Here is a 113431-nt window from a genome sequence, read left to right as displayed (position 1 = left end):
GCGCTGCGAGGTGCACGCGGGGTTCGCGGGGACGACCCCCGATGCGTTCCGCGATCCGGTGAAAGGCAAGGCGCTCGCGAACAGCGAAATCGCCGCGGGCGCGGACATCGTCTACCACGCGGCCGGAACGACGGGGCACGGCGTCTTCGAGGCGGCGCGCGACATGGGCGTGAAGGCGATCGGCGTGGATACCGATCAGCACGACGAGATGCCCGGCACCGTGCTGACGAGCATGATCAAGCGCGGCGACGTCGCCGTCTTCGACACGATCCGCGACGTGGCCGAGGGCCGCTTCCAGGCGGGGCTACGCACGTTCGGCCTCGCCGAGGACGCCGTCGGCTACGTCGACGAAGGGCCACACGCCGCGGGCATCCCCGAGGACACGAAGCAGAAGGTCGAGGCGCTCGCGCAGCGCGTGATCCGCGGGGAGATCAAGATCCCCGAGCGCTGACTTTCACCACTTCACGAGAACCTTCGGCGGATCGACCACGACCTTCACGTGCGGCACCTCGAGCAGCACGTCGAGGTACGCGCTGCCCGGCTTGCTCACGTCGGCGCCGGAGCTCTTCGGCTCCACGCGTGGCACGAGCGACTCGGGCGAGACCGCGTTCACATCTTCGTTCGATCCGACGAGGCGCACCTTCACCGTCGGCGGTGTCGTCTGGGCGCGCGGCAGGCCCACGACCTCCACGCGCAGGTTCGCGAACTCCTTCTTTGCGAGCTCACGCGCGATCTCGACCGTCGCGATCACACTCTCGACGTCGTAGTTCACGAGCTTCGGCGGCTTGTCGAGCGGCAGCGGCCGACGGTAGACGCCCTCGGTCAAACCCGTCACGTCGAACGGCGCCGCGCGTGCGTACTGCATGACGTCGACGATCGAGCGAGGGCCGCGCGCCTGCACGGCCTTGGGCTCGGAGCCGATCACGCCCTTCACCGCGAACGTCTGCGCGGGTTCGCCCGTGCGCGCGATCTGCACGGGGATCTCGCGCTGGACGACGTCGTCCCAGCGGAGCTCGATCGAGGGCGGCTGCACCTCCTCGATCTGCACGCCCGTGGGCACGCGGAACATGCTCGGCTTGAGGTCGATGTTCGTCTCGCGCCCGCTGCGCAGGTTGAGCTGGAGCGTGCCGAGATCGTCGCTGCGCAGGTCGTCGAGCTGCGTGCGCGAGCCGCGCAGCGTGACCTTCACCTCGTTCGGGATCTGCGTCATGAGCTGCCGGTTCGCGCTCTCCGGCGGCATGATCGACACGACGCTGACCGAGAACGTGCGCTGCGCGTTCTCGGCGCCGTGGATGAACGCGTAGATCCCGAGCGCGCAGAGGAGCGACAGGATCTTCAGCCCGATGTTGTCGAGCAGCGCCGCGCGGACGCTCTCGCGAAGCCCGTCCTTGGCCGTCATGAGTCGTCACCGTGGCTGGGGCTGCCGGCGCCTTCACCCGAGCGCGCGGTGGGCTGCGTGCCCGGCGGCGCGCTCGAAGGCGGACCGGGGGGCGCACTGGGAGGCGTGCTCGGCGGCGTCGTGGCTTGCGGCCCCGCAGGGACCACACCGGGCGGCGGCATCGTGGCCGCGGCCGTGGGCGCGGGATCCGAGGACGGCGGCGGCGGCGGCACGGTCGCCGTGGGCACGAACGTGTTCGGCCGCAAGGTCGGCGCCGCGACCGAGGCCGGCGGCATCTCCGTGGTCGTGGCCGGTCGCATCGGCATCGCCGCGCTCTGCGGCATGCGCGGGGCGGGCGGGACCGGCGCGCCGGGCATCGGCGTCGCGCCGACCGACGGGGGCGTCGGGATCGACGGGCGCACGGCCGGAGCCGGCGCCGGGATCGGGGGCGTGCGCACGGGCTGCGGCGGAGCCGGCGTCGACGCGGACGGTGGCTTGCGCGCGGCGGCGGCCTTCTGCTTCTTGCGCGACGAGCGCCCGAAGAGGCCGAGCAGCGCGTGCCGGAGCGACTGGCCGTCGAGGTTCGACACGATGTTGCCGCTGAAGCAGAAGCTGATCGTCCCGCGCTCCTCGCTCACCACGACGACGACCGCGTCGGTCTCCTCCGTGATGCCGAGCGCGGCGCGATGGCGAGAGCCGAGGCTCGCGTCGAGCACCTTCGTCTCGGGCATCGGGAAGAACACGCCGGCGCGCGCGATCTTGAGGTCGCGGATGAGCACCGCGCCGTCGTGCAGCTTGTTCACCGACTCCGGCACGAAGAGGCTGACGAGCAGCTCGCGCGTCACGACCGAGTCGAGGGCGATGCCCTCGCTCTTGCAGAACTCGAGCACGTTCGCGTCCTGCTCGAACGCGATGATCGCGCCCATGCGATGGCGCGCGAGCTCCGTCGCCGCCGCCACGACCTCGTCGATGACGCGCGACTGCTGTTCGCGCCCGCCGGCGAGCCACGCCTTCGATCCCATGCGGATCAGCGCGCGGCGGATGTCGTTCTGGAAGACGACGACGACGATCAGGATGATCGACGAGAGCAGCCACGAGAGCAGGTGCAGGAGCGTGGCGAGCTCGAACGTCTTCGCCGCGAGGTAGAGCAGAAAGACGATGCAGAGCCCGATGCCCATCTGCATCGCGCGCGTCCCGCGCATCACGAGCAGCGCGCGGTAGATGACGTACGCGACGATGAAGATGTCGATGAAGTCCCGCAGGATCTGCAGGAACGGGCGCGCGGCGAAGAGGCGAAGCAGACCGTCGAGCATGGCTCAGGCGTCCCCTCCCCGGCGCGCGTCGATCGCCGCCGCGACCGCGAGCGCTTGCACCACCTCTTTCACGTCGTGCACCCGCACGATCGAAGCTCCGCGCGCCACGCACGCGAGCACCGCGGCGATCGTCCCGCCGAGCCGCTCTGCCGGCGGCGCGATCACGCTCGCGTCCGGCGACGCCGCGCGCGCGACGAACGACTTTCGGCTCGGCCCCACGAGCACCGGGAAGCCGAGCTTTGCGAGCTCGTCGAGCCGCGCGCAGAGCTCGATCGAGTGCCGCGCGTTCTTCGCGAACCCGAGCCCCGGATCGAGCACGAGGTCTTCGCGCGCGAGGCCCTTCGCGAGCGCCCGCTCGGCCGCTTCGGTCCACTCGCGCGCGACGTCCGCGACGACGTCCCCGTAAGCGGCGTCGTCGTACATCGAGAAGCCGCGCATGTCGGTCATCGATCCGCGGCAATGCATAAGGACGAGCGAAGCGCCGAAGTGTGCGCAAAGTGCGCCGAGCTCGGCCGCCGGTTCGAGCGAGACCGTGTTCACGATGCGCGCGCCCTCGCCGAGGGCCCACGCGGCGACGTCGGGCAGCGTGGTGTCGATCGAGACCACCGCGCCGAGCTCCACGCTCGCGCGGATCAGCCCGCCGATGCGCCGGATCTGCTCGGCCGCGTCGATCGGGGAAGAACCCGGCCGCGTCGACTCGGCGCCGATGTCGAGGATGTGCGCTCCTTCGATCACGAGCCCCCGCACATGCGCAACGGCTGCCGCATCATCCAGGAATCGTCCCCCATCCGAGAAAGAGTCCGGGGTCCGATTACAAACCCCCATGACGAGCGCGCCCCGTCGGCTCGAAAAAAGCGCGCGGAGCGGGGACGACATTGTGTGTGCGTAGCAAGTTCCGAGCCGGCCGGCAATCTTCGACGGTGTGCGGCAAAAACGCCGCGCTCCATCCGCGAAATCCTTGGACTTTTTCGAGGCCGAGTCGGACGCCGTGCGGGCTCGGCCCCGAGGTTCGTGATCTTCGGGTGGCGCGACACGTGCGATCTCCCTGACGCGCGGCGAAATGCCTGCTACGGTCGGCCGATCCGCGTGTCCGAGGCGTCTCGGGCCGCATTCGGCCGAGGCCACGCCGCGGCCCGAGCGAATGATGCTAGCCACGCGTGTTCGAGCAGGGGCGACGGCCGGCCTCGTGCTGAGCCTGATTTTCGCGGCACTGTTCACGGCCATCGGGACCTTCGAGCTGTACCTGCCCTCCATGGCGCCACGCCTCGGAGAGACGGCGCCGGTCACGCTCCGCATTCCCTACGGCCCGCGTATCGTCCGCGACGCTCGCTCCGGCCGTCTCGCGTACGAGCACGCCCGTGTGATCGTGCCGCGCGGCACCCTCCTCCACGAGGACAACGACGAGCACCGCGCCGCCTTCGCCTACGAATCGACGCGCAGGCCGCCGGCCACGGCGCGGCTCGTCTCGGTGTTCGTCATCCATTTCATCGTCTGCCTCATGCTCACCGCGTACCTGCGGCGCTTCGGGCAGAACCGCGTGCGGCTCCTGCGCGCGCAGATCGGACTCCTGAGCCTCATGGCGGGCAGCGTCGCGCTCGCCAAGGGCATGCTCCTGTTCACGGCGCTGCCCGAGTTCTGGGTGCCGATGGCGGCGCTGCCGCTCTGGGTCGCGCACGCCTTCGACAGGCGCACGGCCTTCCTCGTCGACCTCGCCGTCGCGTTCGTCGCGGCCTCGCTCCTGCGCTTCGACAACATCCTCCTGTCGGTGCTGCTCGTGCGCGGCGTCGCGGCCACGCTCTTCTTCTTCGATCGCAAGCACGCGCGGCAGATGCTCGTCGCGGGCACGCTCGCGGGCATCTCGGGCTCGGTCGTGTTCATCGCGCTCACCGTCGTCTACGAGGGCCGCTTCAACCTCCTCGCCGACATCTTCCGCGGCACGAGCTCGAACGTGCTCGGCTGCATCGGCGGCGGCATGCTCGCGGGCATCCTGGCGCGCGCGCTGCGCGATCCGGCTGAGCGCGCGATGGGCCATGTTTCGCGCGAAAAACTGATGGATCTCACGGACCTCGAACAGCCGCTCTTGCGAAAGATGTCGGCCGAGGCGCCGGGGAGCTGGGAGCACGCGCGCGCGATGGCGAACCTCGCCGAGGCCGCGGCGAGCGCGATCGGCGCCGACGCGCTGCTCACGCGGGTCGGCGCGTACTACCACGACCTCGGCAAGACCGTGCAGCCCAAGTACTTCGTGGAGAACCTCGCGCACGGCGAGAAGTCGCCGCACGAGGAGCTCGACCCGGAGGTCTCGGCCGACGCGATCATGGCGCACGTCGTGATGGGCACGAAGATCCTGCGCGACGGCCGCATCCCCGAGCCCGTCGTCGAGTTTGCCTACACGCACCACGGCACGCAGGTCGTCGAGTTTTTCTGGCACAAGTGCAAGGAGCAGGGGAACCCGCGTGGCCTGACGCAGGAGTACTTCCGCTACCCGGGCATGAAGCCGCAGACGAAGGAGACGGCGATCCTGATGCTCGTCGACTCCATCGAGGCCGCGAGCCGCACGATCTGGCCGCCCGAGCAGAAGAAGTTCGAGGAGATGATCCAGCGCGTCATCTTCACGAAGCTCTCGAGCGGCCAGCTCGACGAGTCGGGCCTCACGCTCGAGGATCTGCGCATCATCACGACGCGCATGGCGACGACGCTCGTGAACCTCTACCACGGCCGCATCAAGTACCCGTGGCAGCGCGACAGCGCGAAGCAGGAGGCCGAGAAGACGCCCATCGTGACCGGCGCGCAGGCGACGCCCACGGTCGTGCACTCGCCCGCCGAGCTGCCCGAGCCCAAGAGCTCGAAGGACGGCCCGAAATCGACCGAACCGAAGGGCGAGGGCAAGCCCGCGACGACCGAGGAGTCCGCGAGCTGACGGCGATCCTCGCGGGAAAACTTGCTACAAGAAGCAAGTGCCCCCGCTGATCGAGCAAAGCTTCACGAAGGCGCTTTTCCACGGCGTGATCGCCGAGGACATGATCTTCCCGTACCCGGAGATGACCTCCGAGGAGCGGCAGAACACGTCGATCATCCTCGACAGCGTGCGCCGGTTCTTCGCGGCGAACGTGGACAGCGCGAAGATCGATCGCGAGCAGGAGATCCCGAAGGAGGTGATGGACGGCCTCCGCTCGCTCGGCCTGTTCGGCCTGCAGATCCCGACCGAGTACGGCGGCATTGGTCTCTCCACCGCGGCCTACGCGCGCGTGATGCAGGAGATCGGCGGCATGGATGCCTCGATCGCGGTCACGCTCGGGGCGCATCAGTCGATCGGCTACAAGTCGCTCCTGCTCTTCGGCACGCCCGAGCAGAAGCGACGGTATTTGCCGAAGCTCGCGACGGGTGAGTCGATCGCGGCCTTCGCGCTCACCGAGCCCTCCGCGGGCTCCGACGCCGCGGCGATCAAGACGCGCGCGGAGGTGGTCGACGGCGGCGCGGCCTACGTGCTGAACGGCTCGAAGATCTGGATCACGAACGGCGGTTTTGCCGACGTGTTCACGGTCTTCGCCCGCACGAGCACGCTCGAGGAGGGCGCGAAGCCGAAGATCACCGCGTTCATCGTGGAGCGCGGCATGGGCGTCACGAGCGGCCCGAACGAGCACAAGCTCGGCATCCGCGGCTCCTCGACGACCGAGATCTTCCTGGAGAACGTGCGCGTGCCCCGGGAGAACGTCGTCGGCGACGTGGGCAAGGGCTTCAAGGTCGCGATGGAGGTCCTGAACTCGGGGCGCCTCGGCCTCGCCTCGGGCTGCGTCGGCATCTGCAAGACGCTGCTCCGCCTGGCGATCGCGCGCGTCGAGGAGCGGCGCGCCTTCGGCCGCAACATCGGCGACTTCGGCCTCATCAAGGACAAGATCGCGCGCATGCTCGCCGAGACGTACGCGCTCGAATCGATGACGTACCTGACGGCGGGCCTCGTCGACTCGAAGATCGCCGACTACTCGCTGGAGAGCGCGATCTGCAAGGTGAAGGGCTCCGAGACGCTCTGGGGCGTGGTCAACGAGACGCTCCAGATCGCCGCCGGCATCGGCTACATGCAGGCGTATCCGTACGAGCGGATCCTGCGCGACTCGCGGGTGAATCTCATCTTCGAGGGCACGAACGAGATCCTCCGCTGCTTCATCGCGCTCTCGGGCATGGCCGCGCCGGGCAAGGCGCTCGCCGAGGTCGCGAAGGCCATGCGCGAGCCCATCAAGGGCTTCGGCTTGCTCAGCGATTTCGCGCTCCGCAAGGCGCGCGCCGCGCTCGGGAGAGAGCGCATGACCCGCGTGCACCCGCTGCTCGGGCGCGAGGCCGTGATCTTCGAGGAGTACGTCTCCGAGCTCGCCGTGCAGGCGGAGAACGTGCTGCGCAAGCATGGCCGCGACATCGCCGAGATGCAGTTCACGCAGCTGCGCATCGCCGACATGGTGATGGACCTCTTCGCCGTGGCCGCGTGTCTCACGCGCACGACGCGCGCGATCGAGCGGCGCGGCGAGGACGGGGCGCGGCGCGAGATCGATCTCTGCTCGCTCTACCTGAACATGGCCCACAAGCGCCTGCGGCAGAACGTCTCGGACTTCGCGCGCAACGACGACGAGCTGCGCAAGGCGATCGCCGGGCGCGCCTACATCGATGGCGCGTATCCGTTCGACGTGCTCTAGCGCGGGCGGCCGGGCGCGTGCTTTGCACCGCGTCCGGGCGTGACGACTTCACCAGGCTTTCTCATCGAACGCGCCGACGCACGGCACCGCGACTTCGTGCTGCATTTGCTCTCCGAGCACCTGCCCGGGTCGGACGTCGGGCGCAGGTACACCTGGCTCTACGAGCAGAACCCGCACGGGCGGGCGGTGACCGCGATCGCCCGCGACGAACGGAGCGGCGAGCCGCTCGGGCTCACCTCGGTCTTCCCGCGCCGCATGCTCATCGCCGGCCGCATGCGCCTCGGCTCGATCGGAGGCGACGGCTACGTGCGCCCCTCGGCCCGACGTCGCGGCATCGCCACCGCGATGCACCGCGCCTCGCTCGAAATGATGCGCGCCGACGGTGTCGAGGTCATGTTCGGCCCGCCCGAACCGCACAACCTGCGTGCCCTCGAACGCGCCGGCGCGCGCGTCGTTTGCCACGTGCGCCGCTTCGCGCGGCCGCGCATCGTGCAGAGCCTTCTCGGCCCGCTCGGTCGCCTCGTCGCTCGCGGCGCGCGCCTCGTGCCGATCGAGGGACGCGACGCCCGCGTCGATCGGATCTTCGAACGCGCCGTCGACGACACCGTCGTCACGCCCGTGCGCGACGCCGCCCATTACGCGTGGCGCTTCGTCGACAGCCCCGCCCGCGCGCAGCGCGCCTTCGTCGTCCTCTCCCGGGACAAACTGCTCGGCCTCTGCGTGCTCGAACGCGCGGGAGGGCGCGTCGCCCTCGTCGATCTCGTCGCGCATCCGGACGATTTTGGTCACGCGCTCTCGATCATCGCGTCGAGCTCGGGCGCGGACGCGCTCGTGACGCAGCTCAACGAGCGCGGCCCGCACGCGCGCACCCTCGGACGCGCCGGGTTCTTCGCGCGCGAGGGCAAACCCTTCCAGGTGCACGCGAGCGAGGGCATGGATCCCGCGGTGTTCGACGCGCGCCGCTGGTACTACGCCTGGGGCGACGGCGATCTCGATCGCGTGCTCTGAAGATTCAGCGCACCGCCATCGGCCCGATCACCTCGAAGATCGGTTCACTCTCCAGCACACGCGCGAACCCCACGAGTGACACGCGCTTCTTCGACCCCGTGCTCGCCTCGTTCACCCCGATCCGCCCCGACGTGATCGCGTCACGTAACGTCATGAGCGCATCTCGATGTTGCCCGAGCGGACCTTCGCTCGGATCGAGCGTCGTCTCCGGCTGCACCTTTCGGCCAGGCAGCTCCACCTCGAACATGCGACCGCTGCGGTTTTCGACGATCCCGTAGACGTACACGCTCATCTCGGGCGCGGGCACGACGCCGAAGGTCCGCTCGAGCTCGTTCAACAACGTCGCGAAACGCGCGCCATCGAGGCCCGTCGGCAGAAGCACGCCGTCGCGAGAGAGCTCGACCATCCGCTCGTGCAGATAACCAAGCAGCATGCCGCGCAGGCGATCGGTGAACACGGGCGACGACGCGCGCCCCGACGCCGCGTTCACTGCCTCTTCCACGGCCGTGATCAGATCCTCCGCGGGGAAGATCGACACTTCGATGAGCAGATCTTTGCAGAATGCGTGAACGAACGCGGCGGCGTCTTTTCGGATCCCCTCATCGAACCCTGCGAGCGCCTTCGTGACCGGCTCGGTGATCATGCAGGTGGGCCTCCTCGGTCGACGCTCCAGCGTAGCGCCAAAAATGCGGCGCAGGTAGCTGTGCTCCCGGGAAGTCCGTGCTCAGATCGCCGCTTCTTGCAGGGCCGCGCTCGCCTCCGCCATCACGTCCGGCCAGGCCGGATCCGGCGTCGACACGAATTCGGCGATCGAACGCGCGTCCTCGCCCGCCTCGATCGCGCGCCGCGCCTGATCCGAGCCCGTGAGCAGATCGAATGCGGGGATCGTGTCGATGTATTCGTACCGCTCGGTCCGGAACGCGAAGCTCTGCGGGTTCTGCCGGCGTGCCAGGGCGACGAGCGCCGTGTACGTGGCGACGGGGCGGAACGTCATCCGATCCGCGACGTGGATCTGCACGCCGCCGCAGATCTGCCCCGCGTGCTTCTGGAAGGTCGGACGGAACGTGAGGGGTCGCGCGACGAACCCTTGCAGGCCCGTTGCCCTGAGCCCCTGCGCGAGCTGATGCCCGTCGAGCCACGGCGCGCCGACGATCTCGAACGGGCGCGTCGTGCCGCGTCCCTCCGAGAGGTTCGTCCCTTCGAGCAAGCAGCCGCCCGGGTACACGATCGCCGTGCAGCACGTCGGCATGTTCGGCGACGGCATGACGAACGGTCGGTCCCACGTATCTGCGTACTTCTCGCGATCCCAGCCCTCCACGGTCACGATCGAGAGCGCGTCGCCGAGCGGGATGCCCTCGCGGCGCGCGAAGAGCGCCACGGTCTCGCCAATCGTGAGCGAGTGACGAACCGGAATGGGCTCGAGGCCGACGAACGAGAGGAAACCCGGCGCCTGCGTGCGGCCTTCGACCGCGCGGCGCGAGCCCGTGATCGGGTTCGGACGGTCGAGCAGGATCACTGGCACGCCGGCTTTGGCCGCGGCGCGCGTGGCGAGCAGCGCGGTCCATACGAACGTGTAGTAGCGAGTGCCGATGTCCGCGAGATCGATGAGCAAAACATCAATCGACGCGAGATGCTCGGGCCGCGGCGAGAGGTCTTCGAAGTTATCGCCGTAAAGGCTGATGATGGGAGCGCCGGTGCGCTTGTCTCGCGCGTGCGGCACGTCGACCATGTCCTGCGCTTCGCCGCCATAGCCATGCTCGGGTCCGAAGAAGAGCGCTGGCTTGGCGCCGATGCGGGCGAGCACGTCGCCGATGTGCTCGATGCCCCGATCCACGCTGGCCGGATGCGCGAGCACGCCGAATCGCGTGCGGTTGAGACGGGAGGTGACCGAAGGGAGGCGAGGGAGCCGATCGAGTCCTACGAGCACTTTCCGGCCGTACCCCGGCCCTAGCCAGTCGTCTAGGGGGTGAGCACGAGCCTTACCAGGCGACCCACAAAAACCAAGGAAATCAAAGGGGTTAGCTAATGTGCAGGCGCACAATTTCGGCGCCGTGGTACGTTGGCTTTGGTCGCGGAGGAGTGTGGGGCCGATCGATGGCTCTCCAGATTGGCCAGATCTACGGGGGCAGGTTCCGCATCCTTCGCGTGCTCGGCGAAGGCAAACACGGCCCCGTGTACGAAGGGGAAAACGTCGAGATCCATCGACGCGTCACGGTGGAGGAACTCGCGCCGTCGTGGTTCACACGCCCCGCCGCCGCGCTCGCCTCGTTCGCCCACGACGCACGTGCAGCGAACGGCGCGCTGTCACCACACATCGACAAGATTCTCGACGAACTCGAAATTTCGGGCGGCACGCGCATCCTCGTGAAGGAGCCCCGCGAAGGCGTGACGCTACGTCAACGCATGCGCGAACGTGGCCGCCTCGACGCCGACGAGACGAGCCGCATCGGCATCGAGGTCGCTCGTGGTCTTGCTGCAGCGCACACGGTCTCCGTCGTGCACCGCGCCCTCGACCCCGAAAGCATTTTCCTCGCGCGCGGGCACGAGCCCCGCATCGAGCTCGTCAAGATCCTCGATTTCGGCGTGGCCCATATCACGGAGAAGCAACCGCCCGACCACGCCACGCCCTACACGGCCCCCGAACAGATCCGCACCACGAACGAGATCGACGCGCGCGCCGACATCTACGCGCTCGGCGTGATCCTCTACGAATGCCTCGCCGGGCAGGCGCCGTTCGCCACGAGCGCCGAAGATGAACTTCTTTTCAGCATTGTGATGCAGGACCCTGCACCTCTGAAGAGGCTCGCGCCGGACGTCGACCCCGAGCTCGCGACGATCGTGCACAAGGCCATGGCGCGCGACCCAAGGGTCCGGTATCAACGCGACCAAGACCTCGCGCAGGCGCTCGCCACGTTCCGGGCTCGACGTGGCCTCGGCGCCGTCCCCGAGGTGGCTCTTGCACCGCACCCTCCGCGCCCGCCATCGCCCTCCATGAGCGCCCCCGGGGACGACGACGACGACCTGATGATCGCGGACCACGGCACGGTCATCATGGACCGCAAGCCGCACTTCCCCACGCATCAGGCCCCTCCAACCCCGCCGCCTCCGCCAGCCCAGGCCCAGCCGCCCCCGTCCGTGCGGCAGCCGCCCCTCTCGGGCCCGGCGCCCGCGGGGCTGCCCGTCCTGCCTCCCGCGATCACCGGCGTGCCCGCACGACCGCAGCCGCAGGCCGGTCGTCCTTCCCAGGCGCTCGCCCCGATCGTCGGCGGCGCGGCGTTCGTGATCGTGTTCGTCCTGGGCGCGCTCATCATGCTGGCCGTGCGTTTCATGCAGGATCCGATCGAGGAGGCCGCGACGCCTGCGCCCTCTGCTTCCGCAGCGCCCGCGCCTTCCGCCGTGCTCCCCGCGGTCACGCCGGTGGAGCCCGTGCCGACGTCGGAGGCGGTCGAAGGGAGCACGCGGATCATCACGCCGCCGCCGACGTCCGCCACGAGCACGCGCGGCACGGGGCCGACGCGCACCGCGCCGACCACGAAAGGCACGGGCAAGCGCCGCATTTCGGACGACTTGTGAGCGCGCCTCGGGGATCACGCGAGGCCCTCGTCCCGGCTGTCAAGAACTCGACTCCATGCGCCTTTCGCGCGTTATGATGAAACGCCCGCGCGTGCTCCGGAAACGATTCCGGACCTTCCTCCCGACCCGACAAGGCAGTCGATGACGCTTCAGCCCGGCAACATCATCGAAGGCAAATACCGCATCCTCCGGCTCCTCGGGCAGGGCGGCATGGGCGCGGTTTACGAGGGCGAGAACGAGCGCATCCATCGCCGCGTGGCCATCAAGGTCCTGCACGCGTCCGTCTCGGGCAAGGAGGACGTCGTCCAGCGCTTCGAGCGCGAGGCGCAGGCCGCGGGCCGCATCGGCTCCGAGCACATCGTCGAGGTGCTCGACCTCGGCAACCTGCCGACCGGCGAGCGCTTCATGGTCATGGAGTTCCTCGACGGCCAGAGCCTCGGCGATCGCATCAAGAAGCGAAAGCGCCTCACGCCGCAGGAGCTCGCGCCGCTCATCCACGGCCTGCTCGAAGGGCTCGCGGCCGCGCACGACGCGGGGATCGTCCACCGCGATCTCAAGCCCGACAACGTCTACCTGATCAACAACAAGAACCAGCGCGACTTCGTCAAAATCCTCGACTTCGGCGTGTCGAAGTTCTCCGCGCTCGACACCGACATGAGCATGACCAAGACCGGCGCGGTCATGGGCACGCCCTACTACATGTCGCCGGAGCAGGCGCGGGGCGGCAAGATCGACGCGCGCAGCGATCTCTACTCGGTCGGCGTGGTCATGTACCAGGCGATCACGGGACGCCTGCCGTTCCAGGCGCAGACGTTCAACGAGCTCGTCTTCAAGATCGCGCTCGAGTCGCCCGACCCGGCCGAGCTCGTCGTGCCGAACCTCGACCCGAACTTCGCCGCGATCATCGCGAAGGCCATGATCCGCGACGCGAACATCCGCTTCCAGACGGCGCGCGAATTCCAGGCCACCGTCGCGCAATGGATGATGGCGAACCCGGCGGGCCCCGAGCTCAACGCGGGCCGCATCCCCACGATCCAGCCGGGCATGTTCGACCCGCGCATGAGCCAGCAGAACCCGCTCGTCGGCACGGGGCCGCTCGGTTTGCCCGCGGGGTTCGACCCGCGCATGAGCCAGCAGGGCCCGATGGTCGGCGGGGGCATCCCCGGGACGTTCGATCCGCGCATGAGCCAGCAAAACCCGATGGTCATGGGTCAGCCCATCCCGGGGACGAGCCTCGGCATGTCGCACCCGAACCTCGGCATGTCACATCCCGGGCTCACGGTCGTCGGCGCGCCGCAGAAAAGCGGCAACGGCGCGATGATCGCGATCGGCCTGCTCGGCACGCTGCTCGTGGCGGCGAGCGGGCTCATCGTCTGGAAGTTCGTACTCGACAAACCCCCGGTGACGCCGCCGGCCGTGACCACACAAGCCGCTGCGACCAACCCTCCGCCGATGCCGACGCCCACGCCGACGCTCGCGCCGACGCCCGCGGCCACGCCGACGGAAGCGCCGACGCCGGCCGAGACGAACACGGCCGCGATCGGTACGGCGACGCCGCCGGTCGGCACGGGCGGGCCGCTTCCGACGGGCGCACGCACGGGCGGCACGGCGCCACTCGGCACGGGCACGGGGACCGCGAAGAAGCCGCCGCCCACGCCGACGACCACGTCGACGGGCGGCGGTCGCAAGATGGGCAGCGACCTCTGATCTAGCGGACGGCCGTGTAGAACGTCGCCTTGTCGCGACGAACCCGCAGGAGGAGTCGCCCGTCCTGCGCCGCCTTCTGCACGTCCGACGACGACGGCAGCCGCGCGAAGTCCGCCTCGAGCACGACGTCGCCGCGCTTGAGCCCCGCCCGATCCGCTGGCGAGTCCGGCGACACGGCCACGATCTGCGCGAGCGTGCTCCCGCCATCGCCATCCACGTCGCGCAGCGTGATCCCGAGCCCCTGCGGGCTCGACGCTTTCCGCTCGACCGGGAGCGCAGGCGGAGAGGTCTCGCTCTTCGCTTCGAGCGTCACCTTCGTCTGGTAGCGCTTGCCGCTGCGGATCACTTCCATCGCGAGGACCTCGCCGTCGTCGTGCAGGAAGAGCTCGCGGATCACGTCCTGCGCGTCGGCGATCGTGCGCGCACCGATCTTCGTGACGATGTCGCCCGGCTCGAGGTGCGCCTTCTGCGCGGGCCCGCCGGCGACCACGGTGTTCACGAGCGCGCCCGCGGTCGGCGCGCTCGGGATCTCGGCCGCGAGCTGCGGCGTGAGGTCCTGGATCCCGATGCCGATCCAGGCGCGCATCACGCGCCCCGTCTTCAGGATCTGCGTGGCCACGCGCCGCGCGATGTTCGAGGGCACGGCGAGCCCGATGCCCTGACCTTTGCTCACGATCATCGTGTTGATGCCGAGCACCTGGCCGTCGAGGTTCACGAGCGGACCGCCGGAGTTGCCCGGGTTGATGCTCGCGTCCGTCTGCAGATAGTCCTCGATCGCGTTCATCCCCACGCCGCCGCGTCCCTTCGCGCTGAGCACGCCGGTCGTCACCGTGTGCCCGAGGCCGAAGGGCGATCCGATCGCCACGACCCACTCGCCGACGCGCGCGGCGTCGCTGTCGGCGAACGTCGCGACGGGCAGGTTCGTCGCGTCGACACGGAGCACGGCGAGGTCGGTCGCGGGATCACGGCCGGCCACGCGCGCGGACAAGGTGCGGCCATCCTTGAGGCGCACGTTGATCGCGCGCGCGTCCTCGATGACGTGGTTGTTCGTGAGGATCGCGCCGTCGGCCGAGAAGATCACGCCCGAGCCCATGCCACGCGTCGTCGCGTCGGCGCGGAACCAGCGGCCCGCGGAGCTGTCGCCGCTCGAGACCGTCACGTCGATCTGCACGACGGCCGGGCTCGTCTTCTCGGCGACCGCGACGAACGTATCGCCGAGCGCGCGCACCTCGGCTGCCGTGGGCAAACCTCGCGCGGGCGCGGGGAGCGCGGGCGGCGGCGGGGCCTTCGGGCGCGGGACTTGCGCAGAAGCGACCGAAGAGGCCGAGCCGAGCCCGGCCATGACCAGCATCGAGGCGAGCATGCAGCGAGGGCGCATCGTTCCTCCGAGGGAAGGCAGGGGTTCGATTATGGATCTCTCGGGGCCGCCATGGCACGCGGAAGACGCGCGCCGTTCACGTCCCCGTCTCGCTCGGCCACGCGTCACGCCCCTCGTCGGCGAGCGTGACCGAGACCAGGTACAGCCCATCCGGCGGCGCGGTGATGCCCGCGTCGTCCCGGCGCTTCGAGGCGAGCGCGCGCGACACGGCGCCGGGCGCGAGACGCTCGCGTGCGACGTCCACGAACGTCCCCACGAGGATGCGCACCATGTTGTGCATGAACGCGTCGCCCTCGACCTCGATCCGGACGAGGCGTGGATCGTCCCGGTCGACCTCCACCGACACACGCCGCAGCGTGCGCACCGTGTTCTCCCGTGGATCCGCGGCCGATCGGAACGCGGCAAAATCATGCGTGCCGACGGCGAGGCTCGCCTCGGCCGCCGCGCGCGCAATCGATGCATCGTCCCTGAGCTGCTCGACGCGCCAAACGCGACCTTCGAGGAACGGATCCCGCACGAGATCGCGCAAGAGCAGATACCGGTAGCGCTTGCCCTGGCTCGCGAATCGCGGCGTGAATCCGCGCGGCACGAGCGACGCGCGACGCACCGCGATCTCCTTCGGCAAATGCCTCGCCGTGCCGAGCACCCATCCACGCGGCGGGACCACGCGCGTCGGATCGAACGCGACACGCTGGCCGAAGGCGTGCACGCCCGCGTCGGTGCGACTCGAACCGCGGATCTCGCGGATCGTCGGGTCGAGGGCGCGGAGCGCGGCGAGCAGCTCGCCGGCGATCGTGCGGCGATCGGGCTGGTGCGCGTAGCCCGAAAACGTGCGGCCGTCGTACGCGACGGTGAGAAGAATGCCGTCGGGGAGAGAGCTCGGGCCGCCCTCGTCAGCGGGCTCGTTCATGGGAAGAGATGCTTGGCTAGTTGCCGTCGCCGCCGCCGTCGCCGCCGCTGCCGCCGCTGCCCGGCGCGGGCCCGGCGCCGTAGCCGTAGAGGCAGGCGTCGCGCGCGTAGCCCTCGAGGGGGTTGCCCTGCAGGTCCTCTTTGCAGCACTCGTCCGGCGGCGAGACCTTGCCGTTGACGACGCAGGTGGCGAACGGGTTGCAGCCGTTGTCCACGTTGTCGATGTGCCCCTCTCCGTCGAGGTCCTGGTTGCACGAGGGCGTCGTGCCCTCCTCGGAGGCGCACGCCGAAGCGCCGCAAAGCAGCGCCACGAAGAGCGCCGCGAGGAGCGGAGAGGCCGGGCCTTTACCTTTCGGGGAAGCGAAGGGTTTCATCGAGGTCGTGCTCATGGCTGGAAAGGGGTGAGGCGATACCTTACCCATCCGCGGCCTCGGAGGGAACGTCCTCCGCGCGCGTGTACAAGGAGATCGCCGTATCTCCGTAGATTCGCGTCTCGTCGAGGACGAGGCGCCCGGGCTTCGGCGGGGCGTCGCGGCTCGCGTGTTCGAAGACGACGCGCGCCCCGGGCGCCGCGAGGTTCGACGTCTCGGCCGCGATCGCTTCGAGCACGCGCGCGGCCTCCGCGAGCGCGGCATACGGCGGATCGAGCAGGATGAGCTCGAAAGGGCCGAAGGGCGAGAGCGACGCGAGGGCGCGCGTGACCGGCTGCGTGATCACCCGCGAGGTGCCTTCGATCCCGAGCGACGCGAGGTTTTGCCGGAGCGCCGCGAGCGCGGGGCGACCGTTTTCGACGAACACCACGCGCGAAGCGCCACGCGAGATCGCCTCGATCCCGAGCGCGCCCGTGCCTGCGTAGAGGTCGAGCACGGCCGCGCCGGAGACGTCGCCGAGCACGTTGAAGAGCGCCTCGCGCACGCGATCGCTCGTCGGCCGCGTGGCATGCCCCGACGGGGCGACGAGCCTGCGTCCGCCGAGCGAGCCGCCGATCACGCGCATGGGAGGAGGGGTAGAGCGTTTGCGGTCAGAAGCGGAAACCGACGTCGAGCTTGCCGCCGGTCCGATCGACGCGGGGCAGGACCATGAAACCCGTCGTGGGTTTTTCCTTCGACGCCGTACCACTCGTCGCGACGAGGAAGACGCCGGCGCCGGCCGCGATGGCCGCGAGCGGATAGAACACGAGCTGCAGGAGCTGGCCCGTCTCGCCCGTCGAGCAGAGCTCGCCCACCCGCACTTTGTTGAAGCCGGGGACGACCGGCTCGCTCCCGCGCGCGAGATCGCAGATGTTCGTTTGCTGGTCGTAGAGCGCCTGGTTCTGATCGTAGTCGGGATTCTTGTTGACCCCGTTCACGGTCACGGTGCCGTAGATCCCGACCGCGCCGAACGCGACGCCCGCGCCGATCGCGGCAAAGCCGCCGATGCGCTTCCAGTTCGTCGGCGAGGTATCGCCGGCGGGCACGGGCGCGACGACCACGTCCGTCGGCGAGTTCGGCTTGACCGTGACCTCCGTGGACATGTCGGCGTATCCGGGCGCCTTGACCACGAGGTTGTGCTTGCCCGAGGGGACGAAGAACGTGCCTTCGCCGTTCGTGAGCGCGCCGAGCGGCTGACCATCGACGAAGACCTGGCCGGCCACGGCGCCGGCCTTGACCTTCACCTCGCCCTTGGGCGGGCCGTCCGTCAGCTTGTTCAGCGCGTCGGTGGCGATCTTGCGCAGCGCCTCGTCCTGCGATTCGGTCAGGTTCGCGCTGTATTCGACCTTGTGGTCCGTCGTGCCCTTGCCACGCACCCAGAAGTGCAGCTCGCCCGTGACGTTGCCGCCTTTGCCCTTGTCGAGCTTGCCCCACACGTACCGGTCGGCGCGGATTTGATCGGCGATGCGCGACTGACACCCGGCGTCCGGCGGATCCGGGCACTTCAGCGAGAGCGTGAGCACCTCGAGCGAGTAGTCCCCTTCGCCCTGCGACCAGCCTGGAGTTGCCCGGACCGCGTTCCGGAGCGCCTTCGTGAGCGCCTCGGCCTGGTCGTCGGCGTCCATCGTTTGGATCGAAATGATGTGGATCGGAAGCGTATCCGGCCCTGGCTCGGAGGCCTGGGCCGCGCCGATGGACATCCACGTCGCAAGCGCGAGCGTCGTCGCCAGACCGTATCGGGGTGCGCGCATGGTCATCTTGCCGCTCTCTCTCCTCCGCGCGACCACGTTATCCTCCCTTGGGCTCGTTCCGCAATTATGCGGTGACGGGGCGAGGAGGATCGGGCTTGGCTCAGCCGATCTCGACCTTGCTCCACATGTCGCGGCGCATCTTCTCCTTGCGGCGATCGGTCCGCGTGACGAGCCGTGCCGCGCCCCACGCCGCGAGGAGCTGCCCCTCCTGCCCGAGGCCGGGAAGGACGCTGCGACCGACGAGCAACGTGCGCTCGATCGGCCCCCGAATCGGCTCGCCGCCGAGCCCGAGGTACCCCGGCGGATCGACGTCGAGTTGCCGCACCATCGGCTCCGCCGCGATCGCCGCGCCCGTGAGCGAGCCTCGATCCACCGAGCGAAATCGGCCGTCTTCGTACACCCAGACCGGCAGCCCATCGTGCACCGAGTCGACGACACGCAGATGACGCTCGAGGAACGGCAGCTCCGCGGCGAGCGTCGACAGCACCACCTCGCGCATGCCGAGGAGCTGGATCGGACTTCGATCCGGCAAGAGCACCTCGGCGACGAGCAGCGACTCGCCCCGCACGCCGGGCATCGCGTGACGCTCCAGGTGAATCACGGGTCGCAATGCGCCCGGCGGTGCGCTCGAACGAGGACCCGCGGCCGGAGCCGTGCGTGCTGGGTTCCGGAGCGAGGGCCGATCGCCGGGGAGCACAAAACTCTCGACGCCGAGCGGCGCGGGCAAACCTTCGTCGCGCACCACGAGCGACACGACGAACCTGCCGACCGACGACGTGATCCGCGGCCACTCGCGCTGGGCGCGCTTGTGGATGCCCTCGCCGCCGGAGAGCGCCGCGAGGCCTTCGCCGTCGAGATCGGTGATCACGAAGCTCGCGCCCGTCGGCCCCTCGTCGCCGTCGACGATCACGCCCGCGGCCGACCCGCGTCGCAAATGGAGCGCCCGCGCGCGGGCCGACAGCATGCAACGACCGCCGTGCGCGGCGATGCGATCGACGAGGAACTGTTCGAGCTCGTCCTCGCCGCCCGGGAGCGTGTAGAGGCCACGTGTCCACGCGCCGTGCAGGCGAGCGACCGCGAACGGTGGCGGCAGCGTGGCGAGGTCGGTCGCGAACGACACCGACGACGTCACCACCTGCCGGAAAAAGTGCCCGCGCGGCAGCTCGACCAGGAGATCCGCGTCCGGCTCGGCGCGCACGTACGGCAGCATTGCTGCATATCGCCCCGTCTCGCGCCGCTCCCAGAACGTGCCCGGTGGCCAGACCGCGTCCCTTTCGAACGCCTCGTCCGCCGCGCCGTTCACGCGGGCGAGCTCGGCGTAGAGATCGTCGACCACGCGGCGCACCTCGGGCATCTCGCGATCGATCTCGCGGCCGAAGAGCACGAGGTCGGGCGGGATGTCGAGCCTGCGCCGCGGCGCGAGCACCTGCATCATGGGGCTCGCCGCGACCACGCGCCGCTTCCACGTCTGCGACTGCGCGAGCTCCACGAGCACGCGCGTCCACGCGGGCGAGGTCGCCGCGAGCATCGTGAACGCGCGCCTGCGCAGCGTGCGCTCGCCAAGCTTGTAACTCGCGGGCCTGCCGCCCTGACCGAGCACGAGCACCGTGAAGTCGCGCCGCGCAAGCAGCGCGGCCGTCACCAGCGCCCCGAGCGATCGGCCGAGGACGACGACGTCGAAATGCTTCGAGGTCACGACGCGCTCTCCCTCAATCGTCCGTCGCCTCGACGCCGAGCGCGCCCGGCACGCCGACGAGCTCGACACGAGGCCTCGCCGCGGCCGTGGCCGGCGGATGCACCGTGAGATGTCCCGCGGCGATCGCGGCGAGCACGTGCACGAGCAGCGCGTGCTCGCGGGCGAGGATCCGCGTTGACAAACGCTCCTCCGTATCGTCCGGCAGCACCGGCACCGCGGCTTGCGCGAGGATCGGCCCCGTGTCCGTCCCGACGTCGACGAGGTGCACCGTGCAGCCCGTGATCCGCACGCCGTGCGCGAGCGCCTGCGCCTGCGCACTCACGCCCGGGAACGCGGGCAAAAGCGACGGATGGATGTTGATCACGCGGCCCGGAAACGCGTCGAGCAGCACGCTCGTCACGATCCGCATGAAACCCGCGAGCACCACCCACGAGGCGCCGGCTTGCTGGAGTGCGGCCACGAGCGCGGCGTCGAACGATGCGCGGTCCGGGTGATCTTTGTGGCTGATCACAACCGTCGGCACGCCGGCTTCGCGGGCGCGGTCGAGTCCCTGGGCGCTGGGACGGTTCGAGATCACCAGGCGGACGCGCGCGTCGAGCTTGCCCGCGGCGATCGCGTCGAGGATCGCCTGGAGGTTACTGCCGCGGCCGGAGATGAGCACACCGAGGTCGAGGGTCATCGGGGCGTGCCATCGTAGCCAAGAACCGGGGACGCGCATCGCCCGCGCGCTCGATCCGGATATCATCGCGCCGTGCGACCCCGTTTTTCGTGCCTCTTTTTCGCCGCCCTGCTCCTCCCGCTCGCGTGCCAGTCGTCGCGCTCCTCGCCCGTCCCGGCCGGAGACGGCGGCACGCTGCGGCAGATCCTGGTGACGGGGACCGACGAGGTGGGCCTCTCGTCGCTCGCGGTCGGCCCATCGGGCGCGCTCTTCACGATGACGGAGAGACAACCCCTCCTCGTCGAGCTCGCGAAGGCGGGCGCCGTGGTCCGCAAGACCCCGGTGAGCGGCGCGCCCGAGGGCGTCGATTTCGAGTCGCTCGCGTGGCTCTCGGGGGAATCGTTCGCGATCGGCACCGAGGGCGGCTGCTCGAAGACGGGCGCGGATCGAATCCTCCTCGCCACGCGCGAGGGCGATTCGGCCCGCGTGACGCGCACGCTCGACGTCCCGCTCTCGGCGTGGGGCGCGTCGTGTGATTCGGGGCATGGCATCGAGGGCCTCTGCGCGGCGTCGGGACAGCTCGTCGCGGCGATCGAGGACGCGATCGACGGCGAAGGCAAGGCGCGGTATGCGCCGATCGAGCGTATCGACCCGGCGACGGGCGACCGGGCGGCGTTTCGTTTGTCGCTCACGAGCACGAAGGACGAAAAAGGAAAAATCTCCGGCCTCGATTGCCGTGCGCGAGGGACGGATCAAATCGAGGTGCTCGCCATGGAGCGCCATTTCGCGGTTTCGCGCATCCTCTCGTTCACGCTCCCCGCCAAGGGACCGGGGACCACGACGCCGATCGAGCCGCGTGTCCTCGTGGACCTCGCGCCACACACGAACGGCGGCAAACGCAATTTCGAGGGGATCGTCTGGAAGGACGAAACCCACGCGCTGCTCATCGTCGACAATCAATATGGTGAAAACATTTCCGGGCCGAACGAACTCCTCGAAGTGACGCTGCCGGCCGCGCCGTGAATCTCGTTTTTCCCCGCCCATATCAGCCGACGCCGCCGCGCCCGAGCATCCCCACGAGCGACAGCCAGAGCTCCTTCACCGTCGGATAACGTTGCTCCGGCTCGATCGCGAGCGCGCGCTCCACCCACCCGTCGATCCCCGCCGGCAAATCCGGCCGGAGCGCGTGCAGGCTCGGCCGCTTGCCGCGCGTGCTCATTTTCACGACGTCGATCAGCGCCTCCGCGGGGAACGGCACCTGGCCCGCGAGCGCGCGGAAGATCACGGCGCCGATCGCGTAGACGTCGGCCGCGGGCGTGACCCGATCCGGCCGGCCCTGCCAGCCCTCGGGCGCGATGTACGACGGCGAGCCCACGACGAGCCCTTCCTGCGTGAGCGGCGTCGATACCGACAGCACCTTCACGAGACCAAAATCGAGCAGCCGCACCGGCCCTCGCGCCGTCGAATCCAGCACGAAGATGTTCGCCGGCTTGATGTCGCGGTGCACGATCCCCCTCTGGTGCGCGACGTCGAGCGTGTCCACGATCGGCGAGATCACCTCGAAAAGCCTCGATCGCGACAGCCTCCCCACGTTGCGCTCGTGATCGCCGAGGTAGCGCTCGAAATCCTTGCCGCGCAGCAGCTCCATCACGATGTACATCTGCCCGGCCTTCGTGCGGTTCAGCGCGAAGATCTGCACCGCGCTCGTGCCCGACAGGGCGCCCATCGCGCGCGCCTCCCTTCGCATGCGCGTCGCGAACTCGGGCGCGTCCGCCACCTCGGGACGCAGAAACTTGACGGCCACGGGCGCGCCGATGTCGAGATCCTCGGCCTCGTAGACAGTTCCATGCCCGCCTTCGCCGATCCGCCGCAGGATGCGGTATTGCCCGTCGATCACCTCGTTCACCTGAAACATCCGCCGCTCCTCCGCAGGCCGCACGGCCAAGGCGAGGCCCCGACAGGCATCGTACACGGAGCGCTGGACTTGTCAGGACCGTGGGTACAGTAACCCTCCTATCCGCGACGCACAGCTCGGGAGATCCTCATGCTCGAACGACCTTTCCACTTCCTTTCCGCCCATCCCCTCGCCCGCGCCGCCGTGCTCGCGGCCCTCACCCTGTTCGGCGCGGCTTGCGGCGCCAAGGTCGTCGTCGATGCCGAAGGCGAAACCGGCGGCGCAGGCGGCGCAGGCGGCGCGGGCGGCACCGGCGCCACCGGCGGCGCGGGCGGCGTGGGCGGCCTGCAGTGCGGCGAGGAGCCCCTGATCGGCAAGATCCTCGCCGTGTGCGTCTCCATGAACGGCGGCGACTTCTGCCCCCCTGCGGGGTCGAGCCCCGGCCTGCTCACGACGCTCGCGGACGCGGCCGGCGTTTGCGCCGAGACGAACCCCACGGCCTGCTGCAACCAGCCCGCGTTCCGCCAGGTCGTCTGCGATTTGCCGCCGCAGGACGACGAGTGTTGTTACCACGTCCATTACCTCCCGAACGTGGTTTGTCCGTGAAGACCGCGCGGGGCCTCGTCCTCTCCGCGCTCGTGCTCGCGGGCGGATGCGCCCCCGCGCCACCGCCTGCGCGCGCCGAAAGCGACGCACCGCCCGCTCGCAACGCCCCTCCGGAAGACCTGCTCGTGCTCGCGGATCTCCGTGTGCTTCGTGGGGACGAGCCGGTCGTCATGCTCTACCGCAACGGCTTGCTCGTGGAGCACGGCGAGACGCTCGGCACCCTTCATTCCAATGGGTTTTTCGTCGATCTCGGCGGCACGATCGAAATTCGTTTGAGCTCCGACGGTACCGTCCCGACGCGCTCAGGGACGCTGATCATCGACGAAGGCGGGACGGCGACGTTCCGCCTCCCGGAGGTCGAGCCCGAGGTGCTACGCTTCGACGCCGAGGGCCGCGTCGCCGGCGCCAAGACGCCCCTGCGCGTCGAGGGGCTCACCCCGCGCATGCGCCGGACCGCGATGTTCGCGCTCCTCCTGCCGGATCTCCTCCGCCTCCGGCGCCACGACACGATCAAGTAGACCACATCCCCGCACTCGGACATTTCCTGTCCGATCCAGGACCGTATTTCGCTGGAAATAGGGCGCGCATGCGGTAATCTGTGCGCCGTTCCAACGAAGAACAACACGCGGCTCGGCGACGGGCGGCGTGACCCAACGGCGGTTCATCGAGGGGGGGCCGGGTGAGAGGCGCGGAGAGCGCCTCCGGGCTGCTTTTTTCGATCCGCCTTCACATCAGGAGGTCCTCGTGACGCTCGCGATGCATCATTTCGACGGCGTTCGTATCCGCATGCCTATGATCGTGGCAGCCGTAGCTGCTTTTGTGCTCCTCAGCGCCGTGCTGCTCGGCGTTGCCTCGTGGATCGTGGATTCGAACCGGCATTCCGCTGTGGGAAGCGCGCAGACGTCGAGCGCGTCCACCCTGGACGCGCCCGATCCGGTGCGCCTCCTCGAGGATCGGGGCCGCCCCGGACGCCGGTACTGATCGACATCCTTCACATCCCCGGGGGGGGTTTTTTTCCACGAACCGAACGGGGGCGCTCGCCGGAAGGCGCCTCCGCGCCCGCCCAGGCTCTCCCGCGCATGGCGTAGGCGACGCCCGCCTGCAGGGTCGCGCGCGTGACCACGTCGCCCATGTTGGCGCCGAGCTGCACCAGGGTCTGCGCGACCTCCGAGCGAATGCCGGTGATCACGACCTGGGCCCCGAGCAGCGACACCGCCTTCGCCGCGCGCAGGAGGGCATCGGCGACCTGCGTGTCCACCACCGGGACGCCCGTGATGTCCAGAATGGCGACGCGCGCCTGCGTCCGGCCGACGCCGTCGAGGAGCGTCCCGAGCACCTGCTCGGCGCGGCGTGTATCGAGCGACCCGACGAGCGGCATCACGAGCACGTCGTCGGTGATCGGCACGAGCGGCGTCGAGAACTGCGCGAGCGCCAACGCCTGCTCCTGGATGAGCCGCTCGGCCTCCTTGCGTTCGGTCACGTCCTGCCAGGCGCCGACGAATTCGACGGGCTGCCCCTGCTCGTCCTTCACGAGCACGATCTCGTCGTACACCCACAGCCATTGACCGTTTCCGTGACGGAAGCGGTATTCGTGCGTCTGATGTCCGTGCTCGAAGCTCCCCGCGAGGTCGGCGAGCACCTGGGGCGCGTCGTCGGGGTGAATCCGATCTGTCCAGAACGACGGGTCACGCAGGAATTCTTCGGCGTGGTATCCGAATTGCGAGAAAACGTTGTCGCTGATGTACGTGCACACGAAATCGAGCGTGCCCGCATAGAGGACCACGCGGCTCGCGTTGAGGAGGCGCTCGATGCGCGTCTGCGTGAGTGCACCGTCCGGGGACTTCTGGGTCACGATCGACGAGTACCACCGCGCGCGTCCCGATCGCAAGGGCCGTTGATGTTCAAAACGTTATCGTATGGTTGCACGATCCGTCAGTTCAATGGCGGCGGACGGGAGCCGCGCGACATCACGCCCTGCGCGCCGCGTCGGATCGCCTCGATGTAGGCCCGCGCTTCCGACTCGCTGGCGATGAACTTGAACGGGGTCGAGGCGCGCGCGGGTCTGAGCAAACGGGCGGCCTTGATCGCGAGGTTCGAGATCGCGCGCTGCTGGAAGTTGCCCCCGTAGATCGCCGTGCCCCGCAGGTTTCTGGCCGTATCGGATTCGATCGCGAGCTTGCGCGCCTCGGCGTGCACGTGCCCCATCTGCGCGATGCCCGCGAGCCAGAAGACCGGCCCACCCACCTGCGCGACCCCCGTTCGGATCAGCTCGAACATACGCCGCATGTCCTCCACAGCGACGTCGCCGACATTCCGGATGTGCACGATGTCCGGCGCCTCGAAGCGATAGACGTGCTCCCCGAACGCCTCCCAGTCCGTATTCGATAGCGCCATGCAATCCCCGATTGCGGGCGCATTGCCCACCGGCACAGGATGAGCCCCGCGCCGCGACCGTGTCAAGCCCCGTTGACGGACGGACGCACCCATTGTAATCGGGCCACCGACGTCGTCCGTCCCGCGCACCCCAAGGCCCTTGCGCCGAGGCCCGTTGCGCCGAACGGACACGGAGCAAGCCCCATGCGTACGCCCTTCCTGTTCCTCCTCGCCAGCCCGATGCTCTTCGCCTGCCGCGACACCGCGCCCGACGCCACGAAAACGCCCACCGAAAGCGCCGCGACGACGACGGCGACGACGACGGCGACGACGACGGCGAAGGCGCCGAGCGCGACCGAACCGCCCGCAGAGCCACCCACGAAAGCCCCAGAGCCGGCCGCGCCGACGGCGAAGCCTACCGCGCCGACGCAGGGGACGAAGGAGCCCGGGGATACCGCGCCAGAAGCGTTCGAGGGAACGGCCGCGGCCGTCGAGAAGAAGATCCCCGAGGTGCACACGGTCGAGCTGCGCTCGGTCCGGGCGGGCCGTCACGCAGGATTCGATCGGACCGTATTCGAGTTTTCGGGTGCATTGCCCGGCTACCGCGTGGAGTACATCGACAAACCCGTCCGCCGCTGCGGAACCGGCGACCCCGTGACGATCGCCGGCGACGGCCGGCTCCGGGTCCGGATGACGCCGGCGCGGGCGCACGACGACGCGGGCCGCTCGACGCTGAGCCCGGTCGAACAGCGCCCGAAGCTGCCCGTCTTGCTCGAGCTCGCACCCACGTGCGATTTCGAGGGTGAGCTCACCTGGGTGCTCGGCGTCGGCTCGCCGAATCGGTATCGCGTGCTCGAGCTCCGGGATCCTCCGCGGATCGTCGTCGACATCAAACACGGCCGCGCCCCTTGACGCGCCTTGGAGACGCTCCTACCGCCGGTGCGGGCGGGAGAGCGCGTGGGGGCGCACGGCCGCCCCGCGCCACGGCGCGCTCGGAGGAGGGCCATGAAGACCGTCGAAGACATCCCGATCCTGTCGGGACAAACGTTTTCCGGACACGCGAAGGAGTTCCGGACCACGCAGGCCGCGATCTTCCTGCGCCTCGCGCGCGAGCTCGGCGACCTGGGGCAGATTCGATTCTTCAACTTCCCGCTCGTCGTCCTCTGCGCGCCCGAGCTCGCGCACGAGGCGCTCGTGGAGAAGCAAAAGAGCTTCGAGAAGAGCATCGCCACGAAGATCATGTTTTACCCCTTCGCCGGCCGTGGCCTCTTCACGAGCGAAGGCGAGCCGTGGCGCAAGCAACGCAAGCTCATGGCGCCGCTCTTCCACCCGCGCACCATCGACGGATATGCGCCGATGATGAACGACGTCATCACGCGTTGCCTCGACGACTGGAAGGACGGCGTGATCATCGACGCCGGGCGTGAGATGACGCGCATCACCATGGGTGTCGCGGCCAAGGTCCTCTTCGACGCCGACACGCTCGATGAATCCGACGAGATCAGCGACGCGATCCGGACGATGTTCAATTACCTCGGCGATCAGACCGGCAGCGTCTCGATCGTCGTGCGCGCGACGTTGGTCCAGCTGCTTCTGCAACGGCAAAACCTCCCCGCCCCGCTCGAACGCGCCCGCGAAGCCACCATCGAGGCCCTGCACCAGCCCGTTCCCCTGCCCACGGCCGAGCGACGCAAGCTCTTCGCCGCGGTCCGGACCCTCGACGATCGCATTCAACGCATGATCACCGACCGCCGGCAGAACGGCGGCGACCGGCCCGATCTGCTCTCGCGGCTGCTCGCGGCCCGCGACGAGGACGACGGCTCGTTCATGACCGATCGCCAGGTGCGCGACGAGGCCATGACGCTGTTCATCGCCGGCCACGAGACGACGGCGACGTCGACGACCTGGTGCCTCTATTTCCTGGCGCGTCACCCCGAAGTCTACCGCCGCTGGCAGCAGGAGGTCGACGGCCTGTCCGGAAAAACCCCGACCGCGGCGGATGCGACCCGCCTCGAATACACGCGCGGCGTCTTCCGGGAGGCGCTGCGGCTTTACCCGCCGGCCTTTGCGATCGATCGTGTCGCCATCGAGGACGTGGAGGTCGGCGGATACCATCTGCCCAAGCTGACGTCGATCATCGTCCCGATCCACGCGCTCCACCGGCGCGAGGCGATCTTCCCCGACCCGGAGCGATTCGATCCGACGCGATTCTCCCCGGAGAACGAGGCGAAGCGGCCGCGCGGCGCCTACATGCCGTTCGGCGCCGGCCCGCGCATCTGCATCGGCGCGACCTTCGCCACGCTCGAAGCCGAGCTCTTGCTCGCGCAGATCGCCCAGCGCTTCGATTTCGAGCCCGTGAGCGACGCGCCGATCGGCCCCGATTACGCAACGGCCCTCCGGCCCGAAAAACCCGTCCTCCTCCGCGTCCGCGCGAGGCGCGCCGCGAACTGATCACCAGATCCCGCTGAAGCCCACGAGCGGCCCGCCGCCGGGCAGCGGGCTCGCCGTCATCCCCGAGAGCCGCGCCGTCCCTGTATCTTTGCTCGTCGTCGGCCGGTGCAGCCACGGCACCACGAACCCGACGGCCGATCCCACGATCGCGCCGATCATCACGTCCGTAAAATAATGTTTGTCCGCGGCCATGCGGAGATACCCCGTGGCCGCCGCGATCGTGAGCCCGGTGGCCCAGATCCAGGGCGCCGCGCGATATCCCTTCAGCGTGGCCACCGTCCCGCTCGCGACCGCCGCGGAGAACGTGAACGACGTGTGACCGGAAAAAAAGGACAGGTTGTTATCGCGGCTGTCCCGTTCGTCCGGGTCCACGGAGTTGTATTCGAGCAGCGGGCGCTCCCGCCCCACGGAAAACTTCACGATCTGGGTGAGGTCCGCGGCCACGACCATCGATTCCAGAATGACGAGCGCGTCCGTCCCCCACTCCGCGAGCGTGCCACCCGTCGCGTACACGACCGCCGCGTCGAACCCGAATGCCGCGAGCGGGGCGAGCCCATACAGCCCGACGTCGCTGAGACGGGCCGCCGTCTTCGTGTTGCCCCAGTGGAGCGCCCTCGCGATCGAATCGTCGATCCCCGGCGGGCTGCACCACCGGCACGAAGCCGGCGCGATCTTCGATTTCAAGACCTCCGTCGTGATCCACGCCGCGCCGCCCACGGCGGTCACGGTGAGATCGATCGGCAGGTTCACCCGCATCATCGGCCGGGCGGGCGGAGGCTCCTCGGCCGAGGCGACGGCCGGCGCGGCGAGGGACGCAACGAACACGAACGAAAGCAGGAAGCGCGGCATGGCGGACATCCGGAGATGCTACAGGAAGTCCCCGCGCCCGAGTCCCCTCGCGAACCCCGAACGATGCGCCCGAACGATCGTGAAACCGAAAGCGCCCTGCCGGGCGAAGCCGACGAGCCCCGCGAGCCAGCCCGCGCGGCCCCGTCGTGGAGCACGATCGATCCACCGCGCGAAGGCGAGCTCCTCGTCGTCGTCGGACCCACCGCGAGCGGAAAGACCGAACTCGCGATCCGCCTCGCCGAGCGCTTCGGCGGCGAGATCATCAACGCCGACAGCGTACAGATCTACCGCGGCTACGACGTCGGCTCGGGCAAGCCCACGGCCGAGGAGCGCGCGCGCGCCCCGCACCACCTCGTCGACATCGCCGACCCGCTCGTGCCCCTCGACGCGCAGACCTTCGCCGAGCTCGGCGAGCGCGCGATCGAGGACGTCAAGCGCCGCGGCCGCGTGCCCATCGTCTGCGGCGGGACGTTCCTTTGGATCAAATCACTCGTCTACGGCCTCGCCCCCGCGCCGCCCGCCGACCCCGCAATCCGCGCGCGGCACGCGGCCATCGCCGAGGCCGAGGGACGCGCAGCGCTGCACGCCATGCTCGCCGCCGTCGACCCCGAGAGCGCCGCGCGGCTCGCCCCGAACGACCTCGTCCGTGTGAGCCGCGCGCTCGAAATCCACGAGCTCTCGGGCAAGCCGCAGAGCCAGTGGTTCGCCGAGCACGGCTTCCGCGAGAAGCGCCACGACGCGCGCCTCGTCGGCGTCGCCTGGCCGCGCGAGACACTCGACGAGCGCATCCGCGCACGCGTCACGCGATGGCTCGACGCCGGCTGGATCGACGAGGTGCGCGCGCTGCTCGATGCGGGCCATGCATCGGCGCGGCCCATGGGCTCGGTCGGATACAAGCAGGTCCGCGCGCTCCTCGAAGGCGAGCTCCAGCGCGAGGAACTCGAAGACACGATCGTCCGCGCGACGCGCGTCTTCGTGCGCCGGCAGCGCACGTGGCTCCGCGACGAGCCCGTCCTTTACGTCACGCTCGACGCCTGATCGATCACGCGCCCTTGTCGCTGATGTCGAGCGTGATCAGCACTGAGAGAAGCGCCGGCCCTTTCGGCGAAGCTTCGAGCTTCTGCTCCGCCTCGCGCACCGCCTCGGCCAGGAGCGCGCGCGCCGTCTTCCGATCGGGCGTCGATCCCCGCCGCTCCACGCTCACGCGCGTGAACGGCAGGGTGCCCTCCGACGCCAGCGTCTGCGTGAGCGATATACGCTTCGTGCCGCCCGACCGCGCCCGCGTCGCGCTCGGCGGCGGCGTCGGCGCGGCGCGCGAGGCCTCGATGCGCACGTCCGCGGGCGCCACGACGCTCGCGAGCACCACGCTCTTCGGCAGCCCGCCATCGTCGGCAGGGCCGTGCGCCGCGGCTCCCTCGGCGCTCGGCGTCCCGCTCAAGAGATACGCCTGCGCCGCGCCCGCCACCATGCGCAGCTCCACCGAGAGCGACCTCCGCATCTCGTCCTGCCGCAGAATCGAGCGCGCCTCGCGCAGATACTTGGACGCCGAAAGATCGCCCTTCTCGCGCCCGGCGAGCTGCTTCAGCACGCCGAGCACGAGCGGATCGTCGAGCGTCTCGAGCGAATCGTCCGCGGCGCCGAGGCTCGCCTGCACCGCCGACGAGCTCGTCTCGAGCCGCGCGGCGGCGAGCGCCTCGACGATCTCGCGCGCCTCGCGCAGCGACTTGCCGGCGATCGCCTCGCAGAGCGCGCGCGCGCTCCGGGCCGTGCGGAGCCTGTCGCAGTCGTGATCGATGCCGAGCTCCGTCGTGCGCGCTTCGAGCACCTCGACGAGCTTGCGCGCCGCGGGCTGGATGGCGCGAACGACCTCCAGCACCTTGCGCCCGAGCTCTTCCAGGGCCTTCGCGGAGAGCGTGCGCTCCGTCAGGCTCACGCCGAGGATCCCTGTCCCGAGGACGACAGCCCGCGCCCATGTCGTCGGCTCCGGCAGGGAGCCTGCGCTGCTGTCGATCCCCGTCCTGCTCTTCGCCATTCGACCTCTCCGCGGCGAAGTATAGGCGAAAGGCCCCGCGCTGGGGCCCGTCGGCGCCCGCGGGGGCGAACCGGCGCGCTCGCTCACGATCGCCCCCCGCTCGGCCGCCGTTCGTGGCATGATGCATTTCATGCACGTCGACGCGGACCTCTGCGGCGGGAGCATTGTCGTGACCGGCCAGCACGGGGCCGAGGCCGAGCTCTCCTTGCGCGCCGACAACGCCGCCGGCATCCGGCAATGGTTCCATTTCCGCGTTCGAGGCGCGCGGGGCCGCCACGTCGAGCTCACGATCACCGACGCGGGCCAGGCGATGCACCCCGACGCCTTCCACGGCTACCGCGCGCTCGCATCGTATGACCTCGAACGATGGTTCCGCGTCCCCACCGATTTCGACGGCCGGCGCCTCGTCCTCCAGCACCGCCCCGAGCACGACACGGTCCATTATTCGTATTTTGCCGCCTATCCGCTCGAGCGCCTCGGCGCGCTCCTCTCGGTCGTCGATCGCAGCCCGCGGGCGCGTGTGCTCCCGATCGGCGCGAGTGCCGAGGGCCGCCCGATCCACCTCGTCGTCTTCGGCGAGGAGGCTCCGGGCAAACGACGCCTCTGGATCACGGGGCGCCAGCATCCTGGCGAGACGATGGGCTCGTGGTTCGTCGAGGGCGCGCTCGTCCGGCTCCTCGCCGAGGACGATCCGGTCACGGACACGCTGCTTCACGAGGCCGTGGTGTACGTCGTGCCGATGGTGAACCCGGACGGCAGCACGCGCGGCAATTTCCGAACGAACGCGGCCGGCCGTGATCTCAATCGGGAATGGCAGGCGCCGAGCCGCGAGGCGAGCCCCGAGGTCCTCGCCGTGCGCAGCGTCATGGAGCAGGCGGGCGTCGACCTCTACCTCGACGTGCACGGCGACGAGCACGCCGAGGTCGCCTTCGCCATCGGCTGCGCGGGAAATCCTGGCTACTCCGAGCGCCTCTACGAGCTCGAAAGGCGCTTTGCGCGGAGCCTCGCCCGGCGCGACGGCGTTTTCTCCTCTGAATTCGATTATGGCGCGGACGACCCGGGCAAGGGCGATCTGCGCATCGGCAACAACTGGGTTGGCGAGCGCTTCGATTGCTTGTCCCTGACGATCGAGATGCCGTTCAAGGAAGGCCCGAGCGGCTTCGGGCCCGAGCGTGCTTCTGAGCTCGGGCGCTCCTCGCTCGAGGCCGTGCTCGAATCTTTGGGCGTGCTGCGCTAGGGTAGCGCCCCTCGATGCTCGCTCGGCTCCTCACCTTGTGGCGGCGCGTCCCCGCCTTCCTCGGCCGCGTCCTGCCCTGGCTCGTCGGCCTCGGCGCCGCCGCGTACGTCGGCCTCTATCTCGTGCTCGCGGTCCTGCACCTCCGGTATCCATTCGAGCTCGAATGGATGGAGGGCGGCGCGGTCGACCACGTCCGCCACATCCTCTCGGGCAAACGCCTCTACGACCGCCCCACGATCGATTTCGTCCCCTTCATCTACACGCCGCTCTACTTCTACGTCTCCGCGGCCGCGAGCAAGGTCTTCGGCGTCGGTTTTTTCTCGCTGCGCCTCGTCTCGCTCCTCTCCTCGCTCGGCTGCCTCGCGCTCATCGGGCTCTTCGTGCATCGCGAGACGAAGAGCCGCGTCGCCGCCGTGCTCGCGGCGGGCCTCTTCGCGGGCACGTATCGGGAGAGCGTCGCCTTCATGGATATCGCGCGGGTCGACTCGCTCGCGCTCCTCTTTTGGCTCCTCGGCCTCTACGTCCTGCGCTTCCGCGAGGGCACGGGCTTCCGGCTCCTCGCGGTGGCCCTGTTCCTGGCCTCGTTCCTCACGAAACAATCGATGCTCGTGGCCGCGGCGCCGCTCGCGGCGTATGCGCTCTTCGCGGACGGCTGGAAGCGCGGGCTCGGGTTTGGCGTGGCGCTCTTCGGCACCATCGGCCTCTCGATCTTCGCGCTCGACCGCCTGCACGGCGGCTGGTTTCGTTATTACGTCTTCTTTTTGCCCTCGCAGCACCCGAACGTGCCGGCGATGTGGGTCGATTACTGGGTCGAAGACCTCTTCGCGCCGCTCGCCGTCTCCTTCGTCGCGGCTCTTTATTGGTTCGCGGCTTCGGGCGAGGGCGCGCGCAAGGCGCGTCTCTTCTGGTTCTTCGCCGCGGCCGGCGCGCTCGGGACCTCGTGGGGCGGGCGCCTGCACGCGGGCGGCTGGCCGAACGTCCTCATGCCGGCGTTCTCCGTGCTCGCCATTCTCTTCGGCATGGGCATCGGCATGGCCCTCGAAAGCATCGGCCAGGCGCCGGAGGCTCTCCGCGCCCGCCTGCGCGCCGCGGCGTTCGGCGTCGCGGCCCTCCAGCTCGCCTGCGTCGTCTACGACCCGCGCCGCCTCGTGCCCTCGCGCAGCGACGAGCAAGCGGGCCACGCTTTCGTGAAAAAGCTTTCCGAATTGCCTGGCGACGTCTGGGTCCCGGCGCACGGCCACCTCGCGACGCTCGCGGGCAAGCGCTCGTTCGCGCATGAAATGGCGATGCAGGACATCCTCGGCATCGGCGGCGGCCCGCCGGGCATCGCGCTCCGGGACGAGGTACGCGAGGCGCTGAAGACGCAGCGCTTCGGCGCGGTCATCCCGGACACCGATTTCTACAAGAAAGAGATCAACCTGTTTTACATGCGAAACGAGAAGGACCCGCCGCTCTTCCGGGGGAACGATTTCTTCCCGGTCACGGGGATGCCGACACGGCCGCGGGGGGTGTTTCATCCGCGGTCGGCGCAGCGGCGGTGACAGGGCTCACGGCCCGATCGAAAACGTCACCGACTCCCCCGTGAACGGCCCTCCGTCCTGCGCCACGCGGTTGTCCTCGAAGATCGCGTTCGTCACGACGAGCGTCACCGGCTCCCCCGTGAGCGCGAGCTTCGTCCACGTGGCCGCGTCGAACGTGTAGGAAAGCTCCGTCGTGAAGACACGCACGAGCTCGGGGCTCTTCGGCGTCGAGAACACGAGCAGATACGCGCGGCCGTTCACCGGCGCCCCGTGCGCCCACGCCTCGCGCGGACCGAAAAACGAGGCGATCGCCTTCGCGGCCCCGACAAACCTTTCTCCGGCCGAGGGCGCGCGCGATGCGGAGGAGCCGCCCACGTGCCATTCGATTGTCGGCGGCACGTCCTTCGGCAGCGTCGCGCCCGTGGCCGGCGTGTCGACCACCACGGCTTGCGCCGGATCCGCCTTCGGCGTGGCCAAGAGCAGCGCCTCGAGCGCCTCGTCCGTTGCCACGCCCGCGTAGATCACGCCCGTCAAGTCGGGCTCGTTCGTCGCGGGCGGGTTCTCCGTCCCTCCCCCGCACGCGCCCACGCTCGTCCCGACGAACACCGCGCCCGCGAGCGCCACGATTCCTGCGATTCGTCCGATCCTCTTCACGGCATTCCTCCCGCGCTGTCCTGCTTCCACGGGTCCGCGAATCGCGGATCGGTGAGCAGCGCCTCGTCCGTCAGCGACGCGAGGAAAGCAAGCACGTCGGCCTTCTCCTCCTCGGTCAACGTGAAACCATTGATGAGCTCGCTCTTGTACGGGTTCGTGCTCCCCACACCCGCGTAGGGCCCCTCCACGATCGTGCGCCCGCCGGCCGCGTAATGGTCGAGCACCTCGCCGAGCGTCGCGATGCTCCCGTCGTGCATGTAGGGCGCCGTGAGCGTGATGTTTCGCAGCGTCGGCGCGCGGAACCGGCCCATGTCCGTGGAGACCTGGGTCACCTCGTAGACGCCTCGATTGTTCTCCGGATACGCGCCCGTGCCGCCGATGTTGTAAAGGCCGGTGTTGTGGAACATCGTCTCGGTGAACGTGGTCCCGTCGTGCTCCACGGAGTCGGAGAAATTGAAGCCGCCGTGGCAATGGAAGCATTCGAGCTTCTCCGAAAAGAACAGGTCCTTGCCGCGCTTCTGGGCCTCCGACAGCGCCTTCGAATCACCGCCGTAGTTGTGCCGATCCCAGGCCGACCGGTAGGAGATCACGCTGCGCTCGAACGCGCCGATCGCACGGACCACGTTTTCCAGCCGCACGGGGTCGGGATCGTCGGGAAACACCTTCGGAAAGAGCGCCTTGTACACCGGCTCCGCGCGCAATCGTTCGAGGAGCACGTCTTCTTGCCCCGCGAGCCCGAGCTCGACCGGCGTCTCTCCGAAGAGCGGCAGGAGCGCCTGCTCTTCGAGCTCCGTGATCAAGGGGTTTGCCCAGGTGAGCGTGGACAGGTAGCCCACGTTCACGATCGACATCGAGCCCCGCGGGTGGACCTCGCCCGTCGATCCGAGCCCGCCCGCGCGCCCGTCCGTGAACGCGAGCTTCTGGTCGTGGCACGACGCGCAGCTCTGCGTCTCGTTCCCGGACAAACGTTTGTCGTAGAACAGACGCCGGCCGAGCTCGACCTTGTCCGCCGTCATGGGGTTGTCCGCGGGAATCTTGGGCTTGGGATACCCCGCGGGTAGCCCGAAATCCCAGGTCGCAGGCGGCTCCGGCGGGGGCTTGGGCGGCTCCCCATCCTCCCCGCCGCAGCCGGCGAAGGAGCCGAGGAGCAAGAGGGCGACGAAAGGCCCGCGCGCGGCCGCGGTGAGGAGGAGAGGGATTTTCATGGATTCACTCTGCCGTGAAGAGCTTCTGTTCGTCCGGATGAACCGATCCATCGTCCACGTGAATGCCGAGCCGACCCATGATGGCCTTGCATTCGGTGTCGTCGGAGCCCGCCATGCAGCCCGGCGCGCCGTCCACGTTCTGCGAGAGATCGCTGTCCGCCACGAGCGCCGCGTAATCGATGACGATCTTGCTCTTCAGCGGATCGAAGCCCGAAAGGCGCACCTCCGGGCGGTTCGGCCGATCGCACGCCGTGACCGCGCCCGCCGCGTCCTCCGTGCACCCCGTGCTGCCGATGTGCACGTTGAACGCCCCGCCGCCCGCCGCCGTCGGCGCCGCGTCCACGCGGAGGAACTTGTACCCGCCATTCCAGTTCCAGAACAGCGCGCTCAGGTTGAGCGGCGAGGGCGCCGCCGACGCGTCGCCGTGGTTCAGCTCGAAAGGCACGCCCACCTTGAATGCGATGCCGGTGTAGGTCACGTCCTCTACCTGACCGCGAATTACGCCATTCGTCTCGCTCGTGCCGTTCGCGCAGGCGCCCGTCTTGTTCTCGAAATCGAGGAGCGCCAGGTTCTCGTGTTGCCAGAGCCCGTCCTGCGTGAGCTCGACCGGGACATCACTGCCATCGGTGCGCAGGAGGCGCACGTCGTGCACGTAGAGACGAAAATCGGTGATCCTCACCTCGGTGGACGCGCTTCCCGCGGTGAAGGTCTTTCCACAATCGAATACCTCGTTTCCGACGCGCCCCTCGAAAGCGAGCTCCACGTCGATGCGCCCCGGCCCGCCACCACCCGGTCCGCCGCCGCCCGCTCCGCCTGCGCCGCCCGATCCGCCGTTGCCCCCGTTGCCGCTGTCTCCGCTGCCTCCGCCGCACCCTGCGACGAGCGCCGCGCCGAGCGCCACGATGAGCCACCTTCCTCGCGAAGTACCAAGTCTAGAAGCCACGTTTCACCTCCGTCCGAAAGCCATGGACCCGTTTCCGCGTCCTGGCAATGCGACAAATTGATGCATCCCTCGTGCCACGAGGCTCCGGCCTTTCCTTCGCGTGCGCGGGCGCCATTGACGGAACGTCCACGGGATGTTGAAGCCGCGTGGATCCACGCGCAAGCCGCGTGCGTCGTGACGGGGTTTCCTGTAGGGTGCCGGCCATGCTCGTGAAGCTCTTCCGAATCGGGTTCGTGACGGCCCTCTCGGCCGCAACTGCCTGCGGCCAGGCGCCTCCGCCCCCGGCTGCGACGCCCGGCGCCGAGTCCCAGGGGACCGCCGACAAGGGCGCAAACACCGCCACCGCTGGAAAGGGCGCCGAAGATGCCGCCCAGGGCGCCGACAAGGGCGGCGCGCCCCGAGGCGCGGCCGAAGGCGACGGCGAGAGGATCGCGGTCGCCGGCGGCGCTGGCCGCGGGGCCAACGACGACAACCCCGGCAGCGGTTTTCCCGTGCGCACCGTCGCCCCGGCCGAGGCCGGCACGTGGACCGGCGGAAACGAGGTCGACACGGGCGAAGGCGCAAAGAGCCCGGTGCCCGTCACGGCCGCGGATCCGAGCTGGGGCAGCCCCAAGGCGCCCGTCACCATCGTCGCGTTCTCCGACCTCGAGTGCCCCTTCTGCGCGCGCGCTTCGGGCACGCTCGCCGAGCTCGCGAAGATCTACGGCAAGGATCAGCTCCGGATCGTCTGGAAAAACTTCCCGCTCCCGTTCCACAAGAACGCGCGCCCCGCGGCCGAGGCGGCGATGGCCGTGTTCAAGCAGAAGGGCGCGCCCTGGTTCTGGGCCTATCACGACGCGCTCTTCGCCGGCCGGATCGACCCGCAGGTCATCGACGGCTCGCTGCCGCGGGGCATCACGCGCAAGACCGTCGACGCGACGCTCGCGAGCGGCGAGATCGGCAAGAAGATCGACGAGGACATCGAGCTCGGCAAGAAGATCGGCGTGACGGGCACGCCCGCGTTCTTCATCAACGGCGTGTTCCTCTCCGGCGCGCAGCCGATCGACAAGTTCCGCGCGATCGTCGACGAGCAAATCGCGGCCGGGCGCAAGGCGACGGCGAGCGGCACGGCGCCCGAGAAGGTGTATGCGACGCTCTCGGCGAAAAACTACCAGAAGCCCGAGGACCGGCCCGGCTTCGCTGGCTCGGCCGCCGCGGCCGAGGACACGAAGACGGTCTGGCGCGTGCCCGTCGACGGCTCGCCAGTGCGGGGCAAAAACACGGCGCTCGTGACGCTCGTGATGTTCACCGATTTCCAGTGCCCGTTCTGCGTCAAGGTGACGCCGACGCTCGAGCAGCTCGCCCGCGATTACGGCGACAAACTCCGGATCGTGTACAAGAACAACCCCTTGCCGTTCCACAAGGACGCCGAGCCCGCGGCCGAGCTCGCGCTCGAAGCGCGCGCGCAGAAGGGCGACGCGGGGTTCTGGAAAGCGCACGACCTGCTCTTCGCCGCGAACGGCAAGCTCGCGCCCGAGGACCTCGAGGGCATCGCGAAGAACCTCGGGCTCGACCTGAAGAAGGCGAGCGACGCGATCGAAAAGAAGAAGTACAAGGACCGCATCGAGCAGGACCAAGACCTCGCCGACGACGTGCAGGCGAGCGGCACACCGCATTTCTTCATCAATGGTCGCCGCCTCGTCGGCGCGCAGCCGATCGAGAAGTTCAAGGCGCTCATCGACGAGGAGATCACGAAGTCGGAGGCGCTCGTCAAGAAGGGCACGCCCGCGGCGAAGCTCTACGACACGATCATCAAGGACGGCAAGACGACGGTGCTCGAGAAGGTGAAGGCGATCCCCGCGTTCACGAAGGACAATCCCACCCGGGGTCCGGCGAACGCGAAGGTCACCGTGCAGATCTTCTCCGATTTCGAGTGCCCGTTCTGCAAGCGGGTCGAGCCCACGCTCACCGAGCTCGAAGCGGCCTTCCCGGGCAAGATCCGGTTTGTCTGGCGAAACAAGCCGCTCCCGTTCCACAAGAACGCGATGCCCGCGGCGCTCGCGGCCATGGAGGCGTACAAGCAGAAAGGCAATGACGGCTTCTGGAAGATGCACGGCGCGTTCTTCCAGGACCAGACGCAGCTCGACCGCGCCGGCATCGAGCGGACGGCGACCGCGCTCGGGCTCGACGTGCAGAAGGTCCTCGCCGCGGTCGACGGCCAGACGCACAAGGCGCTCATCGACGCGGACATCAAGGCCGGCGAGGATGTGGGGATCACGGGCACGCCCGCATTCGTGATCAATGGCTATCTGGTCTCGGGCGCGCAGCCGCTCGCCAAGTTCAAGAAGGTCGTCAACCTCGCGCTCAAGGAAGCGAAGTAACCGCCGCGGGGCGGGCCCGCGTCGGGTTTTCGACGTGGCCCGCCTCGCGCCGCCCCCCGTCCGGCACGAATCTTGATATCCTCGGCGCCGATGCGCTCCCGCCTGTTGCTCGGCTCCGCCCTCGCCCTCGCCACGCTCAGCCTCGCGCCGCGCACGAATGCGCAAGTACCGGGCGCGGCGCCCCCGCCGTCTCCGCCGCCTGCAGCGACGAACCCGGCTCCGCCCCCGCCGGCGTCGCCGACAACCCCGGCGTCTCCGCCGTCCGCGGCCCCCACGACGTCGTCGCAGGCGAACCCCGTTCCCCCGCCGCCCGCGACACCGCTGTCAGGGATGCAGACGCCGCCGCCCGCGGGATCGGCTGCGAATGGGGCTTCGCTTCCGCCGCCGCCGACCGCGCCCCCGGGCGCCGGGCCTTACGCGCCTTATCCGCCCGGCCCTTACGCGCCTTATCCGCCGGGACCTTATGCGCCGCCGCCGAATGGAGCCTGGGGACCGCCTCCCGCGGGGCCGCTGCCTGGCTGGGGCGCGGAGCCTCCCACGCAGAAGGTCAAACGCTGGTATGGGTGGCAGACCTTGATTGGCGTGCTGGTGAGTGACGTCGTGCTGATCGCCGGCCAGGGGAGCGCGGTCACGTACGTCGGCTTGGCGGGCCACGTGCTCACGGGACCGATCGTTCATTGGGCGCACGGGCACGTCGGCAATGGATTCGCGAGCCTCGGCCTGAACGTCGGTCTTCCGATCGGAGGAGGCCTCATTGGGCTCATGGCCGGCGCAGGGTCGTATGATGGCTGGGATACCCTCGCGTATACCGCGATCGGTGCCGCCGTCGGATACTTCGCCGCGCCCGCCCTCGATATGGCCATCTTCTCGACGGAGACCGTGGACGAGCCGGTCGAGCCACGGAAAGGCGCACGCGCCCTTCTGCCGAGCTCGGTCGCGGTCATGCCGATGGTGGGGCAGGATCGGATGGGGCTGTCGGTCGTGGGGTTGTTCTGAGCGGGGTCAGCGGCGGCGGAGGTCGATCTCGGTCAGGCTGCGGAGGATCACCGGCGCTTCGAGGACGAGCGCGCGCTTGACGGCGTCGACGCTCAATCGGTCGAGCGAGGCGCTCCCGGGATTGCCGTGCGCGGCGTCGTTGCGGAGCTTTCGCAGCGTCAGCGACGAATGGCTGCCGAGAGGCGTGATCGGGTCCCGCAGCCGCCGGAGGTCGTTCAGGGCGCCCCGGCAAGAACGAACTTGCTCCCGCGCGAAATCGACGCCCGGATCGGTGGGCGCGGGCGCGCAAAGCTCCTCGATGATGACAAGCGCGTCTCCGAGGGGCGCGTGATGACGATCGGCGGGGCGCTTTCGAAGATACTTGGTCGTGTTGGAATCGCCTGTCGGTCGTGACCCGAACGCGCTCCGATAACGCTCGTGCAGCGGAACGAGGAGCCGCTCGCGCACTTCACGCTCGATCACGAGCGCGAGCAGATGCGCGCTCCTCGGCAAATCGTCGATCGCGCCGTGATAGGCGACGTCGGCCATGACGAGGTCCGCCTTGCTTTGCTCGCCGAGCCGATCGTAGACCTCCTTCGAGAGCAGCTTCGACCATCGCTCCCGGCTCCCCTCGCGGATCGATCGTTGCCATTGCCAGACGTCGTCGACCCGGGGCACCGTCGCGGAGAAGGGCTTTCCCGAGATCGACTCCACGAGCTTTTTCAGATCCGCGAGGTCTTCCTCAGGCCGGTCGACGCGACGGGCCTCGTCGACCAGGCTGCTGGCCAGGCCGGACAGCTCTGCGAGACGGGTCTGCGCCATGTCGCGGATGCGCTCGTTGTCCAGCAGCGGGCGATACATCCCGTTTCGAAGCTCGGCGGTTTTGCGCAGGTAAAAAAGCGCCTCGCCGTGAAGCGAGCATTGCTGGCAAAGCCGCGTGAGGGCATGACAAACCTCGGCTTGAAGGTACGTATGCCCGTCGCTTTGGCTCAGCTTCAGCGCCTGCACGAGCCTTCCGTGCGCCTCGGCCCACCTCCCTTCGGCCTCGAAGAGGCGTCCCCAATGGTACGATGCGTCCCCAGAGCGGTGGGATTGCCCAAGCCTCTCCGCCTCGCTCAGCGCTTCCGCGAACCATCGATGGGCCGCCTCGAAATGACGCGCGCGGACCTCCCCGACGGCCCTCTGCCCGAGGTCGCGCTCGATCTTGCCCTGATGGAGCGTCGCTCCGAGCTTTTTGATCGCGTCTCCACACGAATGGGCCAGCCTGTGCTCGTCGTCGTGCTTCGCCTTCGCGGTGTCGAGGTCCCCGCGGCGGGAGGCGGCGCGCGCCGAGAGCGCCCGCGCATTCGCGAGTCGCGCGAGATCGTCGCTGTCCCCCGACCCGACGATGAGCTCGACGAGCTCCTCGTACCGGGCGTAGCAGTCGTCGGCCGCGCGCAGATCGCCGATGACGTCGAGCAGCGCGCCGAGGTTGCCGAGCAGGCGCGCCCGCGCGTCCAGATCGGCAGGCAACTGCGTGTTGGCGAGGCTCTCCTTGAAGAGATCGTGCGCGTCCGCGAGCCGGCCGAGACGCCGCACGGTCGCGCCGAGGTGGTTCGAGATGAGAAGCACTTGCGAACGGCACGCCCGCGCACGCGCGAGCGCGAGTGCTTCCTGCAGCGACCGCTCCGAGGCCTCGTACCAGCCCATCCGATACTCGCACAGGCCCACGAACCGGAGCCCGAGCACCTCGCCGAGCGCCGAGCCGAGCGCGCGGCTGCGGTCGCGCAGGGCGAGATTCTTCTCTCGGGCACGCGCGAAATCCCCTTCCCGCGCGTGCTCCTTGGCCTCCTGCCGCAGCGATTCGAGCTCCTCGGGAAGATCGAACGGCGGCGCTGACGAGCTCGACATGCGGGTCATCTTACCCGCACCGACGTGTCCGAAACAACATTCAGCCCAAGGCCGACGACCACGCATGCACGGGCTCGCCGGTCGCCGCGCGCGCCTCGTAATGGGCGAGCATCCGCCGGAGCGCCTCCTCGTGCGAATGATGAGCCCGCAGAGCTTCCAGCGCCGCGCGTTGCCAGCGCGCTCCGGTTTGTCGGGAACGCACCCGCGCCGCGAAGACGTCGAGCCAACGGTCGGCCTCGCTTTCGAGGACACCCGCGCCCACGAGGCCACTTCGGGCGAGGGGCACGAGGCGCTCGCATAACGCCGCGATCGGGGTCGCGCGTGGGGAGGGAGCCTCGTCGCACGGAAAAGGCACGACGGCGTCGAGGCCATGCTGCGCGGCGCGATAAAAAGCGTGGCGCGCGAGCTCGAACGGATAAGCGGGCAAGAGGCGGTCGACCTCGGGGGCGAGGCCGAGCGTCGTGCCGAGAAGGAACGCGGCGCTCGCGAGCATGTCGACCACGGTGGGCCCCGCGGGCAAGGCGCGATATTCGATGCGGAAATGGCCGCCGCAGCCCGGATCGTACACGGCGCGATTCCAGCGCCAGACGGTGCCGTGATGCAACCGGAGCTCGGCGAGCGCGGGGATGCCGCCCGAGGCGAGGGTTTGTCGCGGGTCCTCGTTTCCGATCACGGGAAGAAGCGGGGCGTGGAGCCGGACGCTCTCGGCGAAAAGCTCGGCGGCTCCCTCGCGGACCCAGCCATATCCGAAGGAGACACGCGACGGCGGGTGAAAGGCCGCCGGCGCGTCGAGGCGATCGTCGACGGCCTGGCGAAAAAGCGCGATCCGCGTCTCGTCCCAGAGGCGATGGCCGATCAGGATGGGCGCGTTGCACGATGCGGCGAGGGCCGGGATCGTGGCGATCTGCGCTGCATTGTAGTATTTGGAAAAACACGCGGGCGGGACACGCAGGTGGACCTGAAACGAGGTGCCGGCGCCCTCCATGGCGACGTCGTCCGTGTCGAGGGCGAGCGGATCTTCGCCGTGAATGCGCACGTGAAAAGGCCCGCCGCGCAGGCGACGGATGCGCTTGCCGAGGGCGCGATACCGGGGGACGTCGGTCATCTCCGCGGCCGTGAGATCCTCGCGGCGCAGCGTGGGCAAAATGCCAATCGGCACGATACGTCCGCCCTGCTCCCGGGCGGCGCGCGAGATCTCCACGAGCGCGCCGGCGAGCTCGTCCGCGAGCGCCGTGAACGGACGGCCGGCGAGCGGACAGGGGCTTGCGTTGAATTCGAGGTTGAAGCGGTCGAGCTCGACGGTGAAGCGTGGATCGACCGTGCGGGCGAGAACCTCTCGGTTCGCGGGCAGCGGCAGGCCGGCCGGGTCGACCAGAAAGAGCTCGACCTCGGCGCCGACCGTGGCCGGCCCCTCGCCAAAGCCGGGACGTTTGGCGAGCGTGCCCAGGACATCGAGCTGCTCGGAAAGGCGCTCCGAGAAACGAGCGAACTCGTCCTCGGTGAAATCGTCGCGCGTGATGAGGAGGCCCATGCCCACCGAGCTTTGCGTTCATGCGCGGCAGGCGGGAGCGGGGGGAAGCGCGATTCGTCCCCCTCGGGACTAATCGATGAACTCGATGCCCGTCGCCTCGATGTTCACCTGGGCCAACTTGGCGCTGCCGCCCTGGCCGCAGCCATCGTCGGCGCCGCAGACGCCCTTGTCGCCGCCTTCGGGCGCGAGGACCTTGCCCTGAATGACGGCGCGGTGACCCGAGCTCTCGCGCGGAACGAAGAAGCTGTGGCCCGCCATCTTGATGTGCGCCTTGCCCGTGGTGTCGGCGATCTCCATCCAGCAGCCCATCGACTTGCAGACCGCCGAGACCACGCCCTCGGTGCGCACGGTCTGCTCGGCGAACTTCGCGGGCTCCTTCGTGAGATCCGTGAGCGCCGTCGTCTTCGTCTCCGTCACCGGCTGGCCGAACTTCTTCTGCGTGAGCGGCTTGATGCTCTCCGCCGTCGCGCCCTGCGGTTGCGCGGGCTCCTGCGTCGGCAGGGCCGCCGGCTTATGATCGGCCGGCTGCGTCGCCGTAGGCGCTTCGGACTTGCTGCAAGCCGCGAGAAGGAGGGTGAGACCTGCGAGCGAAACGAAAAGCCGAGACGTGTGCATGCGGGCGGAGTGTGCCGCAGATTTCGGGAGCGTGCCAGAAGGGATCGAACTCGCTCAAAGCCGCGGTCGGTCGACCGAGGTGCCCGAACTTTGCTACAAGGTGCACGCGATGCGAGCACGGGTGATGCGCCTCGATGAACGACGGCGAAAAGGCCGACGTACGCTCGCGTCCGCAGCGGCGTTCACGCTCGCGCTCGGCGGAGCGACAGGAACGGCGCGCGGCGCGAGTGCAACCGAGGAGCCCAGCGAGGCGGAGGCGGCGCCCCCGGCGCCCGAGCCGCCGCCACGACCGAAGGAGCTGCCTCCGCTCGAGATCGGATCGCCGCCGTTCACACGGCACCTCGACTTCGGCGGAGGCGTGGCGCTCGTGCATCGCATCGCGAGCGGCGACACGGGCGTGCGGTATCCGACGTCCGTGGGCCTGGGGCTCTGGGCGCGCGTCGACATCACGAGCTACCTGCGCGGGAGCCTGTACGCGGTGCGCGCAGAACGCGACTTCAACCTGCCTTCCGGCGCGCTCGGGCTCGTCGGTGATCCGGGCGAGGTCGAGTTCTACACGTACTCGTTCGGCCTGCGCCTCATGCCGACGTGGCGCATCACGCCGCGGGCGCGCGCGTGGGTGTCGGCGGGCGCGGGCTGGGGGCGGCTCGAGCTCGGGCGGTTCTCGGTCACGGCGCCGGGCGGAGGCGTGTTCCCCGTGCGCGAGCGAGCCGGGTCGTTCGTGGAGATCCCGCTCGGCCTCGGCGCTTCGTTCGACGTGGTGCCGCGGTGGCTCGCGATCGAGCTCGAGACCACGGGGGCGTTTTACCCCGAGGCGGCGCAACGAGGGCGGGCCTTCGACGTCGACGAAGGGCAAGCGATCGACGCTTCGGGGCGCCGCGTGACGGTGGGAGCTTTCCCCAGGTTTGCTGGGGGTTTCGTGACGACGCTCGGGCTTTCGCTCGTGCTTTGAGGGGGCAGAGGACGGGATGAGCGAGAGCCTTCGGGACGCTGCGCGCCCCCGGATCATCGCGGTGGCGGGCAACATGGGAGCTGGGAAATCGAGCCTCGTGAAATGGCTCGAGCAGCAGTTCCGAATGGTGCCGTTCTTCGAGCCCAACGAGGAGAACCCGTACCTGTCCGACTTCTACGGGGACATGTCGCGCTGGGCGATGAGCTCGCAGCTCTTCTTCCTCGTCCGGCGCTTCCACATCCACCGCGACGTCGTGCGCCGCGCGGCCGTGGATCACCGGCCGATCGTGCAAGATCGGACGCTCTACGAAGACGCCGAGATCTTCGCCGCGCACCTGCATCGGGCCGGCTACATCGACGACCGCGACTGGCAGATGTACGACGACCTCTATCGGACGCTGCGCGAGGAGATCCGGCCGCCGGACCTGATGATCTACCTCCGGTGTCCGCTGCCCACGCTCGTACGGCGGATCCGAAAGCGGGGCCGCGACTTCGAGCGAAAGGTGCCGAAGAGCTACCTCGCCGCGCTGGACAAGCTCTACGAGGAATGGCACGCACGCTACGATCTCTCGCCGAAGATGGTCATCGAGACGGATCGGCTCGACTACGTGGAGCGGCTCTTCGACAGGCTCGAGGTGATCCGCGCCATCGAGAAACACCTCGGCTGAAGATTTCGCCCGCCCGCTGCCCCATTGCGTGTCATTACGACACGGAACGCTGGCGTCAACCCATTGGCACACCGTGGCAAAGTGCCGCATGCGTGCTTTGGCGCTTGCGCAATGCCCTGTGATGGGCGACGTAATGGAATTCCTGGAGCTTGAGTGGGGTTCATTGGCACGACGATGGGAACGACGGCGGAACAAGGGGGCTCCGCGCGGCGGTCACGCGTCCTGCTCGTCGATGACGAGCCGTTCATCGTGACTTCGATCCGGCGGCTGCTCGGGAACGAGCACGAGGTGATCGCGGTGTCGAACGGGCTCGAAGCACTCGCGGCCGTGGAGGCGGGCGCGCGCTTCGACGTGGTGCTGTGCGATGTGCGGATGCCGGGGATGAACGGGTTCGAGCTTTACGAGCGGTTGCTCGAGACGGCGCCCGAGGTCGCGAAGCGGATCGTGTTCCTCACGGGCGTCGCGTTCACGAGCGAGGTGCGCGCCTTCTTCGCGCGCGTGGAGAACCTTCTCCTCGAAAAACCCTACGACCCGTCGGAGCTACGCGCGCTCGTGCGCAGGCTCGCGACCGGGAAGCGGGACGCTTCACAGAAGCTTTGAGCTCGAAGCAGCGCCGGTCCGGCGCGTTCAGGAAAGCGCCAGCATGCGGTCGATCGGCACGCGTGCGCGCTCGCGTAGCGAGACGGGCATCTCGATGCGGGGCTCGAGGTCGCGCAGCGCGAGGTAGACCTTCTCCATCGTGTTGAGGCGCATGAAGGGGCACTCGTTGCAGGCGCAGTTCTTCTCGGGCGGCCCCTCGATGAACGTCTTGTGCGGCGAGGCCTTGCGCATCTGGTGCACGATGCCGCTCTCGGTCGCGACGATGTAAGCCTCGGCGTCGTCGGTCTGCGTGTACTTGAGCAGCGCAGTGGTCGAGCCGATGAATGCGGCCATGCGCAGGAGCGGCTCCTCGCACTCGGGGTGCGCGATGAGCTTGGCCGTGGGGTGTTGCTCGCGGAGGGCGATGATCTTGCGCAGGCTGAAGGTCTCGTGCACGACGCAGCTCCCCTGCCAGAGGCGCATTTTCCGGCCGGTCTTCTGCTCGAGCCAGCGGCCGAGGTTCTTGTCGGGCGCGAAGAGGATCTCCTTGTCCTCGGGGATCGCGCGGACGATCTTCTCGGCGTTCGACGAGGTGCAGATGTAGTCGCTCTCGGCCTTCACCTCGGCCGTGCAGTTGATGTACGTGATCGAAACGGCGTCGGGGTACTTCGCGCGCCAGGCGCGGAACCTGTCGACCGGGCAGCCGTCGGCGAGCGAGCATCCGGCCTCGAGGTCGGGCACGACGACGATGCGATCGGGGTTCAGGATCTTCGCGGTCTCGGCCATGAAGTGCACGCCCGCGAAGAGGATGACGTCGGCCGTGGTCTTCTTCGCCTGCTGAGCGAGCTGGAGCGAGTCGCCGAGGAAGTCCGCGAGATCCTGGATGTCGCCCTCCTGGTAGTAGTGGGCGAGCAGCACGGCGTTGCGCTCCTTCTTGAGCCGCACGATCTCGGCCTCGAGATCGAGGCTCGGGTCGATCTTGCCTCGGACGGTTTCGCTCATCGTGGGCCTCAACGTAGAGGCTCCGCGGGCGCCGCGCCAGGGGGGTGCGACGCGTCGCGGGCGAGGCGTTCGAGGGCCTCACGGAGGAGCGCGGAGGGCTCGGCGCCGAGCGAAGCGACGTCGAGCTCGGGGCCGATCGTGACACGCACGTCGACGTCGTCGAAACCTGGGAGCGTGAGCTGAAGGAGCGGCACGAAGGCGTCGGTCAAACCCGCGCGGCCTGCAAGCGCAGAGGCGACGGCGCGCGCGCGGAGCGAGACGACACCCGAGACGATCACTGGCACGACGACGAGGTCGGGTCGCGCGCGGGAAGCAAGCGCAAGGAGCGCGTCGAGGCCGGGCTGGAAGGCGTGGAGCGCGCTCTCGCCGGGAGAAACGAGACGCGGGTCGGGCTCGATGCGGCCCGCGGGGAAATGCAGGAGCGCGCCGCCGCGGGTGAGGTGACGCGCGGCCGTGCGGAGCGTGAGGCCGGCGCGCGCGTCGGGCGGCGCGGAGAGGAGGTGCTTGCGCACGTGGGGCAAGGCGAAGAGCAGATCACGCGCGGCGGCGATGACGGCGAGGTCGTCGCGACCCACGGCCGAGAAGAGCGCGAGGGCATCGTAGAGGCCGGGGTGGTTCGACACGATGAGCAATGGGCCTCGCTCGGGCAAAGCTGCACGTCGCGCGGCGAGGTCGTGCAGGCCGCCGGAGGCGTCGAGGATGCGCGCGCGCACGCCGTATCGATCGAGCATCCCGAGCGAGGCGCGGCGGAGCGAGCCGAGGCGCGCGAGGTCGTGGTCGAACGCGACGAGGTTTTTCGCGAGCGCAAGCGCCGCGGGGTGCAGGACCCACGCGGCGGCTCGATGGGCGAGCGGGCCACGATCTTTCGCGAGATGCCCGGCCATCTCGGCGCGCGCGATGTGGAGGACCTCGGCGAGGTCGGCGGCGTGCGCGGTAGTCACGGCGCGTTTCTCCTTTCGAGCCCCGCTTCGCGCAGGTCGTATTCGAGATCCTCGATGCGGTCCTGACCCCAGTAGAGTTCGCCGCGGAACACGAACGTCGGCACGCCCCAGTGGCCGAGGGCTTCGAGCCGCGCGGTCGAGGCTTCCACACGCTTTCGATACAAAGCATTCGCCATCGCCAGGGCGCACGCGTCCCACCCGAGGCCTGCTTCCTCGCACAACGGGCGCAGCACGTCGTCGTGAATGACGCGCGCGCCCTCCGACCAGATGGCGCGCGTCGCGCGGAGCACGAAGGGCCCGACGCGTCCGACCTCGGCCGCGTGCTCGGCGATCGTGAGGCACCGCCAGACACCTTCCCCGAGCGGATCGAAGATGTTCCCGAAGGGCAAACCCAGCCGGCGCGCCTCGCGTGTCGCGTCGCGCATGATGTAGAGCTGCTTCGCGAGCGGGAGAGGTTGCCCGCGCATGGCCATCGGCCTTATGCCGCGCCAGACGAGCGTGATGTCGTACCGCTCGGGGAGCGCGAACGCGCGTGGCCCCGCGAGGTACGAGTACGGCGAGCGGAACGAGAAGAAGAGCTCGACCTCGCGATCCATCAGAAGCCGTCCTTCGCGAGGCGCTCGTCGATCTGCGTGATGCGCTCGTGCGCGAGGTACCACGCGCCCTCGACCCAGCACGCGGGCGACTCCCAGTGCCCTCGCTCCACGAGGCGCGCGTGGTTTTTCGCGAGCGCCCGATCGAGCGCCGCATCGTTGCGAAAGGTGCTCGACGGCGAGGCGCCCGTGATGCGCTGGAAGAGCGCGTGCATGTCGCTCGGCGCGGGCAGGCGCTCGCCAAACCAGACGGCATCGAGCGCGGCTTCGGCGAAGTCGGCTTGATGCGGACCCTTGCGGAGCGACTCGGTGAGGCGTGCGAGGTAGGCTATCGATGCGGCGGAGATCGGCTCGGACCGCTCGAGGACGCGGCCGGTTCGACGCGCGAGGCGCCGCGCATCGACGAGCGCGTACGGCGCGCGATGGGCCGCAGCGGGGTCGTTCTCGATGCCACGCGAGACCAGCGGGAAGAGCGAAACGTGCACGAAACGACGGCGGAGCACGTCGCGCAGCGGGCGAAAGGCCACGGCCGCGCAGGGGTCATCGAAGGCGAAATAAAGCTCCACGCGCGCCGGACGACCTAGCGCGTGTCGCAGGCGCACCCGGAGCGCGTGGCCGAGCGCGGCGTCTTCGGCCGCGACCACGGCCCGCATCACGAGCCCTCGTTTGATCCGTTCGAGCGGATTCATCCTGTGATGCCAGGATACTCTGCTTGCGACGAGCGGGCGCGCTCGACATCATGGGTGTCATGCGCGCCGTTTCACGTCGTTTCGCCCTGTACTTTGTGGCTTTCGGGATCGTGTTCACGCCGGGCTGTCGCGAGGCGACGAATCCGCCCCCGGTGGCCGAGGAGCCCACAGCCGCGTCCAATCCGCAGCGGACGGAAAAGGGTGTCGAGACGCGCGAGGGGGAGCTTCACGCGAGCAAGGGGTTCGGCGCGGTCGCCGACGTGCTGCTTCCGCACGACGTGCTCGAAGAGAAGCTAGGCCGCGATTGGCGGACGACGATGGTGGGGAAACGCGTGCGGGTGCGGGGCAAGCTCCGGATTCACAAGTGCGGGCCAGAGGAGCAATGCCTCATTCAAGGCGAGCTGCCCATTCTCACGCCGGATTCGATCGAAGTGCTCCCGTGAAGCGGAGCTCCATGACGAGCCGGGGATCGTTTTCGCCGAAGTAATGCGGGTCCTTCGTGATGATCTCGAAGCCGAGGTTCTGGTAGAGCGTCACGGCCCCATTGTCCGGATGCACCGTGAGCTTGGCCGAGGTGATGCCCCGGGCCTTCATGGCCGCGAGGACCTCCTGCATCAGCGCTTTGCCAATACCGCGCCCTCGTGACGCGCCTCGAACGGCGAGCGAAAGGACCCACATCACGCCAGGCTCGTGGCACGGGGCTCCGATGACGTAGCCGTCGAGCGCGCCGTTTTCGCCGTCGGCCACGAAAAAGGTATCGCCCCAGAGGTCGAGGGCCTGCCGGAAGAAAAAGTCCGGATAGACGTGCGTGCCGAAGACGTCGCGCTCGACGGCGAAGACGGCTTTGATGTCGGAGGTGCGGGGAGAACGAATCACCGGGGAACCTTCGAGTTTATCGCGCATCGTGTCAAGAAGTGTGTTGCCCTTCAGAGTTCCTTGACCTACATTCCTGCCCCACATGCGCAACCTCCTTCTCAGCGACCTCAAGCTCGCGCTCGGCGATCTGCTGAACGAGCGCAACCCCAAGCTGCTTCTCTCGAACAGCGGCAAGCTCTACGCCCCACAGCTCGCGAAAAAGCTCGCCGAGATCGAAAAGCTCCCCGACGCCCTCACCGGCGGCAGGCCGCTCGCGCAAGACCTCGCCGAGACCGACGGAAATCACGACGGCCTCGGCGAGGCGATCTATTACCAGGCCGAGGCCATTCTCCGCCTCCCCCTCGCCCCCCCCGATCTCAAGGCGAAGGCCCACCGTATCCGTGAGGCATTCGTCCCCCGCCTCAACGTCCTTCGTGCGACCTATGCGACCGAGGCCGCCGCGGCCGACAAGAATCGCACAGCGCTCGATACCCTGAAGGACGACCTCGCCGCCATTCCCGTCCCCGCCCCGGAGGGCGCCACCCTCCTCGATTGGGCCACGGCGTTCGTCGACGCGGGCGACAGGCTCGGCAGGCTCCTCAGCGACCGCTCCCTCCTCGGAAGCGGCGCCATCCCCACCCAGGCCCTCGCGGTGCGCACCACGACGATCGGCATTCTGAACCGCTTCCGCGCCGCGCTCGCCGACGAGATGGCACACGACACGAGCCTGCCCCGCGACCTCGACACGCAGGTGTTCTCCTTCTTCGACGAGCTCCAGAGCACGCGCGAGCAGTCTGCGCGGACAGGGAAGAGCCCCAAGGACGAGGCGACGGACAAGGACGCGTCCAGCGGCGAGGGCTGACGCCGAGACGCGAGCAAGGACGAGACACGTCCCCAAGGCTCAGCCGCGAGCCTCCGACAAGGAGGCGACACGTCCCCAAGGCTCAGCCGCGAGCCTCCGGCAAGGAGGCGACACGCTGGTGCTGCCGGAGGAGGGCGCGAAGATTTTTTCGCGCGACCGATGATTTCTCCGCGGGCGGCGGGTCCATGGAGCAACAAGGAGGACAACCTCATGTCCCACAAGCTCTTCGTCAGCCTGCCCATCAAGAACCTCGATCGCACCGTGGCGTTCTGGAAGGCCCTCGGCTTCACGTTCAACCCGAAGTTCACGGGCGACACGGCCGCCTGCATGCTCATCGGCGAGCACGCCTTCGCGATGCTGCTCGTCGAGACGTTCTTCAAGACGTTCACCAAGAAGGAGATCTGTGACACCGCGACGCACGTGGAGGGGGCCTACGGGCTCTCGTGCGAGAGCCGCGCCGAGGTGGACGCGATGCTGGAGAAGGCGGTCGCCGGCGGCGGCAAGGAGGCGGGGCCGCCGGAGGACCACGGGTTCATGTACCAGCGGAGCTTCGAGGACCTCGACGGGCACCACTGGGAGGTGACGTGGATGGATCCAAAGGCCGCGCAGTAAGCCGCACGGATCTCGGCGGAGGAGAAGGGGTTAGCTCATCTCGGACGACGCGATCTCCTCGTTCGCCCGATCAACCGAGGACCTTCTTCAACGCCCCATAAGAAATGACGTCGCCGATACGCTCCACGAAGGCAATGTTCTCCGCGACGCCGCTCGCGAGCGAGCCACGGAGCACGATTGGCGCGAAGTCATGATCCTGCGCGCCGCGATAGGTGGAGAGCACGCAATACTCGGCGCAATACCCGGTGAGGATGACGGTATCGACGCCGAGCTCGCGTAGCGCGCCCGCGAGGGGCGTCTTGTTGAACGAATTGCCGTACGTCTTGTGAATGTGAAGATCCGACGGGAGGACCTTCACGCTCTCGGGCACGTCGAAGTGCGGAGCGCCCGGGACCCGCTTGTCCTCTTCGTCCACGTCCTGCACGCAGACCACGGGCAGGTTTTTCGCGCGGAAGAGCGCGATCGCGGCATTGATGTACTCGATCGCGGCGTTCAGCGAGCGAGCCGTCTCGGGGCTTTCGTCGAAAAATTGCTTTTGTACGTCGATGACCAGAAGGGCAGGTTTCATCGGGTGCTCCTCGCCGCAGCCGCATGCGCGGCCGCTCACGGGGATGCGACGGTAGCGCAGCGGGCCTTTGGCCGTCTACGGCACGATTTCCTCGGCGCGAGCAGCCATCTCCCTTGACGATGCTGGTCGACCAAGCCCAAGTAACGGTGCAGCGCCCCAAGGCGCCGCGCCCCGCCCCCGCATGGCCGACGAAAAGCCCAAGGACAAGCCGCCGACCTCCCGGCTCGGCCGGATCGCGAGGCTCGCGAGCCTCGCGCCGCGCTCCCTCCCCTTCGCCCTCGAAGGCGCGAAACGCGCGCTCTCGAAGAGCCCTCGCACCGAGGACGAGGAGGCCGCCGCAAAAGAACGCATGGCCGCCGAGGTCAAGAAGACCGCCGAAGCCATGCTGAAGACGCTCGGCGAGATGAAAGGCCTGCCCCTGAAGCTCGGCCAGATGGCGAGCTACATCGACGGCCTCGCCCCGCCCGGTCACGAGGACAAATTCCAGGCCGCGCTGAAGAAGCTGCAAGACAAGGCGCCGCCGCTCTCGGCCGAGTCCGCGGCGCAGATGATAAAGACCGAGCTCGGCGCGCCGCCCGAGGAGGTCTTCGAGAAGTGGGAGCGCGAGCCGTTCGCCGCGGCGAGCATCGGTCAGGTGCACCGCGCCGTCACGAAGTCGGGCGCGCGCGTGGCCGTGAAGGTGCAATACCCCGGGATCGACAAGGCGATCGAGAACGACCTGAAGAGCATCGGGCTGCTCGAGACGATGATCGCCCCGCTCTCGCGCAAGTTCCACGCGAAGCAGGCGCTCGACGAGATCCGGACCGTGTTCATGTCCGAGCTCGACTACGGGCGCGAGGCCGAGATGGCGGACCTGTTCCGCCGCCTCAACGCGGACGTGCCGGACATCCTGATCCCCGAGGTGCATCACTCGCTCACGACGAGGCGCGTGATCACCACGAGCTTCGCCGACGGCGCGCCGTACGCCGACTTCTGCAAGGAAGGCAGCCAGGAGGCGCGCAACCGCGCCGGCGAGGCGATCTGGCGCTTCACGTTCCGGTCGATGCTCCGCTACGGCGTGCTCTACGCCGATCCGCACCCGGGCAACTACCGTTTCCTGCCGGACGGGCGCGTCTGGTTCCTGGATTTCGGCTGCGTGAAGATGCTGCCGCCCGAGCTCGTGAACGACATGAAGCGGTACATGCGCGCCGCGATCGACAACGACTGGGTCGAGTTCGATCGCGCATGCATCGAGGTGCTCGGCTACGACCCGAACGACGAGACCTGGGATCTTTATCGGAGCTACACGATGGAGCTCATGATGCCGCTCACGACGAAGGGCACCTGGGTCTGCTCGCGCGAGAAATCACGCGAGACGGTGCAGTACCTCGCGCGCGGCATCAAGAGCCTGGCCTTCAAGGAAGGCGAGGCGATCCCGAACATCCCGCACGTGCCGAAGATGCCGCAGGACTTCACGTTCGTGAACCGCCTGCAATGGGGCCTCGCCTCGGTGATGGCCGGGCTCGGCACGGAGGCGTCGTTCCGCAACATCAGCGAGGGCTGGATCCGCGACGGGGTGCACCCCATTCCTGCCTAGCCCACCTCATCGAGGGACGAACCATGACCGTACGGCTCACGCAGGTCGCCAAGCGCGCCGGCTGCGCAGCGAAACATCCGCCCGGCTACCTGTTCCCGCTCCTGCGAGGGCTGCCGCCGATCCGCGATCCGAACGTGATGATCGGGACGAGCACCGCGGACGACGCGGCCGTCTACCGGCTCTCGGCGGACACGGCGCTCGTGCTGACGACAGACTTCTTCACGCCCGTCGTGGACGATCCGTACGACTTCGGCGCGGTCGCCGCGACGAACGCACTGAGCGACGTGTACGCGATGGGCGGGAGGCCGCTGACGGCGCTGAACCTCGTGGGCTTTCCCGACGACACGCTCGACGCCTCGATCCTCGCGGAGATCCTGCGTGGCGGAGCCGAGAAGGCACGCGAGGCGGGGATCGATCTCGTCGGTGGTCACACGATCAAGACGGACGAGCCGATCTACGGCCTCGCCGTGACGGGCGTGGTGCATCCGGATCGCGTGGTGTCGAACGCGGGAGGTCGTCCGGGTGATCTGCTCGTGCTGACGAAGCCGCTCGGGATCGGGATCCTGACGACGGCGGCGAAGCAGAACAAGGATGCGCTCGGCGCGATCGGGAAGGCGATCCGGCTCATGTCGACGCTGAACCGCGCGGCCTGCGAGGCGATGACGGCCGCATCCGTGCACGCGGCGACGGACGTGACGGGCTTCGGGCTACTCGGGCATCTGCGGAACGTGGTGGCCGCGAGCGGCTGCGGCGCGACGGTGTGGCTCGACGCGGTGCCCGTCGTGGAGGAGGCGTGGACCTACGTGCGCGAAGGGATCGCGCCCGGCGGGACACACGCGAACTGGCGCTTCCTCAAGGACCACGTGACGTACGAGGACGGGATCGACAAACCCGCCGAGCTCGTGCTCTCCGACGCGCAGACCTCGGGCGGGCTGCTCATCGCGGTGGAGCCTTCACGCGTCGATCAGCTCGTCGCCGAGCTCGAAGCGCGCGGCACGCCGGCGCGGGCGATCGTGGGCAGGCTCGACGATGGTCCGGCCGGGAAGATCCGCGTCACGGCGCGAGCGACAGGATGAACCCGTCCGCGTCGCCGGTGCCCGGGAGCGCCTGAGAGCCGCTCGGCGAGAGCTCGGTCTCGTACCAGCCGGACACGACGGCGCTGCCGTCCGAAAGGGCGGCGATCGAGGCGGGGACCTGCTGTTGCGGTCCGCTCAAGCTCATGGCCCAGACGACCTTTCCCGTCGGATCGAGCTTCGAGGCGAACCCGTCCCAGGCCGAGTCCACGACGTCGACGTTCACGAACGCGTTTTCCCCGAAGAACTCGAGCGCGCCCGCGTAGAGGCCCGTCACGAGGACGTTGCCGTCGCCGTCGATCGCAACGCCGCGTCCGCTTTGCGTGGCAGCGCCTCCGAAGCGGCGGCTCCAGCGATGTTTGCCCGCGGGATCGTAGAGGGCGACGAACATGTCCGCGCCGCCACCGCTCTCGAGATCAACGCCGCCGAAGCTCACCGTGCCCGACATGTCCCCGGTCATCACGACCTCGCCGGCCCTGCCGGCCGCGACGCTGTAGCCCCGTTGCCGGGTGCCCATCACGCCGTACGACTCGCCCCACACTCCCTTGCCCTCCGCGTCGATGACGACGAGGAACGCGTCCCCCGCCCCCTTCGGCGCGAGCGCGAGCGGCGGAAACGCGAGGAGCCCCTCGGAGCCGCCGGTCACCGCGACCTTGCCCTCCCCCACGTGCGTGACGGCGATCGTCGGGTTGCGGTAGTCGAGGTCCGCGGCGCGGCCCGGGCGGAGGGCCCAGACGTTGGTGCCCGCAGGATCGAACTTGGCGACGAAGAGATCCTGGTCGGACAGGGGCGTGACGGGGCCGAGGCCAAAATCGATGGCGCCCTTGGCGTAGCCGACGACGATGATGTTGCCCTCGTCGTCGACGGCGACGTCCGTCGCGATCTGGATGTCCCCGTCGCCGAACTGTTTGACCCAGAGCGGCGTGCCCTGCGGATCGAGCTTCGCGAGGAACACGTCGACGCCGGCCGCGTTGAGCTGTGTGCCCGCGAGATCGAGGTTGCCCTGGAAGGCGCCGGCAACGACGACGTTGCCCGCGACGTCGATCGCGGCTGACACGCTCGCCTGCTCGCCGGTGCCTCCAACACGCGCGCCCCAGAGCGGGACGCTGCTGCCATCCGCGGGGTAGCGAAGGACGAGCACGTCGGTCCCGCCCGAGGTCATGAGCGGCGTCATGGGTAGACCCGGGACGTCGAGCGCCACGTTGAACTCGACGGTCACGGCGAGCGTGTTGCTCTGCGGATCGAACGAAACGTCGCGGGCGCGTTGCGCGGTGGCGGCCGCGTCGCCGAAGGTCTGGGCCCACGCGACGTCGGTCCCGACGACGGTCGAAGGCCCGCCCGGCCCCGTCGTGGGCCCCGTGTTGCCGCCGCCGTCGCCGGGAACGGCGTCCGGCGCCGCGCAGCCGAACGAGGCGATCATCATCGCGAGGGCGATCCCGAGCCGAGCAAGGTTCGTGCGCTTCATCAGAAACGACCTCCGATCCCCGCGCCCGCGCCGTCCGGGCCGACCCACGGCCACGTCGTGAGCTTCGCCGTACGCGGCACGCCCGTCTTCGGCGCCGTGACGAACCCAACGACGGCCGCCGAGAGCGCGGCCACGCCGCCCATGCCGAGCCCGATGAAGAGGGCGTTGTCGCGGTTCTTGCGGCTGTTGTCGTCCGCGGGGTCGTACGCGGCCTGCGAGGGACAATGCTTCGTGACGTCGCCGCCGCAGATGCCGGACTGCTTGCCCTCGACGTACGCCTGATCGATCCGGAACGCTGCAGCGCCCGCGAGCAGCACGACGCCCGCGCCCCCGGCTGCCCACGCCCAGATCGGAATGCGCCGGCCACCCGCGGCCTCCGCGTCGGTGCGCAGCGCGATCGCGACGTCGACGACCTTGCCCTCGGCAACCTCCACGGTCTGCGTGAACGGCTCGTAGCCGGGCGCGTCGGCGCTGATCGATTGCGGGCCGGGATCCACGGGGAGGATCGTGCCGAGCATCGCGACGGGCACGTCCTTGCCGTTGTGCGTGATGCGTAGCCCCGGAGGCGCGCTGCCGCTCACGGCGATCTTGATGCGCGGCAGGCGCGGCTCGATCTTCGCGAGCCCCTTGCGCGCCACGTCCTCGAGCGCGCGCTTGCGCTCCTGCCCTTGCGTTTCGCGGTTGAGCACGAGCGCGCGCTGGTAGGCCGACCAGGCGAGCGCGAGCTTTCCTTCGTGCTCGTAACATCGCGCCATGTTGAGCAGCGTGCTCGCGGCGGGGTAGAGGATCATGCTCGCCTCGAACTTGGCGCAGCCCTCCTTCCAGTTGCCGCGATCGAGCAGATCCCGGCCCGCCTGAAAAAGCGCGGCGGCCGCGGGATCGGGGACCGACGCGTTCTGCGCCTGCGCAGTCCTCACCGGCGCGAGGACGAGCGGCGCGACGAGACACGCGGCGAGCACGGATCCGATGCGCGCACGAAACGCGCCCGCTGAGCGGGATTTCCGCGGGGAGCGAGCGACGTCTGGGCACGAAGGCGCGAGGGGTCCGCGTGGCTCAGAGCTCACGGAGCGGATCATACCCGGTTTGCTGCTTCGTCGTGCCTGCCTTGGGCGTGGGGTTCGTCTTCGTGGTCGGCGTCGGGCTCACCGATTTGCCCGTGGTCGCGGCGGCGGGCGTGATGGCGCTCGCCGACGAGGGCGCAGGCGACGCAGTCGTCGCCGCGGGAGGCGCCTCCACCGTCGCGGCACTCGAAGGTGCGCGGGCCTCGGGCGTCGCCGCAGCGACGGTGGGCGCGACGGTCGCAGCGACGCCGCCCGCGGCCGTCGCGGTCACCGGTGCAGAGAGGCGCAGGACGATCGCCGCGACGCCGATACCCACGACGAACGCGACGAGCAGCACGGCCCCGATCGCCTTGCGGTTCGACTTCTTCGCGGGCGGCGCATCCGGGCTCGCCATCGCCGCTCTGGAGTACGGCCCGTACGGCGCCGCGCCCGGCGGACGGAGCGCAGGCGCGGGCGGGAGCGGTGGCACCGGCGCGGGCATGACGGGGCTCGACGAAGGCGCGCCCGGCACGGGCGGACGATAGAGCCCACCCGCGAGCTTGCGGGTCCCCGTCGCCGTGAGATCCCAGTCGCCGGTCGACGTCATCGGCCGCGCGTCGAGCGGAACGCCGAGCACTTGCGCGAGGGCGAGGACGAGGTCGGAAGCCTTCGCGAACCGCCCATCTGGCTTGGGCCACGTCGCGCGGACGAACCATGCATCGAAGGCCTGCGGCAGCTCGACGCCGTAGCGACGCGCGCGCACCGAGGCCGGCTCCTTCGCGCCCTCCACGATGTGCAGAAGCAGCGTGTAGAGCGACTCGAGCTTGCGGCTGTCTTCGAGCCAGTACGGCTCGCCGACGAGCAGCGCGTAGGCGATGTGGGCGAGCGCGTAGAGGTCGGCGCGATGATCGATCGTGCCCTCGCCGAGGATCTGCTCGGGCGACATGTACGGCGGCGTGCCGAGGTTGATCGTCTGCTGCTTGATGCCGCCGTGCTGGCCGGAGGCGAGCACCTTGGCGATGCCGAAATCGAGCAGCTTGATGCGGGGCGTGCCGTCGTCGCGGTACGTGATGAAGATGTTCTCGGGCTTGAGATCGCGATGCACGATGCCCGCCGCGTGCGTCTTGTCGAGCGCGCGCGCGGCCTGCGAGAGCACGAGGACGATCTCGGGCGGCGAGAGTTTTCCCCGGTCGCCGAGCACGTTCGCGAGGTCGTCGCCGCGCAGGAGCTCCATCACGAGGAAGGGCGCGCCGGTCGCTTGATCGACGTCGGCGTCGAACGTCTCGACGATGTGCTCGCTGACGATGTCGGCAGTGACCGTGGCTTCGAGCTTGAAGCGCTCGCGCATCTCGGGGCTGCCGACGAGGCCGGGCAGCATCACCTTGAGGGCGCGGCGGCGGAGCGTCTTCTGGTCGATGACCTCGTAGACCGCGCCCATGGCGCCGGTGCTGACGCAACGCACGACCTCGTAATGGCCGTGGAAGATCTTGCCGGGGGCGAGCAGCCCCGCATCCGGTTCCGCCAAGGGATCTTCCTTCTAAGCGCGCGGTGTTCCGCTTTCAATAGCCGCGCCGCGCCGCCCGGCTCGTCTCGCACGAGTCCGCCCAACCTGCGGGAAACGAGCACGCTCGGCTGATCATTTTCCGCAGCTCTTACAAATATTTACCCTTATGCCGTGGGCACCGACACAGGGGTGCCGCCGGATCCGTGGCGTTCGCGGCGGGGCCGCGCTAGACCCGCCGCCTGCCGAGGAAGTGATGCTCGACGACAAACTCCGCGAATGCCTGACCTTCGACGACGTACTTCTGGTCCCGGCCTATAGCGAAGTGCTGCCGAACCAGGTGGACGTGCGGGCGCGCTTCAGCCGCCGCATCCCGCTCAACATCCCGCTCATCAGCGCGGCGATGGACTCGGTGACCGAAGGACGCACCGCCATCGCCATGGCGCGCGCCGGCGGCCTCGGCATCATCCACAAGAACCTCACGGTCGCGCAGCAAGCGCGCGAGGTCGAGCGCGTAAAGCGCGCCGAGAGCGGCATGATCACCGCGCCCGTGACCGTGCGCCCCGACGAGTCGCTGCGCGACGCGCTCGGCGTGATGAACGAGCACGACATCAGCGGCGTGCCCGTCGTCGAAGGCGGCAAGCCCGTCGGCATCCTGACCGCGCGCGACATCCGGTTCGAAAAGAACCTCGATCAACCCGTCAGCGCGCTCATGACCCGCGAGCTCGTGACGGTGCCGCCCGGCGTCTCGAACGACCGCGCGAAGGAGCTGCTCCACGCGCATCGCATCGAAAAGCTGCTCGTCGTGGAGAACGGCAAGCTCATCGGTCTCATCACGATCAAGGATCTCCTGCAGGCCGATCGAAACCCCGACGCGCTGAAGGACGAAGCCGGTCGCCTGCGCGTCGGCGCCGCGCTCGGCCCGGGGCCGGACTCGGACGAACGCGCGGAGGCACTCGCGGCGGCGAACGTCGACGTGCTCGTCGTGGACACGGCGCACGGGCACTCGCGTGGCGTGCTCGAGACCGTGAAGCGCGTGAAGAACCGCTTCCCGCACATCGACGTGGTCGGCGGGAACGTGGCCACGCCCGAGGCGGTCGAGGCGCTCGTCGACGCGGGCGCGGACGCGGTGAAGGTCGGCATCGGGCCAGGCAGCATCTGCACGACGCGTGTCGTCGCGGGCGTGGGCGTCCCGCAGATCACGGCCGTCTCCGACTGCGCGCGCGTGGCCGATCGGCACGGCATCCCGATCATCGCGGACGGCGGCATCAAGTACTCGGGCGACGTGACGAAGGCGCTCGCCGCGGGCGCGTGGAGCGTGATGGTCGGCTCGCTCTTCGCGGGCACGGACGAGGCGCCGGGCGACCTCGTGCTCTACCAGGGCCGCAGCTACAAGGTGTACCGCGGCATGGGCTCGCTCGGCGCGATGCGCAAGGGCTCGAAGGATCGCTACGGGCAGGGCGGCGCGGCCGACGAAAAACTCGTGCCCGAGGGCATCGAGGGCCGCGTGCCGTACCGGGGTTCGCTCGGCTCGATCGTCTACCAGCTCGTCGGCGGTCTGCGCTCGGGCATGGGCTACACGGGCTGCGCGACGGTGGCCGAGCTCCGGCAGAAGGCGCGCTTCGTGCGCATCACGTCGCAAGGGCTCCGCGAGAGCCACGTGCACGACGTGATCATCACGGAAGAAGCGCCGAACTACCGCACGTGACGAGCGCTCGTCGGGGGCAGCGGCTTGTCGCGGCCCTCGGTGAGATCGAAGCGGTAGAGCAGGCCCACGCGGAAGAGGAGCGAGTTCGTCGTGCCTGCGCCGGGCGCGCAGCCCTCGATGACTTCGCTCGAGAGGCGGTAGGCGTCGAACGATCCTTCGCCGGTGAACGAGACGGTTTTCCCGATCGGCACCTCGACGCCCGCGCCGACGCGCATGCCGAGGTTCAGGCTGTCCCGCGCGGAGCAGGAGAACGGCTGTCCGCCGCGCAGCCCTCCATCGACGAGGACGACGCCATCGGCGTGCGCGCTTTGCCACACGGCGCCGAGACCTGCGCCGAAGAACGGCACGACGGGTTCGAGTCCGGAGAGGCGTACGCGGAGCGAGGCCCACACGGTGTCGGTCGAGCGAGCGATGTGAACGGCGCCGAAGGGGACGACACCGCTCTCCTCGCGGCCGAGGCCCACGTGCTCGTACGTGAGCCCGATCCAGATGGGGTGCAGGAGGTAGGCGAGTCCGAAGCCGAACATGCCCCCGCCGCGCTGCGCGACCGGGAAGAGGGGCGCGTCGCCGAGGCGAACGGCGCCGCCGACCGAGGCCGAGAGGTCGACCCCGGTCTGTCGGGGCTTCTTCGGCTGGGCCGGCGGGGCGGCCTGGGCACGCGCCTGCTCGGCACCGAGGAGGGACACGAGGAGCGCGGCTGCGCCAAACGCACGGGCCTTCTGGGCCTTCAGGGAGAGCGGGAACATGCCCCGAGGCTTACGCTGGACATTTCTTCGTTGGCAAGGACGGACGATGCTTGACCAGCCGGCCGCCTTTTGCCATCTTCGCCCGCGGAGAGGTGACCGAGAGGCCGAAGGTGCCTGATTCGAAATCAGGTGTACCCTCACGGGTACCGCGGGTTCGAATCCCGCTCTCTCCGCACAGACCAGCGTAAACGTGACGCGCGCCGATGGCCCCAAGCTGCCGGCGCGTTGTTACGAGTGCGCAGCGGGGTGGCGAGAAACGCCGCGAGCACCCCGGAGCTAGGGAGGACGAACCGAGGAATCCTGCGCGGATTTCGAGGAAGTCCGACCGACGATCCGGGGTGCGCAGCAAGTTTCTCGCCGCACCGCTTGGAGAGGTGACCGAGTGGTCGAAGGTGCACGACTGGAAATCGTGTGTACGGCAACGTACCGCGGGTTCGAATCCCGCCCTCTCCGCCCAACATGAGGGGCTCCGGTCGGCCCGAAATCTTCCGATTTCGGGCCTTCCTCTGCCGCCCATACCCCCCGCGTTCGTCTCCCTTGCCGAAGGGGCGTCCCTGCAAGGACGGGAAAGGGTCTGCCACCAGGCAGACCCTTTCTTGCTTTGTGCCTCAACCGTTGGACGTCAAAACGATTTCAGGTTCGACACGATCCGCTTCGAGATGACCACGCGCTGGATGTTCCCGGTGCCCTCGAAGATGTCGTAGACCTTGATGTCGCGGAACCACTTCTCGAGCAGCGCGTGCTCGCTCTGTAGCGTCCCGTGCGCGCCGCAGATCTCGATCGCGTCGATGCACGCGAGCGTCGCCGCCTGCCCCGCCGCGGCCTTCGACATGCTCGCTTCCTTCGCGTTCGGGATGTTCATGTCCGCGAGGTACGTCGCGCGATGCACGAGCAGCCGCGCCGCCTCGAGCCGCCGGCCGATCTTCGCGAGCTTCTCCGCGATCGCCGCGTACCGCGGGATCGGCCGCGTGAGCACGTAGTTCTGCTTCACGAAGTCGCGTGCGTACTCGTACGCCGCGCGCCCGATGCCCACGGCCATGGCCGCCACGAGCGGCCGCGTGTTGTCGAAGGTCTTCATCGCCGTCATGAAGCCCTCCTTCGTCCGATACGCCTCCTCGCCGCCGAGCAGGTTCTCCTCCGGCACACGACAGTCCTCGAGCACGAGCTCCGCCGTCTCGTTCGCGCGAAGCCCCATCTTGTCCTCGATCTTGCCGACCTCGAACCCGGGCGTCCCCTTCTCCACCACGAACGCGCGATGCCCCGCGCGCCCGAGCGATGGATCCACGGTCGCGAAGATGACGGTCCACACCGCGCGACCGCCGTTCGTGATGTAGCACTTGCGCCCGTTCAGCACCCAGTGCGCGCCGTCCTTGCGACAGCTCGTGCGGATGCCGGCGACGTCGCTGCCCGCGCCCGGCTCCGTCAGACCGTACGCGCCCCACTTGAGCGGGCCCGTGTCCATGTCGCGGAACATCCCGAGGAAACGCTTCTTCTGCTCCGGCGTCCCCGTCGCGCGCACCGGCGGCGCGCCGAGCCCCGGACCCGGCATGCTGAGCGGGATCGCCGCGTCCGCCCACGCGAGCTCCTCGGCCGCGATCACCGCCGTGCGGTTCGACTCGGAGGGCTTGCTCGGATCACGCTCCTTGCGCGGCGTGCCCTCGTGGAACTCCGCGATGTCGTCCGAGCGAACGCCCCTCGACATCATCATGAAGTTGCGCAGGAACGACTCCGGCACCTCCTTGTTGCGATCCATGTCGAGGCTCATCGGCCGGATCACATGACGTCCGAGCGAGTGGAGCGCCTCTTTCAGCTCCTGTTGCTTCTTGCTCAAAGCAAATTCGATCATCGTCGGCTCCTCGTTCGGTCCGTCAGGTGAAGATCGCCTGCGTGTCGGGGGTGGGCAGCACGAGCGCGGGGTCGAGCTTCTGCCCGAGCTCGATCGCGCTCGCGAGCTGATCAAGATGCTCGGCCGTCGGCGCGGCGAGCATGAGCTGCTTCGCGTCGCGCATCAGCTTCTCGGCCACGAGGTCGCGGATGAAGCCCGAGCCGCCGAAGAGCTGCACGCAGTCGTCCGCCGTGCGCATCGTCGCCTCGAACGCATGCGCCGCCGCGCGCGCCGACGCGAGCAGCGCCTCCCGCTCGGGCAGACCCGCGTCCCACGCCGCCGCCGCCTTCCACACGAGCCAGCGCGACGTCTCCACGTCCATCGCCCGATCCGCGAGCGTGAACGCGACGGCCTGGAAGTGGCCGATGGGCTTGCCGAACGCGACGCGCGTGTCGCAGTGCTCGCGCGCGAGCTCGAACGCGAAGCGCGAAAGCCCCACCGCCCGCGCCGCCACGACGAGCGCGTGCTTCACGAAGAAGCGCAGCGCTGACCGGGTAAAACCCTCCTCGCTGCCATCGCCGTGCAGACGATCCGCCTCGCGCACGACCGCGCCTTCCAGCACGAGCTCGCCGAAGCTCGCCGCGTCGAGCCCGAGCGTCTTGTGCCGCTCCCCCGCGCGGAGCCCCGGGTTGTCACGCCGCACCACGAACGCGCCGATCCCGCCCCACCCGCGGTCCGGCTCCACCTGCGCGAACACGACGAACCGATCGGCGAGCGCCGCGTTCCCCACGAACGCCTTTTTCCCCGTGATCCGGTACCCCTCGTCGATCCGCTCGGCCTTCGTCACGAACCCTCCGTGCGTGCGACACGGCGCGGGCTCGCTCCACGCGACCGCGCCGAACCGGTCCCAGCCGCCCTCGTCTGCGAAGCCGGAGAGCAGCTCCGCCGCGCGCTCCGGCCCGCCGAGCTCGAGCACCGCGCGCCCGAACGCGCCGGGCCCTGCGAGGCCGAACGCTGCGGCTGCGTCGGCCGCGCCGAGCTCCTCCTCGATCAGCACGGAGGTCACGAGCCCTTGGCCCTGCCCTCCGGCGGCTTCGGGCGCCGTGACGAGCCCGAGGCCCATCTCGTGCGCCGTTCGTCGGATATCCTCGGGCACGCCGCGCGCGTGCTCCAGCTCGCGTGTCCGGGGCAGAAGCGTGGCTTTCGCGAATTCCGCCACGGCATCTTGCATGAGCCGCTGGTCTTCGGTGGGTTCGAAGGCAATCATGGGTCCGAGCAAGGTCGGCCAAGGGTGACCCTGCCGTCAACGCGGCGGGTTTTACGCACTTTTCGGTGGGGTAGACGGGGGGTCGACGGGTGGATCACGAACGATCCGATGCGGTTTTGCCCTCGTCGATCCTTGACAGACCGCCACCCCGCCTGTAGAAGTTGCGCCCCTTTCAGCTAGCCGGTGTCCCTCGGAGTCCGAGCGATGAATCCAGTCCCCAAGTCGTACAGCGCCAAGCCTGCAGAGGCGCACGCAGATCGTAAGTGGTGGGTGATCGATGCGGAGGGCAAGCCCCTCGGCCGCCTCGCCTCGCAAGTCGCGACCATCCTGCGCGGCAAGAACAAGCCCACGTTCACGCCCCACGTCGACACGGGGGATTTCGTGATCATCGTGAACGCCCAGAAGGTGGTGCTCACGGGACGCAAGCTGGAGCAGAAGCAGTACGTCCGGCACAGCGGTGAGCCGGGAGGCTTCCGGACCGAGGCGTACGGTCATCTGCTCGAGCGCAAGCCTGAGCTGCCGATCGTGAAGGCGGTCAAGGGCATGCTCCCGAAGAACATCCTCGGTCGCGAGCTCATCACGAAGCTCAAGGTGTACGCCGGACCGGATCATCCCCATGCGGCGCAGAAGCCGCAGCCCCTTGCGTGAACTGAGGCCGATCCATGCCCGAGAACAATCGCATCTACGCTACCGGTAAGCGCAAGACGGCCGTCGCGCGCGTGTGGATCTCGCCGGGCTCCGGCAAGATCTCGGTGAATGCTCGCGGCGCGAACGACTACTTCGTGCGCGAGACCAACCAGATGATCATGCGCCAGTCGCTCGAGCTCCTCGAGCTCGTCGACCAGTACGACGTGCAGGCCACGGTGTCCGGCGGCGGACACAGCGCCCAGGCCGAGGCGATGCGCCACGGCATCGCGCGCGCCCTCTGCCTCGCCGATCCGGAGCGCCGCGCCTCGCTGAAGCGCGCCGGCTTCCTGACGCGCGACGCGCGCAAGAAGGAGCGCAAGAAGTACGGTCAGCCGGGCGCCCGCAAGCGCTTCCAGTACTCGAAGCGCTGATCGCTCTTCGCTCGGTCCCCAGAACCCCCTCTCCTCAAGGACAGGGGGTTTTGGTGTTTTGTCCGTAGGGATTCGGACGGGACGAGCTCAGTCCTTCTTCGACACGAGGTCGGCGCGCTGCGCGTAGAGCCAGGCCCGCGCGCTCGCCTCGTCTCCGAAGAACCGTACGTTCGCATCGCTGTGCGTGAGCAGGCGCACCGCGCGCATGGTCAGGTCCACGAGCATCTGCGTGTATCGGTTCCCGCCCGCGACCGCGATCACGCGGTTCCTCGTACCGACCCCGGGCTCGGTGCTTGCCCGGCGCGCGTCCATGGTCGAGCTGAGCATGCGCGAGATGTCGACCAGCGCGAGCAGGTGCGTCTTGCCCACGCTCCACTCGGCCTCCGCGCGGCGCAGCGCCCGGAGATGGGGCCCGTCGACGCCCCCACCGAGGCGGTAGATCACGAGGTCGGGCTCCTCCACCTCGAGCACGCTCTCACCCGCTCGCGCGATCTGCACGGACCTCGAGAACTCGTTGCTGCTCAAATCATCTCCGGCGCGCTCAATGCGCCTCGGACTCCTCTCCCGGATCGTCCGGGGGCGCCTCGGGCGCAGGGCCCGCCGGGGGCTTCTTCCCCGGGCCCGCGATCGGCGTCGCCGACGACGGCCCCATGGGCAGGCCGTTCAAGAGCGGCGCGGGGATCGGAATCCCGCCGCCTTCATCATCATCGTCACCCGTCTCCTCGACGAAGCCCGGCGGCGTGGCTGCGGCCGGCTCACCCGCCGGCTGCGAAGGCGGCGCGCCCGGCGCGGCAGGCGCGGCGGCGCTCCCCGCGGGCGATGGCGGCGCGCCCGGCGCGGCGGCCGCGGGCGCGGGCTTCTCGGGCGGCGGCTCGGGCAACGGGATCGCGTCGAGACGCCGATCGAGCTCCGCCTTCACCTCGAGGAACGCGGCGCGATCGCCCGGCGGCAGCACGCGCTCGCCGTCCATCTGCAGCGTCAAGGCGTCGAAGAACTTGCCGTCCTTCTTCGCGCTGAAGTGCAGATGCGGGCCCGTCGATCGGCCCGTCGATCCGACGTAGCCCACGAGCTGGTGCACGCCGATCTTCATCCCGACCTTGATGCCGGCCGCGAAGCGCGAGAGGTGCGCGTAGCCCGTCTGCACGCCGTTCGGGTGCATGATCGTCACCAGGTTCCCGCTCGGGCCCGCGGGCCCCACCCAGTCGACCGTGCCCTTGTACGCCGAGTACACCGGCGTCCCCGTCGGCGCGCCGAGGTCCGTGCCGTTGTGCGGCATCAGCTTCTTCAGCACGGGATGCATCCGCTTCGGGTTGAAGTGCGACGTCACCGGCGCGCCCGGGACCGGCGAGCGCCAGCCGCCCGAGTACGGCTGTTTGCCGTGATCGTCCCAGTAGCCGCGCGCCTCCTGCCCGTTGAAGAAGTAGATGCGGATCGGCTTCTCCGCGGGATCGGCCGGCCTGTACTCGAGCGCGACGATCTTCTTGTATCGCGCGAACATCCCGAGGGCCGTCTCCTCTACCGCGATCACCCGCACCGTGGAGCCTTCCTCGAAGGCCTCCGACGAGATGCGACCGCCGAGCGCGTCATCGATCGTCGCGATGATCCCGTCTTCCAGGCCGCCGGCCTGATACGACGCGACGAGATCCTTGCTCACGTAGAACGCGCTCACGACCTCGGCCTCGGCGACCTTCATGTCGAGCCGCGTGCCGGCGAGGATGCCGTTCTGATCCTCGCGCGCCTGGTAGACCTCGAGCGACGAGACCTCGTACTCGAAGGCGCGCACGCGCTTCGTCGCGCGATCGAGCGCCACGAAGAACTTGTCCTTGCGGCCGCACTTGTCGAACTTCCGCGTCCCTTCGAAGGCCTTCATGATCCGGTAGGTCTGGGCCTTCGGAACATCCTTCTCCGCGAGCGCTTCCACGAAGCTCTTGCGATCGATCGTCCCCGACACGATCTGCACCGCCGGATCCTTCGCGAGCTCCGACAGCCGCCACGGCCCCGGGACCGGCTCGCGCTTCTTCTTCGTCGGCAGCGCGTTCGGACCGCCTTGCGTGTTCTCCGGCGTCGAGGCCTGGTGCGTGAGCGCGGCGCCCGCGATGAGCGCGCGCTCGTTGCGCGGCGGCACCACCTGGATCAGGAGCGCGATGATCGACGTCACCGTCGCGAGCCCGAAGAGCCCCCCGAAGATCGCCGTCATGCGCGGCGTGAGGTGCACGCCTCCGTGCGCGCGCGGCAGCGGCCTCGCCGACGGGCCTTCGAGCCCCGACGAGGGCGAAGGTCCTGCACCGCCGCCTGCGAGCCCCGAGAGCGGGCCTCGTGGCGCGGCGGGCGGGCCCTCGGCTTCGCGCCTTCGCAGGGGCACGACGAGGCGCGGACGTTTGGATCTCGAAGCGTCCGCGACGCTCCCACCCGGCTCGGGCGACGGATCGTTCATGTCGTCGAGCTCGGGCGCTTGGGGACCCGCGCGCTCTTCGACGGGGATGATCGGCTCCGGGACGTCCGCCACGGGATGCACGTACCCCGAGCAGACGAAGGCGGCAAGGGCGGCGTGCATGTGCACGTTCGAGCATCCGCCTCGGTCGAAGTACTTGAAAACGTAGGCTTTTTTGCTCTGTCGCATCGCCGAGCCGGTTTGGTCGACGTAGACTTCGGGGCATGGATGAGCGCCTCAAGGACCTGCTCCGCGTCGCGCGAGAGCACTACCAACGACGGGATTACGACCGCGCCGAGCCCGCCCTGAGAGAAGCGCTCGCGCTCCATGGCGAGCTCGCCGACGTGCACGACATGCTGGGCGTGATCCTCCATGATCGCGGGGATCTCCTGGGCGCCCGGTTCCACTTCGCGAACGCCGCGCGCATCAACCCCGACTACACCGAGGCGCTCATGAACCTCGCGGTCACCCACGCCGACCTCGGCGACTACGAGGCCGCGCGTGAGGTCTACCGGCGCATCCAGTCGGAACACACGGGCACCACCTCCGATCCTTTCGTCCGCGGAAAAATCGCCAACATGCACGCGGACCTGTCGCAGGCCTACCTCGACGCCGGCAGCCCTCGCGACGCCATCGCGGAGCTGCGCCGCGCCGTCGACCTCTGCCCGCGTTTCCCCGATTTGCAGGCTCGCCTCGGCACGCTCTACCGCGACCAGGGCAACCACGCTCTCGCGCGCGAGCACTACACCGCGGCGATCGAGGCGAACCCGCGTTACGCCCCGGCCCACGTCCTCCTCGGCCTCACGATGCTCGCCCTTGGCAGCGCCGATCAGGCCGTCGCGTGCTTCCGCTCGGCGCTCGCGGTCGAGCCGGACAACAAGAGCGCGAAGATGTACCTTCGCCTGGTCGAGGCCCAGCGCAACGCGCGCGCGGCCAAGCAGACCAGCCGCTCCCGCGAGGGTGCCCGAACACCCACTTGACGCTTGGGGGTTCCGCTCGGACAAGCCGAGCTGCACCCCCAAACCCCCACTTGACGCTTGGGGGTTCCGCTCGGACAAGCCGAGCTGCACCCCCAAACCCCCACTTGACGCTTGGGGGTTCCGCTCGGACAAGCCGAGCTGCACCCCCAAACCCCCCACGTAACCGTTGGCAACCTTCTCCTTCTGGCGCGAAGAGCTCCGGCGCGCCTTCCGTGACCTCCAAGGCGAGGACCTCTCTCCCGCGCGGCTCGGCGCCGCCGTCGCCCTTGGCCTGTTCATCGGCTCGCTGCCCGTCTTCGGGTTCCACCTCCTCCTCGTCCTCGTCATCTGCCTGAAGCTCCGCCTGCACGCCGTGCTCGCGTACGCCGCGGCGAACGTCTCGAACCCCTTCTTCGCGCCCTTCCTCATCACCGCCGAGATCCAGGTCGGAGCCCGACTCCGCACCGGCGCTTGGCTCCGCCTCGATCACCCGATCGAGGCTGGCTACCGCGCCCTCGCCGACTTCGCCGCCTACATGCTCGTCGGCGCCCCGCTCGTCGGACTCGCCCTCGCCGCCGCCGGCTTCGTCCTCACCATCGCGTTCGTCCTCGCCAAACGCGCCATCCGCCCCGCCTCCGGCGCGCTCCCGCCCTACCGTCTCCCGGAGAACGCGCCTCCGTGGATCGTCGCCGCCGAACGCGTCGCCTCGCGCTTCGCCTCGCCGGAGAGCCCTTCCGCCGCTGACAAAAGCCTCTTCCACTACGTCCGCATCAAGCTCTCGCTCGATCCCGTCGCGCGCCTCATCGCCGACATCGAGGGCACGCGTGACGGCGCGCTCGGCGACGTGCTCGACATCGGCACCGGCCGCGGCCAGCTCCCGATCCTCCTCCTCGAGCTCGGCCGCGCCTCGCGCGCGCATGGCCTCGACTGGGACGAGGCCAAGATCGAAGCCGCGCGTCGCGCCGCCGCCACGCGCCCCGAGGGCAGTGTGCCCGCCGCCGCCACGTTCGCCCGCGAAGACGCGCGCCGCTTCGAGGCCACGCCGGCCGACACCGTCCTGCTCATCGACCTCCTCCACTACTTCACGATCGAAGAGCAGGACGCGATCCTCGGCTGCGCCGCCGACCACGTAAAACCCGGCGGCCGCTTGCTCGTACGCGAGGCCGACACCGAGCGAGGCTTCCGCAGCTTCGCCACCTTGCTCGAAGAAAAAATCTTCACGGCCGTACGATTCAACCGCGGCGAGCGTGTTCGTTTCCGGCCTGCGCAGAGCATCGCTGCGCTCCTCGAAGCGCGCGGCTTCCACTGCGAAATCCTGCCGGCGTGGGGCTCCACGCCCTTCTCCAACGTCCTCATCGTCGCGCGACGACCCGCGCTGGAGAATGCCCCCGCAGCGTGATCTCCCAGCAAGCGGCGATACGCCTATGCCCCGCACGTTCGTCCGGGTGTGATACCGTCCCGCGCGATGTTCTCTCGCCGCGCGTTCCGGCTCCTATCGCCGCTGCTCCTGGCCCTGCCCGCCTGCGCCTCCTCCTCGACCTCCGCGCCTCCGAGCTCGCCTGCGCAGGCCGAGGCGCCACCGCCCGACGTCCCCTTCCCCTGGGAGGCGCGCCCTTCCACGGCCGCGGGCATCGAAACGCCCGCCGCGGCGTCGCCGCCGGTCCTCATCCGCAATGCGACGCTCTGGCTCGCCACGGGCAAGACGATCCCGCGCGGCAGCATTCTCCTGCAGGGCGGCAAGATCGCCCAGGTCGCCGAGGGCGACATCACGCCGCCCGAAGGCGCGCGGGTCATCGACGCGGCCGGTAAATTCGTCACACCGGGCATCATCGACACGCACTCGCACATTGGCGTGTATCCGATGCCGGGCACGGTCGCGCACCTCGACGGCAACGAGGCGAGCTCGCCCGTCACGCCCGACGTGCAGACCGTCGACGGCTTCTGGCCTCAGGATCCGGCCATCGAGCGGGCCGTCGCGGGCGGCGTCACCACGCTCCAGATCCTCCCTGGCTCGGCGAACCTCATTGGCGGCCGCGCTGTCACCTTGAAGCTTCGCCCCGCCCTCTCGCCGCGGCAAATGCATTTTCCCGGCGCGCCGGACGGCCTCAAAATGGCCTGCGGCGAGAACCCCAAGCGCACCTACGGCAATGGCCGCCACGCGGCGCCCGGCACGCGCATGGGCAACCTCGCCATGCAACGCAAGGCCTTCCTCGACGCGAAAAAACACGAGGACGACTGGCAACGTTACCGCACCACCGAGGCGAACCGCATCCGCGAGGACCAGAAGAAACGCAGTGCCTACGAGGCCGAGGTCGAGTCCCGCAAGAAGCAGCAAGCGCAATGCCAGGACGACCCGTACTTCTCGTCCTGCGCCGAATGGCAAAAAGGCTGGGACAAACCTCTCGATCCCCCGAAGCCGAGCGACCCCGGCGCCGCGCCCCCGCGTGACCCGGCCAAGGAGACGCTCATCGGCGCCATGCGCGGCAGCGTCCTCGTCCACATCCATTGTTATCGCGCGGACGACATGCTCGCCATGCTCGCGCTCGCCGACGAGGTCGGCTTCCAGGTGCGGAGCTTCCACCACGCGCTCGAGGCGTACAAGATCCGCGACGTCCTCGCGAAAAAGAACGTCTCCATCTCCACCTGGGCCGATTGGTGGGGCTTCAAGATGGAGGCGTACGACGGCATCCCCGAGAACATCGCGCTCCTGCAGGAATCGGGGGCCCTCCCGATCGTGCACACCGACTCGTCCGAGGGCGTCCAGCGCATGAACCAGGAGGCGAGCAAGGCGCTCGCCAGCGGCCGGCGCGCCGGAATGCCACTCACGGACGAGGAGGCCATTCGCTGGCTCACGTACAACCCCGCCTGGGCCCTCGGCATCGAAAAACGCGTCGGCACGCTCGAAGTCGGCAAGGACGCGGACGTCGTGCTCTGGGACCGCCACCCCTTCTCGGTGTATGCCTCGGCCGAGGAGGTCTGGATCGACGGCGCCACCGTGCATCAAAAAGACAAAAAACGCCCACCCTGGAGCGATTTCGAACTCGGCCAGGACACCGGCCGCCCCACGACCCTTCTGCCCGGAGGTGCGCCGTGACAAACCCCCGAAAGACGTTTGTCTGGTCCCTGTTCGTCCTGACCACCGTTCTCGCGGCGACGGAGGCCTTCGCGCAACCTCGTCCCGCGCAGGCTCCGGCGCCCGCGACCGCGAAAGCCGCCGAGCCTGCCGCCGCCGCGCCGATCGCGATCGTCGGCGGACGCGTCCACACTGGCACGGGTGAGGTCCTCGAAGACGCCACAATCCTCGTGGAAAAAGGCCTCGTCCAGAAAATCGGAAAAGGCCTCGCCGTCCCGCCTGGCGTCATCACGATCGGCGCCAAGGGCGCCATCGTCACGCCCGGCTTCGTCGACGCGTTCACGTCCATTGGCCTCGTCGAAGTCTCGCTCGAAGACTCGACGCACGACGACGATCGCGGCGGCAAAGACCCCATTCGCGCGGCCTTCCGCGCCGCCGACGGCTACAACCCCGCCTCCACCGTCGTCGGCATCACGCGCGCCGAGGGCGTCACCTCCGTGGCCGTCGTCCCTCTCGGCGGGCGTTTTTCCGGACAATCTGCCTGGGCCGACCTCGACGGCGACACCCGCGAATCGGCCCTGGCCCAAGGCCCGCTCGCGCTCCACGTCCACCTCGACGGGAGCAGCCTCGACGGCGACCGCGGCGGCCCTGCGGCGGCCTTGCTCCTCGCGCGCGAGGTCTTCGACGACGCCCGTACGTTCCAGAAAAACCGCGCCGCGTGGGAGCGCAATCAAAGCCGCCCCTTCGCGGCGAGCCGCCTCGACCTCGAAGCCGTCGGTAACGCACTCGCCGGCCGCGTCCCGGTCGTCTTCCACGTCGATCGCGCCTCCGACATCCTCGCCGCCGTCGCGCTCGCCAAGGAGTTCGGCCTCCGCCCCGTCATCGCGGGCGGCGCCGAGGCCTGGAAAATCGCGCCTCGCCTCGCCGAATCGAAAATCCCGGTGATCGTCAATCCCCTCGAACCTGGCCCCACGAGCTTCCACACCCTCGGCACGCGTGACGACAACGCCGCGCTTCTCCACGCGGCTGGCGTCCCCGTCGTCCTCACCACGGCCGACACGCACAATGCGCGCAAGCTCCGCCAGATCGCTGGCAATGCCGTCCGCGCGGGATTGCCGCACGCGGCGGCCATTGCCGCGATTACCCGCGCTCCGGCCGAGGCGCTCGGGCTCGGCGCGAAATACGGCACGCTCGCGCCTGGCAAGGTCGCGAACCTCGTCGTCTGGTCGGGGGATCCCCTCGAAATCGCCTCGCGCCCGCTCGCGGTCGTCATTCGTGGCAAGAAGGTCGACCTCGCGAACCGCCAATCTGCTCTTTTCACACGTTACCGAAAACTCCCCATCGCCCGGTGAACGCGCCCGCGCCGCCTCGGTTTCGCGTCCGCCTCTTCCTCGAACGCCTCGCCGTCGGCCACTTCTTCGGCTACCCCCTCGCCTTCGTCTGGGCCATCGCCTCGATGCCGCTCACGATCCACCTGCATTTCGAGCGCCTCTCCGCGATCGAACACGACACCGAGGCGATGGGCCAGCTCGTCGTCCGCCTCGTCGCCTGGCCTGCGGGCGTCGTGTTCGTCCTCTCGCACCTCTTCGCGATCGCGTGGGGGCTCGCGCAGGAGAAGAAACGCGGGCAATGGGTCTTCTTCGGCGGATTCGGCGTGATCCTCGGGACGGGCGTCCTCTTCGGCGCGGGGAGCTGGCTCTGGCTCTACCTGCGCTGATGGATCCGTTTGTCGCTATCGAATCTCGATGTACCGGAGATCCACGCTCTCCTGCGGACCGTCGTTGTCCCCGAGCAACCACACGGTCGAATCCTTCCCCACGGGCTCGACCGGACCGAGCTTCGATACCGTCGCGTCCCCCTTCGTCGCGCCCTTGATCGAAATGAGCCGCCGGTTCGGCAGGTATTGCACCCGCACCTCGAGCTCCTGATCTCGCGCCCAATCGAGCCCCTCGATTCGCAGGCTGTCCGGCGAGCCCACCTTGAGCAGCGCCAGCGTGCCTCCCGCCTTCATCCGGAAAAACGTGCTGTCGTCCTCCAGCGCGACGATGTCGTGATCGACGACCTGCTCGTTCTGCGCGAAATGCGGCGCATACCGGATCGTCACGTCGAAATACCCCGACGGGGCCAGCGTCTCCATGTCGACGTTCAAGAGATCCGCCTCGCGGAGCACCGGCGCCCCGGTTGTCGGAATGAAACTCGAAGGATACGTCCCCACCTCCACCTGCGCCCCGTACACGTGCACCGACGTTTGCAGCGTGATGGCTGGCGCTGCCCCGATTGCCTCCGTCGTCAATCGAAGGAGGGGCATCTCCTCGGATGTCCTCACCTCGTACCGCTTCCAGGCGGTATCGCCCACCGTCACGAAAGCATTGCCATACGCCAAATACGCAAACGTCCCCTCTCCCTGCGCGCCCACGACCCACGCCGACGCGATCGTTCCATCCACCCCGATCCAGGGAGATGATTGCGTTCCCGAGGAGATCAAGGACACGCCATCCATTCCACCCGCGGGATCGGGCGCGTCCGGCACGACCAGCATCGATTCGGCCGGCGTGGTCCAGCCGGCGCCTCCCCACCGACTGCGCGGATTCAAATTCGTCCGCTCCGTCTCCATCGCAAGCCCCCAGCCCGTCCCCACGTTGCGCGGCCGCGGCTCGTTCTTCTGGTATCCGATGCGCAGCGTATTCGGCCCGACCTGCGACGTGCGCGGCGTATCCGACCGATTGAGATACTCGAGCCATTCCGGCATCGTGTAGATCATCTCCGACCCGGGCTCGGTCGCCTCCCATACCAGCGGATCTCGCGGCGGCAGGCTGCCAGGGTCATCGTCGAGCTTGAGCTCGGAAGGGAGCCCGCCCACGATCTGGCAGCCAAAGGAGGACATCCCGACGGCCGCGATCCCCAAAGCTCGTTTTGCCTTCCATGCGCGCATCTTGCTAAGCTCCACGCGCCCGAGGATACACCACCCGGAAGCCCCCATGAAGCGACGCGCCCCCGCTGCCGAGAGAAATCGTGACCCCATCCTGGACATCCTCCGCCGCATCCTGCCAGACGGCGCCTTTACGCTCGAAATCGCGAGCGGCTCCGGGCAGCACACCGCGCACTTCGCGGCCCACCTCCCCGGCGTCACGTTCCAGCCTACAGACCCCGATCTCGACGCGCTCGCCAGCATCGAGGCGTACCGCGCGGAACTCGATCTGCCGAATTTCCTCCGCCCGCTCCAGCTCGACGCCTCCGAGGAGGCCTGGCCCGTCTCCCGCGCCGATGCCGTCGTCTGCATCAACATGATCCACATTGCCCCCTTCCGCGCGTGCGAGGGCCTCTTCCGCGGCGCCGCGCGCATCCTCCCCGCGGGCGGCGTGCTCTTCACCTACGGCCCTTATCGATTCTCGGGCGCGTTCACGGCGCCGAGCAACGAAGCCTTCGACGCCTCGTTACGGGAAAGGGACCCTTCCTGGGGCGTGCGCGACCTCGACGACCTCACGCGCCTCGCGCGACAAACCGGTTTCGTGCACGAGGAGACCGTCCCCATGCCTGCCAACAATCACTCGCTCGTCTTCCGCAAGACGACCTGAGCGATCACTCGCATTTCACAAGCGGCGCGAGCGGCGCGAACTCCCACTCGGTCAGATTCATCCCGTCGTACGTCTCGAGCTCCGACGAGAGGATCTGCGTAATGTCGGTCCACGTCTGCCCGAATTTGTTCGTCGTCGTGCCGCCCGTCTCGGCCACACAAGCGAACTTCGCGGCCCCGCAAATATCGAGCGCCTCGCAGCCCGGCATCGCGGGCCCGAGCGCCGCGAGCACCGCGTCGCCATAAAGCGGCACGCCATTCACCACCACGAGCGAAACATCCTTCGGCCGCGCCGCGAGCACCGTATGGAAAGGCACGCTCGCGTCCCCCGCGATCACCGTCACGTCCGCCTTTTTCCCAACCTCGAGCGACCCGAGCACGTCCGAGAGCCCCAGCGCCTTCGCAGCGTTCACCGTCACCATGCGGACCAGCATGGCCGGCGAGATCACGTCCCCGAATGCCTCGTTGTCCACCTTGTTCGCGAAACGCAGCTCGTCGAGCAGGTTCTGGCTCCCCCCGAGCGACCAATCCGGCGCCAGCGCCACATTGATGCCCAGCGACAAGGCCAGCGGCACGTCCGTCGTCTTCGTCAGATCCGACCCGCCGCCATACAAGAACACGTTCGAGCGCGGCGACCACACGAGGCTCATGCCCTTGTCCGCCATCACCACGAACTCGTCCTGCCCGAAGGCCGTCCCGTGGACGATCGTCGTCTCGGCCGCGTACAGGCAGCCGTCCGGGTTCGTCGACGTCCCGAGCGTGGTGAACTCTTTTTTCGCCGTCTCGTCCACGCCCTCGCCGCAATGCACGACGTATGCGTCGGTCTTGTCGACGAGGAAGTTGCTGCAGACCGTATCCCCGCTCGACGGCGGAAACAGCGTCGAGACCTGCACCTTGTCGGCGGGGAAATCGTTCCCTTTCTGATCGATCGTCCGCGCCAGCGACCCATAACACGTCTTGTCGATCGGGTTCGCCGCGCCGGCGATGCTCGTCGTCCCGGCGACGAGGCCCTTCATCTCGCCGTACTTGTTCATCTCGCAGCCGAAGCCCGGATCGAGGTTCGGCGTCCCCTCGCCGTTCAGGTATTGCTTCGCATCGACCATCGCCTGGTAACGCGGCTCGTTCGGCCACTGGTCATGGTTGCCGTACACCTTCGAGGGGCTCCAGTCCGACTCGTCGAAAATATCGAACAGGATATGATTGTGCGTATCGATCATCCCCGGCAGGATGACCCCGTGCGTCTTGACGACCGTCGCGTCCGCGGCGCCCGGCGCGTCCTCGCACGACGGGCCCACGCACGTCAGCGTATCGCTCTCGATGAGCACCTCGCCCGCGAATGCCTTGTCGGGCGTGACCACACACCCGATGAGGCGAAGCTTCCCGGGCATCCCGACGCTGGACACCTCGGGCGGACCCATGTCGGCCACGCAATCGGTGTCGACCGGGGTTGCGTCGGCGCCGCCGCCTCCGCCTGCGCCGCCGGTGCCCCCCGTTCCGCCCGCGCCGCCCATTCCACCGGCGCCGCCCATTCCACCGACGCCGCCCTCGCCCCCGACGCCGCCTGACCCGGCGTCGCCGCCGCTTCCCCCAATGCCCTCGTCGATGTCCACCGGGAGGGGGTTACTCGGCGTGAGCACCCGCTCTTCCGAACAACCCGCGACCGAGACCAACCCAAGAGCCCAAAGAACGAAGGTTCGGGAGGAGGCCACGCGTCGAATGTACAGGTTTTCCTTCCGAACCGCACTCCGTTTTTCGTGACATCTCGATGGCACGCGGCGCGTCAATTCGCGGCGTGCACCACCCCAAGCGGACCCCGGAGCGGGCCTCCATCGAACTGATCGTCGAGAAAAACAGACCCGCCATCCTTTTCCACCACGATGGCGCGGACGCCCTGGTCGGTCGCGACGAGCGCCCTGTCCTCTGCAGTGACCAGGTCGCGCGAGAAAAACGTACCGGCGCGACGAACCTCTCCCCCGAGCGCCACCGTGGTCACGTTGGGCCCCCCGTTTTCCTCCCCCGGCTCCACGACCCACAACGTATTCGTCGACAGCACGAGCGCTGCCCCGGAGAGCACCTCCGCCGCCTCGATCCGCTCGATCCCCGGCCCTACCCCGAGCATCACCGCCGCCGCCGCGCCTGCCGCATCCACCTTTCGCATCGCGACATCGCCCCCGACCACGTCCCAGAGCAGCCCGGATTCGGCCGACAGCGGAACGAATCGCGCCGTCGGCGGCACCAGCGCCGGCGCCCCCAGGTCGAGCCCTGTCGTCACGACCAACCCGTTTGCCGTCATCGTCCCCGACAGCCGCGTCAATCGGTCATCGCTCACACCGTACGAAAGCACCTCGACCCGGTCCCCTTCCCTCCACACCGAAGCGGGCCGCGGCGCGTAGACACCTTTTGCGATCGTACCTTCCTGCAGCACCTTCCACCGCGACCCGTACGTCGCGTGCTCGAACACCCAGAGCCCTTCGTCCGTCGCGAAAAGCGCGGCTCCTCCATCCACCCACGCCGCGTGTTCGCACGGCCCCACCGCGCCCGCGTCGAGCGGACACACGCGGATCTCTCCGCCCGACGCATCCTCATTTTCTTCGAACACCCACAATCGCGTGCCGTCCGGATCCACCGACACGTCGCGCGGCGTCCCTCCGCCCCCTTCGGCCGAACTCGTCACGGCCCCGGTCTTCCCATCGAAGACCACGACCTCCCCGTTCAGGCCAAACCCCACACCATACCACACTTCATCGGCGGAAGAAATCTGTTTCACCTCCAACGGATTCTGCTCCCGGCACGCCGACAACCCAAAAACCCCGAGCATGAGCATCGACCATCGCGTCATGCCCCTTCATCGACGCGAGGTCCTCGGCAGTTGCGCGAAATTTTCTGGGGTCCCTACGGACAGCGAATCCGCGTGGGCAATGGCTCACACCGCGCCACGCCCTTGTGCAACACGCAACAGGACTCGTGCGCCCCGTGGCACGGGCAATCCTTCGGTTTCGTACCGTCGCCGCAGAGCACCCCACGCGTCTTTTCGAACTCGGCCTGCTCGGCCCGCAGAACCGGCAGCTCCTTCGACGAAAGCTGCGCGAGCGCCCGCGCCACCTCGGGTTTTCGTTTCTCCGCCGCGGGCAGCGTCTCGAGCAGCGCGCGCGCCTTGCAAACCGCCGCGCGCCCGTCCATCCGCGTGTCCGCGAGCGCCGCGCTCGCCAATTTCATTCGCTCGCTCGTGGAGAGCTGCGCGGCGTTCGCCGCCTCGATCGCTTCACCGACCGCGCCCGACTCCACGGACGCCGCGGGATGCGCCGGCTCCGCGGACGGGCTCTCCGCGCTGCTCTCGCGCAAGCGATCCTCGATCTCGCGCACGATCCCGTCTTTGTTCTCGGCGACGTGCCCATACGCCACCACGGCCACGACGACCGACGCGAGCGCCACGGCCACGCCCAGGAGCTCCATCTTCGTATACGCGAGCCAACGCAAGCGCCGCGGCGCCCGGCCCTCGCGCGTGCTCCGGGCCACGAGCTCGTCCGCGAACACCGGATGATCGTCGAGCGTGATCCACGCCTCTTGCCCCTCGGGACGCACCCGCGTGGACGAAGGCAAACCGCGCTTGATGGCCCAGAGCACGGCCTCCTCGCTCATCGGGCCGAGCTTCTTGTCGCCGTCCTGGAGCTCCCATCCGGGCATGAGGGTTCAAAGTTATACTACCACGAGTTCAGCGGACGGGGCTCAAAGAACCTGCGCCCCTTCGGATGTCGGGACGAGCGACAATGCGCTGACCGCGTGGGCCCTCGCACCCTCCCGCCCCCCTTCGAGCTGCCGCTCCACGAGCTTCCGATAAAGCCCGCCTTGCTGCATCAGTGTCGCGTGGTCGCCGCTCTGGACGATCTTTCCGTCCTCGATCACGACCACCCGGTTCGCGCCCATCACCGTCGACAATCGGTGCGCGATGATCAGCGTCGTTCGACCCTTCATCAATCGGTCGAGCGCTTCTTTCACGAGGTGCTCGCTCTCCGCGTCGAGCGCGCTCGTCGCCTCGTCGAGCACCAGGATCCGCGGATCCTTCAGCACCGCGCGCGCGATCGCCACCCGCTGCTTCTGCCCGCCCGACAGCCTCACGCCTCGCTCGCCCACGAGCGTCGCATACCCCTCCGGGAACTTCGACACGAACTCGTGCGCGTTCGCTGCCCGCGCCGCCGCCTCCACCTCGGCCTCCGTCGCGGTTGTCCGGCCATACCGCATGTTGTCCGCCACGCTGCACGAAAATAGCATCGGCTCCTGCGACACCACCCCCACGTTGCGCCGCAACCATTCCGGCGACAGCCCCCGCAGATCCTTTCCGTCGAGCGTGATGCGCCCCTCGGTCGGATCGTACAGACGCAAGAGCAGCGCCGCGATCGTCGATTTCCCTGATCCCGACGGGCCCACGAGCGCCACCACCTCGCCCGGTGCGATCGCGAGATCGAGGTCCCGGAGCACCGGCACGTCATTTCGCGAGGGATACGCGAAGCTCACGCGCGAAAGCTCGATCCGACCTTCCACCGACCCGGGCCGCGCGCCCTCCGCGAGCGGGATCGTCGGCGGACGATCGATCAATTCGAACACCCGCTCGGCCGCGCCCGACGCGCGCATCAGATCCGCCCAGAGCTCGCTCATCCCGCCGAGCGAAAACGCCACCATGAGCGTGTACATCAAGAACGACGTCAATCCGCCCGGCGTCATCGCGCCCTGCGACACGAGCCGGCCGCCATACCAGAGCACCAGCGCGAGCGCCGCAAACGCCGCGAACGACGAGACGCTCATGAACACGGCGTTCGTCACGATGCGCCGCCATACCACGGCGAATGCGTCCCATACCGCCTTCGTGTATCGCCCCGCCTCCGTCTTCTCCGCGGCGAACGCCCGTACCGTCCGGATGCCCGCGATCGTCTCCTCGGCGACCTCGTTCGCCCGGGCGAGCGCGTCCTGCGCCTCGCGCGACAGCTTGCGCACGCGGCGCCCATACGCCACGGCGCCGAGCGCCACCGGCGGTACCACCCCGAGCATCACCGCCGTGAGAATGGGTGACGTGTAGACGAGGAACCCGACGCCGCCGAGCACCTGCGCTGCGAAACGCAGCCCCATCGAGATGTTCACGCTCACCGCGTTTTGCACGAGCGTCGTATCCGCCGCGAGCCGGCTCGTCAGCTCGCCTGTCTTCCGCTCGTCGAAGAACGCGATCTCCTGCGCGAGCAACTGCTCGAAAAGATCCCGCCTGAGCCGCGTCACGACGCGCTCGCCTGCGCTCGTGAAGTACACGAAACGCAGTGCCGTCGAGGCCGCCTGCACGGCCGCCAGCACGATGAGCGCGACCGCCGCCCGGTCGATCGTCCAGAACCCGTCCGCCTTGCTCACGGCACGATCCAGGATCACCCGGAATGCCTGCGGGACGAGCAGCCCCATCAGCGTCCCGATCACCAGAAACACGGTCCCGGCCGCGAGCCGTGCGGTCTCCGGGCGAGCGAGCCCGAACAGGCGGCCGAGGGATGTATTCTTCGGGGGTTTGGGGGCGTCGCTCGGCTCGTCCGAGCGTAGCCCCCGAGCGTCGACCGCAGGTTTGTCCGGATCTCCCATGACCCGGCTTTATGTATCACGGAGAGCGTCCGCGGACGACGCTGCTGGGCTCTACGTCATCCTGCTTTCCTCACGCGCTCGCGCGGCCCGCGCCTCGGTGCGGCCTTCTTCACCGACGGACGCGGGCGCGCCTCCTCGGCTGCGGGCGCTTCTTCTTCTTCCTTCGACGCGGGCGCCTCTGCCGCGGCCGGCGCTTTCTGCTTTCCGGCCAGGCTCTGCTTCAGCGCCTCGAACAGATCGATGATCTGCGCCTGCGGCTCGGCCGGCGGCAGCGAGATCTCCTGCCCCGCCACCTTCTTCTCGATGAGCCCCGTCAGCCGCTCTTGATATTCGTCGTGGTAGTTCTCCGGGTGGAACGCGTCCGTCGACAGCTCGCCGATGAGCCGGTCCGCGAGGTCCTCTTCTTGCGGCCGGAAGTCCACCTTGGCCGGCGGCGCGATCTCCTCGAACGGCCGCACCTCGTCCGCGTAATAGACCTGGTGCATGATGAGCCCGCCCTTGTACGGCCGCAAAAGGACGAGCTGATCCTTGCCGCGCACACCATAACGGCCGACCGCGATCTTCCCCGTTCGCTCCATCGCGTCCGCGAGCAGCTTGTACGCCCGCGCGCCGCCCTTGTCCGGGCCCAGGTAATTCGTCTTGTCGACGTAAAGCAGGTCGACGGTCTCGGCCGGGACGAACTCGACGATGTCGATCCGGTCCGTCCGCTCGGCGCGCACCGCGTCGAGGTCCTGGTCCGTCACCTCGACGTATTGCTCCCGCGCGTACTCGAACCCTCGCATCGTGTCCGATCGCTCGACCACTTCACGGTCGTACGGGCAGAGCAATTGCTGCTTGACGCGGGTCCCGCATTTCTTGTGAAGCATGTGAAAGCCGACGCCGTGGGAAGACGTGGCCGTGTACATCTTGACCGGAATGGAAACCAGGCCAAACGAGATGGTCCCCGTGCCCGTGGATCGCGCAGCCATGCGCATCGATCCTTGCAAAGGTCGTGGACGATCCCGGAGGACCCTGTGGACGGAACGGCGAAGCTCGACGCATATCGGAAAAAGCGTGATCCCGGGCAAACTCCCGAGCCCTTCGGCGGCCCTGAAAGCTCGCCCGGCGCGACCCAGGAAGGCGCGTATGTCGTGCACCTGCACGACGCTCGCCGCCGCCATTACGACCTGCGCCTCGAGGTGGGCGGCGCGCTCGAGAGCTTCTCCGTGCCCAAGGGGCCCACGCTGAATCCGGGCGAGCGCCGCCTCGCCGTCCGCACCGAGCCGCACCCCCTCGAATATCTCCATTTCGAGGACGTCATCCCCGAGGGCAATTACGGTGCCGGACCGATGATCGCCTGGGACACCGGCCGCGTTCGGTACCTGGACGAACCCGCCGAAGACCAGTTACGCAAGGGCAAACTCGAGTTCGAGCTTTCGGGCCACAAGCTCCACGGCCGCTTCCTCCTGGTCCGGCTGAAGGACTCTGACAAGGACTGGCTCCTCTTCAAGAAACACGACGCCTTCGCGGCGCCCGGACACGACATCGTCCAGGAAAAACCACGCTCCGTCCTCTCCGGTCTCGACATCGGCGAGCTCGGCCACGCGACGGACATCGCCTCCGAGCTCGAAGCCCGCGCCGCGGCCCTCGGCGCGCCCACGGGTTCCATCGAGCCAAACATGATCCCCATGCGCGCTTGCCCGGCGCCGAAGGGCTCGCTCGGCTCGAACTACATCTTCGAGCTCAAGATGGACGGCGTCCGCTGCATTGCCCGGAAAAACGGCTCGGACGTCCTCCTCCAGTCCAGAAACCTGCGCGACGTCTCGCGCGTCTATCCCGAGGTCGCGCGCGCCGTCCACAAGCTTGCCGCCGCCCGCCTCGTCCTCGACGGCGAGCTCATCGCCCTCGACCAGGCCGGGCAGCCGAGCTTCCAGCGCCTCGCCCAGCGCATCCACCTCGCGAGGAGCGCCGACATCCGCCGCGCCGAGACCCGGATCCCCGTCCTCTACGTGGTCTTCGACCTGCTCGCTATCGGCGACCGCGACCTGCGCCGCCTCCCGCTCTACGCGCGCAAGGAGCTCTTGCAAAGCCTCGTCCGCGCGCCCGGCGAGATTCGTACCCTCGACATGATCGAGGGCGACCCCACCATGCTCTTCGATTTCTGCCGCGAGCGCCGCATGGAGGGCCTCGTCGCCAAGCGCCGCGATGCCCCCTATCGCCCCGGCCCCGCGCGTTCGTACGACTGGATCAAGCTCAAGTGCGAGCGCGACGAGGATTTCGTGGTCGTCGGGTATACCCTTGGCGAGGGCGGCCGCGCCCGGCTCGGCGCGCTCGACGTCGCGGCCTACGAGGCCGGCGAGCTGCGCTATCGCGGCAAGGTCGGCAGCGGCCTCGACGCGGCTTCGATCGAAGCCCTGCTCGCGCGCCTCACGCCCCTCGGCACGGACAAACCCACCGCGCGTGGCCCTTACAACGCGGCGCCCCGTGGCCGCGTCCACGTGCGCCCCGAGGTTGTCGTGTCCGTACGTTTTTCCGGGTATACCGACGACGGCAACCTGCGCTTCCCGGTTTTTCGCGGGATCCGGGACGACGTCGCGCCCGAGGAGTGCGTGGCCTCGCCGCACGCGGACAAGGAGGAGACCGAGATCGAGCGCCTCGCGGCCGAGTCCGCCCATACCGGCGGCGCCGCGGGGGGACAAACCAAGGTCCCGCTCAACAACCCCGACAAGGTCCTCTTCCCCGAGGACGGCATCACGAAGCGGGACATCGCCGAATACTACGCCGCCGTCGCGCCCGTCCTCCTGCCGCACCTCCGCGACCGACCCGTCATGCTCGTCCGGTATCCCGACGGCATCCACGGCAAGTTTTTTTATCAATGGAACGTCCCCGCGGGCCTGCCCGACTGGGTGCCCACGCTCCGCGTCCGCTTGCCGGGGCGCGAGGACGAGATGGAGGTCTTTCACATCCGCGACGAGGCCACGCTCCTTTACGTCGCGAACCTCGGCGCGATCCCCATTCACGTGATCGCCTCGCGCGTCCCGCACCTCGAAGAGGCCGATTTCTTCAACATCGACCTCGACGTCAGCGGCGGGACGTTCGCCCACGTCATCACGCTCGCGCGCTCGCTCAAGGAATGGCTCGATCAGATCGGCCTGACGGGTTTTCCCAAGACGTCCGGCCAGTCGGGCCTGCACGTCTTCGTCCCGCTCGGCCCCGCGATCTCCTACGAGACGGCGCGCGCCCTCGCCGACCTGCTCGGCCACATGCTCGTCCGGAAACACCCCGACATCGCCACCATGGAGCGCTCGAAGCAGCGCCGCGGCCCGCGCGTGTACGTCGATACCGGACAAACCGGCGCGTCGCGCACCATCGTCGCCCCGTATTCCGTGCGCGCCGTGCCGGGCGCGCGCGTCTCCACGCCGCTCACCTGGGACGAGGTCGACGATTCGCTCGATCCTCGCGCCTTCGACATCCGCACGGTCCCCCGCCGCGTCGCGCGCATCTTCGATCCCATGGCGCCGCTTCTCACGGAAACCCCTTCCGTGCTCGCGGCCATCGAGCGGCTCGAAAAGCTCGCCCTCGGCCGCCACGTCGCCTGACCCGCCTTCATGCGCGCGTCCAGACGAACGCCTCCGTCGGCACGAGCGTCACGTTCGACAAACCATATTTGTCGCGCATCGCGAGCACCCGCTCGGTTGCCACGAGGCAGCCGCCGAAGCCCCAGGGGACGAACACGTCCTCGCCGCTCCACGTCGGCTCGTCGATCGTGAATCCCTCGACGAGCGTGACCTCGGCGCCGCCCATGCATTGCAGGCAATCCGACTCGCCCTCGCGCACCACGCGGCTCCGCTTCGGGTCGATCTGCGTCATCCCATATCCCGCGAGCGCGAGGTGATACCGGGAATGCGCGGCCGATTCCGGATGCACCTTCCGGATCTCGACCTCCTTCAGCCCATGCAGCCCCGAAAGCTTCTCAGCGCGCCACGCTTCGAGGAATCGCTCGGACACCAGCAAATCGAGACCCGGCCCGAACGCCACGTCCCCGAGGCCCTCCCCGCGCGCGAAAAGCTCGGCCCGGAGCGGCGGGATCCATTCCTTTTCGGTGAGCGCGCGCCCGCACGCCGGGCACGTCAGCCCCTCTTTGAACTGCGGTTCGAGCGGGACGAACGCCGTCTCATGGCTCGACCCGGAGCTGTTCAGCAGGACGAAGTACTTCATGCGCCTTCCAGTCTACGACGAGCTCCCCTCCTCTTGCCGCATCTCCTCGACCATCGCCCGCGCTTCGGCCTCCGTGGCGCAAAAAAAGAGGGGGCGCTTCGACCGGTTCGGCTTCAGGACCAGCAGCGCCTTGGCCACCATGTTGGCCAGGAGACGCTGACGAAAGCTCCCCCCGTACAGGATCGTCGCACGCAAGAGCTGCTTGACGTCCCGCTGGATGGAGAGCTTCGCAGCCTCCTCGCTCACCCGCCCGAGCCGCGAGATGTCCGAGATCCAGAAGAGCCGCCGCCCCGTGCGCGCCGCGAGCTCCTCCACCAGGTCGAACATGCACGCCATGTCGGCGCCGGAGACGTCACCCACGTCGCCCAAAAAGAAGAGGTCCGGCTCCTCGAAGCGATAACGATGTGGACTTCCCGCCCGGAGCGGCAACCAATCCTCCCGAACCTCCGGCTTGACCATGCCTCGACGTACCCTTCCAGACGTGCCGTGAACCTGTCCCCCCGATGGGGAAAGATACCGACTTGCGCTACGCGTGGGCGAGCAAAGTAGACGCGGAGACGCCCACCTCCCGAACGCAACGCCTGCGCTCGGCCTCCGCAGTCGTGGTAGGAGGGGGCGAGACCCCACCACCGAGGAGTTCAGTTCATCATGCGACGCGCCCTCCAGACCTTCGTGCTCACCTCCTTCCTTGGCCTCGTCCTCGCCGCCTGCGGGGGCTACTCGCCGGAGGAGGCCCAGACCAAGTGCGACCTCGAACGCACCGCCAAGGCCGCCTGCGTGAACGACGCCGCCTACCAGCAGTGCTTGAGCTGCTTCGAAGAGTGCGGCGATACCTGTGCCATCGCCGAGTCCTGCCCCATCCAGTACATCTGCTCCGAGTAATCCTTCCCACGCGGCGGCTCCACACCGCGCCACGACGTGGTTTGGAGCACGAAACCCCGCGCCACCTTCCCCAAAAAAGAACGGCCTCGTCGCTTTCGTTCGGACGAATGGCCTTCCCAACACATGTAGGGGAACAGGGGAGGTCTGATCGGCGCTCGCCGGGCAGGCCTCTCCGGGGCTTCCGAGGACCCCGGTCCTCGTGCCCCTGGTCGGCCGCGGTGTCCGAGTTTCGCTCGGCGTCTGGGCAAAACATCCGCGCGTGCAAGGGTACCGCGGCCGACCAGGGGCAGGCCCCAGGAGGGCGTAACCGTCCTACCGCCCTGGTCACGATCACTCGGTCCTGTGCACCTGGCCAAACCAAAAAGTGCATACGCCGGAAAGAGTCTCGTTGCCTCGGCCTTTGGGACAGTGAAACCTTCTTGGGGTTTGCCCCGTCCAACGCGCCGTAAAACGCCATGACCTTCGACCCCTTCCTCCACGACGAGCCGCCCGACACCCGCCACGACGCACCAACGAAGCGCGCGATGGAAGGGCTCTTCGCCGACGAAGTCGCGTCGAGCGACGGGCCCGCAACACGCGCCATGAGCCCGGACGAACGGGAGATGGCGCTGCTCGGGCACGAGGAAGGTCGATACGAAGGTGATGCGGAAGCCTGGGACGACGAACCCGCCGAGCCCGTTTTTCCCCCGGCATTCGACGACTCCGAGGACGAAGATACGGCCCTCGCCGAGCTCGCCGGGTTGTCAATACGGGATGATCGGAAGACGTTACCCTCGGCCCGCTTCACGCACCTCGGCGAATCCCTCGCCCCGCCCCGTTACGCCGACCTCGGCTGGGAAAGCGCGGTCTGCACGGACGAACCCGTGGCGTCCTGGGACGAAACCCCCATCCCGGCCTCCGAGGAGCCGCCCATTTCCTCGCCATCGATCTGGGGACGCGTGCAGCAGTTCGTCGCGCGCCTCGCCCTGAAGCGCCCGGCGCCAAACCCGGCGGCCTCGCACGCGCGGAGCACGGCGCGCGCGGTCGCGGAGCTCGTATGGACGATGGAGGACGCGGACCTCGAGGTGCTCGCAGCGCACATCGAGCGCGTGGTCTCGCTGCGCCAGCTCGGCCCCGAGGCGTACGCGGAAGCGAGGATCCTCGACGCGCTCGGCACGCTGGAGTCGGAGGACCGCGCCGCGGGCGGCATCTCGCTCTCGGCACTGCGCGCGCACATGCCCGAGGTGTCACGCAGCGCGCTCGACGCAGGGCTCTTGCGCCTCGAAGAACGCCGCTTCCTCGCGCTCGCGCCCGCGGAGGACGTGCCGGAGCGTGACGCGCTGCGCGACCCGAAGCGAGGGTTGCTCGGTCGCTGCGCGCTGCTTGCGCCTTCCACGATGGGGGGCTCGCGCAGCTAACGCTGCGCTCTGCCCCCCAAACCCCCCGGTTTGCCCACCGTACCCCCGCCCATCACTTCATCTTCGCCGCTTCCTCGCCGACGCGTTCGAAGAGCTCCGGGATCGCCTTCTTCTGGGCGGCTTCGCGGATCCAGCCGGGCAGGGCGGTGTTCGGCTCGGCGTGCACCGTGTACACGACGAGGCTCTTCTTGCCGCCGTCGTGCGGCTTCACCTCCCAGCTCCCCTGGTTGAACTTGTAGTCGCCGCGCAGAAGCTTCCAGCGCCGCGACATGCCCTGGTCGCTCACCTCGTGCACGGCCTCGGTCACGGCCGTCAGGTTCGACAGCGGGAAGGGCATCGCGATCGTCACCTCGCAGGTGTGCTTGTTCCCTTCCTGCTTGACGAGCCGCGAGGCCTCGATGCGCGGCATGCGCTTCTTGTAACTCGCGCACTCGGAGACCACCTGCCACACCTTCTCGGGCGGCTGATCGATCACGCCCTTCGCCACGACCTTCGGCGTGTCGCTGCCCTTCACCTCGATCACCCGGATGTCGGGTGGCGCCGAACCTCCGGCGAGGGCGTCGGGTCCGAGCAACGTCGTGCCGACGAGGGTTGCGCCTGCCAGAACGGCGAGGGCGCCGCGCGGGAAGAGAATCGATCGTTCGCGTTCCATCTGTGCGGGCCTCCGGTCGTGACAGATCGAGAACTATCAGCGGAGCCCCACGCGGGACAAGTCCCCGCAGCATGGAGGCATGCAAAGATCCCGACCGTTCGTCATGTACGTTTTCCGGGTGGCTGTCGCCGCCAAACCCTACCGGTCGAGCTCCCGCCGGACGACGGCCTCGAGCGCGTCGATGAACCGGGGCCGATCGCACACCGCCTTCGCCCGGTAGAACCGCCCGAGCCCCGCCTTCGCGGCGATCTTCGGCGCCTCGATGTCGAGGTCGTAGAGCGTCTCGACGTGCTCGGCGAGAAACCCGATCGGGGCGACGAGCACGGACCCGGCGCCCTTCTGCGCGAGCTCGGCGAACGTCTCGGCGAGATCCGGCCCGAGCCACGGCTCGGCGCTCGCGCCCTGGCTCTGGAAGGCGATACGCGTGGAAAAACCACGCGCTTCGAACCGCGCCGCCACGGCGCCGGCCATTTCGCGAAACTGCACCTCGTATTTGTCCCCCATGGCGATCACCCGGCGCGGCAGGCTGTGCGCCGAGAGGACGATCGGCACCGCCGTTTGCTCCTCCGCGGCCGCGGCGGCGAGCGCCTCGTCGATCGTCTCGACGAACGCGTCGATCAGCGAAGGTTCCATGCCCCAGGCCGGCACGGCGCGGATCGAGAGCTCCGGATGGCTCGCGGCGGCCTCGCGAACGGGCCCGTGATACGCGTCGACCGATTGCGGCGCGAGCGGCAGCGAGACGACCGTCCGCACGCCCTTCGCGACAAGCCCGGGCAGGACCTCGCTCGGATACGGATGCCAGAGCCGGCCCGAGACGACCACCGGAATGCCGAGCCGGGCTTCGAGCGCGCGCGCCTGCGCCTCGGTGATGGCCATGAGCGGCGAGCCGCCGATCACCTCGAACCGGTGCGTGACCTCCGCGACGAGCTCGGGCGGCGACGGGCGGCCCCGGCGGATGTTGTTCAGAAACGCGGGAATGTCGGCGGTGCGGGAGACGGTCCCGTGGCAGGAGACGAGGACGGCGGTCGACATGGGCCGTGTGTATAGGACAGCGCGGGGGCCGCGACCAGCCACCCGCTACTGCCTACACGATCCGCCCGCGCCGTTCGAGCTCCCGCACGATTTTCTCGGCGCATTCGGCCACGCTCCATTCGTGGCTCGGCAGGACGAGGTCCGCATCTTCAGGCGGCTCGTACCGGAAATCGAGGCCCGGCACGTGTTTCACCTTGCCGGCCGCGGCGTCGCGGTAAATCCCGCTCCGATCGACCTCCCGGCACCATTCGAGCGGCGCGGCGAGGTGTACCAGGAAAAACCGCTCCGGGCCCACGAGCTCGCGCGCACGCTTGCGGACGGCGTCCTCGGGCGCGACCAGCGAGGCCACGCAGATGAGGCCCGCGTCGTTCAGGAGCTTTGCGACCTCCATCGAGCGGCGCAGGTTCTCCGAGCGGTCCGACGCGGAGAAGCCGAGGTCCCGATTCATCCCGTGCCGCATCGACTGCCCGTCGATCGCCGCGACCGCGCGACCGAGATCGAACAGCCTGCGCTCGACCTCCCGCGCCACGCTGGTTTTTCCGGACCCGGCGAGCCCCGTGATCAGGATCGTCGTGGGCCGCTGCCCATAACGTTTTTCCCGCTCCTCGCCCGTGACCGCGCTCTCCGCCTGCGTGAGCCTCCCTTGCGCCGGATCGTCCCAGCGCCCCTCCCCGCTCTCGACGATCATGCCGGCGCCGACCGTTCCATTCGTCACGCGGTCGATCACGATGAACGCGCCCGTCGCCCGATTCTTCGTGTACGCGTCGAAGAGAAGCGGCCGGCTCGTGCGCAGCTCCACGCGGCCAATCTCGTTCAGCGCGAGCGCCGGCGCGTCGCTCTTCTCCAGCGTGTTCACGTCCACGCGGTGCACGATCCGCGTCACGCTGCCCGGCGTGCGCAAGGGCCCGTGCTTGATCCAATATTCGCGCCCCGGCACCATCGGCCGCTCGTCCATCCACACGAGCATCGCGAGCACGCGCGTCGAAATCTCGGGCCGGTTGTCCGAGTGACACAATACATCGCCGCGGCTCGCGTCGATCTCGTCTTCGAGCGTCAACGTCACCGACATCGGCGCCGAGGCCTCGGCGAGATCCCCCTCCCACGTCACGATCCGCGCGACCTTGCTCGTGCGCCCGGACGGCAGCGACACCACCTCGTCCCCGACCCGCACCGAGCCCGAGGCGATCGTCCCAGCAAACCCGCGGAACTCCTGGCTCGGCCGGTTCACGTATTGCACCGGAAACCGCAGGTCCACCGTGTTCGACGCCTCGTCGAGAGGCACCGTGTCCAGCAATTCGAGCAATGGCTCGCCCTCGAACCAGGGCATGGCCGCGCTCTTCTCGACCACGTTGTCGCCCACGAGCGCGCTCATCGGGATGAACCAGTGATGCCGGTCCGGCAAATGGCCCGCGAAATCGAGGTATACGCGCCGGATCTCCTCGAAGACCTCCCGCGAATACCCCACGAGATCCATCTTGTTCACGGCCACCACGACCTTGCGAATCCCGAGCAGGCTCGTGATGAACGCGTGCCGCTTCGTCTGCGTCGTCACGCCCTTGCGCGCGTCGATCAGGATCACCGCGAGCTCGGCCGTGCTCGCGCCTGTGGCCATGTTGCGCGTGTATTGCTCGTGCCCGGGCGTATCCGCGATGATGTACTTGCGCCGCGCCGTCGAAAAATACCGATACGCGACGTCGATCGTGATCCCCTGCTCGCGCTCGCTCTTCAGGCCGTCGACGAGCAGGGCGAGGTCGATCGCGCCGCCCTGCGTGCCGAAGACCTTGCTGTCCTTGGCGACCGCGGCGAGCTGGTCCTCGTAAATGCCCTTCGTGTCGTGCAGGAGCCTGCCGATCAGCGTGCTCTTGCCGTCGTCGACGTTCCCGCACGTGAGGAAGCGCAAGAGCTCCTTGCGCTCGTTCCGCGCGAGGTAGGCCTCGATGTCGGTCTTTGCGAGGTCTTCTTCGTGGCTCATCTCAGAAGTACCCTTCGCGCTTCTTCTCTTCCATGCTCCCCGACTGATCGAAATCGATGAGCCGACCCTGGCGCTCGCTCTGCCGCGCGAGGAGCATCTCCTGGATGATCTCGGGCAGCGTCGTGGCATTGCTTTCGATCGCGCCCGAGAGCGGATAACAGCCGAGCGTCCGGAACCGGACGTTCTTGATCACCGGCGCCTCGCCCGGCCGGAGCGGCAGCCGCTCGTCATCGACCATGAGGAGCACGCCGTCGCGCTCCACGACCGGGCGCGGCGCCGCGAAATACAGCGGCACGATCGGCAATTTTTCCTGGTGGATGTATTGCCAGACGTCGAGCTCGGTCCAGTTCGAGAGCGGAAACACACGAATGCTCTCGCCCTTGTGAACCTCGGTATTGTAGACGTTCCAGAGCTCCGGGCGCTGGTTCTTCGGGTCCCAGCGGTGGTTCTTGTCGCGGAACGAAAAGACGCGCTCCTTCGCGCGCGATTTCTCCTCGTCACGCCGCGCGCCGCCGAACGCCGCGTCGAAGCCGTACTTGTCGAGCGCTTGCTTCAGCGCCTGCGTCTTCATCACGTCGGTGTGCACCTTGCTCCCGTGCGTGATCGGACCGACGCCGGCGCGCAGGCCCTCCTCGTTCGTGTAGACGAGCAGATCCACCCCGAGCTCGCCCTTCACGTAGCCATCGCGATAGGCATACATGTCCCGGAACTTCCACGTCGTGTCCACGTGGAGCAGCGGGAACGGCAGCTTCGCGGGGTGGAACGCCTTCCGCGCGAGGTGCAGGAGGACCGTGCTGTCCTTGCCGATCGAGTAGAGCATCACGGGTCGCTCGAAGCACGCGACGACCTCGCGAAGAATGTGGATGCTCTCGGCCTCGAGCATCTTGAGGTGCGTGAGCTTTCCCTGGGACATGCTGCTCTCGACGCGCTGGGTCATGCCCGAGCGTCGGAGCAGAACATCCCGCGAACACGCCATCTGTCAAGGGCGTCCGGCCACGCGGCGAGCCCGCTCACGCCGCGATCGAGCACAATCGATCGCGGAGCGCGGCAAACGAAGGCGCGTGATGCCCCACGAGAGAGACGGCCACGTTCGCCGCGCGCTCGCGCGTGGCGCGGGGCGCGTCGCTCGCGACGACCCGGAGCGCGAGCTCGGCTTCGAGCGGCACGTCGCCGAGCAAGCCCGCGAGCTCGAACGCGCGCACGGAAAACGCGGCGGGGACCTGGCCGAGCATCGCGAGAAGGCGCAAGGCGCGCGCCGCGAGCGCGAGATCGTCGAGGGACGCGGGGAAGGCCCGGAAGCGGTCTTCGAGGGCCTCCACGACGAACGAGGAGCGCGCCCGCGCCGCGTCGAGCTGCCCCGAGGCGGCGAGCGTCTCGGCCCGCTTCTGCTCGAAGATCGGGCGCGTGGGCAGAGGCTCGCGCGCGATGGCCGACGCGAGGAAAACGAGCGCCTCGCCGAAGAGGCCCATGCGACAGAGCGCGGTCGCCGTGGCCTCGCGGCGAAAGGCGTCGAGCGCGGGCGAATCGTTCCTATCGCGGACACGGGCGACGGCGAGGGCCACGTCGTAACGTGCCCCCGCGATCAACGTCTCGATCGCCCCGGTGATCGCCTCGGCCGCGAGCTTTGGCCCGAGCAGCGGCGCAAACGCCGATATTTCGACCCATCGCGCGGGCGTCACCACGAGCGGGCCCGCTTCGAGCGAGCCGCCGAGCGGCAACGCCGCGAGCTTTTCGAACAGGAAAAGCGCCTCGTCGTCGTGGCCGAGCGCGCATTCGATTCGACCGAGGCCGAGCACGGCGCGGAGCGCGAGGGCGAGCGCCGTGAGATCGCCATTTCGATGGAACGACCGTGTGAGCTCTCCGATCGACGCGAGGTAGAGGCGCCGCGCGTCGATCGGACGGCCCAGGAGCGAAGCGAGCCGGGCGGTCTCCTCGAAGCAGAGGGCGAGATCCGGGAGGCGGATCGTTTCGTCTTCGAGGGCCCGATCGAGGCGCGCGGCGATGTCCACGCACGCGGGCTCGATCGGCCCGCGCTGCCACTTCTCGCGCGGGGCCAGGAATTCGTCGCAAAGAAAAGCGCTCGGCCCGCCGCCCGGAGCGGCTGGCCATGTAAGGGCGATGGCGCTCATGATGACCGCCTTTCAAGGTGCGTCCGAAAACCGGGCAATGCCCGGCGAGTGCCTCCGAAGAGGCGTGCGCCCCCGGAGAGGCGCTATCGGGGCGAGGTCTCCCAGCCCCGTGGGTGCTGCATTCGATTGTGGCCGGGCGCTGCGGACGTCAACGCTCGGTGGATTCGATCATTACGGGATCCACCCTGGAATGGCAACGAAATTGGCCCCCTGTATGGGACAACAAATGTCCGATCCCGGGGCGCACGTCGAGGGCGCTTGACGCCGCCGCGGCCGCAGGCCTTCATGGACGGCATGCAGCCTGTCATCCAGCCTGCGAAGAAGCCTGCCGGAAAAGCCATGTCCCTCCTCGGCGTGCTCGTCCTCTTCGCGCTCCTCGCGTCGTCGTGCGTGGGCAAATACATGTACACAATTTCGGCCCCGCCCATCGCGCGGACGGTCGAGCTCGTGGAGAAGGACGCCGCCGTGGCCGCGGCGCTCGGGAGCCCGGTCTCGGTCTCGCTGGCCGTGGGGACGTCGCTCCGCCGCGACCTGCTCCGCAAGCTGCGGGGTACGGACAACGTGGACGTCGACACGAAGGTCAAGGGCCCGAAGGGCGAGGCCCGGCTCGAGCTTCGCGCGCTCAACATGGAAAACCAGGGCTGGGACGGAAGGTTCTCCGTCAAAATCGAAGGGCGCCCCGTGCTGCGCGAACAGGGCTACGTGCAAGAAGGCGCGAGCACCCTGCTCGAAGGCGACTTCGCCCCCGACGGCGCCCCGCGCATCAAGAAGCCCTGATCGGGCGCCTCACGGCGCGAGCAAGAGCACCTTCGGCTGGCTCGGCACGATCCGCATGCCGGGGCAATTCGTCGAATTCTGCAAGGCCATGCTGGTCATGCGTGTCGCCGGCATTCCGCCGACGAGCACCCGGAACGCGGCCGTCAGGTGCCGCGAAGGCCCCATCACCGTCCCCGACGCCACGCCCATCGCCACGCCGGCGTTATCGCCGTTCGTCATCGGAATGCACGTGGTCATGTTGTGCGAGGGCGTGCACGTGAAGAGGACCTTGTAACAGGCCGAAACGGCCATCACCCCGACGGCGATGTTCGGATAAGGGACCGGCGTGGGCGCGGGCATGGGCGTGAGGCACACGTCCGGAAACCCGAGGTCCATTCCCATCATCTGCGTATTCGCGAACATGGCCGTCACCCCAGGTGGATCTGCTCGCCGTCGACCTTCACGAGCTCCTTCGCCATCACGATCGCGTGCTCGGCGCGCATGCTCAGCGTGCGCTTGGCTGCGTGATCGATGCTCTCGGCGCGGAGGTTGTCCTGCTCGGTCACGACCCGATAGACACGCTTCGCCTTCTGGAAGATGCGATCCGCGATCGAATCGAGCGCCTCGGCGACGACCTTCACCACGCCGACCTCGGCATGCACGGCGCTGCTGAAGACCCCGAGGCGCTCGGCGGACACGGCGGCGTCGGCCGCTTGAATCGTGGCGCGCCCGGCAATCATGCTGATCTCCTGCTCGGTCACGACCTCCACGCCCTCGCGCGAGAGCACGCGCACCTTGCCGGAAGGCGCCTCGATCGAGGCATCTCCTTCGAGCACGATCCGCGAGCTCGCCTCGGCATCGCGCTCCAGCACCGCGAGCACGTACGCCGCGCCGCTCTCCAGGAGCACGACGAGCACGGCATCACCCGCCGTCGGTGCCAGCAGGCAGCTCGCGGCGCGCCGCGCGACGAGGATATCGTCCGCGACCTCGACCCGGATGAGCTCTCCCTCGATGGCGTGGACCGTCCCGACCTCCTGGACGGCGCGGCCTCGGGGGGATTTCGCTCGCTTTCGTTGCGGCTCGAAATTCATGACAAACCACTCCTTCAGCTTGGAACGAAGCTCTCCGCCTTTGCGAGCTCGCGATCGTCGCCCAGCGCGAGCGCACGATCCGTGAAAATGGCCTGGGCCTCCACGGTACGGTGGAATCTGGCCCGGAACAGGGTCGCGCCCGAGAAGTCGGAGTTCGACACGTCGGCGTTCGAGAAATCCGCGTACGTGAGATCCGCGGCGGGCAAGAGCGCCCCCACGCAGCGGGCGCGATGGAAGATGCACTGCGCGAGCTTCGCTTTCGCGAAATTCGCTCCCGAGAGATCCGCGTCCGCGAAGATCGCCTGATGAAAATCGCCGCGGCGCGCCCGCGCGGAGACGAGCTTCGCCTCCACGAAAAGCGTGTTCTTCGCGTTCACGTCGTCGAGGTTCGCGCCCGAGAGATCGGCGCCCTTGAAATTCGCCTGCACGAGGTGCGCGCCCGAAAGATCGGTCCCGCGCAGGTCACACTCCATGAGCTGCGTCAGCCCGAGATCCACGCCAGGGAGCGACATCCCGGACAGGTTCGAGCCGACGAGCACGGCCGTCTCGAAGCGCGCCTTCTCGAAGAGGACCTTGCGCAGATCCGTCTTCAGCACGGCCGTTTGTCGGACCACGCTGCGCGTGAGCCAGAGCCCCGCGAGGTCACACGAGACCAGGCTCGACCGATCGAGCACGACGTCCACGAAGCTCGCGCCTTCGAGCTTTCCTTCGAGGATGTTCGTATTGTGCACCTTCGTGCGCTCGAACTTCGCGCCCGTCAGGTTGCATTTGTTGAAATTGGCGAACGAGAGATTCGTGTCCTCGAACGAGACGCCTTCGAGATTGCACTCCACGAACGACGCGTGCCGCGCGTCCACGCCCGCGAGGTTCACGCCCCGCAGATCCGTGCGATGCACGATCACCTCGCGCAGGTTCGCCCCGGCGAAGTTCGCCCCGGCAAACTTGCTCTCCTCGGCGATGAGTCCCCCGAGGGACGCCCCTTGGAGATCGAGCCCCGAGAAATCCAGCCGCTGAAGCACCTCTCCGCGCCCGACGAGACGCTCGAGCTCTTCCTTGTTCATGCGCCGCCCTCCCGCACGAAGCGCACCTGCGTCACGTTCGCCGCGTCGAAGCTCGTCTTGTCGTCGCCCTTCATCCGCGCGAGATCGGCCCGGAACAGGCTCGCGCCGCGGAAATCGGCTCCGGCGACCTTCGCCTTTTGCATGACCGCGAGCATGAGGTCCGCCCCGCGCAGTGTCGCCTTGTCGAGGTTCGTCCGCACCCAGCGCGACTCCCGGGCGCGAATCCGATCGAGCTTCGCGCCACGCAGATCACATTCGCTGAGGTCGCCGCGGTCGATCTTCGCCTCCGTCAGATCCGCCTCGACGAGCGCCGTCCCGCGCAGGTTTGCCTCGACGAACGTGGCCCCCCGGAACGAGGCGCCCGAAAAGTCGCTCTCCTCGACGAACCGGGCATTGTCGAGCGCCGCCTTGTCGAGGTTCGCGTCCTTGGCCTTGCACCGCAAGAACACGGCCGAGACGAGCTTCGCCCCTGTCATTTTCGCGCCCGAGAGATCACATTCGAGGAACGTCACGCCCGAGAGATCCGCCTCGGAGAAGTCCACTTCGGCGAGGCGCGCTTCGAGCAGCCGCGCACCCGCGAGCTTGACCCGGCGGAGCACGACGTCGCCGAACGTCGCCTCGAGGAGCGACGCACCCGTGAGATCGGCGCCCGCAAAATCGGCGCCCGCGAGGTTTGCCTTGTCCAGCGTGGCTTGCGCGAGCGCGGCCTTCGCGAGCTTCGCGCCCGTGAGCGTGGCCGCACCGAGGTTCGTCTCGACAAGCTCGGCCTCTTCGAGGTCTGCCCCGGTGAGGTCCGCCCGCGCGAGCACCGCGCCCCCGAGCCGCGCTTTTCGGAGCACGCTCCCCCGCAGATTCGCGTTTTCGAGCATGGCGCCTTCGAGGTCCATGCCCGAGAGATCCATTCCTTCGAGCGACGCGCCCGTCAGATCCCGCCCGGCGAGGGATTGCCCCGTCGCCCGCGCTTCGACCACGAGCGCCCGCGCTCGCTCCATCGGCTCACCGGAGAGCGACCCTGCCGGCGGGTAATGATGTGCGAACCGCTGGTACATCTCCCGCAACTTCGTCTCGGTGTATCGCAGTTTCCGCTCGAACTCGGGGTCCGCGAGGTGGGTTTCGAGCGGCTCGCTGGGCGTCCCCTCCTCGCGGTATCGCTTTGCGAGGGCCCGGAACTCGGCGAGCTGGGCATCGGCGGAGAACTTCGGCGGGCCGGCCGCCTCCGCCTGTGCCTTCCGCATCTGCTCGTCGTAATCGAGCCCGGCCGCCTCGCACCGCGCGCGGACGTTCGCGATGGCCTCCTCCCGCTGCTTCTTCACCTGCTCGCGGGCCTTCTCCATTTCCTTTTCCATCTGCTCGACGTGCTCGGCCATGTCGTCGACGTCGGGCAGCGGGGCCTCGGGCGGCAATGCCTGCGGCACCTTCGCGTTTTTCTTGCTGTCAGGGAAATCGTCGAGGTTCTTGTCCACGTCGGCGAGCCGCGCCTCCATCCCCGCGCGCAGGTTCTTCGAGACGAGACGCTCGGTCGTGGTCCCCGGCAGCCCCACCTCGTCCGCGCGGAACGCCGCGTACGACGCGCCGATCGGTAAGAGCTCGCGGTCGCGCAGCGCGTGCAGATGCCCCTTCTCCTTGTCGAGGCGGCGTGCAAAGACCTCCTGGTAATACGCCGAGCTCCGCTTCTGATCCTTCGCGTCGAGCGCGCCGAGGAAATGGAGCACGTCCTTCGCGTCGTCCTCGGCGATCCGCACGACGCCGCGGAAAAGCAGGATACCGAGATTCGCGCCGGGCAAGAGGTGCACCGTCTCCATGCGCAACGGCACCTCCACCCATTCCTCGCCGCGGGGCGTCTTCTGGGTGATGAACGCGCGGCCCACGACCTCGGGGACGCGGGAGACGATCCGCGCCCGCTCGGGGTGCACGTTTTCGAGCTCGATCGGCTCGCCCCCCGAGAAAAACCCTTCGATGCGCTGATCGGGCGGGGCGACGTTGAAGAAGCTCCAGTCGAAATCGCTAGGCATTCCGGGCGCCTCGTTGTCGAGCCATTTCTTGTCGTACGTGCCCGAGTTCGCCCACCGCTCCGGCAGCGTGAGGTCAGCGGGACCAAACGTCGCCGGCTCGGGCCGATCTCCCGGCGCCTTCACGAGCCGCTTCGGGGTCTCCACGTTCGGCAGGAAATGCACCTCGCCGCCGCTCTCGGTCTTCTCCGGCGCAACGCCTCGGCCGATGGGGTTTTTTGTGAACCCCTTGCCGCCGAACGCCCGCGACCACGTGAGAGGCATCTCCGTGAACGGCGCGGGCTCCGAGGGAACGCCGAGCTTCCAGGTGCGATCGCCGAAGACGGCCAGACGTTTGTCGATGGCGCCTACCTTGAGGCGCACCGGACAAACCGGCGCCGGCCCACCCGGTGGATAGGCCTTTCCACTGAGGAGCACCTCGCCGTTCGGCTTCGGGCGGCACACGTCGAGCGGCACGTTCGGCCCGAGCTCTTTCGTGATCGAGAGCCAGAGCGCCGCTTCCGGGACGAGGGAGGGCTCCTCGTCGAGCGTGAAGCCCGCGAGGAGCGAAACGACGAAATGGGGCTCGCGGCGCGCCTCGAAGACGCCCGTCATGACGCCGAGGCGGAGGGGCTTGATGGTCTTCATGCGAGCATGAAAATGCCGACCTGGGTGATGGTCACGCTCTGCTGGATGAGCGTGATGCTCACCGAACCGAGCTCGGCCTCTTTCTTCACGATCTTGCCCTTCTTGAGCTCGAACTCGGCGACGCGATCCACGAGCGAAAGCGTCGCGCCGAACCGGATCTCCGCGGCGAGGATCCCCTCGATCTTGCCGCCCACGAGGCCCTCCATCTTGAGCCCGAGAACGTTCTCGTTCTTGATGCCGATGTACGTCTCGAACTGGGAGCCCTTGACGGTCATCTCCTGGCCGAGGATCTCGTGGATTTCGGACGTGCTCTTCGTCTCGACCTTCGGGGCCTTGATCAGGATTTCCGACTTCGCGGTGACGTCCATGCGCCCGGCCGTCGCGTCGATCACGACATTGCCGCTGGACGATTTCATCGTCATGTTCCCCTTGCTCAGGAGGTCCATCGTCGAGCCGCTCGACTCGACCTTGACCAATCCCTTGCTCAGGATCTCGGTCTTGCCCGTCGTGTCGAACTTCGTGTTGTTCGACGTGACCGTGACCGTGTAATCGCCCTTCGTCGTCGTGGTCATCGACCCCGCAGGCACGTTCGTGATCCAGTTGCCGGTGTCCACGTCGAGCTGGTACTTCCCGCCGAGGGTCTGCACGTTGATGTGGCTGTTCGCCACGATCTTGATGCAGCCATCTGCCGGATCGTCGCCCACCGAGACGCCCACGCCGAGGACCATCCCGCCGCCGATCGTCGACTTCCAGTGGTCGCACACGTCGACGGTCCAGCTCCCGCCGCCGTTCATGCCCACGGTCTGGTCGTAATCCTTGCCAGCGTGGAGCAACGTATTGTCGTCCGTCTTCACGATGAGCTCGTGCTCCTCGTTCGGCGAGCCCATGCGAACGTACGAGTTCGAATACGGCGTCGACAACGTGATTCGCTGCTGCCCGGCGAGGTCCTCGAGCTCGAGCCGGTTCCTGCCGCCCGTTTGAATGACGTTTTTCGTATGGTTGCCGCTCGTCACCGGGCTCGGCGTGAGCGCGTTCGGCACGACGCCGGTGATCACCGGGCGATCTGGGTCGCCGCCGAGGAACGTGAACACCACCTCGGTCCCTTTGCGCAGCGGGAAATGGAAGCCCTCGATGCCGCCACCGTGCGGCTGCATCATGCGCACGTACGTCGAGGCATTGCCCTGCTTCAGGTTGCTCTCGTCGTACTTGAACTTGACGAGGTAACGGCCCTGATCGTCGATCTGCGCGTACTCGCTGTCGGCCGAGCCGTCGACGATGCCGTTCTCCGCGCCGAAGATGCGCGGCCACGGCGTGCGGCATTCGGGCCGGAACTGCACGTCGGCGGGGATCGCGTCGACCTCGACGAAGTACACCTCCTCGTGGTCGAGCTCCATGAGCTCTTTCCACTGGGTATGCCCGGCGGCCTGGTTCCCGTAATGGTGCACCTCGATGGCCAAAAACTTCTTGTTGAACGAGGGCTTCGGGTGCTCGTCGAGCTCGAAGGTATGGCCGCTCCGCAGATGCGAGCGCGTGCCCGTCGCCCGGAAGACGACCTCGCGGGCGAGCATCTCCTCGGCGCGGATCTGCGCGAGCCGCTTGCCGTCGCTCGGCGAGAAGAATCGAGCGCCGTAGACCGTCACCTCCGCCGTGCCGTGCTGCGAGACGTTCGCCTGACCCGACACGTCGAGGTTCGGCTTGGCGTAATCGTAATCCTTCAGCTTGACCACGGCCGGCAGCGAGGTGTGGCGCGCCCGGAACGTGCGGAACGAGGGGCCCGCGCTGCGATCCATGCCCGTCTGCGGGAAATACCGCACCGGCGCGCCGAGCGGCTCCGCGGGGTAGCCTTCCGTGTCGCAGATGATGAGCTTCTCGCCGTTCTCCGAGTGCTCGAAATAATAATAAATGCCATCGCGCTCCATCCACCGCGAGATGAACGCGAGATCGCTCTCGTGATACTGGCAGACGTGCTCTTCCTTGCCGTACCCCGAAAGCCGGATCTCGAAATCGTCCGAGGTGAAGCCATTGTCCTCGAGGATCGCCTGAATGATCTCGGGCACGCTCTTCTTCGTGAAGTTGCGCGAGTGACGCGAGAGCCCGAGGGTCCAGAGGCGCGGCACGATCACAGCGCGGACGAGCGATCGACCGCCGAAGCTGTGCAGGTGCTCGAGGCTGCCGAGGATCCCCGCGATGATGAAGGGCGGCAGCTTGTCGTCGGCGCGATCGATCACGAGCCGTGCCTTGCCGCCGATGCCGTCCGCGAGGTCGATTTCCTCTCCGTCGGCCTCCTCGACCACGACCATGACCTCGAACTCGTAGGGCCGCGAGATGCCCTCCACGCCTCGAAACGTGGCGACGCGACTGTTCTCGGGAAGTGCGCTCGATTCAAGGGTGATCAGGTCCGCCATAGGCTTGGATGGGAGGATAGATCACGGTCGAGCCGCGTGAGAAGGGAAAACCCGCAGCGCGGCAACCCCGCTAGATCACGCTAGATCACGCTCCGCGGCCCCGTCACGGCCGCGTGTACGGTCCGCATCGCATCTCGAGCCGCGCCTGCCTCGTCCCGCATCACCGCGAACCACCGCGCCGGCGTGAGCATCGCGTCGGGCAGGAGCCGCTCCAGCAAATCGATCGCTTCGGCCCGCCGCGAGAGATCCGATCCACCGAAATCGGCCACCACCTCGGCGATCGTCGAGAGGACGACGATCACGGCCTCGCAATCGGACGAACGGCCCGCGTGTGGATTCTTGCCATCTTCCGCCGCCGGCGCTGGAAACCACCGCAGGAAGCGTGCTTCGAGCGCACGCCGATCCTTTTCGATGGCCTCGCGCAGCGCCTTTGATCCTTCCCCCTTCGCCGCCGTGTCCGCCGGGACCCCGAGCGCCGCCTCCGCGCGGGATGCCTCCGCGTTCGCATCCGCCTCGGCCGCCATCGCTTCGATCGCCGCGATGCTTCGTTTCTCGGCGAGCGCGCCGAGCTCGTCCACGAGCCCGCCGAGCTCGGCGCGGAGCCGCGCCGCCCGCGCCTCGACCGAAAGGTTCTCTTCGTCCGGCGGTCCCTCCACGTGGATCTTCGGCCCCGTGAAGAGCTTGCCCTCGCAGATCTCGACGAGCGCGTCGTCGTCGAGGAAATGATAAAATGCCCGCTCCCCACGCGCCCGCTGCCGCGCAACCAGCGCCCGCAGCGCCTCGTTCTCCTCCCCGAGCGCGACCACGCTCACGGCAATTGGCACGTCCCCGACCTTCTCCCGCGCGGCCTGGATCACGTCCTCGCGCACCACGGCGTCGCCGTCGGTCACGAGCACGATCTGCGCCCGTGCGAGATCCGGGTCCTCGTCCTTCGCCGCCCGGATCTGCTCGAAGCTCGACAACAGCGCATTCTCGATGTCCGTGCCGCCCTTGCGCACCGTCCCGACGACGTCGGCCATCGCCGCGATCGCTTCCTTGCCCTTGCTGATCCGCGAAATCGGCCCGATCTTCTTGGTGAAATATCGATAATGCAGGGTGAGGCGCGTCGACCGATCCCCCTCGGCGAAGCGCTTCACCAGCATGCCGAGCTCCGCGAGCAGAATCGCGTCCCGCACCCGCGCCCGCGCGCCCTTCTTGCCGTCTTCGAGCATCGAGCTCGACCCGTCGAGCACGTAGATGCGCGCCTCGCCCACGAGACGCGTCCGCGTCCGCTTCTTGACCTCCTGCTCGACGTAGCGCCGCGCGAGCAGCCGCCCCTCCGCGAGCGCGAGCAGGACCGTGCGTGGATCCTCGATGACCGCGTGCGGGATGTCGAGCACGTCGCGCGCGGGCATGAGCAACAGATCCGGAGTCGGGTGTCGGACGATGCGCACGCGTGTCTCGACCTCGGCCACGCGCACGGGCGCGAGCGGAACGCCGACGTCGACCGTGCCGTCGATCGCGCAAAGCGCCGCGTGCGTCTCGGCCTCGTTCTCGGGCGCGAGCCATTGCAACGCGAGCAGGCGGTATTTTTTGTCTTCGTCGCTCTCGCCCTTGGACGGCTTCGTCTGCGCTTTGCGCGCCTTGACGTACCCTTCCGCGATCGCGGCCATCGCCGCGCCGCCGAACATCTCCTCGCTCGATCGGCGCAAGCTGCGGAGTTGGTCGGCCTCGGGATCCTCGCCCTCACCTTCGCCGAGCTTCTGGCGCGCGCGGGAGGTCGCGGCGGAAAGCCCCTCGTCGCCGGCCGCGAGCGAGACGCCGTCGAGCGCGACGAGCGCGGCGTGGAGCCTTTGCCGTTCGCCCCGCGCGAGGGCGTCCTTCGCCTGATGCAAGAGCCCGCGGTGTGGCGAGAGCCCCGCGGCTTCGAGTCGATCGATCCGCGCGATCTCCATGGCGAGGTGGCGCCTGCGCACCTCCACGCCCTCCTTGCCGAGCGGCAGCGCCGCGGACGCGTCGAGCAGGAGCTTGCGCGCGGATTCGAGCAAGCGGCGTTTGCGCGAGAGAAACTCCGTCTCCCCCCGCGCCGCGTCGAGCAGGTGATCGATCGCGAGCAGCTCGACCTCGACGAGGCGCTCCTCCTCCGGCGAGAGGGGTTTGTCCAGAAAGGTCTCGGTCGCCTCGGAGGTCTCCGGCACGTCCGCGGCAGGCTCGTCTTTGCCAGCCTTCTTCTGCGGTTTGTCCTTCCCGCTCGTTTCGCCGGGCGTGATCGCGAGCGGCGGCGCGATCCGCACCGGATCGATCGCGGCCGCGACGCGACGCGCGGCCTCGTTTTTCTGATCCCTCGCGGCGCGCGCGGCCCGCACCGTGACCTCGTAGAGCCGACGCACCCACGCGGCGTGCGCGAGCGGCACCCGTCCATGGACCACGAGCGTTCGTTCGAGCGCGATCACGTTGTCTTCGAGCTCGCGCACGGCGCCCGTGAGCAGCGCCTCGGGCACGGGTTTGCCCCCGGGCGCGCGCAGCGCATCGAGCAGCGCCGTGACGCGGGCCGTGCGCAGCGCCGGACGATAACCGAGCGCCCGCAGGAGCGGCCGCGCGATACGCACGAGCGGGGCGCGCACGTCGTGCGGCCGCGCCGTGAGCTGCTCGATACGTTCGCCGAGCGAGGAGAGCTCTTCGTCCCTCATGTGTTCTCGACGCGCAGCACTTGTGCCCACGCGGCATCCGCGCGCCGCCGGAAGAGCTCGGTCATGGCGGTGCGTGTCCGCCCGTCGAGGGCATCGATGCGCTGGCGCACGGCATCAACCTCGGCCGCGTGCGCCGGGAACACCTCGGCGACATTGCGTGCCTCGAGGGCAAACCGCGTGAGCGCCCCCTCGTCCCACAGGAGATCGAAGAATCTCGATTCCACGATTTCACGCAAGCGCGCTCCCGCGTCGCCCGCGTGTTCTTCGACGTCCCGCCAGAACCGTTCGAGGTAGTCGAGCGCCCGCCCGATCCGCGCGAGATCCCCGGCGACGACGCGACCGCGCACCACCTCCGGCAGCTTCCCGCACGCCGTCGCGATCGCCGCGGCCGCCTCCGCGGGCGAGGGCGCATCCCGCACGCCTTCGGGCGCGACGACGAGCGCGATCTCGGCGAGCGTGTACGCCGAGGACACGCGCTGCTCGGCCGCGCGAAGGCGGCGATATCCGTCGTAATCGTGGGTTTGTCCCTCGCCGACATTCGGCGCCACGTCCCCGCGGAGGAGCGCCTCCGCCGCCCAGCCGAGGAACGCCTCGGCGGCGATCGCCCGCGCGAGCCCCGCCTTTCCGAGCACGGCGACGAGCGCCTCCACCTCGCGCACGAGCGCGGGCCGGTCGCGCGCGTCGAAGCCTTTGAACACCGCCTCGATCAACGCGCCGAGGCGCGGGCCCGTGACCTTCGCTTTGAGCGTCGACGGCGCGCCGCGCACGCGTTCGAGGCGCGCGGCCATCGCGTCGAGCCGATCGAGCTCGGGCGCGATCGCCGCGAGCACTTCGGCGAGCCTGCGCGAAGGCGCGCTCTTCAGCGCGTTCGTGACCACGCTGCGCAGCGAGATGTCGAGCAGGTTCGTGATGTCGTCCTCGGCCGCGGCCACGGCGCGCTGCCAGGCTTTTTCCTCGCCGGTCTCGTGCACCGCGCCCTGGCCGAGCAAATCGCGCCGGAGCTCGTACAAGGCTTCGAGCGCCTCGATCCGCGCGCGCGCCCTGCCTTGCGCCTCCGTCCCATCGTCGATGATCGACGCGACGAGATCCGTCGAGGAAGCGCCCGCCGCGTGCCCCGCGGCCTCGTCGACCATCACGAGCGCGCGTCCGCGCAGCCAGCGCGCCGTCGCGCGCGTCCCGGCCGTCCCGTCCTCGATCTCGGCCGCAAGACGCGACAGATCCCTCACGACCTCGCTGATCGGCCGGGTCCCACCGCCCGCGGCGGCATCGATCCCGCGACGCAGGACGAGCGCCGCGAGCGCCGCCGTCGCGTCCTTCACGAGCGCACTCGCGCGCGCCGCGTCGATCGATCCCGCGCGCGCCTGCGTCCCGAGCTCGCGCATGACGGAGAGCAAGCGCGTCGCATCGCCCGAGGCAATGGCCTGATCGACCATCACGCGAGGTTTGTCCTCGGGCGCCGGGGGCGGCTCCGACTTGCGTTTCTTCTTTTTGCCCGCGTCCGCCGCCGGCACGGCTACCGCATCGGGTTTCGGCGTCTCGACCGCGGTGGGCCGGGGTTTTACGTGAATGGGCGGCATCTGGGCGAGGCATGATTCGAAGATCGAGCGCTCGGTGCGCACGATCCCGAGCTGCCGCCGCTCGTTCGGATCACTCTCGCGGGTGATCAGCGCCTCGGTCTGGTCGGGTGTGGGGCCCGAGAGCAAGAGGTGCAGCCGCAGCCATTTGAAATCGGACGGCAGGACCTCGAGCGCGCGCTTGGGATTGTGGAGGATGCGGTCCGCGACCACGGCCGCCCGGAGCACGCGGCCCGAGCGAACGGCCGTGCGCGTGGAGATGTAACGTGTCGGGACGAACGCCGGATCGGCGCGCACGGCGGCGTTGAGCTCGCGATCGAAGCGCTCGAGCAGCGCCGCGAGGCCGTCGCATACCGGATCGGAGACGTGGACCTCGTCGACGAGGTGCTGCAAAGCATCGAGGTCCTGGACGCTCAGCGTGGATTCGAGCAGCGGCCGCGACGAACCCCCGACATGCCGGCGCAGCACGAGCCCGAGCTGATTCGGATCGGCGAACCCGCGCGGGACGAACGAGACGAACGCGATACGATCGACGAACGCGAGCAGCGTCTCCCGCGAGCCCTCCAGCACGTCGGCGATGTACCGGTTCGTCGTCATCAATGCGCACTCGATGCGGCCGCGCTTCACCTGCCCGCCTTGCTTCACCTCGCGCTCGTGCAGCACGTTCAGCGCGGAGCGGAGCAGCATGTCGCGGCCGTCGAAGATCTCGTCGAGAAACGCGTGGACGGCGCCGAGCATCCCCTCGTCGGTGAAATGCTCGGTGCGCCCCGTCTCCATGAGCGTCTTGAAATCGATGGGGCCGATGAGATCGGTCTGGACCGTGCTCTCGCCGATCTGCCGCGCGTAGAGGCTCGGCTCGCCCGTCTCCTCGTCGAGGATGCGCCCGAAGACCGCGGAGGCGAGCTGGCTCTTCGCCGTCCCCGGCGGGCCGGTGACGAGCAGGTGCTCGCGCGAGAGCAGCGCGAGCGCGAGCTGGAGGAGCAGGTCGTCGCGCTCGAGGAAGATGTGATGCAGCTCGTCGAAGAAGGCGCGAAAGCGATTGGAAGCGGCTTCGAGGCGGATCGGATCGACCATCGCGGCCGAGGGTAGCGGCCTCGGGGGGCCGAGGTAAAGGCCTTAGAGGACGTGGAAATGAAGCTCGATCGGGAGCCCCACGTGCACGGCCGAGGCCCCGAGGGTCTTGTCCGCGCTCTCGACACGCTCGGTCTGGAAGAGGCTGTAGAGCGCGATGCCGGTCCGCACCGAGAGGGTCGGCGAGAGCTGATAGCCGAACATTCCATACACGGACATCGCGACGCCGAACGTGCTCGACGCCTCGTCGACCTTGCGCCCGTCGGGGAGCCGGAGCGTGCGGTCGTTCGAGCCGAAATACGGCCCGATGCCGAGGCCCGGCAAGAACACGAGCCGCCGCGTGACGGGCAGCATGTAATGGCCGGTGAACTCGAAGAGCCCCGCGACCGCGGTCGCATCGCTGCCGTCCTCGCGCGTGAGGTTGTTGCCGAGCAGGCCGAACGAAGCCGAGACGAGCACCCGCTCGTGCACCGTCAAACCCACGGTGGGCGTCAGCCGGAAGAAGAGCGTCGTATTGCTCTGGTCCTGGTCGAGGAGCGTATCGTTCGAGATGCCCGTGTAACTGAACGCGCTCCGCCCGCCGAAGCTCCATTTCCACGGCGCGGTGGAAACCTCGGGCTCGGGCGAGGGGATCGGCACGACGGCGGGCAGCGAGGCTGCGGGCGGGGGTGGCGGGGCCTGTCCGCGCTTCATCGCCTCGTAATCGGCGAAGGGATCGGGCTGCGCCGCGGCCGTGAGCGAAACGGCCATGCAGGCCGCGGCGGCGAGCGCGGAGGCGGTGAGGCGCTTCGTCCTTCTCCTCATTTGACGCCCTCGACGAGCTCCATGTGGATCTCGATCCGTCGATTTTCCTCGCGGCCCTGCGGGGTGTTGTTGTTCGCGATCGGGTTTTCCGCGCCGCGACCGTCCGAGATCAGGAGATCCGCGGGGACGCCGCGCTGGACGAGCGCATCACGCACCGCCGCGGCCCGATCGGCCGAGAGCTTCTTGTTCGTCGCGCCGGCCCCCCAGCTATCGGTGAAGCCGATCAGCGACACGCGCTTGAACGCGGCCTTGTTCTCGATCAGCACCTTGGCGAGCTCGTCGAGGGAAACCTCGCTCGCGGGCGTGAGCGTCGTCCCCTTCGAGAACTTCACGGGCGGATTCAAGCGGAGCTGCGCGCCGAACCGCGCCACCCGCGTCACGCCGGCCGGCAGGATGAACTCGGGCTGCTTGGCAATCGTGTCCTTGAAGATCTTGTCGGCCTTGCTCGCGAGATCCTTCGCCGTCTCGTACCGTTTGTCGACGTAGGCGGCCTGGGCCGAGGCCATGTATTCGGTCGCCCGGATCCACGCCTCCCCGTCGATCGCGCGACAATTTCGGGTATCGCAGATCTTCTTCGTGATGTTCGCCTCGCGAAGCGCGCTGTCCGCGGCTTCGCGCAGCGCTTCGAGCTTCTCGGCTTCGATCTTCGGATCCGACGCGTCTTTCTTGGGCTTTTGCAGCGCGGCCGAGAATTGCTCCTTGGCCTTGCCGGCGAGCTCGATCGCATACCCGAAACGCCGGTCGACGTAGGCTTGCCGCGCCGAGGCAAGAAGCTCCTTCGCGTTCGCGTACCCCGCGAGGTCACGCTCGCTGCACGCCTCTTTCTCGCAGACCTGCTGCCCCACGCTCGCCTCGCGAATGAGCGCGTCCGCCTTCCTCGTGCGCTCCTCGATCTCTTCGGGACTTCCCCGCTCTGCCGTCACCTCCGCGAGGGGTTCGAGAATGGAGGACGCGTCGTCGGCGAGACGCATCGCGTCGGCATATCGTTTCGCTTGCCAGGCGGCGCGCGACTGCGCGAGGAGCGCATCCGCCTCCTCGAGCCGCTTCTTCGCGTCGGGCGATCGAAGCTTTGCGCGGTCGCGCAGCGAGAGCGCCCGGAACACCCGCTCGTAGGCCGGCCGCCACGAGGCGTCAACCGGCCCCTGTTTCTGCTGCGCAAGCTGCGCGAGCGCTTGCTCCATTTGCTGCATGCGGGCCGAAAGGAATTGCTCTTCGCGCGCCGCCGACCGTTCGTCGACGATTCGCACCGTCGTCCCCGGCGGCGCCGGTGGCACGGGCGGCGGCCCCTGGACGACATAAACGGGCGTCTGGCCCTGCGGCTGCGTGGGCTGCGATTGCGTGGGCTGCTGTGCGCTCGGAGGTCGCGCCGCTGGTGCGGGCGCGGATGCGGGCGCCGCGGGCTTCGTGGCGACCTTCGCAGGCTCCGGCGCCTTCACCTTGGAAAGCACGACGAGCGCGCGATTGGCAAAGTCCTCCGCCTCTTCGTACGATCGTCTTCCGAGCCAGGTATCCGCATTCGAGAGCAGCAGGTTGCCCTGCAAAACCCCCGGATCATTCGGATTCACGGCCTGCGCCCGCGCGCTCTCGATCTGCGCCTTCTGCATGGCCACGACCGCCTTCTTGCGGGCCGTCTCCTCCGCGTCCTCCGCGCGCTTCTGGCTCGCCTGCGCCGCTGCGGGCGCCGCCGGGATCGCGGCGATCACTCCGAGCTTGTCGCAGGCGCGGAATCGCTCGTCCGCGCGCAGCGCATACTCGTAGGCGTGCTCGTAATCGGCAGCCTGGAATCGCTTCTGCGCGAGCGTGAGCATCGCCTCCATCTCGCGGAACGGCCCCGGGCACCGCTGATCTTTCAGCTCGCCGAGCGCCTCCGCGCGCCGGAGCTCCAGCGACACGAGCGTCCTGTCCGCGAGCTCCTCGATCGACGGCGCGGCCCCGCGCGTCCCACCCGCGCGCGGGCGCGGCGGGGCGGCTCGTGGCGCCTCGACGTGGGCCGGCGCGACGGATGGCGTATTCGCCTCCTCCGCTCGCTTCGGCTCCGGCCCGGGTTTGTCGCCCGCGGGCGTCGTCGCCCCCTTTTCCATCTCCGTGACGCTTCCGATCGCCGACACGAACGAAGCCGCCGCGGACTGCCCCGCATTCGCCGCCTCCGCGTACGACTTCACCTCGAACGCATCGATCGCGACCTCCAGCAATGCCTGCCCCTGCTGAAAGTAGACCCCGGCCGAACCCCCGGTCGCGCCTTTTTCGAGCGCCGCCGCCTGCTTCTCGCGCGCCCGGTCGATGGACCGCATGGCCCGGGCCGCCTCGGGCGAGCTCTTGCTTTGCTCTTCGAGATTGCGGAGCCGTGTCTCCAGCTCGATCTTCCGCCGCTCCTCCTCGCTCTCGCCCGCGGCCTTGTCGACGACCCGCAAAAGCCGCTCCGCCTCGTCGCGCTCGGCCAGGTTTTTCGCGGTCGTGAAGAGCTGGATGGCCTGGTATGCGTAGAGCGTCGCGCGCTCGGCGTCGCCGATGCTATGCGCCGACTTCGCGCGGCGAAGCAAATCACGCGCCTCCGCCACGATCTCGGGCCGAGCGATCTTGATGTCGCCGGCATCCTTGCGCGCGAGAAGGCGATCCGCCTCGGCGAGCGGGGCCGGAGGCGGCGCCGACGCGCACGCCGCGATGAGCAAGGCGGGAGCAACACGCGCCGCGAGGAGGAAGGCGCCCGGGAGCCGCGAAAGAAAGCGTGATCGTCTCATGCCATCACTCCGGGGTTTCGTCGGCCATCGGCGCGAGCGCCTGCTCCCTGCGTTTTGCGAGTTTGTCCTCCGCCCGGCGCCGCGCGTAATGCGTCTGGATCATCGAGAGCTGGCCCTCGGCGGTCGCGAGGTAGAGGTCGGCACGCTCGTCGACCTTGCCTTCCTTGGCCTCGGCCTCGGCCGTGACGATCCACGTCTCGGCCCGTTGCAAATCGAGCCGGACCTCATTCGCGAGCGGATCGGACTTCACCTTCTCGAAGGCGCCCCGAACGCGCAAGATCCGCTCGTTCACCTCGAGCGCCGTGGCCGGATAAGGCCCGTAATTGCGACCGCAGCCGGCGACCGCGGACAGGGAGACGCCGAGGAGCGCGGCAAGGACGATTCCTCGGGAGCGACGAACGAGCGAATGCATGGGCGTCCCAAGGCCTCCGGTCAGAAGATGGCCGCCTGGAGTCGCAGGCGGAACGTGTGGGCGAACTGATTCGGCACGACCGCGGCGGCGTCGCGCCGGAGGACGGCCGTGTAGACGACGGAGGCGAACCGCGAGAGGCGCAGGCTCGCGATGTTGTCCCACCGATAGATGGGCCGGTACGTCTCGCCGAGGAACTCGCCGAATTGGTCCGTGTCCACGAACAGGTCGAAGCGGCTCTTCACGGAGAGCATCTTGAACAACGTGAACCCGACGAGCCCCGACGCCTCCGCGCCGTAATCGAAGGAGTCCGTGAGCGCGATCAGATCGAGGTTCGAGCCCGAGCGCGCCTGCACGTACCGCCCGCCGCCGTAAAACGATTGCCGCATCGCAGCCCCGGCGCGGATGCCCAGCGTGATGCCCAGGAAATCGACCCGCGTCCCGAACCCCGCGCCCTCCTGGAAGAACAAGGGAAACCCCCCGGCGAACGTTTCCAGCTCGTCGTTCGCCAGATAATCCCCCTGCTTCACCACCTTCCCCTGCGCGTCACGCGTCGTCGCCCGGTACGGCTGCTCGTCGCGATACGTGGTGTTGAACAGGGTCGCGTATCCCATCGCGTGGGCATACGGGCCGAGGATGCCCACGACGCGATAATTGTAGAGCAGCTCCGCGCTCACCTCGTCGACGACCTTGCGGAGCGGGAACGCCTGCTCGACGGGCGAGGTCAGCGAAAGGACCATCTCGTCGACGCCGACATTGAGCTGGGCGAGGTGACGGCCCGAGTCGTACGCGCCCTCGAAGCTCGTGAATCCGCCGGCCATGAAGACGTCGCCGTTGTACGTGGAAAACTGGTTCATCCGCTGGGCGAACGAGACGTCGGCGCCGATGACCCATTGCACGCGCCACGGGCTCGGCTCGTAGTCGGCCTCGGGGCGCCCGAACTCGGTCCGCACGATCTTCCCGTCCTCGACGACGACGCGGTATTCGGTGAGCTCGCCGCCGCCGATCTGGATCGCGATCGAATTCTGGCTCGCGTTCGGGTTCGTACCGAGCGCGAAGATGTACCGCCCCGGCGGCAGGATCAGCGCCTCCGGCTTCGCCGCCTTGTCGACCGAGGTCGCGACCGGGCCATACACGCGAGCCCCGTCCGCGGACGCGACCACGTACTTGTCCTCGATCGGCGCCTTTCGATCGTCGACGAGGCTCACGCGGAGCACACCAAAATTTTGCGCCGCGGTGACGGTCATTCCTTTTACCACCGTCACGTCGCTCGAAGCCCGGAGCGCCTCGGGCCCCGAGCCCACGAGCACGCGGTATTGGCCCGGCGGCACGGGGATCCGCTCGCCGATGTATCCCCGCGCGACCGTCTCCCCCTCGTACTGCACGAGCACGCTCGCGCCGGGCAACCTCCCCGCCGGGCTCGGCACGAATACGGCGCCGTACCCGGTGGGCAGCGGCGTGATATCCATGTCGAGCTGATCCTGAACGGACATTCCGGAGGTGCGCTTCGGCGCCACGCTCGGGGTCGTCTGGGCGATCGCGGGCGCGGCGAACATCCCCCCGGCGAGGGAGAGGGCCACGCAAAGCGCGCCCGTGAGGCGATGGAAGACGCGGCCGTTTCGCGGAAATGGAATGTGCTGGTTCACGGCGGTCCTTCCACATCGTACGATCAAAACGCGAACAATGTCCAGGAACGGATCGGTCGTCGAGGCTTCCCCTCCGCCGTGGACACCTGGCGCAGCGGGAGCGAAAAATTCCCGCCGAGATTCCAGCACGTGGGTGGTTATCGCGGCATCGGATGGCGGCGTTCGATGAAGCGCCGGAGTACATGCATGAGACCTCTCCTCGTTTTATCCGCGGCGATGTCCGCCATGGTCCACGGTTCGAGCGCCTCCGCGCTCACCGTCGGGACGACCGGCGATCCCGCCGTCCTCGCGAGCACGATGCAAAGCAGCGGGAACGCGATCACCATCACGGGCGCGATCTACAGCGGCTCGAACCAGGCGGCCGCGACCTACGCGGAGGGCCCGCTCGGCATTGCGAATGGCATCCTGCTCACGACGGGCCAGGCCCATCTCGCGCTGCCCCCGAGCGACGACGGGAGCACGGGCGCGAGCAACGGCCTCCCCGGCGACCCGCTCTGCGACGCGCTGATCCCGGGCTTCAAGAGCTTCGACGCGACGAAGCTGACGATCACGTTCGACCTCGCGCCGGGCTTCGACGGTATCTCGTTCCAATCGATCTTCGGCTCCGAGGAGTACCCGGAGTACGTCGGGTCGATGTACAACGACGTCTATGCCGTCTACCTCGACGGCGAGCAGATCGTTTTCGACGCCCAGGGAAACTCCATCACGATCAACGGTCCGTTTTTCTCGTCCGGGGCCGTCGTCGTCGCGCCCGAGACCGAGACCGAATACGACGGATCGACGGGCCTTCTGACGACGCGCGCCCCGCTCGCCGGCGGCACGACCGGCCACGTGCTCGAGATCGTCATCTGCGACGCGGGCGATCAGGTGCTCGACAGCGGCGTCTTCCTCGCCGGCCTGAATGGCTGCGTCGGAAACGACTGCAGCGGCACGGTGCCGTGCCACATGATCGACAATGACGGCGACGGCACGAGCTCGTGCGATGATTGCGACGACACGAGCGCCGACGTGTATCCGGGCGCCGCCGAGGCGTGCAACGAGGTGGACGACGATTGCGACGGCGAAGTCGACGAAGACGCCGTCTGCTGCGGGGACGACGACGGCGACGGCATCTGCGGAGGAGACGACATGTGCTCCGGCACCGTATTGCCAGAGTCGGTCCCGACGGTGGCGCTCGGGGCAAACCGCTGGGCCGATACGAACGGCGACGGCGTGTTCGAGACGACGTCACCGAGCGGCAACGCCCCCGAAACATCGTACACGATGACGGAGACCGGCGGCTGCAGCTGCGCGCAGATCATCGAGGCGCTCGGTCTCGGGGACGGTCACACGAAATTCGGCTGTAGCATCAGCGCGATGGATACGTGGGTGAGCCTCGTGCCCTGACGGGCGACGTGAGGGGATCCTTGCGCGCTTGCGGTCGGAGCGGCGGGGAACCACGGGGATCCCCATGGACTTTCTCGATGACTCTCTGTTCCCCGAGAAC

At 68.6% G+C, this 113431-nt stretch carries 101 protein-coding genes and 2 tRNA genes (2 of these 103 cut by a window edge); 42 read left to right on the top strand and 61 right to left on the bottom strand.

Annotation, left to right across the window (positions count from 1 at the left end; genetic code table 11):
• Positions 1-451: the 3' end of a BMP family lipoprotein gene (locus KEG57_RS07645; protein WP_272417389.1), read on the top strand. It extends 599 nt beyond the left edge of the window; the window shows 451 of its 1050 coding nt (coding positions 600-1050); its start codon lies beyond the left edge, outside the window; it ends in the stop codon at positions 449-451.
• A gap of 3 nt (positions 452-454) precedes the next feature.
• On the opposite strand, the gene KEG57_RS07640 is transcribed toward KEG57_RS07645, so the two are convergent.
• The 3 genes from KEG57_RS07640 to folP are packed head-to-tail and all read right to left on the bottom strand — an operon-like array spanning position 455 to position 3516.
• Complete coding sequence (locus KEG57_RS07640; RefSeq protein WP_272417388.1) at positions 455-1399, bottom strand: CdaR family protein; 945 nt, start codon at positions 1397-1399, stop codon at positions 455-457.
• The gene (gene cdaA, locus KEG57_RS07635) at positions 1396-2691 is read right to left on the bottom strand and encodes a diadenylate cyclase CdaA (protein WP_272417387.1); all 1296 of its coding nucleotides are present in this window, start codon (positions 2689-2691) and stop codon (positions 1396-1398) included. Before cdaA ends, KEG57_RS07640 begins: the two co-directional genes overlap by 4 nt.
• A 3-nt stretch (positions 2692-2694) precedes the next feature.
• Positions 2695-3516, bottom strand: a complete 822-nt coding sequence (gene folP, locus KEG57_RS07630; RefSeq protein ID WP_272417723.1) for a dihydropteroate synthase — start codon at positions 3514-3516, stop codon at positions 2695-2697.
• Between the two features lie 361 nt (positions 3517-3877).
• Between folP and KEG57_RS07625 the strand changes: the two genes are divergently transcribed.
• From KEG57_RS07625 to KEG57_RS07615, 3 genes are read left to right on the top strand one after another with little or no spacing between them, the layout of a single operon-like run.
• Positions 3878-5608, top strand: coding sequence for an HDIG domain-containing metalloprotein (locus KEG57_RS07625; RefSeq protein WP_272417386.1), 1731 nt, complete (start codon positions 3878-3880; stop codon positions 5606-5608).
• Positions 5609-5645: 37 nt separating this feature from the next.
• Positions 5646-7373, top strand: a complete 1728-nt coding sequence (locus KEG57_RS07620; RefSeq protein WP_272417385.1) for an acyl-CoA dehydrogenase family protein — start codon at positions 5646-5648, stop codon at positions 7371-7373.
• A 39-nt stretch (positions 7374-7412) separates the two neighbouring features.
• Complete coding sequence (locus tag KEG57_RS07615; RefSeq protein WP_272417384.1) at positions 7413-8381, top strand: GNAT family N-acetyltransferase; 969 nt, start codon at positions 7413-7415, stop codon at positions 8379-8381.
• Positions 8382-8385: 4 nt separating this feature from the next.
• Here the strand turns inward: KEG57_RS07615 and KEG57_RS07610 are convergent, their stop codons facing one another.
• Together KEG57_RS07610 and KEG57_RS07605 are read right to left on the bottom strand one after the other, a co-directional pair.
• On the bottom strand, positions 8386-9024 hold the full coding sequence (locus KEG57_RS07610; RefSeq protein ID WP_272417383.1) for a hypothetical protein: 639 nt from the start codon (positions 9022-9024) through the stop codon (positions 8386-8388).
• 81 nt (positions 9025-9105) lie between these two features.
• Positions 9106-10308 carry an exo-beta-N-acetylmuramidase NamZ family protein gene (locus KEG57_RS07605; RefSeq protein ID WP_272417382.1) on the bottom strand — a complete coding sequence of 401 codons (1203 nt, stop codon included), beginning with the start codon at positions 10306-10308 and terminating at the stop codon, positions 9106-9108.
• A 167-nt stretch (positions 10309-10475) separates the two neighbouring features.
• Here KEG57_RS07605 and KEG57_RS07600 point away from each other — a divergent pair, with 167 nt between their 5' ends.
• Positions 10476-11954, top strand: a complete 1479-nt coding sequence (locus KEG57_RS07600) for a serine/threonine protein kinase (protein WP_272417381.1) — start codon at positions 10476-10478, stop codon at positions 11952-11954.
• 141 nt (positions 11955-12095) lie between these two features.
• Positions 12096-13661, top strand: a complete 1566-nt coding sequence (locus tag KEG57_RS07595) for a serine/threonine-protein kinase (RefSeq protein ID WP_272417380.1) — start codon at positions 12096-12098, stop codon at positions 13659-13661.
• 1 nt (position 13662) lies between these two features.
• Here KEG57_RS07595 and KEG57_RS07590 read toward each other — a convergent pair whose 3' ends face one another.
• The 7 genes from KEG57_RS07590 to purN form a co-directional block, all read right to left on the bottom strand.
• Positions 13663-15039, bottom strand: a complete 1377-nt coding sequence (locus tag KEG57_RS07590) for a trypsin-like peptidase domain-containing protein (protein WP_272417379.1) — start codon at positions 15037-15039, stop codon at positions 13663-13665.
• A gap of 76 nt (positions 15040-15115) precedes the next feature.
• On the bottom strand, positions 15116-15949 hold the full coding sequence (gene truA / locus KEG57_RS07585; RefSeq protein WP_272417378.1) for a tRNA pseudouridine(38-40) synthase TruA: 834 nt from the start codon (positions 15947-15949) through the stop codon (positions 15116-15118).
• Between the two features lie 16 nt (positions 15950-15965).
• Positions 15966-16337 carry a hypothetical protein gene (locus KEG57_RS07580; RefSeq protein WP_272417377.1) on the bottom strand — a complete coding sequence of 124 codons (372 nt, stop codon included), beginning with the start codon at positions 16335-16337 and terminating at the stop codon, positions 15966-15968.
• Between the two features lie 25 nt (positions 16338-16362).
• Complete coding sequence (rsmD, locus tag KEG57_RS07575) at positions 16363-16944, bottom strand: 16S rRNA (guanine(966)-N(2))-methyltransferase RsmD (protein WP_272417376.1); 582 nt, start codon at positions 16942-16944, stop codon at positions 16363-16365.
• 25 nt (positions 16945-16969) lie between these two features.
• Complete coding sequence (locus KEG57_RS07570; RefSeq protein ID WP_272417375.1) at positions 16970-18109, bottom strand: PEGA domain-containing protein; 1140 nt, start codon at positions 18107-18109, stop codon at positions 16970-16972.
• 100 nt (positions 18110-18209) lie between these two features.
• Complete coding sequence (locus KEG57_RS07565; protein ID WP_272417374.1) at positions 18210-19805, bottom strand: NAD(P)-binding protein; 1596 nt, start codon at positions 19803-19805, stop codon at positions 18210-18212.
• Between the two features lie 13 nt (positions 19806-19818).
• On the bottom strand, positions 19819-20484 hold the full coding sequence (gene purN, locus KEG57_RS07560) for a phosphoribosylglycinamide formyltransferase (RefSeq protein ID WP_272417373.1): 666 nt from the start codon (positions 20482-20484) through the stop codon (positions 19819-19821).
• Between the two features lie 72 nt (positions 20485-20556).
• Here purN and KEG57_RS07555 point away from each other — a divergent pair, with 72 nt between their 5' ends.
• Complete coding sequence (locus KEG57_RS07555) at positions 20557-21486, top strand: esterase-like activity of phytase family protein (protein WP_272417372.1); 930 nt, start codon at positions 20557-20559, stop codon at positions 21484-21486.
• 22 nt (positions 21487-21508) lie between these two features.
• Here the strand turns inward: KEG57_RS07555 and KEG57_RS07550 are convergent, their stop codons facing one another.
• Positions 21509-22378, bottom strand: a complete 870-nt coding sequence (locus KEG57_RS07550) for a serine/threonine-protein kinase (protein WP_272417371.1) — start codon at positions 22376-22378, stop codon at positions 21509-21511.
• A 129-nt stretch (positions 22379-22507) separates the two neighbouring features.
• On the opposite strand from KEG57_RS07550, the gene KEG57_RS07545 reads away from it, so the two are divergent.
• The 3 genes from KEG57_RS07545 (at position 22508) to KEG57_RS07535 (ending at position 23944) form a co-directional block, all read left to right on the top strand.
• On the top strand, positions 22508-22963 hold the full coding sequence (locus KEG57_RS07545) for a hypothetical protein (RefSeq protein ID WP_272417370.1): 456 nt from the start codon (positions 22508-22510) through the stop codon (positions 22961-22963).
• The gene (locus KEG57_RS07540; protein ID WP_272417369.1) at positions 22960-23481 is read left to right on the top strand and encodes a hypothetical protein; all 522 of its coding nucleotides are present in this window, start codon (positions 22960-22962) and stop codon (positions 23479-23481) included. The genes KEG57_RS07545 and KEG57_RS07540 overlap by 4 nt, the downstream gene beginning before the upstream one ends.
• Positions 23482-23707: 226 nt before the next feature.
• Positions 23708-23944 (top strand): hypothetical protein, encoded by a 237-nt coding sequence (locus KEG57_RS07535; RefSeq protein ID WP_272417368.1) that lies wholly within the window; start codon positions 23708-23710, stop codon positions 23942-23944.
• Positions 23945-23954: 10 nt separating this feature from the next.
• Here KEG57_RS07535 and KEG57_RS07530 read toward each other — a convergent pair whose 3' ends face one another.
• On the bottom strand, positions 23955-24815 hold the full coding sequence (locus KEG57_RS07530) for a PAS domain-containing protein (RefSeq protein WP_272417367.1): 861 nt from the start codon (positions 24813-24815) through the stop codon (positions 23955-23957).
• An 80-nt stretch (positions 24816-24895) separates the two neighbouring features.
• Positions 24896-25357, bottom strand: a complete 462-nt coding sequence (locus KEG57_RS07525) for an STAS/SEC14 domain-containing protein (protein WP_272417366.1) — start codon at positions 25355-25357, stop codon at positions 24896-24898.
• Positions 25358-25540: 183 nt separating this feature from the next.
• Here KEG57_RS07525 and KEG57_RS07520 point away from each other — a divergent pair, with 183 nt between their 5' ends.
• Together KEG57_RS07520 and KEG57_RS07515 are read left to right on the top strand one after the other, a co-directional pair.
• Positions 25541-26248: an AMIN-like domain-containing (lipo)protein gene (locus KEG57_RS07520; RefSeq protein WP_272417365.1), complete on the top strand. Its 708-nt coding sequence runs from the start codon at positions 25541-25543 to the stop codon at positions 26246-26248.
• Positions 26249-26341: 93 nt separating this feature from the next.
• The gene (locus KEG57_RS07515; RefSeq protein WP_272417364.1) at positions 26342-27787 is read left to right on the top strand and encodes a cytochrome P450; all 1446 of its coding nucleotides are present in this window, start codon (positions 26342-26344) and stop codon (positions 27785-27787) included.
• Here the strand turns inward: KEG57_RS07515 and KEG57_RS07510 are convergent, their stop codons facing one another.
• Positions 27788-28645, bottom strand: a complete 858-nt coding sequence (locus KEG57_RS07510; protein ID WP_272417363.1) for a phosphatase PAP2 family protein — start codon at positions 28643-28645, stop codon at positions 27788-27790.
• A gap of 54 nt (positions 28646-28699) precedes the next feature.
• Here KEG57_RS07510 and miaA point away from each other — a divergent pair, with 54 nt between their 5' ends.
• On the top strand, positions 28700-29674 hold the full coding sequence (gene miaA / locus KEG57_RS07505; RefSeq protein WP_272417362.1) for a tRNA (adenosine(37)-N6)-dimethylallyltransferase MiaA: 975 nt from the start codon (positions 28700-28702) through the stop codon (positions 29672-29674).
• Positions 29675-29678: 4 nt separating this feature from the next.
• On the opposite strand, the gene KEG57_RS07500 is transcribed toward miaA, so the two are convergent.
• Positions 29679-30668, bottom strand: a complete 990-nt coding sequence (locus tag KEG57_RS07500; RefSeq protein WP_272417361.1) for a BREX-2 system ATPase PglY family protein — start codon at positions 30666-30668, stop codon at positions 29679-29681.
• A 118-nt stretch (positions 30669-30786) separates the two neighbouring features.
• On the opposite strand from KEG57_RS07500, the gene KEG57_RS07495 reads away from it, so the two are divergent.
• Both KEG57_RS07495 and KEG57_RS07490 read left to right on the top strand, forming a co-directional pair.
• Positions 30787-31905 carry a M14 family metallopeptidase gene (locus tag KEG57_RS07495; RefSeq protein WP_272417360.1) on the top strand — a complete coding sequence of 373 codons (1119 nt, stop codon included), beginning with the start codon at positions 30787-30789 and terminating at the stop codon, positions 31903-31905.
• Between the two features lie 14 nt (positions 31906-31919).
• Entirely contained in the window at positions 31920-33446 is a 1527-nt protein-coding gene (locus tag KEG57_RS07490; RefSeq protein ID WP_272417359.1) for a glycosyltransferase family 39 protein, read from the top strand.
• Between the two features lie 6 nt (positions 33447-33452).
• Here KEG57_RS07490 and KEG57_RS07485 read toward each other — a convergent pair whose 3' ends face one another.
• The 3 genes from KEG57_RS07485 to KEG57_RS07475 are packed head-to-tail and all read right to left on the bottom strand — an operon-like array spanning position 33453 to position 36227.
• Complete coding sequence (locus KEG57_RS07485; protein ID WP_272417358.1) at positions 33453-34079, bottom strand: hypothetical protein; 627 nt, start codon at positions 34077-34079, stop codon at positions 33453-33455.
• Positions 34076-35284 (bottom strand): methanobactin export MATE transporter MbnM, encoded by a 1209-nt coding sequence (locus KEG57_RS07480; RefSeq protein WP_272417357.1) that lies wholly within the window; start codon positions 35282-35284, stop codon positions 34076-34078. The genes KEG57_RS07485 and KEG57_RS07480 overlap by 4 nt, the downstream gene beginning before the upstream one ends.
• 4 nt (positions 35285-35288) lie before the next feature.
• Positions 35289-36227, bottom strand: coding sequence for an MbnP family copper-binding protein (locus tag KEG57_RS07475; protein WP_272417356.1), 939 nt, complete (start codon positions 36225-36227; stop codon positions 35289-35291).
• A 203-nt stretch (positions 36228-36430) separates the two neighbouring features.
• Between KEG57_RS07475 and KEG57_RS07470 the strand changes: the two genes are divergently transcribed.
• On the top strand, positions 36431-38587 hold the full coding sequence (locus KEG57_RS07470) for a DsbA family protein (RefSeq protein ID WP_272417355.1): 2157 nt from the start codon (positions 36431-36433) through the stop codon (positions 38585-38587).
• Between the two features lie 90 nt (positions 38588-38677).
• Positions 38678-39583, top strand: coding sequence for a hypothetical protein (locus KEG57_RS07465; protein WP_272417354.1), 906 nt, complete (start codon positions 38678-38680; stop codon positions 39581-39583).
• A gap of 6 nt (positions 39584-39589) precedes the next feature.
• On the opposite strand, the gene KEG57_RS07460 is transcribed toward KEG57_RS07465, so the two are convergent.
• The 3 genes from KEG57_RS07460 to KEG57_RS07450 all read right to left on the bottom strand — a co-directional run bounded on the left by KEG57_RS07460 (position 39590) and on the right by KEG57_RS07450 (position 43598).
• Positions 39590-41452: a tetratricopeptide repeat protein gene (locus KEG57_RS07460; RefSeq protein ID WP_272417353.1), complete on the bottom strand. Its 1863-nt coding sequence runs from the start codon at positions 41450-41452 to the stop codon at positions 39590-39592.
• 40 nt (positions 41453-41492) lie between these two features.
• Positions 41493-42983 (bottom strand): glutamate-cysteine ligase family protein, encoded by a 1491-nt coding sequence (locus KEG57_RS07455; RefSeq protein ID WP_272417352.1) that lies wholly within the window; start codon positions 42981-42983, stop codon positions 41493-41495.
• Positions 42984-43052: 69 nt separating this feature from the next.
• On the bottom strand, positions 43053-43598 hold the full coding sequence (locus tag KEG57_RS07450) for a DUF4920 domain-containing protein (protein ID WP_272417351.1): 546 nt from the start codon (positions 43596-43598) through the stop codon (positions 43053-43055).
• A gap of 109 nt (positions 43599-43707) precedes the next feature.
• Between KEG57_RS07450 and KEG57_RS07445 the strand changes: the two genes are divergently transcribed.
• The 3 genes from KEG57_RS07445 to KEG57_RS07435 all read left to right on the top strand — a co-directional run bounded on the left by KEG57_RS07445 (position 43708) and on the right by KEG57_RS07435 (position 45817).
• A complete protein-coding gene (locus KEG57_RS07445; protein ID WP_272417350.1) occupies positions 43708-44550 on the top strand; it encodes a hypothetical protein in 843 nt (280 codons plus the stop codon).
• A 16-nt stretch (positions 44551-44566) separates the two neighbouring features.
• Positions 44567-45217, top strand: a complete 651-nt coding sequence (locus tag KEG57_RS07440) for a deoxynucleoside kinase (RefSeq protein WP_272417349.1) — start codon at positions 44567-44569, stop codon at positions 45215-45217.
• 174 nt (positions 45218-45391) lie between these two features.
• Positions 45392-45817 carry a response regulator gene (locus KEG57_RS07435; protein WP_272417348.1) on the top strand — a complete coding sequence of 142 codons (426 nt, stop codon included), beginning with the start codon at positions 45392-45394 and terminating at the stop codon, positions 45815-45817.
• Between the two features lie 27 nt (positions 45818-45844).
• Here KEG57_RS07435 and nadA read toward each other — a convergent pair whose 3' ends face one another.
• From nadA to KEG57_RS07415, 4 genes are read right to left on the bottom strand one after another with little or no spacing between them, the layout of a single operon-like run.
• Positions 45845-46798 (bottom strand): quinolinate synthase NadA, encoded by a 954-nt coding sequence (nadA, locus tag KEG57_RS07430; RefSeq protein WP_272417347.1) that lies wholly within the window; start codon positions 46796-46798, stop codon positions 45845-45847.
• 8 nt (positions 46799-46806) lie between these two features.
• Complete coding sequence (locus KEG57_RS07425) at positions 46807-47739, bottom strand: 1-acyl-sn-glycerol-3-phosphate acyltransferase (RefSeq protein WP_272417346.1); 933 nt, start codon at positions 47737-47739, stop codon at positions 46807-46809.
• A complete protein-coding gene (locus KEG57_RS07420) occupies positions 47736-48335 on the bottom strand; it encodes a 2-hydroxychromene-2-carboxylate isomerase (protein ID WP_272417345.1) in 600 nt (199 codons plus the stop codon). The genes KEG57_RS07425 and KEG57_RS07420 overlap by 4 nt, the downstream gene beginning before the upstream one ends.
• A complete protein-coding gene (locus KEG57_RS07415) occupies positions 48335-49021 on the bottom strand; it encodes a thioredoxin domain-containing protein (protein WP_272417344.1) in 687 nt (228 codons plus the stop codon). Before KEG57_RS07415 ends, KEG57_RS07420 begins: the two co-directional genes overlap by 1 nt.
• 59 nt (positions 49022-49080) lie before the next feature.
• Here KEG57_RS07415 and KEG57_RS07410 point away from each other — a divergent pair, with 59 nt between their 5' ends.
• A complete protein-coding gene (locus KEG57_RS07410) occupies positions 49081-49464 on the top strand; it encodes a hypothetical protein (protein WP_272458333.1) in 384 nt (127 codons plus the stop codon).
• Here the strand turns inward: KEG57_RS07410 and KEG57_RS07405 are convergent.
• Positions 49433-49897 (bottom strand): GNAT family N-acetyltransferase, encoded by a 465-nt coding sequence (locus KEG57_RS07405; protein WP_272417342.1) that lies wholly within the window; start codon positions 49895-49897, stop codon positions 49433-49435. The two genes, KEG57_RS07410 and KEG57_RS07405, sit on opposite strands and share 32 nt — an antisense overlap.
• Positions 49898-49979: 82 nt before the next feature.
• Here KEG57_RS07405 and KEG57_RS07400 point away from each other — a divergent pair, with 82 nt between their 5' ends.
• On the top strand, positions 49980-50738 hold the full coding sequence (locus tag KEG57_RS07400) for a hypothetical protein (RefSeq protein ID WP_272417341.1): 759 nt from the start codon (positions 49980-49982) through the stop codon (positions 50736-50738).
• Positions 50739-50948: 210 nt separating this feature from the next.
• Positions 50949-51350 (top strand): VOC family protein, encoded by a 402-nt coding sequence (locus KEG57_RS07395; protein ID WP_272458332.1) that lies wholly within the window; start codon positions 50949-50951, stop codon positions 51348-51350.
• 70 nt (positions 51351-51420) lie between these two features.
• Here KEG57_RS07395 and KEG57_RS07390 read toward each other — a convergent pair whose 3' ends face one another.
• Positions 51421-51918, bottom strand: coding sequence for a cysteine hydrolase family protein (locus KEG57_RS07390; RefSeq protein ID WP_272458331.1), 498 nt, complete (start codon positions 51916-51918; stop codon positions 51421-51423).
• A 181-nt stretch (positions 51919-52099) separates the two neighbouring features.
• On the opposite strand from KEG57_RS07390, the gene KEG57_RS07385 reads away from it, so the two are divergent.
• Together KEG57_RS07385 and selD are read left to right on the top strand one after the other, a co-directional pair.
• A complete protein-coding gene (locus KEG57_RS07385) occupies positions 52100-53494 on the top strand; it encodes an ABC1 kinase family protein (RefSeq protein WP_272458330.1) in 1395 nt (464 codons plus the stop codon).
• Between the two features lie 23 nt (positions 53495-53517).
• The gene (gene selD / locus KEG57_RS07380) at positions 53518-54570 is read left to right on the top strand and encodes a selenide, water dikinase SelD (protein ID WP_272458329.1); all 1053 of its coding nucleotides are present in this window, start codon (positions 53518-53520) and stop codon (positions 54568-54570) included.
• Here selD and KEG57_RS07375 read toward each other — a convergent pair.
• The 3 genes from KEG57_RS07375 to KEG57_RS07365 form a co-directional block, all read right to left on the bottom strand.
• Positions 54548-56032, bottom strand: a complete 1485-nt coding sequence (locus KEG57_RS07375) for an SBBP repeat-containing protein (RefSeq protein WP_272417336.1) — start codon at positions 56030-56032, stop codon at positions 54548-54550. The two genes, selD and KEG57_RS07375, sit on opposite strands and share 23 nt — an antisense overlap.
• Positions 56032-56991: a PEGA domain-containing protein gene (locus KEG57_RS07370; RefSeq protein WP_272417335.1), complete on the bottom strand. Its 960-nt coding sequence runs from the start codon at positions 56989-56991 to the stop codon at positions 56032-56034. Before KEG57_RS07370 ends, KEG57_RS07375 begins: the two co-directional genes overlap by 1 nt.
• Before the next feature lie 94 nt (positions 56992-57085).
• Positions 57086-58597 (bottom strand): serine/threonine protein kinase, encoded by a 1512-nt coding sequence (locus KEG57_RS07365; protein ID WP_272417334.1) that lies wholly within the window; start codon positions 58595-58597, stop codon positions 57086-57088.
• 232 nt (positions 58598-58829) lie between these two features.
• Here KEG57_RS07365 and guaB point away from each other — a divergent pair, with 232 nt between their 5' ends.
• Positions 58830-60281 carry an IMP dehydrogenase gene (guaB, locus tag KEG57_RS07360; protein ID WP_272417333.1) on the top strand — a complete coding sequence of 484 codons (1452 nt, stop codon included), beginning with the start codon at positions 58830-58832 and terminating at the stop codon, positions 60279-60281.
• On the opposite strand, the gene KEG57_RS07355 is transcribed toward guaB, so the two are convergent.
• A complete protein-coding gene (locus KEG57_RS07355; protein WP_272417332.1) occupies positions 60269-61027 on the bottom strand; it encodes an outer membrane protein in 759 nt (252 codons plus the stop codon). The genes guaB and KEG57_RS07355 overlap by 13 nt on opposite strands.
• 86 nt (positions 61028-61113) lie before the next feature.
• Between KEG57_RS07355 and KEG57_RS07350 the strand changes: the two genes are divergently transcribed.
• Together KEG57_RS07350 and KEG57_RS07345 are read left to right on the top strand one after the other, a co-directional pair.
• Positions 61114-61200: transfer RNA gene (locus KEG57_RS07350), tRNA-Ser, on the top strand.
• Positions 61201-61395: 195 nt separating this feature from the next.
• Positions 61396-61480: transfer RNA gene (locus KEG57_RS07345), tRNA-Ser, on the top strand.
• A gap of 169 nt (positions 61481-61649) precedes the next feature.
• Here the strand turns inward: KEG57_RS07345 and KEG57_RS07340 are convergent.
• A complete protein-coding gene (locus KEG57_RS07340; RefSeq protein WP_272417331.1) occupies positions 61650-62873 on the bottom strand; it encodes an acyl-CoA dehydrogenase family protein in 1224 nt (407 codons plus the stop codon).
• A gap of 22 nt (positions 62874-62895) precedes the next feature.
• On the bottom strand, positions 62896-64119 hold the full coding sequence (locus KEG57_RS07335) for an acyl-CoA dehydrogenase family protein (RefSeq protein WP_272417330.1): 1224 nt from the start codon (positions 64117-64119) through the stop codon (positions 62896-62898).
• A gap of 204 nt (positions 64120-64323) precedes the next feature.
• Between KEG57_RS07335 and rplM the strand changes: the two genes are divergently transcribed.
• Both rplM and rpsI read left to right on the top strand, forming a co-directional pair.
• Positions 64324-64767 (top strand): 50S ribosomal protein L13, encoded by a 444-nt coding sequence (rplM, locus tag KEG57_RS07330; protein WP_272417329.1) that lies wholly within the window; start codon positions 64324-64326, stop codon positions 64765-64767.
• Between the two features lie 14 nt (positions 64768-64781).
• The gene (gene rpsI, locus KEG57_RS07325) at positions 64782-65177 is read left to right on the top strand and encodes a 30S ribosomal protein S9 (RefSeq protein ID WP_136927400.1); all 396 of its coding nucleotides are present in this window, start codon (positions 64782-64784) and stop codon (positions 65175-65177) included.
• 87 nt (positions 65178-65264) lie between these two features.
• Here rpsI and KEG57_RS07320 read toward each other — a convergent pair whose 3' ends face one another.
• Both KEG57_RS07320 and KEG57_RS07315 read right to left on the bottom strand, forming a co-directional pair.
• Entirely contained in the window at positions 65265-65675 is a 411-nt protein-coding gene (locus KEG57_RS07320; protein ID WP_272417328.1) for a hypothetical protein, read from the bottom strand.
• A 43-nt stretch (positions 65676-65718) separates the two neighbouring features.
• Complete coding sequence (locus tag KEG57_RS07315) at positions 65719-67797, bottom strand: M23 family metallopeptidase (protein ID WP_272458328.1); 2079 nt, start codon at positions 67795-67797, stop codon at positions 65719-65721.
• A 35-nt stretch (positions 67798-67832) separates the two neighbouring features.
• Here KEG57_RS07315 and KEG57_RS07310 point away from each other — a divergent pair, with 35 nt between their 5' ends.
• From KEG57_RS07310 to KEG57_RS07290, 5 genes are all read left to right on the top strand, one after another.
• Positions 67833-68588, top strand: coding sequence for a tetratricopeptide repeat protein (locus KEG57_RS07310; RefSeq protein ID WP_272417326.1), 756 nt, complete (start codon positions 67833-67835; stop codon positions 68586-68588).
• Between the two features lie 166 nt (positions 68589-68754).
• Positions 68755-69966 carry a DUF2062 domain-containing protein gene (locus KEG57_RS07305; RefSeq protein WP_272417325.1) on the top strand — a complete coding sequence of 404 codons (1212 nt, stop codon included), beginning with the start codon at positions 68755-68757 and terminating at the stop codon, positions 69964-69966.
• A 66-nt stretch (positions 69967-70032) separates the two neighbouring features.
• Positions 70033-71661, top strand: a complete 1629-nt coding sequence (locus tag KEG57_RS07300; protein ID WP_272417324.1) for an amidohydrolase — start codon at positions 70033-70035, stop codon at positions 71659-71661.
• A complete protein-coding gene (locus KEG57_RS55500; RefSeq protein ID WP_272417323.1) occupies positions 71658-72992 on the top strand; it encodes an amidohydrolase family protein in 1335 nt (444 codons plus the stop codon). The genes KEG57_RS07300 and KEG57_RS55500 overlap by 4 nt, the downstream gene beginning before the upstream one ends.
• Positions 72989-73357 (top strand): hypothetical protein, encoded by a 369-nt coding sequence (locus KEG57_RS07290; protein ID WP_272417322.1) that lies wholly within the window; start codon positions 72989-72991, stop codon positions 73355-73357. The genes KEG57_RS55500 and KEG57_RS07290 overlap by 4 nt, the downstream gene beginning before the upstream one ends.
• A gap of 15 nt (positions 73358-73372) precedes the next feature.
• Here KEG57_RS07290 and KEG57_RS07285 read toward each other — a convergent pair whose 3' ends face one another.
• Complete coding sequence (locus tag KEG57_RS07285; protein ID WP_272417321.1) at positions 73373-74587, bottom strand: phage head spike fiber domain-containing protein; 1215 nt, start codon at positions 74585-74587, stop codon at positions 73373-73375.
• Between the two features lie 31 nt (positions 74588-74618).
• Between KEG57_RS07285 and KEG57_RS07280 the strand changes: the two genes are divergently transcribed.
• On the top strand, positions 74619-75215 hold the full coding sequence (locus KEG57_RS07280; protein ID WP_272417320.1) for a DUF938 domain-containing protein: 597 nt from the start codon (positions 74619-74621) through the stop codon (positions 75213-75215).
• A 4-nt stretch (positions 75216-75219) separates the two neighbouring features.
• On the opposite strand, the gene KEG57_RS55495 is transcribed toward KEG57_RS07280, so the two are convergent.
• From KEG57_RS55495 to ku, 5 genes are all read right to left on the bottom strand, one after another.
• Positions 75220-76851, bottom strand: coding sequence for an amidohydrolase family protein (locus KEG57_RS55495; RefSeq protein WP_272417319.1), 1632 nt, complete (start codon positions 76849-76851; stop codon positions 75220-75222).
• Positions 76852-76994: 143 nt separating this feature from the next.
• Positions 76995-77981 carry an NHL repeat-containing protein gene (locus KEG57_RS07270; protein ID WP_272417318.1) on the bottom strand — a complete coding sequence of 329 codons (987 nt, stop codon included), beginning with the start codon at positions 77979-77981 and terminating at the stop codon, positions 76995-76997.
• A 125-nt stretch (positions 77982-78106) separates the two neighbouring features.
• Positions 78107-78898, bottom strand: coding sequence for a hypothetical protein (locus KEG57_RS07265; RefSeq protein ID WP_272417317.1), 792 nt, complete (start codon positions 78896-78898; stop codon positions 78107-78109).
• Positions 78899-78940: 42 nt separating this feature from the next.
• On the bottom strand, positions 78941-80824 hold the full coding sequence (locus tag KEG57_RS07260; protein ID WP_272417316.1) for an ABC transporter ATP-binding protein: 1884 nt from the start codon (positions 80822-80824) through the stop codon (positions 78941-78943).
• A 56-nt stretch (positions 80825-80880) separates the two neighbouring features.
• Positions 80881-81792, bottom strand: a complete 912-nt coding sequence (gene ku, locus KEG57_RS07255) for a non-homologous end joining protein Ku (protein WP_272417315.1) — start codon at positions 81790-81792, stop codon at positions 80881-80883.
• A 45-nt stretch (positions 81793-81837) separates the two neighbouring features.
• Between ku and ligD the strand changes: the two genes are divergently transcribed.
• Entirely contained in the window at positions 81838-84402 is a 2565-nt protein-coding gene (gene ligD, locus KEG57_RS07250) for a DNA ligase D (RefSeq protein WP_272417314.1), read from the top strand.
• A gap of 7 nt (positions 84403-84409) precedes the next feature.
• Here ligD and KEG57_RS07245 read toward each other — a convergent pair whose 3' ends face one another.
• Positions 84410-85021, bottom strand: a complete 612-nt coding sequence (locus KEG57_RS07245) for a hypothetical protein (protein WP_272417313.1) — start codon at positions 85019-85021, stop codon at positions 84410-84412.
• A 12-nt stretch (positions 85022-85033) separates the two neighbouring features.
• Positions 85034-85480, bottom strand: coding sequence for a hypothetical protein (locus tag KEG57_RS07240; RefSeq protein WP_272417312.1), 447 nt, complete (start codon positions 85478-85480; stop codon positions 85034-85036).
• A 189-nt stretch (positions 85481-85669) separates the two neighbouring features.
• Here KEG57_RS07240 and KEG57_RS07235 point away from each other — a divergent pair, with 189 nt between their 5' ends.
• A complete protein-coding gene (locus KEG57_RS07235; protein ID WP_272417311.1) occupies positions 85670-85903 on the top strand; it encodes a hypothetical protein in 234 nt (77 codons plus the stop codon).
• Between the two features lie 455 nt (positions 85904-86358).
• Positions 86359-87300: a hypothetical protein gene (locus KEG57_RS07230; protein WP_272458327.1), complete on the top strand. Its 942-nt coding sequence runs from the start codon at positions 86359-86361 to the stop codon at positions 87298-87300.
• 52 nt (positions 87301-87352) lie between these two features.
• Here KEG57_RS07230 and KEG57_RS07225 read toward each other — a convergent pair whose 3' ends face one another.
• The 5 genes from KEG57_RS07225 to KEG57_RS07205 all read right to left on the bottom strand — a co-directional run bounded on the left by KEG57_RS07225 (position 87353) and on the right by KEG57_RS07205 (position 93085).
• Positions 87353-87952, bottom strand: a complete 600-nt coding sequence (locus KEG57_RS07225; protein ID WP_272417309.1) for an SRPBCC family protein — start codon at positions 87950-87952, stop codon at positions 87353-87355.
• A gap of 138 nt (positions 87953-88090) precedes the next feature.
• On the bottom strand, positions 88091-88984 hold the full coding sequence (hemH, locus tag KEG57_RS07220) for a ferrochelatase (protein WP_272458326.1): 894 nt from the start codon (positions 88982-88984) through the stop codon (positions 88091-88093).
• A gap of 52 nt (positions 88985-89036) precedes the next feature.
• The gene (gene cysN / locus KEG57_RS07215) at positions 89037-90956 is read right to left on the bottom strand and encodes a sulfate adenylyltransferase subunit CysN (RefSeq protein ID WP_272458325.1); all 1920 of its coding nucleotides are present in this window, start codon (positions 90954-90956) and stop codon (positions 89037-89039) included.
• Between the two features lies 1 nt (position 90957).
• Positions 90958-91893, bottom strand: a complete 936-nt coding sequence (cysD, locus tag KEG57_RS07210; protein WP_276605096.1) for a sulfate adenylyltransferase subunit CysD — start codon at positions 91891-91893, stop codon at positions 90958-90960.
• Positions 91894-91966: 73 nt separating this feature from the next.
• Complete coding sequence (locus KEG57_RS07205) at positions 91967-93085, bottom strand: hypothetical protein (protein WP_272458324.1); 1119 nt, start codon at positions 93083-93085, stop codon at positions 91967-91969.
• Positions 93086-93379: 294 nt separating this feature from the next.
• Here KEG57_RS07205 and KEG57_RS07200 point away from each other — a divergent pair, with 294 nt between their 5' ends.
• Positions 93380-93862, top strand: a complete 483-nt coding sequence (locus tag KEG57_RS07200; protein WP_272417305.1) for a cytochrome c oxidase assembly factor Coa1 family protein — start codon at positions 93380-93382, stop codon at positions 93860-93862.
• Positions 93863-93871: 9 nt separating this feature from the next.
• Here the strand turns inward: KEG57_RS07200 and KEG57_RS07195 are convergent, their stop codons facing one another.
• From KEG57_RS07195 to KEG57_RS07145, 11 genes are all read right to left on the bottom strand, one after another.
• Positions 93872-94264, bottom strand: a complete 393-nt coding sequence (locus tag KEG57_RS07195) for a DUF4150 domain-containing protein (RefSeq protein ID WP_272417304.1) — start codon at positions 94262-94264, stop codon at positions 93872-93874.
• Between the two features lie 5 nt (positions 94265-94269).
• Positions 94270-94932 (bottom strand): DUF3540 domain-containing protein, encoded by a 663-nt coding sequence (locus KEG57_RS07190; protein ID WP_272417303.1) that lies wholly within the window; start codon positions 94930-94932, stop codon positions 94270-94272.
• Positions 94933-94946: 14 nt separating this feature from the next.
• Positions 94947-95993, bottom strand: a complete 1047-nt coding sequence (locus KEG57_RS07185; protein WP_272458323.1) for a pentapeptide repeat-containing protein — start codon at positions 95991-95993, stop codon at positions 94947-94949.
• Complete coding sequence (locus tag KEG57_RS07180) at positions 95990-98629, bottom strand: DUF2169 domain-containing protein (RefSeq protein ID WP_272458322.1); 2640 nt, start codon at positions 98627-98629, stop codon at positions 95990-95992. The genes KEG57_RS07185 and KEG57_RS07180 overlap by 4 nt, the downstream gene beginning before the upstream one ends.
• A complete protein-coding gene (locus tag KEG57_RS07175) occupies positions 98626-101034 on the bottom strand; it encodes a type VI secretion system Vgr family protein (protein ID WP_272458321.1) in 2409 nt (802 codons plus the stop codon). The genes KEG57_RS07180 and KEG57_RS07175 overlap by 4 nt, the downstream gene beginning before the upstream one ends.
• Before the next feature lie 80 nt (positions 101035-101114).
• The gene (locus KEG57_RS07170; protein ID WP_272458320.1) at positions 101115-103703 is read right to left on the bottom strand and encodes a hypothetical protein; all 2589 of its coding nucleotides are present in this window, start codon (positions 103701-103703) and stop codon (positions 101115-101117) included.
• Positions 103700-106351: an AAA family ATPase gene (locus tag KEG57_RS07165; RefSeq protein ID WP_272458319.1), complete on the bottom strand. Its 2652-nt coding sequence runs from the start codon at positions 106349-106351 to the stop codon at positions 103700-103702. The genes KEG57_RS07170 and KEG57_RS07165 overlap by 4 nt, the downstream gene beginning before the upstream one ends.
• 42 nt (positions 106352-106393) lie before the next feature.
• Entirely contained in the window at positions 106394-107152 is a 759-nt protein-coding gene (locus KEG57_RS07160; protein WP_272417297.1) for a hypothetical protein, read from the bottom strand.
• Entirely contained in the window at positions 107149-109890 is a 2742-nt protein-coding gene (locus tag KEG57_RS07155; RefSeq protein WP_272458318.1) for an OmpA family protein, read from the bottom strand. The genes KEG57_RS07160 and KEG57_RS07155 overlap by 4 nt, the downstream gene beginning before the upstream one ends.
• A gap of 4 nt (positions 109891-109894) precedes the next feature.
• Positions 109895-110302 carry a hypothetical protein gene (locus KEG57_RS07150; RefSeq protein WP_272417295.1) on the bottom strand — a complete coding sequence of 136 codons (408 nt, stop codon included), beginning with the start codon at positions 110300-110302 and terminating at the stop codon, positions 109895-109897.
• Between the two features lie 20 nt (positions 110303-110322).
• Entirely contained in the window at positions 110323-111945 is a 1623-nt protein-coding gene (locus tag KEG57_RS07145) for a hypothetical protein (protein WP_272417294.1), read from the bottom strand.
• Between the two features lie 186 nt (positions 111946-112131).
• On the opposite strand from KEG57_RS07145, the gene KEG57_RS07140 reads away from it, so the two are divergent.
• Together KEG57_RS07140 and KEG57_RS07135 are read left to right on the top strand one after the other, a co-directional pair.
• Positions 112132-113331 carry a choice-of-anchor L domain-containing protein gene (locus tag KEG57_RS07140; RefSeq protein WP_272417293.1) on the top strand — a complete coding sequence of 400 codons (1200 nt, stop codon included), beginning with the start codon at positions 112132-112134 and terminating at the stop codon, positions 113329-113331.
• A 64-nt stretch (positions 113332-113395) separates the two neighbouring features.
• Positions 113396-113431, top strand: the start of a protein-coding gene (locus KEG57_RS07135; protein ID WP_272417292.1) for a beta-keto acid cleavage family enzyme. It continues 1023 nt past the right edge of the window; the window shows 36 of its 1059 coding nt (coding positions 1-36); its start codon is at positions 113396-113398; the stop codon falls past the right edge of the window.

The sequence above is a fragment of the Polyangium jinanense genome, assembly GCF_028435365.1.
This window is presented reverse-complemented; position numbering and strand designations above follow the sequence as displayed.

Excerpts from the sequence above, each read along its gene's own strand:
- KEG57_RS07510 (WP_272417363.1), bottom strand. The coding sequence starts at position 28,645 with ATGTCCGCCATGCCGCGCTTCCTGCTTTCGTTCGTGTTCGTTGCGTCC.
- KEG57_RS07170 (WP_272458320.1), bottom strand. The coding sequence starts at position 103,703 with ATGAGGGACGAAGAGCTCTCCTCGCTCGGCGAACGTATCGAGCAGCTC.
- folP (WP_272417723.1), bottom strand. The coding sequence starts at position 3,516 with ATGGGGGTTTGTAATCGGACCCCGGACTCTTTCTCGGATGGGGGACGA.
- KEG57_RS07450 (WP_272417351.1), bottom strand. The coding sequence starts at position 43,598 with ATGCACACGTCTCGGCTTTTCGTTTCGCTCGCAGGTCTCACCCTCCTT.
- KEG57_RS07435 (WP_272417348.1), top strand. The coding sequence starts at position 45,392 with ATGGGAACGACGGCGGAACAAGGGGGCTCCGCGCGGCGGTCACGCGTC.
- rsmD (WP_272417376.1), bottom strand. The coding sequence starts at position 16,944 with ATGCGCGTGATCGGCGGCTCGCTCGGCGGACGCAGGCTCGTCGCCCCG.
- KEG57_RS07205 (WP_272458324.1), bottom strand. The coding sequence starts at position 93,085 with ATGAGCGCCATCGCCCTTACATGGCCAGCCGCTCCGGGCGGCGGGCCG.
- rpsI (WP_136927400.1), top strand. The coding sequence starts at position 64,782 with ATGCCCGAGAACAATCGCATCTACGCTACCGGTAAGCGCAAGACGGCC.
- KEG57_RS07180 (WP_272458322.1), bottom strand. The coding sequence starts at position 98,629 with ATGAAGACCATCAAGCCCCTCCGCCTCGGCGTCATGACGGGCGTCTTC.
- KEG57_RS07195 (WP_272417304.1), bottom strand. The coding sequence starts at position 94,264 with ATGTTCGCGAATACGCAGATGATGGGAATGGACCTCGGGTTTCCGGAC.
- KEG57_RS07445 (WP_272417350.1), top strand. The coding sequence starts at position 43,708 with ATGCGAGCACGGGTGATGCGCCTCGATGAACGACGGCGAAAAGGCCGA.
- KEG57_RS07610 (WP_272417383.1), bottom strand. The coding sequence starts at position 9,024 with ATGATCACCGAGCCGGTCACGAAGGCGCTCGCAGGGTTCGATGAGGGG.
- KEG57_RS07465 (WP_272417354.1), top strand. The coding sequence starts at position 38,678 with ATGCGCTCCCGCCTGTTGCTCGGCTCCGCCCTCGCCCTCGCCACGCTC.
- KEG57_RS07390 (WP_272458331.1), bottom strand. The coding sequence starts at position 51,918 with ATGAAACCTGCCCTTCTGGTCATCGACGTACAAAAGCAATTTTTCGAC.
- miaA (WP_272417362.1), top strand. The coding sequence starts at position 28,700 with ATGCGCCCGAACGATCGTGAAACCGAAAGCGCCCTGCCGGGCGAAGCC.
- KEG57_RS07190 (WP_272417303.1), bottom strand. The coding sequence starts at position 94,932 with ATGAATTTCGAGCCGCAACGAAAGCGAGCGAAATCCCCCCGAGGCCGC.
- KEG57_RS07140 (WP_272417293.1), top strand. The coding sequence starts at position 112,132 with ATGAGACCTCTCCTCGTTTTATCCGCGGCGATGTCCGCCATGGTCCAC.
- KEG57_RS07235 (WP_272417311.1), top strand. The coding sequence starts at position 85,670 with ATGCGACGCGCCCTCCAGACCTTCGTGCTCACCTCCTTCCTTGGCCTC.
- KEG57_RS07155 (WP_272458318.1), bottom strand. The coding sequence starts at position 109,890 with ATGAGACGATCACGCTTTCTTTCGCGGCTCCCGGGCGCCTTCCTCCTC.
- KEG57_RS07515 (WP_272417364.1), top strand. The coding sequence starts at position 26,342 with ATGAAGACCGTCGAAGACATCCCGATCCTGTCGGGACAAACGTTTTCC.
- KEG57_RS07520 (WP_272417365.1), top strand. The coding sequence starts at position 25,541 with ATGCGTACGCCCTTCCTGTTCCTCCTCGCCAGCCCGATGCTCTTCGCC.
- KEG57_RS07340 (WP_272417331.1), bottom strand. The coding sequence starts at position 62,873 with ATGATCGAATTTGCTTTGAGCAAGAAGCAACAGGAGCTGAAAGAGGCG.
- cysD (WP_276605096.1), bottom strand. The coding sequence starts at position 91,893 with ATGACCCAGCGCGTCGAGAGCAGCATGTCCCAGGGAAAGCTCACGCAC.
- KEG57_RS07175 (WP_272458321.1), bottom strand. The coding sequence starts at position 101,034 with ATGGCGGACCTGATCACCCTTGAATCGAGCGCACTTCCCGAGAACAGT.
- cdaA (WP_272417387.1), bottom strand. The coding sequence starts at position 2,691 with ATGCTCGACGGTCTGCTTCGCCTCTTCGCCGCGCGCCCGTTCCTGCAG.
- KEG57_RS07460 (WP_272417353.1), bottom strand. The coding sequence starts at position 41,452 with ATGTCGAGCTCGTCAGCGCCGCCGTTCGATCTTCCCGAGGAGCTCGAA.
- KEG57_RS07590 (WP_272417379.1), bottom strand. The coding sequence starts at position 15,039 with ATGCGCCCTCGCTGCATGCTCGCCTCGATGCTGGTCATGGCCGGGCTC.
- KEG57_RS07550 (WP_272417371.1), bottom strand. The coding sequence starts at position 22,378 with ATGTTTCAGGTGAACGAGGTGATCGACGGGCAATACCGCATCCTGCGG.
- KEG57_RS07300 (WP_272417324.1), top strand. The coding sequence starts at position 70,033 with ATGTTCTCTCGCCGCGCGTTCCGGCTCCTATCGCCGCTGCTCCTGGCC.
- rplM (WP_272417329.1), top strand. The coding sequence starts at position 64,324 with ATGAATCCAGTCCCCAAGTCGTACAGCGCCAAGCCTGCAGAGGCGCAC.
- KEG57_RS07150 (WP_272417295.1), bottom strand. The coding sequence starts at position 110,302 with ATGCATTCGCTCGTTCGTCGCTCCCGAGGAATCGTCCTTGCCGCGCTC.
- KEG57_RS07400 (WP_272417341.1), top strand. The coding sequence starts at position 49,980 with ATGCGCAACCTCCTTCTCAGCGACCTCAAGCTCGCGCTCGGCGATCTG.
- ku (WP_272417315.1), bottom strand. The coding sequence starts at position 81,792 with ATGGCTGCGCGATCCACGGGCACGGGGACCATCTCGTTTGGCCTGGTT.
- KEG57_RS07230 (WP_272458327.1), top strand. The coding sequence starts at position 86,359 with ATGACCTTCGACCCCTTCCTCCACGACGAGCCGCCCGACACCCGCCAC.
- KEG57_RS07640 (WP_272417388.1), bottom strand. The coding sequence starts at position 1,399 with ATGACGGCCAAGGACGGGCTTCGCGAGAGCGTCCGCGCGGCGCTGCTC.
- KEG57_RS07440 (WP_272417349.1), top strand. The coding sequence starts at position 44,567 with ATGAGCGAGAGCCTTCGGGACGCTGCGCGCCCCCGGATCATCGCGGTG.
- KEG57_RS07160 (WP_272417297.1), bottom strand. The coding sequence starts at position 107,152 with ATGAGGAGAAGGACGAAGCGCCTCACCGCCTCCGCGCTCGCCGCCGCG.
- KEG57_RS07385 (WP_272458330.1), top strand. The coding sequence starts at position 52,100 with ATGGCCGACGAAAAGCCCAAGGACAAGCCGCCGACCTCCCGGCTCGGC.
- KEG57_RS07595 (WP_272417380.1), top strand. The coding sequence starts at position 12,096 with ATGACGCTTCAGCCCGGCAACATCATCGAAGGCAAATACCGCATCCTC.
- KEG57_RS07315 (WP_272458328.1), bottom strand. The coding sequence starts at position 67,797 with ATGCGACAGAGCAAAAAAGCCTACGTTTTCAAGTACTTCGACCGAGGC.
- KEG57_RS07500 (WP_272417361.1), bottom strand. The coding sequence starts at position 30,668 with ATGGCGAAGAGCAGGACGGGGATCGACAGCAGCGCAGGCTCCCTGCCG.
- selD (WP_272458329.1), top strand. The coding sequence starts at position 53,518 with ATGACCGTACGGCTCACGCAGGTCGCCAAGCGCGCCGGCTGCGCAGCG.
- KEG57_RS07260 (WP_272417316.1), bottom strand. The coding sequence starts at position 80,824 with ATGGGAGATCCGGACAAACCTGCGGTCGACGCTCGGGGGCTACGCTCG.
- KEG57_RS07310 (WP_272417326.1), top strand. The coding sequence starts at position 67,833 with ATGGATGAGCGCCTCAAGGACCTGCTCCGCGTCGCGCGAGAGCACTAC.
- KEG57_RS07335 (WP_272417330.1), bottom strand. The coding sequence starts at position 64,119 with ATGATTGCCTTCGAACCCACCGAAGACCAGCGGCTCATGCAAGATGCC.
- nadA (WP_272417347.1), bottom strand. The coding sequence starts at position 46,798 with ATGAGCGAAACCGTCCGAGGCAAGATCGACCCGAGCCTCGATCTCGAG.
- purN (WP_272417373.1), bottom strand. The coding sequence starts at position 20,484 with ATGACCCTCGACCTCGGTGTGCTCATCTCCGGCCGCGGCAGTAACCTC.
- hemH (WP_272458326.1), bottom strand. The coding sequence starts at position 88,984 with ATGTCGACCGCCGTCCTCGTCTCCTGCCACGGGACCGTCTCCCGCACC.
- KEG57_RS07580 (WP_272417377.1), bottom strand. The coding sequence starts at position 16,337 with ATGAGCACGACCTCGATGAAACCCTTCGCTTCCCCGAAAGGTAAAGGC.
- KEG57_RS07375 (WP_272417336.1), bottom strand. The coding sequence starts at position 56,032 with ATGAAGCGCACGAACCTTGCTCGGCTCGGGATCGCCCTCGCGATGATG.
- KEG57_RS07280 (WP_272417320.1), top strand. The coding sequence starts at position 74,619 with ATGAAGCGACGCGCCCCCGCTGCCGAGAGAAATCGTGACCCCATCCTG.
- KEG57_RS07420 (WP_272417345.1), bottom strand. The coding sequence starts at position 48,335 with ATGGATCGCGAGGTCGAGCTCTTCTTCTCGTTCCGCTCGCCGTACTCG.
- KEG57_RS07600 (WP_272417381.1), top strand. The coding sequence starts at position 10,476 with ATGGCTCTCCAGATTGGCCAGATCTACGGGGGCAGGTTCCGCATCCTT.
- KEG57_RS07240 (WP_272417312.1), bottom strand. The coding sequence starts at position 85,480 with ATGGTCAAGCCGGAGGTTCGGGAGGATTGGTTGCCGCTCCGGGCGGGA.
- KEG57_RS07570 (WP_272417375.1), bottom strand. The coding sequence starts at position 18,109 with ATGCGCGCACCCCGATACGGTCTGGCGACGACGCTCGCGCTTGCGACG.
- KEG57_RS07545 (WP_272417370.1), top strand. The coding sequence starts at position 22,508 with ATGCTCGAACGACCTTTCCACTTCCTTTCCGCCCATCCCCTCGCCCGC.
- KEG57_RS07265 (WP_272417317.1), bottom strand. The coding sequence starts at position 78,898 with ATGCCCGGATGGGAGCTCCAGGACGGCGACAAGAAGCTCGGCCCGATG.
- KEG57_RS07200 (WP_272417305.1), top strand. The coding sequence starts at position 93,380 with ATGCAGCCTGTCATCCAGCCTGCGAAGAAGCCTGCCGGAAAAGCCATG.
- KEG57_RS07355 (WP_272417332.1), bottom strand. The coding sequence starts at position 61,027 with ATGTTCCCGCTCTCCCTGAAGGCCCAGAAGGCCCGTGCGTTTGGCGCA.
- KEG57_RS07395 (WP_272458332.1), top strand. The coding sequence starts at position 50,949 with ATGTCCCACAAGCTCTTCGTCAGCCTGCCCATCAAGAACCTCGATCGC.
- cysN (WP_272458325.1), bottom strand. The coding sequence starts at position 90,956 with ATGAGCCACGAAGAAGACCTCGCAAAGACCGACATCGAGGCCTACCTC.
- KEG57_RS07525 (WP_272417366.1), bottom strand. The coding sequence starts at position 25,357 with ATGGCGCTATCGAATACGGACTGGGAGGCGTTCGGGGAGCACGTCTAT.
- truA (WP_272417378.1), bottom strand. The coding sequence starts at position 15,949 with ATGAACGAGCCCGCTGACGAGGGCGGCCCGAGCTCTCTCCCCGACGGC.
- KEG57_RS07495 (WP_272417360.1), top strand. The coding sequence starts at position 30,787 with ATGATGCATTTCATGCACGTCGACGCGGACCTCTGCGGCGGGAGCATT.
- KEG57_RS07410 (WP_272458333.1), top strand. The coding sequence starts at position 49,081 with ATGCGCGCCGTTTCACGTCGTTTCGCCCTGTACTTTGTGGCTTTCGGG.
- KEG57_RS07185 (WP_272458323.1), bottom strand. The coding sequence starts at position 95,993 with ATGAACAAGGAAGAGCTCGAGCGTCTCGTCGGGCGCGGAGAGGTGCTT.
- KEG57_RS07470 (WP_272417355.1), top strand. The coding sequence starts at position 36,431 with ATGCTCGTGAAGCTCTTCCGAATCGGGTTCGTGACGGCCCTCTCGGCC.
- KEG57_RS07245 (WP_272417313.1), bottom strand. The coding sequence starts at position 85,021 with ATGAAGTACTTCGTCCTGCTGAACAGCTCCGGGTCGAGCCATGAGACG.
- KEG57_RS07165 (WP_272458319.1), bottom strand. The coding sequence starts at position 106,351 with ATGGTCGATCCGATCCGCCTCGAAGCCGCTTCCAATCGCTTTCGCGCC.
- KEG57_RS07415 (WP_272417344.1), bottom strand. The coding sequence starts at position 49,021 with ATGAATCCGCTCGAACGGATCAAACGAGGGCTCGTGATGCGGGCCGTG.
- KEG57_RS07225 (WP_272417309.1), bottom strand. The coding sequence starts at position 87,952 with ATGGAACGCGAACGATCGATTCTCTTCCCGCGCGGCGCCCTCGCCGTT.
- guaB (WP_272417333.1), top strand. The coding sequence starts at position 58,830 with ATGCTCGACGACAAACTCCGCGAATGCCTGACCTTCGACGACGTACTT.
- KEG57_RS07455 (WP_272417352.1), bottom strand. The coding sequence starts at position 42,983 with ATGGGCCTCCTCATCACGCGCGACGATTTCACCGAGGACGAGTTCGCT.
- KEG57_RS07480 (WP_272417357.1), bottom strand. The coding sequence starts at position 35,284 with ATGAAAATCCCTCTCCTCCTCACCGCGGCCGCGCGCGGGCCTTTCGTC.
- KEG57_RS07490 (WP_272417359.1), top strand. The coding sequence starts at position 31,920 with ATGCTCGCTCGGCTCCTCACCTTGTGGCGGCGCGTCCCCGCCTTCCTC.